Source organism: Paenibacillus sp. FSL K6-4396, from assembly GCF_038002525.1.
Lineage (GTDB): Bacteria > Bacillota > Bacilli > Paenibacillales > Paenibacillaceae > Paenibacillus > Paenibacillus amylolyticus_B.
Genome location: NZ_JBBOCR010000001.1, coordinates 1,787,818 through 1,903,160 on the forward strand (window position 1 = coordinate 1,787,818; position 115,343 = coordinate 1,903,160).

General features: G+C 45.5%; 130 protein-coding genes and 1 pseudogene (2 of these 131 only partly in view). 113 read left to right on the top strand and 18 right to left on the bottom strand.

The window, feature by feature from the left end; genetic code table 11:
* The 39 genes and pseudogenes from MHB85_RS08065 to MHB85_RS08255 all read left to right on the top strand — a co-directional run.
* Positions 1-224, top strand: the 3' portion of a protein-coding gene (locus MHB85_RS08065; RefSeq protein WP_192134509.1) for an NUDIX domain-containing protein. It extends 241 nt beyond the left edge of the window; only the last 224 of its 465 coding nucleotides appear in the window; its start codon lies beyond the left edge, outside the window; the stop codon is at positions 222-224.
* A gap of 55 nt (positions 225-279) precedes the next feature.
* A complete protein-coding gene (locus MHB85_RS08070) occupies positions 280-903 on the top strand; it encodes a zinc dependent phospholipase C family protein (RefSeq protein ID WP_341072754.1) in 624 nt (207 codons plus the stop codon).
* 53 nt (positions 904-956) lie between these two features.
* On the top strand, positions 957-1,229 hold the full coding sequence (locus MHB85_RS08075) for a hypothetical protein (RefSeq protein ID WP_192134513.1): 273 nt from the start codon (positions 957-959) through the stop codon (positions 1,227-1,229).
* Positions 1,230-1,365: 136 nt separating this feature from the next.
* The gene (locus tag MHB85_RS08080) at positions 1,366-1,809 is read left to right on the top strand and encodes a hypothetical protein (protein ID WP_192134514.1); all 444 of its coding nucleotides are present in this window, start codon (positions 1,366-1,368) and stop codon (positions 1,807-1,809) included.
* 42 nt (positions 1,810-1,851) lie between these two features.
* On the top strand, positions 1,852-2,355 hold the full coding sequence (locus MHB85_RS08085; RefSeq protein ID WP_445739030.1) for a DUF4188 domain-containing protein: 504 nt from the start codon (positions 1,852-1,854) through the stop codon (positions 2,353-2,355).
* Between the two features lie 25 nt (positions 2,356-2,380).
* On the top strand, positions 2,381-2,881 hold the full coding sequence (locus MHB85_RS08090; protein WP_341072755.1) for a hypothetical protein: 501 nt from the start codon (positions 2,381-2,383) through the stop codon (positions 2,879-2,881).
* 208 nt (positions 2,882-3,089) lie between these two features.
* Positions 3,090-3,536 carry a LytTR family DNA-binding domain-containing protein gene (locus MHB85_RS08095; protein WP_105597853.1) on the top strand — a complete coding sequence of 149 codons (447 nt, stop codon included), beginning with the start codon at positions 3,090-3,092 and terminating at the stop codon, positions 3,534-3,536.
* Positions 3,533-3,943, top strand: coding sequence for a hypothetical protein (locus MHB85_RS08100; RefSeq protein ID WP_091015019.1), 411 nt, complete (start codon positions 3,533-3,535; stop codon positions 3,941-3,943). Before MHB85_RS08095 ends, MHB85_RS08100 begins: the two co-directional genes overlap by 4 nt.
* Positions 3,944-3,958: 15 nt before the next feature.
* Positions 3,959-4,357: a hypothetical protein gene (locus MHB85_RS08105; protein ID WP_091015018.1), complete on the top strand. Its 399-nt coding sequence runs from the start codon at positions 3,959-3,961 to the stop codon at positions 4,355-4,357.
* Positions 4,358-4,397: 40 nt separating this feature from the next.
* Positions 4,398-4,823 (top strand): hypothetical protein, encoded by a 426-nt coding sequence (locus MHB85_RS08110; RefSeq protein WP_192134517.1) that lies wholly within the window; start codon positions 4,398-4,400, stop codon positions 4,821-4,823.
* Positions 4,795-5,142 carry a hypothetical protein gene (locus tag MHB85_RS08115; protein WP_192134519.1) on the top strand — a complete coding sequence of 116 codons (348 nt, stop codon included), beginning with the start codon at positions 4,795-4,797 and terminating at the stop codon, positions 5,140-5,142. The genes MHB85_RS08110 and MHB85_RS08115 overlap by 29 nt, the downstream gene beginning before the upstream one ends.
* A gap of 239 nt (positions 5,143-5,381) precedes the next feature.
* Positions 5,382-5,891 (top strand): hypothetical protein, encoded by a 510-nt coding sequence (locus MHB85_RS08120; protein ID WP_192134521.1) that lies wholly within the window; start codon positions 5,382-5,384, stop codon positions 5,889-5,891.
* A gap of 63 nt (positions 5,892-5,954) precedes the next feature.
* Positions 5,955-6,794: an adenylyl-sulfate kinase gene (locus MHB85_RS08125; protein ID WP_192134523.1), complete on the top strand. Its 840-nt coding sequence runs from the start codon at positions 5,955-5,957 to the stop codon at positions 6,792-6,794.
* 220 nt (positions 6,795-7,014) lie between these two features.
* Positions 7,015-7,506 carry an NUDIX hydrolase gene (locus tag MHB85_RS08130; RefSeq protein WP_192134525.1) on the top strand — a complete coding sequence of 164 codons (492 nt, stop codon included), beginning with the start codon at positions 7,015-7,017 and terminating at the stop codon, positions 7,504-7,506.
* A gap of 14 nt (positions 7,507-7,520) precedes the next feature.
* Entirely contained in the window at positions 7,521-8,087 is a 567-nt protein-coding gene (locus MHB85_RS08135) for a phosphoglycerate mutase family protein (protein WP_192134527.1), read from the top strand.
* Positions 8,088-8,107: 20 nt separating this feature from the next.
* Positions 8,108-8,242: a GNAT family N-acetyltransferase gene (locus MHB85_RS08140; protein WP_218780897.1), complete on the top strand. Its 135-nt coding sequence runs from the start codon at positions 8,108-8,110 to the stop codon at positions 8,240-8,242.
* A 31-nt stretch (positions 8,243-8,273) separates the two neighbouring features.
* Positions 8,274-8,786 carry a nucleoside deaminase gene (locus tag MHB85_RS08145; protein WP_091015005.1) on the top strand — a complete coding sequence of 171 codons (513 nt, stop codon included), beginning with the start codon at positions 8,274-8,276 and terminating at the stop codon, positions 8,784-8,786.
* Positions 8,783-9,157: a hypothetical protein gene (locus tag MHB85_RS08150; RefSeq protein WP_192134529.1), complete on the top strand. Its 375-nt coding sequence runs from the start codon at positions 8,783-8,785 to the stop codon at positions 9,155-9,157. The genes MHB85_RS08145 and MHB85_RS08150 overlap by 4 nt, the downstream gene beginning before the upstream one ends.
* Positions 9,158-9,198: 41 nt before the next feature.
* Positions 9,199-9,741, top strand: coding sequence for a GNAT family N-acetyltransferase (locus tag MHB85_RS08155; protein WP_192134531.1), 543 nt, complete (start codon positions 9,199-9,201; stop codon positions 9,739-9,741).
* A 20-nt stretch (positions 9,742-9,761) separates the two neighbouring features.
* Positions 9,762-10,427: a Type 1 glutamine amidotransferase-like domain-containing protein gene (locus MHB85_RS08160; RefSeq protein ID WP_192134533.1), complete on the top strand. Its 666-nt coding sequence runs from the start codon at positions 9,762-9,764 to the stop codon at positions 10,425-10,427.
* Positions 10,420-11,313: a PhzF family phenazine biosynthesis protein gene (locus MHB85_RS08165; protein ID WP_341074211.1), complete on the top strand. Its 894-nt coding sequence runs from the start codon at positions 10,420-10,422 to the stop codon at positions 11,311-11,313. The genes MHB85_RS08160 and MHB85_RS08165 overlap by 8 nt, the downstream gene beginning before the upstream one ends.
* A gap of 37 nt (positions 11,314-11,350) precedes the next feature.
* A complete protein-coding gene (locus tag MHB85_RS08170) occupies positions 11,351-11,806 on the top strand; it encodes a GNAT family N-acetyltransferase (protein ID WP_192134536.1) in 456 nt (151 codons plus the stop codon).
* Positions 11,790-12,788, top strand: a complete 999-nt coding sequence (locus MHB85_RS08175; protein ID WP_192134538.1) for a phosphotransferase — start codon at positions 11,790-11,792, stop codon at positions 12,786-12,788. Before MHB85_RS08170 ends, MHB85_RS08175 begins: the two co-directional genes overlap by 17 nt.
* 52 nt (positions 12,789-12,840) lie before the next feature.
* Positions 12,841-13,680: a GNAT family N-acetyltransferase gene (locus MHB85_RS08180; RefSeq protein ID WP_192134540.1), complete on the top strand. Its 840-nt coding sequence runs from the start codon at positions 12,841-12,843 to the stop codon at positions 13,678-13,680.
* A gap of 30 nt (positions 13,681-13,710) precedes the next feature.
* The gene (locus MHB85_RS08185) at positions 13,711-14,301 is read left to right on the top strand and encodes an HD domain-containing protein (RefSeq protein WP_192134542.1); all 591 of its coding nucleotides are present in this window, start codon (positions 13,711-13,713) and stop codon (positions 14,299-14,301) included.
* 42 nt (positions 14,302-14,343) lie between these two features.
* Positions 14,344-14,673, top strand: coding sequence for an HIT domain-containing protein (locus MHB85_RS08190; protein ID WP_179198453.1), 330 nt, complete (start codon positions 14,344-14,346; stop codon positions 14,671-14,673).
* Between the two features lie 147 nt (positions 14,674-14,820).
* Positions 14,821-15,600: a hypothetical protein gene (locus MHB85_RS08195; protein WP_341072756.1), complete on the top strand. Its 780-nt coding sequence runs from the start codon at positions 14,821-14,823 to the stop codon at positions 15,598-15,600.
* A gap of 137 nt (positions 15,601-15,737) precedes the next feature.
* Positions 15,738-16,418, top strand: coding sequence for a zinc dependent phospholipase C family protein (locus MHB85_RS08200; protein WP_341072757.1), 681 nt, complete (start codon positions 15,738-15,740; stop codon positions 16,416-16,418).
* Positions 16,419-16,524: 106 nt separating this feature from the next.
* Positions 16,525-16,944, top strand: a complete 420-nt coding sequence (locus tag MHB85_RS08205; RefSeq protein ID WP_341072758.1) for a hypothetical protein — start codon at positions 16,525-16,527, stop codon at positions 16,942-16,944.
* A gap of 27 nt (positions 16,945-16,971) precedes the next feature.
* Entirely contained in the window at positions 16,972-17,538 is a 567-nt protein-coding gene (locus tag MHB85_RS08210; protein WP_341072759.1) for a GNAT family N-acetyltransferase, read from the top strand.
* A gap of 127 nt (positions 17,539-17,665) precedes the next feature.
* Positions 17,666-18,163, top strand: a complete 498-nt coding sequence (locus MHB85_RS08215; protein WP_341072761.1) for a PH domain-containing protein — start codon at positions 17,666-17,668, stop codon at positions 18,161-18,163.
* The gene (locus MHB85_RS08220; RefSeq protein WP_341072763.1) at positions 18,160-19,722 is read left to right on the top strand and encodes a PH domain-containing protein; all 1,563 of its coding nucleotides are present in this window, start codon (positions 18,160-18,162) and stop codon (positions 19,720-19,722) included. The genes MHB85_RS08215 and MHB85_RS08220 overlap by 4 nt, the downstream gene beginning before the upstream one ends.
* A gap of 83 nt (positions 19,723-19,805) precedes the next feature.
* A pseudogene (locus MHB85_RS08225) lies at positions 19,806-19,943 on the top strand (HAD family hydrolase); the annotation flags it as partial.
* Between the two features lie 115 nt (positions 19,944-20,058).
* Complete coding sequence (locus MHB85_RS08230) at positions 20,059-20,229, top strand: YHYH domain-containing protein (RefSeq protein ID WP_094030640.1); 171 nt, start codon at positions 20,059-20,061, stop codon at positions 20,227-20,229.
* 94 nt (positions 20,230-20,323) lie between these two features.
* Positions 20,324-20,785 (top strand): GNAT family N-acetyltransferase, encoded by a 462-nt coding sequence (locus MHB85_RS08235; protein WP_091014977.1) that lies wholly within the window; start codon positions 20,324-20,326, stop codon positions 20,783-20,785.
* Positions 20,772-21,434 (top strand): HAD family hydrolase, encoded by a 663-nt coding sequence (locus tag MHB85_RS08240; RefSeq protein ID WP_341072764.1) that lies wholly within the window; start codon positions 20,772-20,774, stop codon positions 21,432-21,434. Before MHB85_RS08235 ends, MHB85_RS08240 begins: the two co-directional genes overlap by 14 nt.
* A gap of 57 nt (positions 21,435-21,491) precedes the next feature.
* Positions 21,492-21,626 (top strand): hypothetical protein, encoded by a 135-nt coding sequence (locus MHB85_RS08245; RefSeq protein WP_341072765.1) that lies wholly within the window; start codon positions 21,492-21,494, stop codon positions 21,624-21,626.
* Between the two features lie 8 nt (positions 21,627-21,634).
* The gene (locus MHB85_RS08250) at positions 21,635-22,030 is read left to right on the top strand and encodes an NUDIX domain-containing protein (RefSeq protein WP_341072766.1); all 396 of its coding nucleotides are present in this window, start codon (positions 21,635-21,637) and stop codon (positions 22,028-22,030) included.
* Positions 22,017-22,688 (top strand): DUF3298 and DUF4163 domain-containing protein, encoded by a 672-nt coding sequence (locus MHB85_RS08255; RefSeq protein ID WP_341072767.1) that lies wholly within the window; start codon positions 22,017-22,019, stop codon positions 22,686-22,688. The genes MHB85_RS08250 and MHB85_RS08255 overlap by 14 nt, the downstream gene beginning before the upstream one ends.
* A gap of 277 nt (positions 22,689-22,965) precedes the next feature.
* On the opposite strand, the gene MHB85_RS08260 is transcribed toward MHB85_RS08255, so the two are convergent.
* Positions 22,966-24,126 (bottom strand): glycosyltransferase family 4 protein, encoded by a 1,161-nt coding sequence (locus MHB85_RS08260; protein ID WP_341072769.1) that lies wholly within the window; start codon positions 24,124-24,126, stop codon positions 22,966-22,968.
* Between the two features lie 211 nt (positions 24,127-24,337).
* On the opposite strand from MHB85_RS08260, the gene MHB85_RS08265 reads away from it, so the two are divergent.
* Together MHB85_RS08265 and MHB85_RS08270 are read left to right on the top strand one after the other, a co-directional pair.
* A complete protein-coding gene (locus MHB85_RS08265) occupies positions 24,338-24,907 on the top strand; it encodes a DMP19 family protein (RefSeq protein WP_105597881.1) in 570 nt (189 codons plus the stop codon).
* Positions 24,908-24,971: 64 nt separating this feature from the next.
* A complete protein-coding gene (locus tag MHB85_RS08270) occupies positions 24,972-25,256 on the top strand; it encodes a hypothetical protein (protein WP_146117062.1) in 285 nt (94 codons plus the stop codon).
* Between the two features lie 155 nt (positions 25,257-25,411).
* Here MHB85_RS08270 and MHB85_RS08275 read toward each other — a convergent pair whose 3' ends face one another.
* On the bottom strand, positions 25,412-26,185 hold the full coding sequence (locus MHB85_RS08275) for a sporulation protein (protein ID WP_091014960.1): 774 nt from the start codon (positions 26,183-26,185) through the stop codon (positions 25,412-25,414).
* Between the two features lie 184 nt (positions 26,186-26,369).
* On the opposite strand from MHB85_RS08275, the gene MHB85_RS08280 reads away from it, so the two are divergent.
* The 18 genes from MHB85_RS08280 (at position 26,370) to MHB85_RS08365 (ending at position 43,274) form a co-directional block, all read left to right on the top strand.
* Complete coding sequence (locus MHB85_RS08280) at positions 26,370-26,804, top strand: hypothetical protein (RefSeq protein WP_105597883.1); 435 nt, start codon at positions 26,370-26,372, stop codon at positions 26,802-26,804.
* Between the two features lie 27 nt (positions 26,805-26,831).
* Positions 26,832-27,371 carry a hypothetical protein gene (locus MHB85_RS08285; RefSeq protein WP_105597884.1) on the top strand — a complete coding sequence of 180 codons (540 nt, stop codon included), beginning with the start codon at positions 26,832-26,834 and terminating at the stop codon, positions 27,369-27,371.
* Between the two features lie 8 nt (positions 27,372-27,379).
* Positions 27,380-27,919: a GNAT family N-acetyltransferase gene (locus tag MHB85_RS08290; RefSeq protein ID WP_105598442.1), complete on the top strand. Its 540-nt coding sequence runs from the start codon at positions 27,380-27,382 to the stop codon at positions 27,917-27,919.
* A 48-nt stretch (positions 27,920-27,967) separates the two neighbouring features.
* Positions 27,968-28,492 carry a YfiT family bacillithiol transferase gene (locus MHB85_RS08295; protein ID WP_105597885.1) on the top strand — a complete coding sequence of 175 codons (525 nt, stop codon included), beginning with the start codon at positions 27,968-27,970 and terminating at the stop codon, positions 28,490-28,492.
* A gap of 34 nt (positions 28,493-28,526) precedes the next feature.
* A complete protein-coding gene (locus MHB85_RS08300) occupies positions 28,527-29,042 on the top strand; it encodes a GNAT family N-acetyltransferase (protein WP_105597886.1) in 516 nt (171 codons plus the stop codon).
* A gap of 131 nt (positions 29,043-29,173) precedes the next feature.
* On the top strand, positions 29,174-29,557 hold the full coding sequence (locus MHB85_RS08305; RefSeq protein WP_091014950.1) for a VOC family protein: 384 nt from the start codon (positions 29,174-29,176) through the stop codon (positions 29,555-29,557).
* 222 nt (positions 29,558-29,779) lie between these two features.
* Positions 29,780-30,499, top strand: a complete 720-nt coding sequence (locus tag MHB85_RS08310) for a class I SAM-dependent methyltransferase (protein ID WP_105597887.1) — start codon at positions 29,780-29,782, stop codon at positions 30,497-30,499.
* Between the two features lie 48 nt (positions 30,500-30,547).
* Entirely contained in the window at positions 30,548-31,312 is a 765-nt protein-coding gene (locus tag MHB85_RS08315; RefSeq protein ID WP_091014947.1) for an SDR family NAD(P)-dependent oxidoreductase, read from the top strand.
* Positions 31,313-31,496: 184 nt separating this feature from the next.
* Positions 31,497-32,186 (top strand): response regulator transcription factor, encoded by a 690-nt coding sequence (locus tag MHB85_RS08320; protein WP_105597888.1) that lies wholly within the window; start codon positions 31,497-31,499, stop codon positions 32,184-32,186.
* On the top strand, positions 32,183-33,187 hold the full coding sequence (locus MHB85_RS08325; RefSeq protein ID WP_105597889.1) for a sensor histidine kinase: 1,005 nt from the start codon (positions 32,183-32,185) through the stop codon (positions 33,185-33,187). Before MHB85_RS08320 ends, MHB85_RS08325 begins: the two co-directional genes overlap by 4 nt.
* A 116-nt stretch (positions 33,188-33,303) precedes the next feature.
* Positions 33,304-34,059, top strand: a complete 756-nt coding sequence (locus tag MHB85_RS08330; protein ID WP_105597890.1) for an ABC transporter ATP-binding protein — start codon at positions 33,304-33,306, stop codon at positions 34,057-34,059.
* Entirely contained in the window at positions 34,056-35,981 is a 1,926-nt protein-coding gene (locus MHB85_RS08335; RefSeq protein WP_105597891.1) for an FtsX-like permease family protein, read from the top strand. The genes MHB85_RS08330 and MHB85_RS08335 overlap by 4 nt, the downstream gene beginning before the upstream one ends.
* 74 nt (positions 35,982-36,055) lie before the next feature.
* Positions 36,056-36,601, top strand: a complete 546-nt coding sequence (locus tag MHB85_RS08340) for a ClbS/DfsB family four-helix bundle protein (RefSeq protein ID WP_105597892.1) — start codon at positions 36,056-36,058, stop codon at positions 36,599-36,601.
* Positions 36,601-37,140, top strand: coding sequence for a CDP-diacylglycerol--glycerol-3-phosphate 3-phosphatidyltransferase (gene pgsA, locus MHB85_RS08345; protein WP_105597893.1), 540 nt, complete (start codon positions 36,601-36,603; stop codon positions 37,138-37,140). The genes MHB85_RS08340 and pgsA overlap by 1 nt, the downstream gene beginning before the upstream one ends.
* A gap of 197 nt (positions 37,141-37,337) precedes the next feature.
* The gene (locus tag MHB85_RS08350) at positions 37,338-40,007 is read left to right on the top strand and encodes a LuxR C-terminal-related transcriptional regulator (RefSeq protein WP_181155326.1); all 2,670 of its coding nucleotides are present in this window, start codon (positions 37,338-37,340) and stop codon (positions 40,005-40,007) included.
* Positions 40,008-40,143: 136 nt separating this feature from the next.
* Positions 40,144-42,216, top strand: coding sequence for an S-layer homology domain-containing protein (locus tag MHB85_RS08355; protein WP_105597895.1), 2,073 nt, complete (start codon positions 40,144-40,146; stop codon positions 42,214-42,216).
* A gap of 157 nt (positions 42,217-42,373) precedes the next feature.
* Positions 42,374-42,799 carry a GNAT family N-acetyltransferase gene (locus MHB85_RS08360; protein ID WP_105597896.1) on the top strand — a complete coding sequence of 142 codons (426 nt, stop codon included), beginning with the start codon at positions 42,374-42,376 and terminating at the stop codon, positions 42,797-42,799.
* 40 nt (positions 42,800-42,839) lie between these two features.
* The gene (locus tag MHB85_RS08365) at positions 42,840-43,274 is read left to right on the top strand and encodes a GNAT family N-acetyltransferase (protein ID WP_076318268.1); all 435 of its coding nucleotides are present in this window, start codon (positions 42,840-42,842) and stop codon (positions 43,272-43,274) included.
* Positions 43,275-43,333: 59 nt separating this feature from the next.
* On the opposite strand, the gene MHB85_RS08370 is transcribed toward MHB85_RS08365, so the two are convergent.
* Complete coding sequence (locus MHB85_RS08370) at positions 43,334-44,776, bottom strand: erythromycin esterase family protein (protein WP_341072771.1); 1,443 nt, start codon at positions 44,774-44,776, stop codon at positions 43,334-43,336.
* A 288-nt stretch (positions 44,777-45,064) separates the two neighbouring features.
* Between MHB85_RS08370 and MHB85_RS08375 the strand changes: the two genes are divergently transcribed.
* Together MHB85_RS08375 and MHB85_RS08380 are read left to right on the top strand one after the other, a co-directional pair.
* Entirely contained in the window at positions 45,065-46,285 is a 1,221-nt protein-coding gene (locus MHB85_RS08375; RefSeq protein WP_105597898.1) for an RtcB family protein, read from the top strand.
* A 50-nt stretch (positions 46,286-46,335) separates the two neighbouring features.
* Entirely contained in the window at positions 46,336-47,514 is a 1,179-nt protein-coding gene (locus MHB85_RS08380) for a DUF4272 domain-containing protein (RefSeq protein ID WP_105597899.1), read from the top strand.
* A 193-nt stretch (positions 47,515-47,707) separates the two neighbouring features.
* Here MHB85_RS08380 and MHB85_RS08385 read toward each other — a convergent pair whose 3' ends face one another.
* Positions 47,708-48,745, bottom strand: coding sequence for a LacI family DNA-binding transcriptional regulator (locus MHB85_RS08385; protein WP_105597900.1), 1,038 nt, complete (start codon positions 48,743-48,745; stop codon positions 47,708-47,710).
* A 528-nt stretch (positions 48,746-49,273) separates the two neighbouring features.
* On the opposite strand from MHB85_RS08385, the gene MHB85_RS08390 reads away from it, so the two are divergent.
* The 10 genes from MHB85_RS08390 to MHB85_RS08435 all read left to right on the top strand — a co-directional run bounded on the left by MHB85_RS08390 (position 49,274) and on the right by MHB85_RS08435 (position 63,165).
* Positions 49,274-50,656 (top strand): ABC transporter substrate-binding protein, encoded by a 1,383-nt coding sequence (locus tag MHB85_RS08390; RefSeq protein ID WP_373419815.1) that lies wholly within the window; start codon positions 49,274-49,276, stop codon positions 50,654-50,656.
* Positions 50,657-50,778: 122 nt separating this feature from the next.
* Positions 50,779-53,706 carry an extracellular solute-binding protein gene (locus tag MHB85_RS08395; protein WP_105597901.1) on the top strand — a complete coding sequence of 976 codons (2,928 nt, stop codon included), beginning with the start codon at positions 50,779-50,781 and terminating at the stop codon, positions 53,704-53,706.
* 75 nt (positions 53,707-53,781) lie between these two features.
* Positions 53,782-54,693: a carbohydrate ABC transporter permease gene (locus tag MHB85_RS08400; protein ID WP_047842211.1), complete on the top strand. Its 912-nt coding sequence runs from the start codon at positions 53,782-53,784 to the stop codon at positions 54,691-54,693.
* Positions 54,694-54,695: 2 nt separating this feature from the next.
* Complete coding sequence (locus MHB85_RS08405; RefSeq protein ID WP_105597902.1) at positions 54,696-55,559, top strand: carbohydrate ABC transporter permease; 864 nt, start codon at positions 54,696-54,698, stop codon at positions 55,557-55,559.
* Positions 55,560-55,570: 11 nt separating this feature from the next.
* Entirely contained in the window at positions 55,571-57,037 is a 1,467-nt protein-coding gene (locus MHB85_RS08410) for an NHL repeat-containing protein (protein ID WP_091014931.1), read from the top strand.
* Positions 57,018-57,638, top strand: coding sequence for a YIP1 family protein (locus tag MHB85_RS08415; protein WP_091014929.1), 621 nt, complete (start codon positions 57,018-57,020; stop codon positions 57,636-57,638). Before MHB85_RS08410 ends, MHB85_RS08415 begins: the two co-directional genes overlap by 20 nt.
* A 14-nt stretch (positions 57,639-57,652) precedes the next feature.
* Positions 57,653-60,238, top strand: a complete 2,586-nt coding sequence (locus MHB85_RS08420; RefSeq protein ID WP_105597903.1) for a DUF5696 domain-containing protein — start codon at positions 57,653-57,655, stop codon at positions 60,236-60,238.
* Positions 60,235-61,134 (top strand): carbohydrate ABC transporter permease, encoded by a 900-nt coding sequence (locus tag MHB85_RS08425; protein WP_341072772.1) that lies wholly within the window; start codon positions 60,235-60,237, stop codon positions 61,132-61,134. Before MHB85_RS08420 ends, MHB85_RS08425 begins: the two co-directional genes overlap by 4 nt.
* Before the next feature lie 82 nt (positions 61,135-61,216).
* Positions 61,217-62,173 carry a carbohydrate ABC transporter permease gene (locus tag MHB85_RS08430; RefSeq protein ID WP_105598443.1) on the top strand — a complete coding sequence of 319 codons (957 nt, stop codon included), beginning with the start codon at positions 61,217-61,219 and terminating at the stop codon, positions 62,171-62,173.
* A 29-nt stretch (positions 62,174-62,202) separates the two neighbouring features.
* On the top strand, positions 62,203-63,165 hold the full coding sequence (locus MHB85_RS08435; RefSeq protein WP_105597905.1) for a glycosyl hydrolase: 963 nt from the start codon (positions 62,203-62,205) through the stop codon (positions 63,163-63,165).
* Positions 63,166-63,318: 153 nt separating this feature from the next.
* Here the strand turns inward: MHB85_RS08435 and MHB85_RS08440 are convergent, their stop codons facing one another.
* The gene (locus MHB85_RS08440; RefSeq protein ID WP_105597906.1) at positions 63,319-63,585 is read right to left on the bottom strand and encodes a SunI/YnzG family protein; all 267 of its coding nucleotides are present in this window, start codon (positions 63,583-63,585) and stop codon (positions 63,319-63,321) included.
* 160 nt (positions 63,586-63,745) lie between these two features.
* On the opposite strand from MHB85_RS08440, the gene MHB85_RS08445 reads away from it, so the two are divergent.
* The 3 genes from MHB85_RS08445 (at position 63,746) to MHB85_RS08455 (ending at position 65,067) form a co-directional block, all read left to right on the top strand.
* Positions 63,746-64,108, top strand: coding sequence for a hypothetical protein (locus MHB85_RS08445; RefSeq protein ID WP_223199898.1), 363 nt, complete (start codon positions 63,746-63,748; stop codon positions 64,106-64,108).
* Positions 64,098-64,280 (top strand): hypothetical protein, encoded by a 183-nt coding sequence (locus MHB85_RS08450; RefSeq protein WP_223199899.1) that lies wholly within the window; start codon positions 64,098-64,100, stop codon positions 64,278-64,280. Before MHB85_RS08445 ends, MHB85_RS08450 begins: the two co-directional genes overlap by 11 nt.
* A gap of 178 nt (positions 64,281-64,458) precedes the next feature.
* Positions 64,459-65,067: a DUF1349 domain-containing protein gene (locus MHB85_RS08455; RefSeq protein WP_105597907.1), complete on the top strand. Its 609-nt coding sequence runs from the start codon at positions 64,459-64,461 to the stop codon at positions 65,065-65,067.
* Positions 65,068-65,094: 27 nt separating this feature from the next.
* Here the strand turns inward: MHB85_RS08455 and MHB85_RS08460 are convergent, their stop codons facing one another.
* Entirely contained in the window at positions 65,095-66,201 is a 1,107-nt protein-coding gene (locus MHB85_RS08460; RefSeq protein ID WP_105597908.1) for an MFS transporter, read from the bottom strand.
* 88 nt (positions 66,202-66,289) lie between these two features.
* Complete coding sequence (locus MHB85_RS08465) at positions 66,290-66,820, bottom strand: TetR/AcrR family transcriptional regulator (RefSeq protein WP_105597909.1); 531 nt, start codon at positions 66,818-66,820, stop codon at positions 66,290-66,292.
* Positions 66,821-67,021: 201 nt separating this feature from the next.
* Here MHB85_RS08465 and MHB85_RS08470 point away from each other — a divergent pair, with 201 nt between their 5' ends.
* The 3 genes from MHB85_RS08470 (at position 67,022) to MHB85_RS08480 (ending at position 69,418) form a co-directional block, all read left to right on the top strand.
* Positions 67,022-67,867 carry an AraC family transcriptional regulator gene (locus tag MHB85_RS08470; RefSeq protein WP_105597910.1) on the top strand — a complete coding sequence of 282 codons (846 nt, stop codon included), beginning with the start codon at positions 67,022-67,024 and terminating at the stop codon, positions 67,865-67,867.
* Positions 67,868-68,081: 214 nt separating this feature from the next.
* Positions 68,082-68,633 (top strand): nucleotidyltransferase family protein, encoded by a 552-nt coding sequence (locus tag MHB85_RS08475; protein WP_105597911.1) that lies wholly within the window; start codon positions 68,082-68,084, stop codon positions 68,631-68,633.
* A gap of 50 nt (positions 68,634-68,683) precedes the next feature.
* A complete protein-coding gene (locus MHB85_RS08480) occupies positions 68,684-69,418 on the top strand; it encodes a YdcF family protein (protein ID WP_105597912.1) in 735 nt (244 codons plus the stop codon).
* 100 nt (positions 69,419-69,518) lie between these two features.
* On the opposite strand, the gene MHB85_RS08485 is transcribed toward MHB85_RS08480, so the two are convergent.
* Both MHB85_RS08485 and MHB85_RS08490 read right to left on the bottom strand, forming a co-directional pair.
* Positions 69,519-70,889 carry a M56 family metallopeptidase gene (locus tag MHB85_RS08485; RefSeq protein ID WP_258171847.1) on the bottom strand — a complete coding sequence of 457 codons (1,371 nt, stop codon included), beginning with the start codon at positions 70,887-70,889 and terminating at the stop codon, positions 69,519-69,521.
* Positions 70,890-70,898: 9 nt separating this feature from the next.
* The gene (locus MHB85_RS08490) at positions 70,899-71,273 is read right to left on the bottom strand and encodes a BlaI/MecI/CopY family transcriptional regulator (RefSeq protein WP_017689706.1); all 375 of its coding nucleotides are present in this window, start codon (positions 71,271-71,273) and stop codon (positions 70,899-70,901) included.
* 167 nt (positions 71,274-71,440) lie between these two features.
* On the opposite strand from MHB85_RS08490, the gene MHB85_RS08495 reads away from it, so the two are divergent.
* The 17 genes from MHB85_RS08495 to MHB85_RS08575 all read left to right on the top strand — a co-directional run bounded on the left by MHB85_RS08495 (position 71,441) and on the right by MHB85_RS08575 (position 85,962).
* A complete protein-coding gene (locus tag MHB85_RS08495) occupies positions 71,441-71,962 on the top strand; it encodes a hypothetical protein (protein ID WP_105597914.1) in 522 nt (173 codons plus the stop codon).
* A 116-nt stretch (positions 71,963-72,078) separates the two neighbouring features.
* Complete coding sequence (locus tag MHB85_RS08500; protein ID WP_105597915.1) at positions 72,079-72,969, top strand: TIGR01777 family oxidoreductase; 891 nt, start codon at positions 72,079-72,081, stop codon at positions 72,967-72,969.
* A 564-nt stretch (positions 72,970-73,533) separates the two neighbouring features.
* Entirely contained in the window at positions 73,534-74,535 is a 1,002-nt protein-coding gene (locus MHB85_RS08505) for a beta-ketoacyl-ACP synthase III (protein WP_192134607.1), read from the top strand.
* Positions 74,525-75,817: an ATP-grasp domain-containing protein gene (locus MHB85_RS08510; RefSeq protein WP_341072773.1), complete on the top strand. Its 1,293-nt coding sequence runs from the start codon at positions 74,525-74,527 to the stop codon at positions 75,815-75,817. The genes MHB85_RS08505 and MHB85_RS08510 overlap by 11 nt, the downstream gene beginning before the upstream one ends.
* A complete protein-coding gene (locus tag MHB85_RS08515; RefSeq protein ID WP_091014902.1) occupies positions 75,814-76,809 on the top strand; it encodes an NAD-dependent epimerase/dehydratase family protein in 996 nt (331 codons plus the stop codon). The genes MHB85_RS08510 and MHB85_RS08515 overlap by 4 nt, the downstream gene beginning before the upstream one ends.
* Positions 76,803-77,663: an MBL fold metallo-hydrolase gene (locus MHB85_RS08520; protein WP_341072774.1), complete on the top strand. Its 861-nt coding sequence runs from the start codon at positions 76,803-76,805 to the stop codon at positions 77,661-77,663. Before MHB85_RS08515 ends, MHB85_RS08520 begins: the two co-directional genes overlap by 7 nt.
* Positions 77,660-78,976 (top strand): F390 synthetase-related protein, encoded by a 1,317-nt coding sequence (locus MHB85_RS08525; protein WP_105597920.1) that lies wholly within the window; start codon positions 77,660-77,662, stop codon positions 78,974-78,976. The genes MHB85_RS08520 and MHB85_RS08525 overlap by 4 nt, the downstream gene beginning before the upstream one ends.
* A gap of 79 nt (positions 78,977-79,055) precedes the next feature.
* A complete protein-coding gene (locus tag MHB85_RS08530; protein ID WP_445739054.1) occupies positions 79,056-79,952 on the top strand; it encodes an SDR family oxidoreductase in 897 nt (298 codons plus the stop codon).
* A gap of 216 nt (positions 79,953-80,168) precedes the next feature.
* A complete protein-coding gene (locus MHB85_RS08535) occupies positions 80,169-80,750 on the top strand; it encodes a DJ-1/PfpI family protein (RefSeq protein ID WP_091016132.1) in 582 nt (193 codons plus the stop codon).
* On the top strand, positions 80,747-81,325 hold the full coding sequence (locus tag MHB85_RS08540; protein WP_192134616.1) for a GNAT family N-acetyltransferase: 579 nt from the start codon (positions 80,747-80,749) through the stop codon (positions 81,323-81,325). The genes MHB85_RS08535 and MHB85_RS08540 overlap by 4 nt, the downstream gene beginning before the upstream one ends.
* Positions 81,322-82,197: a serine/threonine-protein kinase gene (locus MHB85_RS08545; RefSeq protein ID WP_192134618.1), complete on the top strand. Its 876-nt coding sequence runs from the start codon at positions 81,322-81,324 to the stop codon at positions 82,195-82,197. Before MHB85_RS08540 ends, MHB85_RS08545 begins: the two co-directional genes overlap by 4 nt.
* Before the next feature lie 97 nt (positions 82,198-82,294).
* Positions 82,295-82,666, top strand: a complete 372-nt coding sequence (locus MHB85_RS08550; RefSeq protein WP_405158891.1) for a hypothetical protein — start codon at positions 82,295-82,297, stop codon at positions 82,664-82,666.
* Positions 82,667-82,716: 50 nt separating this feature from the next.
* Positions 82,717-83,385, top strand: coding sequence for a GNAT family N-acetyltransferase (locus tag MHB85_RS08555; RefSeq protein ID WP_282318810.1), 669 nt, complete (start codon positions 82,717-82,719; stop codon positions 83,383-83,385).
* A complete protein-coding gene (locus MHB85_RS08560) occupies positions 83,385-83,855 on the top strand; it encodes a GNAT family N-acetyltransferase (protein WP_192134621.1) in 471 nt (156 codons plus the stop codon). The genes MHB85_RS08555 and MHB85_RS08560 overlap by 1 nt, the downstream gene beginning before the upstream one ends.
* Before the next feature lie 67 nt (positions 83,856-83,922).
* Entirely contained in the window at positions 83,923-84,309 is a 387-nt protein-coding gene (locus MHB85_RS08565) for a hypothetical protein (RefSeq protein ID WP_192134622.1), read from the top strand.
* A 294-nt stretch (positions 84,310-84,603) separates the two neighbouring features.
* Positions 84,604-85,386, top strand: a complete 783-nt coding sequence (gene murI / locus MHB85_RS08570) for a glutamate racemase (protein ID WP_445739055.1) — start codon at positions 84,604-84,606, stop codon at positions 85,384-85,386.
* Between the two features lie 24 nt (positions 85,387-85,410).
* On the top strand, positions 85,411-85,962 hold the full coding sequence (locus tag MHB85_RS08575; RefSeq protein WP_341072778.1) for a histidine phosphatase family protein: 552 nt from the start codon (positions 85,411-85,413) through the stop codon (positions 85,960-85,962).
* Positions 85,963-86,030: 68 nt separating this feature from the next.
* Here MHB85_RS08575 and MHB85_RS08580 read toward each other — a convergent pair whose 3' ends face one another.
* On the bottom strand, positions 86,031-86,393 hold the full coding sequence (locus MHB85_RS08580; RefSeq protein ID WP_047842233.1) for a DUF423 domain-containing protein: 363 nt from the start codon (positions 86,391-86,393) through the stop codon (positions 86,031-86,033).
* A 64-nt stretch (positions 86,394-86,457) separates the two neighbouring features.
* On the bottom strand, positions 86,458-87,387 hold the full coding sequence (gene coaA / locus MHB85_RS08585) for a type I pantothenate kinase (protein WP_192134623.1): 930 nt from the start codon (positions 87,385-87,387) through the stop codon (positions 86,458-86,460).
* A gap of 195 nt (positions 87,388-87,582) precedes the next feature.
* Between coaA and MHB85_RS08590 the strand changes: the two genes are divergently transcribed.
* The 8 genes from MHB85_RS08590 to odhB all read left to right on the top strand — a co-directional run bounded on the left by MHB85_RS08590 (position 87,583) and on the right by odhB (position 95,509).
* Entirely contained in the window at positions 87,583-88,371 is a 789-nt protein-coding gene (locus MHB85_RS08590; RefSeq protein ID WP_091014879.1) for a DUF3891 family protein, read from the top strand.
* 238 nt (positions 88,372-88,609) lie between these two features.
* Positions 88,610-89,119 carry an 8-oxo-dGTP diphosphatase gene (locus tag MHB85_RS08595; RefSeq protein WP_091014877.1) on the top strand — a complete coding sequence of 170 codons (510 nt, stop codon included), beginning with the start codon at positions 88,610-88,612 and terminating at the stop codon, positions 89,117-89,119.
* A 136-nt stretch (positions 89,120-89,255) separates the two neighbouring features.
* On the top strand, positions 89,256-89,678 hold the full coding sequence (locus tag MHB85_RS08600) for a GNAT family N-acetyltransferase (RefSeq protein ID WP_306299270.1): 423 nt from the start codon (positions 89,256-89,258) through the stop codon (positions 89,676-89,678).
* 117 nt (positions 89,679-89,795) lie between these two features.
* Positions 89,796-90,293 carry a GNAT family N-acetyltransferase gene (locus MHB85_RS08605; RefSeq protein ID WP_091014876.1) on the top strand — a complete coding sequence of 166 codons (498 nt, stop codon included), beginning with the start codon at positions 89,796-89,798 and terminating at the stop codon, positions 90,291-90,293.
* Positions 90,294-90,485 carry an NUDIX domain-containing protein gene (locus tag MHB85_RS08610; protein WP_223199902.1) on the top strand — a complete coding sequence of 64 codons (192 nt, stop codon included), beginning with the start codon at positions 90,294-90,296 and terminating at the stop codon, positions 90,483-90,485.
* 3 nt (positions 90,486-90,488) lie between these two features.
* Positions 90,489-90,728, top strand: coding sequence for a hypothetical protein (locus MHB85_RS08615; protein WP_223199903.1), 240 nt, complete (start codon positions 90,489-90,491; stop codon positions 90,726-90,728).
* 633 nt (positions 90,729-91,361) lie between these two features.
* Positions 91,362-94,235, top strand: coding sequence for a 2-oxoglutarate dehydrogenase E1 component (locus MHB85_RS08620; RefSeq protein WP_192134628.1), 2,874 nt, complete (start codon positions 91,362-91,364; stop codon positions 94,233-94,235).
* A 5-nt stretch (positions 94,236-94,240) separates the two neighbouring features.
* Positions 94,241-95,509: a 2-oxoglutarate dehydrogenase complex dihydrolipoyllysine-residue succinyltransferase gene (odhB, locus tag MHB85_RS08625; protein ID WP_105597930.1), complete on the top strand. Its 1,269-nt coding sequence runs from the start codon at positions 94,241-94,243 to the stop codon at positions 95,507-95,509.
* A 134-nt stretch (positions 95,510-95,643) separates the two neighbouring features.
* Here the strand turns inward: odhB and MHB85_RS08630 are convergent, their stop codons facing one another.
* From MHB85_RS08630 to MHB85_RS08645, 4 genes are all read right to left on the bottom strand, one after another.
* Positions 95,644-96,624: an alpha/beta fold hydrolase gene (locus MHB85_RS08630; protein WP_192134630.1), complete on the bottom strand. Its 981-nt coding sequence runs from the start codon at positions 96,622-96,624 to the stop codon at positions 95,644-95,646.
* Positions 96,625-96,665: 41 nt separating this feature from the next.
* Entirely contained in the window at positions 96,666-97,643 is a 978-nt protein-coding gene (locus MHB85_RS08635) for a type I phosphomannose isomerase catalytic subunit (RefSeq protein ID WP_192134632.1), read from the bottom strand.
* A 189-nt stretch (positions 97,644-97,832) separates the two neighbouring features.
* Complete coding sequence (locus MHB85_RS08640) at positions 97,833-98,417, bottom strand: class I SAM-dependent methyltransferase (RefSeq protein WP_192134635.1); 585 nt, start codon at positions 98,415-98,417, stop codon at positions 97,833-97,835.
* Complete coding sequence (locus MHB85_RS08645; protein WP_192134637.1) at positions 98,418-99,371, bottom strand: TIGR01212 family radical SAM protein; 954 nt, start codon at positions 99,369-99,371, stop codon at positions 98,418-98,420. It abuts the gene before it with no gap.
* A 439-nt stretch (positions 99,372-99,810) separates the two neighbouring features.
* Between MHB85_RS08645 and MHB85_RS08650 the strand changes: the two genes are divergently transcribed.
* Positions 99,811-100,011: a hypothetical protein gene (locus MHB85_RS08650; RefSeq protein WP_105597935.1), complete on the top strand. Its 201-nt coding sequence runs from the start codon at positions 99,811-99,813 to the stop codon at positions 100,009-100,011.
* Between the two features lie 152 nt (positions 100,012-100,163).
* On the top strand, positions 100,164-100,919 hold the full coding sequence (gene trmB / locus MHB85_RS08655; RefSeq protein ID WP_076252463.1) for a tRNA (guanosine(46)-N7)-methyltransferase TrmB: 756 nt from the start codon (positions 100,164-100,166) through the stop codon (positions 100,917-100,919).
* Positions 100,920-101,047: 128 nt separating this feature from the next.
* Here trmB and MHB85_RS08660 read toward each other — a convergent pair whose 3' ends face one another.
* Positions 101,048-103,300, bottom strand: a complete 2,253-nt coding sequence (locus MHB85_RS08660) for an AraC family transcriptional regulator (RefSeq protein WP_192134639.1) — start codon at positions 103,298-103,300, stop codon at positions 101,048-101,050.
* Between the two features lie 408 nt (positions 103,301-103,708).
* Between MHB85_RS08660 and MHB85_RS08665 the strand changes: the two genes are divergently transcribed.
* From MHB85_RS08665 to MHB85_RS08675, 3 genes are all read left to right on the top strand, one after another.
* Positions 103,709-104,614 carry an ABC transporter permease gene (locus MHB85_RS08665; RefSeq protein ID WP_017689672.1) on the top strand — a complete coding sequence of 302 codons (906 nt, stop codon included), beginning with the start codon at positions 103,709-103,711 and terminating at the stop codon, positions 104,612-104,614.
* A 96-nt stretch (positions 104,615-104,710) separates the two neighbouring features.
* Positions 104,711-105,574 (top strand): carbohydrate ABC transporter permease, encoded by an 864-nt coding sequence (locus tag MHB85_RS08670; RefSeq protein ID WP_370511436.1) that lies wholly within the window; start codon positions 104,711-104,713, stop codon positions 105,572-105,574.
* Between the two features lie 100 nt (positions 105,575-105,674).
* Positions 105,675-107,228: an ABC transporter substrate-binding protein gene (locus MHB85_RS08675; protein ID WP_373419814.1), complete on the top strand. Its 1,554-nt coding sequence runs from the start codon at positions 105,675-105,677 to the stop codon at positions 107,226-107,228.
* A gap of 140 nt (positions 107,229-107,368) precedes the next feature.
* Here the strand turns inward: MHB85_RS08675 and MHB85_RS08680 are convergent, their stop codons facing one another.
* A complete protein-coding gene (locus tag MHB85_RS08680; RefSeq protein WP_192134641.1) occupies positions 107,369-108,520 on the bottom strand; it encodes an MGDG synthase family glycosyltransferase in 1,152 nt (383 codons plus the stop codon).
* Between the two features lie 50 nt (positions 108,521-108,570).
* A complete protein-coding gene (locus MHB85_RS08685) occupies positions 108,571-109,098 on the bottom strand; it encodes a phosphatase PAP2 family protein (protein ID WP_017689668.1) in 528 nt (175 codons plus the stop codon).
* A gap of 710 nt (positions 109,099-109,808) precedes the next feature.
* Here MHB85_RS08685 and MHB85_RS08690 point away from each other — a divergent pair.
* From MHB85_RS08690 to MHB85_RS08715, 6 genes are all read left to right on the top strand, one after another.
* The gene (locus MHB85_RS08690) at positions 109,809-111,047 is read left to right on the top strand and encodes a glycosyltransferase family 2 protein (protein WP_036610177.1); all 1,239 of its coding nucleotides are present in this window, start codon (positions 109,809-109,811) and stop codon (positions 111,045-111,047) included.
* A gap of 334 nt (positions 111,048-111,381) precedes the next feature.
* Positions 111,382-111,876, top strand: coding sequence for a translation initiation factor IF-3 (gene infC, locus MHB85_RS08695; RefSeq protein WP_017689666.1), 495 nt, complete (start codon positions 111,382-111,384; stop codon positions 111,874-111,876).
* A 24-nt stretch (positions 111,877-111,900) separates the two neighbouring features.
* Positions 111,901-112,104, top strand: a complete 204-nt coding sequence (gene rpmI, locus MHB85_RS08700; RefSeq protein ID WP_017689665.1) for a 50S ribosomal protein L35 — start codon at positions 111,901-111,903, stop codon at positions 112,102-112,104.
* A gap of 88 nt (positions 112,105-112,192) precedes the next feature.
* Positions 112,193-112,552 (top strand): 50S ribosomal protein L20, encoded by a 360-nt coding sequence (rplT, locus tag MHB85_RS08705; RefSeq protein ID WP_017689664.1) that lies wholly within the window; start codon positions 112,193-112,195, stop codon positions 112,550-112,552.
* Positions 112,553-113,132: 580 nt separating this feature from the next.
* Positions 113,133-114,173, top strand: a complete 1,041-nt coding sequence (locus MHB85_RS08710; protein WP_091014850.1) for a BMP family lipoprotein — start codon at positions 113,133-113,135, stop codon at positions 114,171-114,173.
* Between the two features lie 299 nt (positions 114,174-114,472).
* Positions 114,473-115,343, top strand: partial view of an ABC transporter ATP-binding protein gene (locus MHB85_RS08715; RefSeq protein ID WP_341072779.1) — the 5' portion only. The gene runs 668 nt beyond the window's last position; only the first 871 of its 1,539 coding nucleotides appear in the window; the start codon lies at positions 114,473-114,475; its stop codon lies off the right edge, out of view.

A 115,343-nucleotide genomic window follows, 5' to 3' on the forward strand; every position in this document is an offset into this window, starting at 1 on the left:
GAAATGAAGTAGTATTTGTAATGTTTTTATTTGACGTTATTGCGGAGTTGGAAGGAAAACTCTGTGATGACCAGGTAACTCTTTTATTTGAAGATGAACAAAAGGAGTCATTACAGCTTATCTTTAAAAGTGTGGATGAGATTGATATTGCCACAATTAACAATGTGCAGAAGCCTATATTTGTAGACTTGAAGCAAGGGGAGTCTAAATTGCTACGCGAGTGATCGCGTTAATAGAATAGTTTAGATACAGTAGGGAGTTTTTATATTGCCTTGGCCTATGGTTCATTTTGCAATTGCATCCGAATTGATATCAGATCCATCCCCTGAATTATTATTGGGAAGCCTCGCTCCAGATTCCATCCATGTAAGAACTAATCTTCGTACCGAAAAGGCGAAAACCCACCTCATGCCTGAGGCAGGAAGGTTCGCAACAGACGAAGAACTTAAAGGATTTTTTGAGTCCAACAAGAAGATAGCTTATAGTGATCCCAAATTCCTGCAATATCTGTGTGGTTACATCGCCCATATCTATACGGATCGCGTGTGGACATTCGATATATATCCTGCATATGAAGTTCACCCCAATGGAAGAAACGTGTATACACAGGATGTCACGAAGTTAGAGTTTATGATTCTACAGAATTGGAACGGGGCCCATGAATGGTTAAGTGAGCTGAACGTGGGGAAAGCATTTGGTTTAGGTGGATTGCTGGAGTCTGAGGTGTACCAGTATAGAGGAAAGAAACTTGAGTTTTTAACTAACCCTGACAACGAACCTTTGGGTGATTTAAATATTTTATCCATGGAAGTTATGGACAAGTTCATACATACAACAGGATTAGCGCTAAAACAATTGTATACAAAATGGAATGTGTATAATGATTTACGCACCAGTGTGTAAGTAAGGGAGGGATTTACCTGAAGGTATACAGGAAACAACTCCGCAAAATTGTAGTGAATGATACACTGTTCCTGTACGTTGTGGATGAGCAAGCATACGATATCGTCATTCGGGTTTATTCGAATGCGCTTAAATCCACATTTGTAGAGTTCGATGTTGCTTGGGAAGATACATGGGATATATTTGTCTATGAACCCAGACTGATATCCAACCTTATTCAATATGCTATAAAACAAGGGTGGGACTACCAACAGAAGAACAACAAAATGAGATTCAACAACGCGAACAGCATTGTAAGAATTTTAATGGCAGAGAAACAAACATGATCATAAGGAACGTGGACACAAATTGAAAACACGTCTCCTGCTCCTTAATTCACCTATTTTAAATTAGAAGATATGTAATGAAAGGCATGGCCACCAGTTAATCTTGCATCATAGAATCGCATAAAGGAGGAAGGACATGGACATCGTTATGACGCTTGAACCGCACGGATGGCTGGATATCCTGGTTCAACCTGATCAGGGAGAACAGATTGAGATTCCGGTTTCTTTTTTGTCGGATGCGGTGGATGAGATAGCACGTCAAATCGTTGCATTGCACAAAGGAGCCACGGAGGTAACCATGACCATGCAGACAGAACCTGGAGAATATCGCTTCTGGATCAAGAAACGTTCGCAGGTAATCGTTCAATTCATGGTGTATGAGATGAGTGATAACTTTAGCACGGAAGCCGTTACAGAGGGGCGATTGCTCATGTCTGAGGAGTTATCCTTGGTCAAGTTGACTAAGCTATTTTACAGAGAACTGAGCAAAATGAAGGAATTGGGACTGGAGGAATATCACAAGCGGTGGAGTTTTGATTTCCCTCTGAATGCCTATGAGCGGATAGGAAGGATCGTTTAGATCCGATGAAATCGAATGTTTTTGACGAGAAGGAGGGGTGACGTGCCGAACATACATAAAGGAAGATATTCAGCTCAGATTGAGGGAGAATTTGTTGTTTTTATTATCGGAATGAGGATCAATCGTTTGTGGGCTATACACAAATGGCTGCCTGTCTTTAAGTCCATGGGCCCGATGATTAAAGAGTTGTATATGAATCCGGAGACCGGATTTCTGAGTACAGAGTATTTTATAAGCTGGCGCGGGGTGACGTTACTCCAATACTGGCGCTCTTACGATGAATTGGAGAAATACGCACGGGGCGGATTACACTTGGAAGCTTGGAAAAAATTCAACCGCTCCATTGGTACTGACGGAACAGTAGGAATTTATCATGAAACATACAAGGCTCAGTCGGGTTCCTTCGAGACCATATATGTCAATATGCCCGAATTCGGATTAGCTAAAGCGTCTGACCATGTGCCTTCGACAGGCAAGATGGAGACATCCAGACGCAGAATGGGCGGAGAGAATGACCCGGCGGTGGATACACCAGAGAATCCTTAAATTAGTGAATAGAGAGGAGCATGTTATGAAGGCTAGACTTCGACCGGAAGATATATATTCCAAGCAATTAAGCTGGTTATGTATTGAACCGATGCTTGTTTCCGTACGGGGCAGAGATATGGCCGCCAAAACAGAGATATACCGACAGTTACATGAGGGGCAACAAGCTTTATTTTTGTTCTATTCTTATCACAATCACACGAAGAGTCTGACAGAATTTTATTGGTTTTCGGCATATAATATCATTGAGATCAAAAGTTGGAATGGAATAAAAAATGGGATGCGCTTTTTTCATTTAGATGAGATGGTGAATGTACTGGATCAGATCGAATGCCTGATTACGGACCACAATAGAGTGGATGAAACGTGGCGTGAGGTGTTGGCAACGGATCTGGAGAAGGACCCGATCTTGCTTCAGAGAACAGAGGCATTATATGCTACTTATCAGACTGTGGCAGAAAAAGCTATTACACACATGAACGAAATGATCCTGCAAAATCAGGAGATGTATCTGGAGATTGATTAACGTTAACCTAGCACCAGTATGCGAAAAGAATAACTCATGCCCTGAATGCTCTGGATGAGTACATAGAAGAACTGCTCCCATGGAGTGGTTCTTTTTCGTATCTATGCAGTGCCGATGCAACAAACTTGCAAAATCCTGCAACAAAACGCAATACAGTGGGATTGTCGTAGCTATGCTTGTAATATGAGTTGTGAGAGGAGGGCAACACGTGAAAATCATTTTTGAAGAGGATCCAGCAATAGAGCAAAAAGTAGCCAAGGTAACTACTCATCCGGTGGAGAAGTCGAAGTGGGACCGTATTCAGCAGGCGATCTGCGAATCAGAAACTCAATTAACGGTCATCCATGCCAAGAATAATCGCAATATGCAGATCCAATTGAGCTCGGTGGTTGCCTTTGAATCAGAGGATCGGATGTGCTGTGTCCGGGTGATCTCAGGTGAGAGATATTTGCTTAATAAACGTCTGAAATTTGTAGAAGAGGATCTGGATGACGTTCATTTTGTGAAAATTAATAATCAAACGATCATCAATACACGGTACATCACCGCATTCTCTGCAACAGACCATGCCCGAATTAAGGTAGACCTGAGCGATCGCTCCAGTTACTTTGTCAGCCGATTTTATATTAAAAACTTTAGGGGGAAATTATCATGATTACTCAACTTAGACATTCTTTTTTTCAAGTATTCACCATAATGACGCTATGGGTCACGCTCTTGGCAACCATATTCTTTGGTGAACTGCCCATTCAGATGTCCTATTTATGGAACATAGCGGGTATTGCTTTCATTGCTGCTATAGTGTTTGGAATGATGTATAACCTACTATGGAACCATTTTACGTTAAAACCGGTATGGAATATCGTCATCTCGTCCACATTCAATATTGCAGGAGGTATGGCGATGGTATGGTTATTCTCGGTAGACATGTTCCAGTTCATCGCTCCCTGGTTCCCCGGCATGTGGTTATTATCCATCGTGCTGCACATCATCGCTTTTTATTTTTATGCTAGAATGGATAGCAAGAAAAAAGCGGAAGAGTTAAACAACATTCTCAAGTAGGTAAGGGGAACAAATATGAACGAGGAAGAAATGTTGCAGTTGTACGGGGTGGAACCTGATGAGGTACACCGGGAGGCCATCCGGCAGCTGCTTCAGCAAGAGATTGAGAACCGAAAGTCAGAGAATAACGAGGTTCTGAGACTGTTGTGCATCATGTTATTCTGTATTGGAAATGTAGAGGACACCACGCTGATCTGGCAAGCCAAACAGAAGAATCAGGATACGAGCAGTTATATTGATGTGCAGTTATTATGTGGTGCAGGGTATGAAGAGACATTGTTTTACCTGGAAAAGATGGACGGGGAACAGGCGCACGAGGAGTTGCTGTACCTTAGACATTGCGAGCCGTATGATTTTGTTGATTTCTCCAAAGCGGAATGGGTCTCGAACTATAAACGATATTATGGTGTTTGAGGATAAACGAGCTAACGGACATATTGGAAGGAGGGGGAGTATGCCAAGTTTACATGACAACACCATATTGAGCTACGAAGTGGATTTAGAGAACGAAAGAATCAGGATGCGTACTCGTTCAAGTCACGCTGTGCCGAAAAATATGGATGTCTTATTCTCTGGTGTAATGGCCCATGCGTTTGATACACCGCTGCATGGCAGCATTATTTTGGATCTGGATGAGTGGGATCTAGAACATTTTATCCCATATAATCGCGAGTTATTGGAATCGGGGAAAGGTCAAGGCTGGCCTGTCAGTTATGATTCCGATGACGAATTGCACACCCGGCTGATCAAGGAGAAATATAAGTACATGGTGATCTCATCTTCGTATGGTTTGAGTGGTTGGGTTCTGGCGAAGAACGTAGAGATTTCTGTTCAAGAAATGGGTGATCAAGATGAAGCCTCAATACACGCAACATGGTAGCAAGAGGGGCGCAGGACTAAGAACAGGCATTGTTGTATTTGTTGTTCTGCTCGTTATTCTAGTCATGACCAATCCAAACGAAGAGGATTTTGTTGCCTGGCTCTCAAGTGAACATGGCATCCATGCTTCGTATGATGTGGATGAAGGCAGGACGTTTACGCAGAAGATCGACGGTGACGAAAAGAGGCTTCATTACAAAGGTGGACATATACGCCATATGGGAATCTTTTCAACGTATAGTTATCTTTTCTCGGATCATGAAGAAAAAGAAATCCAGATTGAAGCGGTCGGCATAATGAATATGCTATGGAATAGATAGGTAGATTGACTAAGGACAGTTAAAAAAGTTAGGAAAAAGTTCTGCTGATATCCACGCTCTATGCATGATGTAACTTGTGCAGAGAAGCGTGTTTTTGGCGTGAGATGCCTTATACGTTGAAATGGCTAATTTCGCTCGTTCGCAAATCCCACATTATGGGTTATGATGTACCTTGAGAGAAAATTTTACATAGATAGGAAGTCTTCTTATGTAGACGATTGCTGATTGGAGGACTGATTATGAGAAAGTTAACCGTACTTTCATTATTACTTCTACTTCTGGCGGCCTGTCAGAACAAGGGAAACACACAAGATGCACAGCAATCAATAGATTCCCCATCTCAAAGCGTCACTGAAAAAGAGACACAACAGAATGAAGAAATATCGACACTTCAAGAGAAAGAAGGCATCCCACCAGAGTATCTCGATGAAACAAACTATACAGGGGACCAATTGGAGATTGTCAAACTTATGAATGCACGTATGCGTTATTTATACGAAGAGGATGAAAAGCGATATATGAATCTTTTTGATCCGAAATCTCCTATATCAGGTATGGGAAGATACAAAGTTCTCAAGGTTACTTCCATGAGCGACATAACGATACAGGAGCAAAGGAAGCTCTATCAGGCAGTGGTGATGATTAACGAGTTAAATGAGAACGACGAAGAGTATAGCAATACGATGGTGTTTTGGAAAAAGAAAGAAGATGGCGATTCTGCGCAATGGATTATTGCAGATATTGATTAATAAAATAGCGGATAGATACATGGAAAATCCATGTCATTGCACAAAATAAAGGATGATGTAATAATGGCTAGACGCTTAGTACTGATTGAAGGATTACCGGGTTCAGGCAAGTCAACAATTGCCCAAATGGTATCCGAAATTTTGATAGAACAAGGCAAGGTGGTACAACTATTTCAAGAAGGGAACCTGGATCACCCTGCTGATTACGAAGGTGTTGCTTTTTATGATGCTGGAGACTTCGAGTCCTTATTGAAAACGCATGAAGAATACACAGAGATTCTGAAAAGCCATGCAATTGCTCATGATCAAGGATACCTGATTCCTTATCGTAAGATGAAAGAACAACGGGGCATAGAGTTCCCCAGTCACGTTGTACAGGATATTTTCAGCCGGGATATTTACGAAATTCCTTTTGCGCAAAATGTGAAGCTGATCACCGAGAAGTGGCAAGATTTCACCCAAAACGTGTTAAGCACGAATGATGACTGCATCACGATATTTGAGTGTTGTTTTATCCAGAATCCACTAACCATGGGTCTCGTAAAATGCAATCAATCCAAAGAGCAGAACGTGCAGTATGTATTGGAACTGGGGCGTATCATTCATGCTCTGAATCCGCTTCTCATCTATATCGATCAGAAAGATATATCCTATACCTTTGATAAGGCGGTTAGTGAAAGACCCAAAGAATGGTCAGAGGGATTCATTCATTATTATACGAACCAGGGTTTGGGGCAGGCACAGGGTTATCAGGGTGTTAAGGGTACGGTACAGGTTTTGCAGGAAAGAAAGAAGCTGGAGTCCGAAATCTATGGCTTACTTCAGATGGATAAGGTATGGCTGGATAATTCGGATTATGACCGCGAGGCTTGTAGGCACAAGTTAGAAAAGATTTTGCAGTAACCTTAATGAAATACGAATACATACCGGAGGTTAGTTTTATGACATTTTATGGAGTAGCCTTAATTGCAACAACCGCAATCTTAATTATTATAGGTGTTCGAAGCAAACGGAAAGTAATTCTTAGATGGGGCATAGCCAGTTTAATTTTATTGCTCGTACTCATCATTCCCTCATTCATCATGGGATTCATGGATGGATTTGCTGATGGATGGTCAGCGAGATGACCACTGCAGATAACAATAATGTATCGTATGACCAAAATAACAACAAATTCAACTTCCGTGTGGTAGGTATTGTGATGGATGCGGGAAGAGTTCTTTTGCATACGACTGAACAGGATGCTTTCTGGAATCTGCCCGGAGGTCGGGTGAAATTAAACGAGACAACAGAAGCGGCTATTGTGCGAGAGATGATGGAGGAACTGGGTGTTCAGGTAGAAGCGCAAAGGCTCGCATATGTTAGTGAAGATTTCTTTGAATATGATGGCCTGAAGTATCATGAAGTTGGCTTTTATTATCTCATCACATTGCCGGAAGCCCATAAGCTATATAGTGCAACTGAATTCAAAGGACTAGAAGATAACGGTAAGTTAATCTTCCGATGGTTTTCCTTGGACGAACTAGAGCAGATGGAAGTATATCCTGTGTTTTTGAAAAAGGAACTGAGTAACCTTCTTGATGCAAAAGGCATCAAACACTTCATTCAGAAATAGAGGAATAGGTGCCTATGGACATTACATTTATTCGTCATGGTCATGGTGAACACTTGATGGACTACCCTAACCAATTAAATTGCCTGCATCCTGGTCTCACTGAATTGGGAAAAAGTCAGGTTATAGCGTTACGTAAACAATTGGTTGTTGCGCCTGAAGACGTCATTTTGGTTAGTCCAACCAAACGTACGATTGAAACGGCACTCCTTTTAGCCCAAAGTACCAATCTTACGTTCAGCCCACTGGTTGGCCCAAGAATGTTTCCTCAGAATCCAGAGTCTGTTCCTTTCGTCTGTGATCAGATCTATTCCAATGAAGAGCTCAGCCATAAGTATCCTGGCATAAGAATGGTTGAGCTGGGGCTGGATTGTTGGGAAGAAAGTATTAATCAGATGGATGCATGTCGATTCAAGATATTAGCTGAACAGCTTCTTGAATGGTGCAGGCAACAGAGCGGGAATACGTTTATCATTTCACATGATGGTACGATATCGAACTACAGGATGTTACTCGGAGAAAAAGGGATAACCAAAAGTGATTTTCTTGGTGAAGCAGGGCAGTACACAATTCGTAACGTTTAACGATTAAAGGAGATCATGTCATGATACATTTTCCTAATGTAGAGACTGAACGTCTGTACCTCAGAGAATTAACCTTAGCAGACCGGCAGGATGTGTATGAACATTTCGCTGAACCGGATGTAACCCGGTTTATGGAGAAGGAATCTGCTGTATAAGCGACTATAACTGCACTTAGGGGGATTTTCAATGAAGTTATCGGATTATGAATATTTAACTTTGGCTATGGAAGAAGCAGAGCAATCACTGATTGAAGGAACGTATCCGATTGGTGCGATAATCGTTGATGTAGATGGGAATGTCGTGAGTAAAGGCAGGAACCGTGTCTACTCTGCGTGCGATCCCACCGCACATGCTGAAGTGGATGCCATTCGTCGGGCCGGACAACATTTGCTGGATGTAGAGAAGAAGAGATACACGAAGAATGATTTGACACTCTACACTACCTGTGAACCTTGTCCTATGTGTTCCTGTACCATACTAATGTCGGGTATTAAAAAGATTGTATGGGCAGCAGATGATGAAGAGTATGGAGGGCTTCGACGGTTCAAGGAAGGACCTCATTTTATCCAGATGTTTGATACGCTATCCTGTGTAGCGGCTCCCTATCTGGATTTGGAAAATAGACAAAGGGCGTTACTTGCCAAATGGAACATTGGTAGAGGAGTGCTTCATACAGAGTGGGAGATTCCAAAACAATGAAATCTGTAACGCTCTCTATCCTGTTATCCAGTGTCGTTTTGGGTATCTCGTTTATTATTGGCTGCATATTGTTAACGACTCAGGAGAGAAATAGTGAACTCACTCAGGCAGAAGAACAAGTAGTACCAAACGATAAAGTATTATTGACGATGCAAGAAACTGCCGAGTATCTGAGTATGACTGAAGAACAGGTGATGAGTATTATTAAGGCGGAACAAGGGAGCTTTACCGTATCAGGTTTCTTTGATGGGAGAATGTTTCCGTTCATTAAGGTTCAGGATCAATTTTTTGTTAGTAGAGTGGAGTTGGATTTGTGGGTTCAGGAAGCATCTGCAAGTCACAGAAGATATATTAATGGGCAGATGCAGTAGTCTATGGGAACGATGGCATACTCCAAAGGAGATGAAGCCACATGGAATTCGTGGGAGAGAAGGTAAGAATAACAACAGTCACAGAGCAGGACCTCAACTTCATAGGTCAACTTGAATGTGACACAAACATTTGGAGTTTTGAGGAAACTGTTGAGACGGATGAGGAAAAGGTTCGTGAGGATTATCGTAGCCATTTTGCTGTCGCAGATGAGAAACCGTATGCTTATGATTTCGTTATACGGCGCATGAATGATCCAGAGGATACACCCATTGGTATCGTTCAGATGTGGAGTTATGTGGATCACCGAAAAAGCTGGGAACTTGGATTCGCTGTACTTTCGGAATACGCAGGTAGAGGATACGGGAGTGAAGCTACCCGACTTTTGCTACAATTTGCGTTTCAAGAGTTACAAGCTCATAAGGTCGTTGGCATGTGCAATTCACAAAACGTTCCCTCAGCAGCACTGATGCAGCATGTGGGAATGACACGGGAGGCCGTCTTCCAAGAAGAACTATGGTGGAACAATCAGTGGACAGACCAGTATTTTTTCTCGATTTTGGATAGAGAGTTTAAGTCAGTCTAATAGGTACGGGAGGAAATAAGATGACGTCGTTGGTTCTGCTAAGTGATTTGGTGTTCGAATCTAACGATAAATTGGATCAGAGAATACGAAGCTTATTTAACAGTGAACAGCCTTCCATTGGATATATCCCTTCGTGCTCCGACCCGGAGCGGAAGTATTTTGAACACACTAGACGTTACTACAATCAATTAGGAATAGATAACATTCAATATTATGATCTTGATCTGAAGTATGAGGAGAGCACATTTGGCTCTATTTTCGAGTGTGATGCAATTCATCTATCCGGAGGAAATACGTTTTATTTTCTAAGTTTATTACAGAAGAGAAATGTGCTTGGTTTGCTACGTTCCTATGTGAAGAGTGGCGGCATGCTGATCGGGGTCAGCGCAGGAAGTATTTTGACGACACCTACGATAGAGATAGCGGGGTATGGGGAAGATGCTGATGAAAACGAAGTAGATCTGAAAGATATGAAAGCACTGGAACTCGTTAATTTTGAGTTTGCACCGCATTGGGACGGTTCGGAAGATAAACTAAATCCATTAAGAGAATATACTCATGTTCACCGTACAGCGATCTACGCGTGCCAAGATGGAGACGGGGTTGTAGTTGATGGTGAAAGCGTAGAGTTATATGGAAATGTGCGTCTCGTAGATGGCAAAGAAAGTGGGTCAAGTGATGAGTAATATTAAGGTCCATCATTATGATGCTTTCTCCACAGTTTCCGGCCAAGGTAACCCGGCAGGAGTGGTTTTTGATGGGGATCATTTCAGTGAGACGGAGATGCAACAGATCGCTTATCAGGTTGGTTTTAATGAGACAGTATTTGTGTTGAATTCTGAAGTAGCTGACGTCAGATTACGTTATTTTACACCGGGCCATGAGATTAATCTGTGTGGTCATGCCACAATGGCATCACTGTATGGTTTGAAGACGCGTGGTATGTTGGGTGACCAAGAGTTGATCACGATTGAAACCAATGTAGGAACATTACCTATACGATTTGAGCGCGCTGCCGACACCATTTACATGGAAATGAAACAGGATCAACCGCAGTTTATACCGTTCCAGGGTGATATCCAGAAGCTGGTGAGCGCCATAAACCTCACTCTGGATGAGGTTGACCTTTCTACGCCAATCGTTTATGGAAGTACAGGAACCTGGACGTTATTAATTCCAATTCGTGAACTAAGCTCTTTTATGAAAATGAAACCGGATTCTTCCCTGTTTCCAGGAATTTTAATTGAGAATCCCAAAGCTTCCCTACATCCCTTTGGTTTCGAAACCCGTGATTCCGATTCAATGATGCATGTCAGACATTTCTCTTCACCTTACTCAGGTACGACGGAAGATCCAGTGACTGGAACAGCCTCAGGGGTGATGGGGGCTTATTATTTAACCTATGTGAAACCGGGGATTGATGAGGTACAGTTTGTGGTAGAGCAAGGGCATGAGATTGGAAGAGATGGTAAGGTTCAAGTGAGTGTGATTCGGGATGGTGAGGATATGGATGTCAGAATAAAGGGGACAGCTGTATTTGTGCGTGAACTGAATGTTGAATTGGACACCTGATCCTATACGAAAGTAAAAAGCGCGAAGGGAGATTAACATGTTGCAAATTTTTGATATTCGGCAGAAGCCGGACGTGCTGCAAGAAGCAGTGCAGTATTTCTGGAAACAATGGGGTTCGGAATCAAGCTTCCACTTCTATCGGGATTGTATAGAGCGTTCTGTGGAGACAGATAGTGATGTACCAAGGTTTTATGTGATGCTGGACGGAGACCGAATTATCGGTGGGTACGCTTTGTTACGAAGTGATCTGAATAGCAGGCAGGATCTCTTTCCCTGGTTTGCATGTCTTCATGTTGATCCAGAATATCGGGGCCGAAACCTGGGTGGACAACTCCAGACCCATGCATTGAATGAGGTGAAAACAAAGGGGTATGACAAGCTGTATTTATGTACTGATCTGACCGATTATTATGAAAAAAATAACTGGGCCTATATCGGTAAAGGATATCTACTTGATGATGAAGAGACGAGAATCTATGAATATAAGATTTGACGAAATCATTTTTCATTATTTCGAAGATACCGAGTATACCTTGGAAGCCGTTCCATTTGGCTTGACGAATACGACCAAAATTCTTGAAATACATGGACAGAGGTTTATCGTTCGTATCTACAACAGACATCTCAAAACGATGGATGGTATTGAACTTGAATGTAAAGTGACAGCGTTCCTTGAAAGCACTCATTCCTCGTTTCAGGTCCCTCGCTTTCATAGGACAATAGATGGCCAAAACTATTTAATATTAGAAGATGGGACGCTTGCGGCTATTACTACCTTTCTAGAAGGTACTGTACCCCAATTGTCTAGCGTAGACAAATCTAAGAAGTTTGGGCAGCTGGTGGGTGAGTTTTCGACACGAATGCAAGGGTTCCCAATAGGCAAGCAAGTTTACAGGGGAATTTCATTTACTAAAGTGTACGAAATTCATCCGTTAGCTAATCGTCAATCGATTAAGGTTTTTTATGAAAATCTACCTTTTGAATTATCAGTTGCAAGGGTTACCTTTTATCAGAAAATGATCACAGAAATTAAGAGTTCTAATCTGCAGTTAGAGATATTACCACAACAGTTGGTTCATCATGATTTGTTGATTTATAATTTGCTCGCTGAAAATGAGAAGATCACATGCGTACTGGATTTTGATTTTATGGGTATGGATGCTGCGTTTATGGAATTCACAATTAGCTTTAACCATGTGGTTCAGGAATCCCAAGGATCAATGGAAATGATTGAGTCCTTTATTCAGGGGTATGGTCGTGAACGCAAGCATTCAGTGCTTGAGTTCGGTTATCTCCCTTTACTTACAAAAATCTATTATATAGCAGTACTTCATTTCTATATTGGTCAGCATTATGCCGGAGCAACGATTGAACACAACTTCACGTTTATGATTGAACAGTTTGAGAGGAACATGAATTGGCTGGAAAAGCATAATCTTAGCATTCAAGAGTTGCTTAATAGATACTTGATCTGATTACACGTTAGATAAATAATTCCTGAGCTGTCGTTTTAGGAGGAATGATCCTATGATCACCGAGATTAATAAACAGGAGTTTCACAAAGTAAAACATCTCACGGATTCGTGTCAGAATATTGAAGTCAAGGCGGTGTCGTCTGGTTTGAACCCGGGACGGATCTATGTAGATGATGCAGAGAATATCACAGCAGCATTAATTTGGATACATGGACAATCTGGTTTTCAGTTGATCGGAGATTCTCGAAGTGAACCCTTTCTGAATGAATTGAAAGAGTACATGCGGGAACGTATTGAACCTGAATTATTGAACTTACATATTCATGCTGTGGAAATTGGTGTGGTGGATGAAGCTTGGGAAGATGTTCTTCAACATATCTCCGGGAAAAGAGATATCTCCAGTGATATTCAGCATGTATTCAAGTTGAATCCAAATTCGATAAGTCAGCAAGTACATCTCGACATATGTGCTTCACAGGACGAGGAAGTCAGAATTCTCAGGATAGATCAAGTACTATTAGGAGAGAAAAGATATAACAATTCTCCATTCCTGAAAGATAAAATCTCTCACTTTTGGACGACAAGAGATGATTTTTTACAACATGGATTTGGCTACGTTATAGTGCATAACGATGATATCGCGAGTGTTTGCCTGTCGGCATTTACTGCAAATCAGACACATGCGGTTGATATTGAAACGCTTGAAGACTATAGAAGAAAAAATTATGGTGCGATGGTGGCAAAAGCGTTTGTAGAAGAGTGCAACCGCGTAGGCATACATCCATATTGGGATTGTTCCCCGGACAATACGGGTTCAATCCGTCTGGCTCAGGGTGTTGGTATGTCACTGGATTTTAACTATAGAGTCTACTGGTATGACCTCTCTATTTGATGGGAGATCAGATATGAAGGAGGATATGTTGTGAGCGACTCATTACAGGATCAGATTCAATTTCTCATTGAGATTGATAAACTCAAAACGATTGAACGAAAGACGAGAATTATGCATGGTGATAGACTTGAAAATGATGCAGAGCATTCCTGGCATCTGGCGATGATGGCCTTGGTTTTGCAGAGTCATGCCAACAAGGATGTGGATATCCTCAAAGTTATTAAGATGCTTCTCGTTCATGATCTGGTTGAGATCGATGCCGGAGATACATTCGCTTACGATACGGTGGGACACACGGATAAATATGATCGTGAACTCAAAGCAGCTCATCGGCTGTTTGGTATGTTGCCTAAGGCACAGGCTGAAGAACTACTCCAGTTATGGTTGGAATTTGAAGCAAAACAGACGCCTGAAGCGCAATTTGCCTCCTCTCTTGATCGATTGCAGCCTATTATCCACAACCATCAGAATGAGGGAGATACATGGCAGAAATATAACATTACAAGTGATCAGGTGTTAAACAGAAACCGTGAGATTGCGAACGGTTCCGAAACATTGTGGGAGTATGCGCAGCAGCTTATTCAGAAATCTGTGGATCAGGGAATCTTGACCAAATCATAAGGATACGTTTTAACGTATGCATTTCGAAGATGGAGGAGTATAATGACGCAGGACTTTTATTGTGATGAGGTGTTAAGTGGTAAAACGCAAGTCAAAGTTGTGATGGAAACAAAGAACGTTATGGCTTATCATCACACTCGGCCATACTACAAGCATCACATTGTTGTAATTCCCAAGATACATATTCAGTCCTTCATTTCAGAAGAGGAAGAGAATAATGATGAGCTGCTTATTGAAATGATGCGGGTCATTAAAAAAGTAGCTGCTGACATGTTAGCTCAGACAGGCTCATCAAAGATTATAACTAACCTGGGCAGTTATCAGGACTCGAAGCATCAACATTGGCATATAGTCAGTGGTGAACGAACTTAGAAAAATGTATGCCGGATTATAAAACTTCCACCTTTCTAACGTTCACCATCTCATACTCGAACAGAATTATCATTTTTCTCTCAGTGTTTTATCTTTTCTATTCTAGTATGATTAACGCATCAATCCAGTAAAGAGAGGGTTAATGACATGGATGCTTTTTTAGAGCAAATTAACGAGTTAAACGAGCTTCAGAAAGACTTGGTCAGCATACATCCTTTGTTTGCAGAACATTATCCAGTGGTTGTCGCCTATGAAGCTTTATTATATATCTATGATTATTCGTCCAAGACACAGCAATATGAGTGGATAAAAACGGTACCGGACGATTTATATATTCCAGATGAATGTCTTGCTGCGATCCCGGTGCATCATATGAACGGACGAATGTGTGCGATCGTAACGGATACAGCGTTCAAAGATCTGGAGCAGAAAGTCTATCTATTCCATGAATATGTTCATTGCTATGTATATGAGAAATATGATGAGCGGATCGTTAACCGTCTCCAGATTAAGCATAAAATGGACCAACTGAAGCGCGTAACATGGGAACTGGATTATGAGTTTCCCTATGAAAATGAAGTCGTTGTGGAACGGATTAACTCATTGTTGTCTGCTTTGAAGAGTAAAGACCTGACACAAGTACAGACAGCTAGAAAGGCGCTGTTCCGTTCATTAAATGAAGAACAAGCCGAGTATTGGAGCTGGTTGGAGTGGAACGAGGGTTACGCGCGTTATATTGAGAATCTGATTCGGGAAAAATTTGGGCAGGAAAGCAATCATTTTGGAGATACTGCTCCGTTTAATCGTCTAGTATTCTATGAATGTGGATCGGAATATATTAGTCTGCTTATGAAGGAGCACCCGGAGTACCATACGGATCTGGAGCAGCTGTTTGATCGAATGCAAGTGGAGAGAATACAGGGTTAGTCACGCATCTACGGTGAAAAAAGGTGGAACATAGCGAAGTCTCACTATTCCAGTGATCTGTACGTTGCACCAGTAGGTTATATCGTTTCTTTTTCTAAGTATAGTAGAATACTTCCCGATAAAAGGAGATTAACTCTATGCCGTTACCTATGGTTCATCTCAATATTGCTAATCTGATTGCAGACTCGCTGCAAATACAGACTGATCGAGGTTCATTCTATCTGGGGAATACCGCCCCGGATTCCATACATATGCGCGAAGGTACAACCAGAGATGATAAGGAATACACCCATTTCAATCCAAAGGATGAAGGAGATTACACTGGACGAATCAAGGAACTCTACTCATCTTATATAAAACAACGTACCGATGAAGGATGGAAGTGGTTTGTTCGTGGGTACTTTATGCATGTGATGACAGACTATTACTGGTTCCGGAGTGTGCATCCTGAATTCGTCGAACGGGTCAACAAGGTAGATCAACATACAGGCAGGAGCAGATCGAAGGATGAACTGGCGCGTTTATACTATCAGGAGACGGACCAGATTGATTTCAATCTCTATCAAGGTTCAAGTTGGAGCGAAGAGGTATGGCAGGTGCTCAACAGTTCACCGGGTTATGACATGACGGATCGTTTAACTGCTGATGAGATTGTACGCTGGCGGGACCACACGTTTTCTTTTCTGAATGGGGAAGAACCGGGAATTACTCCTGAGTTCATTACGGGTGAGAGAGTTCAGGTATTTGTGGAAGAGAACGTAGAGCGACTGATCTCTCTGTTGTCTTCATGGGACCCGGAGTTACGTAACTTGATATGAATATAGATAGTTAGTGCAGTTGAATTATTTCATTATATACTGTATTTATTACTTCTCTACTCATTACTAGTTTATTTAATACTAAGTCAGGGAGGCACGCAGTGTGGTGAAATATGTAGGAGTGTTGCTCGTATTTGTCATTGCCACGTTCATTGCAGGGTGCAGTCAACCGAATGAATCGAACGCGGAAGAAGGGCTTCCTGTACTGATCACTTTAACGTGTAATCCCAACCTTGCCTCGGAACCATGCCAAGATGTTGAGTTTGATCGATCTGATGAGATACGGATCATGATGGAGGCCATACATAAGGCTGAGCGTTTGCCCGGCATTCTCGATTATGGTACACAGTACGACATGAGCATAACAAATACGGACAGCTCGATAACACGGTATGATTTTTCATTAGGAATGGACCCCAAGATGCAAGGCTTGTTAGTAAACCATGACGACACGCATACTGGATATAGCATATCCCTTGAGGATTCAAATCAACTAAGAAGGCTGATTCAGCGACGTACAGATTAAGAAGGTATATGGAACGGAGAAGAACCTGTGGATGACAAAATTACCATTGAACCATTGACGCAATCAGATGCAGAGGGAGCGTATCGGGTATTCGAGACAACGATCCCCGCAGCATTTAATCAGGAGGGCATAGGCTCGCTTCTGGATGATATTCAGGATGAGATAACACACAAAAAAGCGATGATTTACACCGCATTGCAAGCAAAGGACAATATAGAATCAAGTGTATTTTTCCTCGTCGCCAAAATGGGAGATGTTATTGTAGGCACAATCTCGTATGGACCGTGTGGTAAGGAGATTCGAGAATGTACAGAGGGCCGGCTGAACGGTATCGGAGAACTGGGTAGCCTGTATGTGTTGCCCGAGGTTCAAGGACAGGGGGTTGGTTCGGCGCTCATTCTCGCACTGATTACTGAACTGCAACGGCTGGGAATTCAGCAATTCTGTCTGGATAGCGGTTACCAGATCGCACAGAAGAAGTGGCAACGCAAATTCGGTGAACCCTATGTGGTGGCGAACAACTATTGGGGCGAAGGAACAGACCATATGGTGTGGTTGTGTGAAGTACAGGATTTTTATAGTAAAATGAAATGAACAAAAGAGATGACGACCTGTATTGTATAGGGGTCATCTCTTTATCTTTTTGCATCGATCGTGAACGATTGTTCGTACAGTGTATCATGTGTGTTTTTATGTACCCGAGGAAAAAAGGAGTGAACATATGTCAATACAGTGGAATATACCCGAGCAAAGGCTTTCCCCTCATGCGGTAAACTTGTGGAGAATTAGCGCCATCATATGGAATGTAATAGGTTTCCTGATCCTTGCCATACTGTTAATACTCGACTCAATCTATGGATGGAAAACGTGGATTGGTTGGATTTTGTGGGGGGTTACGGCCATATCTGTGCTCTATGCGGTGTGGGATATTTTCATCCAGCCTGCATGGTTATACAAGCATTGGTACTATGATGTGAATGAGGAGTTCCTGCAACTGAAGCGTGGGGCGCTAACCAAGGTACATCAGATCATCCCCATGGCGAAAGTGCAATCGGTTACCACAAATCAGGGACCTTTAATGCGAAAATATGGACTCTATTCCGTATCGGTTGGCACGATGGGTTCATCGCATGAAATCCCCGCATTGCCAGAGGAAGTCGCGTTTGCACTCCGTCATCAGATTGCATCCTATGCCCGTATTAATGAGGTGGATGAATGATCGATATGAAGCGACATCATCCATTAACCATGCTGTGGAGCTTGTGGAAACGGGTAAAGAATTGGTTCGCCATCGTCCTTTTTTTGTTTGTTTTCCGTCAAGGCTCGGAGTCCCAATGGATATTCTATGGAAGAATCGCTTTTTATGTAGGTGTCTCCATTAGCATCCTGTCCATTATCCTGAGGTGGTTCACCTCGCGTTATGCAGCAGACGATACAGCCTTTCATATCTATAGTGGTGTGTTTAACCGTACCCGAAGAACGATACCTTATACGAAGGTCCAGAATGTGAATCGTCATACAACGCTGTTTCATCGTTTGTTCAGGGTGACGTCGATTCGATTCGAGACTGGAATTAAGGGAGAAGATGCTACCTTTCAGTTACACGTTGTTTCACTTTCCGAAGCGGAACAGCTGGAGAAAATTGTAGCAGGTCATATGGCTGAAGAAGCAGAAACAGCAGGAGCAACAGAGGAAGATGATACGTTGGATGCGGTTCAGGCTATGGAAGAGGGAGAGGCGCAATCTGAACCTTTTATAACTGATGAAGTCATGTCTCTGTCTGCAAAAGAAAAACAGGAACGGGTTGTTCATTATCATTCCACCCGCAAGGACATATTCAAAGCATCCTTTACCTCGCTTAGTTTTCTCGTACTGATTCCGGTCCTGGCTACGCTGTATTCCTGGGTGAAGGACTTCTTCCCTGATGAAGAAGTAACGGAAAGTTTGTTATTAACCTGGCTTGATTCCTGGTGGATTGCCGGTTTGTTGATTTTAGTTTTATTGATCATATCTATTGCTCTGGGCATAGTCAGAACCTTCGTAAAGTATGGCAATTTCCAGATCACCTCGGATGCCAAGCGGATCTATATCTCGAAGGGCATGATGGAGCAAACGTCATTTTCAATCCTGAAAGAGCGAGTCCAGGCTGTGAAAATTACACAGTCGCCAATGAAAAGGTTGCTTGGACTAGCGGAAGTAGAACTGACCACTGCAGGTAGTCTGGGGGAATCCGAGCAGGAGGTAAACTCGCTCTATCCCTTCTTGCCGGTGAAGCAAGCTTATACCCTGATTGAGGAGATCCTGCCATCCTATCGGGTTACGCAGGAGATGGAAAAACTTCCACGAATATCACTATGGCTGCGCCTGCTCAAACCAAGTTGGGGATGGATCATGATCACGGGTTTATTGTGGTATTTCAAAACATTGGTGTTTGGGCAGAAACATGCTTGGTGGATGATTTCCGCGCTTCTGCTTGTGTGGATTGCAACATGCAGAGTGATGGACTTTTTCCATACCCGATACATTCTGCATCAGAATTTCATTCAACTTCGAACCGGTGCGCTCACTTCAACACTTTTCATCTCCAAACGTGAGAAAGTCATCGAAGTGCAGATCACCCGTAATGTGTTACAGCGTTGGTTCGGTGTGGCTTCTGTTCATACGGTGAACCGTGCCAAACCAGTACTGCATCATCGGGCACATGACATTTCCCTGGATACGGCGAAATCATTTCAATCATGGTACATGGGTCGTACCCAAGATGTTCAGACCCGTTAATTGCAAGAGCAAGTGCAGGAAGACCAAACAAGGTTATTCTGTACTTGCTCTTTTTAAATTGAAGATAGAGGAGGAAGGACAATATGATTAGAGCTGTATTCTTTGATGTGGACGGTACATTGCTGAGCGAAATAGATCGGAGTTTATCACCGCGTACAGCTGAGTCGATCCCGGAGTTGATTCGTAAAGGCGTTCAAGTCGTACTCGTTACAGGCAGGCCTTTATGAGAATGTACAGATGAAAAAGATGAAGGATATGCCAATTGTGGATTTTCATGTAGAATGATATAGCACGTATTAAACCCTAAAGCATAGGGTGTTGATCGAAGGGTGACTTATGAAAAAGGTTGTTATCGTAATCCTGTCTCTTGTCGTACTTGTTGGTGTATCCTCTTCCGCTTATGCTCATCCAGGCAGACTGGATAAGAACGGTGGACATAACTGTTCAGCCAAATCCAAACAAAAGGGTCTGTGCACGGGTTATCACTATCACAAAAAGAAAAAATGAGAATGAGCTTTACAAGATAAACCCGGCCATCATTCAATGTATGGTTGGGTTTGCATGTGTACCATTGATTTAAAATGATGGAGGCGGTTACACCATGCAGATACAGGAGATATCGGTATGGAATCATGACGATTTAGTGGAGATGCTGGCCGAAAGCTCCAGTGAGGGGTTCAGACATATCGAGCGATTAATCCATGAATATGAGACAGGAATTAATACATTCGAGCAAGAAGATGAAGCGCTTTTTGAATGCAGAGTGACCGATAAGGTTGTTGGGATCTGCGGTTTGAACAGAGATCCTTATTCTGAGGTGACTGATATCGGAAGAATTCGCAGGTTTTATGTGATGAGAGAATTTCGAAGACATGGGGTTGGGCGCAGGCTGATGGATGCGGTTATTCAAAAAGCGGAAAATCATTACGCTCGACTGGTTCTGTACACGGATCAACCGGTTGCTGGATCTTTTTATCGCGAATTGGGATTTAGAGAAGTGACGAGTATGGAGAAGATAACGCATGCACTGGAATTGGGGGAGAAGGAAGATGGATCATATTAAAGCGGTTATTTTTGATTTGGACAATACAATTCTGAACAGAACGATGACCTTTGACGGCTTCACGCAGCGTTTAATCAAGACCTATTTTGGTCACCTTGAGTCAACCGAAGATATAAGTAAACGAATCATTGAACTCGACCAGGATGGTTATAAGGATAAACCCCTTCTGTTCAACGAGTTGCTGCATGAACTGCCTTGGGCAGGGCATCCGCCGCATGCAGAACTGATGGAGTTCTATGGCAGAGAGTATGTGCGAAGTTCAGTTCTGATGGAACAGGCGCGAGAAGTCGTTCAGCATCTGCGGGGGAAATACCAAACCGGGTTAATCACCAATGGGCAGACCGATATTCAGTATGGAAAAATCGATCAACTCGGTATCCGGGAGGATTACGACCATATTATTGTTTCAGAAGAGGCAGGAGTCAAAAAGCCCGATCCACGCATATTTCAGCTTGCGCTTGATCATTTCGGTCTAAGCCCAGAGCAATGTATCTACATTGGCGATCATCCGGTGAACGATATTGAGGGAGCAGCAAGCGTAGGCATGAGCACCATCTGGATGAAGGTCAACCAGCCGTGGCAGGACAGCATTACGTCGGGTCCTTTACATACGATTGAACATCTAAGTGAGTTAAAGAAACTGCTTTAGAAGACTCTTATATAAGTAAAATTTAATATCATAGTCTGGAAAGCGAGGAACATACATATGGAGATTAGACAGATGGCTACAGCGTTTTTGAGCAATGACTCAGACATGCTGATGATGAAGAAGGCGGGTAGCAGATTGTTTGATTTTGAATTCTGGGGGGCATTGGCGGACATCTGGAACAAGGGGAACTGAACAAACCCATGACTGCCAGCTATCGGGAGATTGAAGAAGAGACAGGGTTCACGCAAGAGGATGTCGAACACTTTCGGCTTCGATATATTCTGTTGGAGGTTAACGGTGGTGAGATTTGGCAGCAGTTTATATATTTCGGAGAGACCACGCATCGACATTTTGTGCCCTCGGATGAAGGCGAGTTATTCTGGATACCGCTGGATGAGGTACTGGACTTGCATTCGTCTATTCTAATCAAAGCAACGCTCAGGCACTATTTACAACATCCGGGAGCAGAGGACATCTGGATTGGCAACGTTCAGAGCGGAACAGACCTAAAGGGCACTCCACAGGTAATATGGAACAAAATGCAGGAAACAAAATCATTTGAGCCAAAGGGGGTTAGCAATAATGTTGAAATATAGAATGGAAAGAAAAAAATGGAGATGGATAAATTACCTGTTGATCACTGTACTGATTGCTATAATTCTTCCGAGTAGTCATGTAGAGGCAGCCAGCACGATTACAGTGAAAACGAAGGTCCAATATTACAAAGGACAGCCATACATACATCTAACAGGTGGTAAGAAATCTGTGACGGATAAGCTGAACAAGACATTTAAACTTCACGCAGTGAAAGCAGCTCGCCTGGACAAAGAAGAAAAGAAATCAAACAAAAATTATTTCTACATTACCATGGCCAGTGTAAAATACAATGCAAAGGAAAAGTTATCTGTGGTATATGAAGATCATGTGTACACTGGCGGAGCACATGGAATGGATGCGACAAAATCATATAACTATGATTTAAGAACGGGGAAAGAACTGAAGCTAAGCGAGTATGTTAAAGATGATAATCAGATGGAGAAGGTAGAGAAATCAATCTCCAACAGTCTATTAGCCATGTTTAATGCAGGAGTTTCAATTTTCGAAGAAAATATTTATGATTTTCAGCTTGATCAAACTTCTCAATTCTTTTTATATGATGAAGGCATCGTCATCCGATTCCATCCTTATGAGGTTGCACCCTACGCTAAAGGATTTGTAGATATCAAAGTCCCGTTCAGTAAATTCACCCAATAGATTTTTTGCAATAAAAGGCATGATTCAGTTCAATGAGATCATGCCTTTTTCTATCCGTCCAACGCAGACTTCCTATGGTGTGTGGAAAAGGGTTACCTTGCATTCAGAATGGAAATCTGATTTCTGGTATCACACCTTAACGCTCAACATATTCGCTATTCAGGCTGACCGTAGCGGAGTGTAAATGCTATGGCAGCCTGAACGAGCGAACCAGTTTAATTTTGCATAGGGCAGTGGTGGTAGTTATGGGTTGTTGGAAGAAACTGATTTCATCAGACTACGCAGTAATAATTCGATCTTTCGTTTTTCTGTTCCGATGTTCTATAGCCTCCTCATAATCCCCGATCAGTGTATCAAAAATATGCTCCCACGACCGCTGCTCAGCCAGCTTTCTGCCTTCCAGTCCCATTATCCTCAATTGGTTCCCGTGATTTCCCCAGAGACATATCTCCCGAATCAGTGCATCAGCCTGACCAGGCTCGAATAACACACCGTTGCGGTTGTGGGATATCAGATCCTTTACACCTCCGGCATTGGCCGCCACCACAGGAAGTCCTGAAGCCATCGCTTCCAGTACCACATTGCCAAATGTCTCCGTAGAGGAAGGAAACACAAACAGATCTGCCGAAGCATACATAAAAGCAAGTTCTTCGCCATGCATATAGCCTGTAAAGGTGACATTGGGTGGGGATTGCAGACGCATTCTCGGGAGAGATGGGCCGTCGCCAACGATAATCCAGTGAACACGGGACTGCATTTCCTGGGGCAGCTGCTGCATGGTAGTCGTGAGTGTAGCGATATCTTTTTCCGGGGCAATGCGTCCAACGTAGAGTAAAATAAGGGGAGCGGTGATGTGGTATCGTTCACGGATATCCGAGCTGCGTTTATCAGGGGAATACAGGTTGCAATCAATCCCGCGAGACCAAAGTTTCAGACGCTGAATGCCTTGGGCTTGAAGGGTGTTTAACGTTTCCTGCGATGGAGTTAGGGTTGCTTCACAGGCACGGTGGAACCACTGGATATACTTCCAGTAGAGAGGAATCATACTTTTCAACCGGTAGTATTCGAGATAACGATCGAAGTGGGTATGGTAGGAGACCACATGGGGAAGATGGTGTTTGAGCGCATACCTCAGACCAAGCAATCCCATATTAAAAGGTGTGGCGATATGCAGCAGATCGGGTTGAAAGGTTTGTAGTTGCTTGTGGGTGTCTGTTCTGTTGGGTAGAGCAATGCGGCATTCGGGATACAGAAAAAAAGGGATGTTGGCAACCGATCGGACTTGAGTCTCATGGCTTCCTTCAATGACGGAGTTCGGAGTAAACAGCAGATGTTCAATTCTTCTGCGGTTCAGATGGTTACTCAAGCGGTGGAGCGTGCCAGCAACACCATTGGTTTCCGGAAGATAGGTGTCTGTGAACAAGGCCAGGCGCATCATTACCCCTCCCAAGACTCGTGATGACAAGATCATAACAGCGGAACATTTTCCAGAGGTCAAGTGCACGTTAACTTGACGATATTCCCTGTAAATTTGTTAAAAGGATAAACTATACAAACTTCCATAAGTTCAACTTGTATAGCGTATTCTGCTATGATGGAATAACGTGTCGGCGTATATATAGCCAGAGAGATACAGGAGGCAGAGAAAGATGAACAAGTTACAAGAAGAATTGCAGGAGTTGTTACCACTTGATCAGCTTGAAGAAATGTCAGGTGAAGAAGTGGTGGGGAGTGTTGCCATGGACCTTTATCGGGCTGAATTTGCGACGATTCGAGAAAGTGGGCAGGAACTTCCGCAAGTATTGCGAGATATCATTCTGATCATCGATCTGGATACCGAGCTGTCCATGAACGGGGTGACTGGTTTCCTTGAGAATGCCAGCGGACAGTATCTCGGTGAGACAATAGCGGCGATGGAGCGGATCGGCAATGATGCAGATGCTGTGATCCTGAAGAAAATAGAACAGATGTTGTCCGAGAGCGGCGTAACGCACGGGCAATTACGAGATAATGTGAATGGCCTGTCCGAAGATGACATCACGACAAGCCTGCAAATACACGGGGAACAGATTCATGAGGTATTGCAGCAGATTGAACTGGAAGCCGCGAATTTGAGCATGCAATCGGATAACGAAGAAAGCTTTGACCTGCTGTATCAATATGTGGATGAAAATAAAGATCGTCTAAAACAGGAGATGCAGCACGTTTTGTCTAATTGAGTGGGAAGAGATCTTGTATAAAGAAATCCTTCACAACATTATTTGAGGAGGCAAAATGACAAGCATGAATAAACGATTAGCGATGGAATCCTTTTTGGTTACCTTGTTATTCATCATCGGTTTTGTAGCTTGGAATATCGTTCAAGGCATGGTCATGACCATGAATTATGTACCTGATCTGATGAACACCACTTCTTCGGGTACCCCATTGCAATCCAAGATTGCTTTTGGATCCATTGTTCAGTGGGATACAACATCCATAATCATGGCTGTTGCCGGATTCGTTTTGCTCACCGCAGTATATTACGGTCTTCGATTAAGAATGCAGCGCTGGACACAGCGTTCCTGAAGGTTTGTCCGCATGAGCTCCATGACTGTCCCAAGTACTTAAGCTGTCTTTGCATGGGGAGAACTTCGAAGCCTTATTACTCCGAAAATCAAAAACCGTCCTTCATCAGAACTGTCTGATAGAGGACGGTTTTTATTTGTTACACAAACTATAGATTAGATATGTTTGGATATAACTTCTTCCAATCCTTGAGCGACAGAATGTGCACCCCGCTCCAGATGTCTTTCATACAGATGCAGGCGGACGAAACTTTCATCCGTGCCCATCGCTTCCGAGAACATTCCACTGAGTCCACGAGCGCGGCGATCGATCTGTAATAACAGCTCCAGCGAATCGCCCATGGGATAGAACATGACTTCCAACTCATCCAGATGCCCACGGAATTTGTTTGTTGGTACAAATTCAAATTCCTGTACAAATGGCAGATTTCCGCCCAACTTTGGTGCATAGTCATTGGTGACTTCACGTAGTTTGAAACCAAGGATATCAATTGCATCGAGCACGGTGTTCATGTCTTTGCTAGGAACAACATGCAGTCTGTCCCGGTCTGAGGGGTCTACAGCACTTGAAATATCGAGGCCCGTTTCTACCCATACCTCTGCACGATGCAGTGTAATAGGCAGATTTTCTGGCAGGTCAAATGAGAAGTCTTTCTCCAATTTGGCTCCAGGCTGTAATGTGAAACCTTCGGTGAGCAGATATTTGGCTATAACGGCTGTCTCTTTTACTTTGCGATCATCGCGCTCCCGTATGTAATGGGTTTTAATTGAAAGATAGATTCGATCTACATTCTGTTCCACATCTCCACCTTCAATGTACACAACCCCCGAGATGATTCCTCCAGGTGTGACCTCAGGTGTATGCAATTCTGTATTCACTTTGGCTGCTCCAACACCTACACTGGCTAACATTTTCTTAAAAAATGACATGCGCTCAACCTCCAGATCAGATGGTTTATTATATGGGATACATACGGCTTCGACCTTAATACGGAAGCTGGAAGAGAAGCGTTTCATATTTTAATAAAGATATATCACATATCCAAACAGGAGAATCGACTTACCTATGTCGAATGTTAGAATAAAGGGAATTTTTGTCAGGAGATGAAGCCGATTGAACACAGAATTTTCAGAACAGAAATATGGTGAAACGGGTGTCAAAACCAGCTTCGAGCAGATGGAGAATGGGGAACAAAAATATAAAATGATAGCAGAAGATGGCAGTTATTATTGTAGAACCGTTGCTTCTTCCCAGGGAGCATGGCAAAACAGTCATGTACATATCAATCTAACGGAGTTTTATGTGGTGCAAACCGGCTGGATTGCGTATGCCAGTTATGGAGACGATCAGATGTTTTCGATTCGAGTGATGCGTGCAGGAGAGCACATTATTGTCCAACCTGGAATCCACCATAATATATACATGTCTGCACATAGCGCGATACATACAATCAAGCATGGATTGAATGCCTCCAGTGATTGGACGGCATCCCCTGAGTTGGATAGGTTAACTCAATCTTTAACTGAGAAGGAACTACTCCAGAAGTAAGATTAACCAGACGGGAGGATCAGATAGATGCGTAAACATACAATATTTTGGATTACGGGAATAACGATAATCCTCTTGGTGACTCTGCTCATATACAGCTATGTTATTCCAAGTGTGAGTGCTCAGGATGTTGTGATGGCAGGCACAATCAGGCAGATTGATACGGATGTAGTCGAGGTAGAGTTAGAGATAACGCGAAAAAGAGAAGACAAGGATCAACATATGGTGTATCCCGTTGTTCCTGGATGGGAAGGGGTCACATTCACTGAAGAACAAGATGATGCGTGGTACATGCCTTCGTCTGTTGGCAGCTCCTATCTTGATCAAGTCATTCTGGAAAAGTATCTGAAGGCGCAGGGGAAAACCATGAAATCAGCTGATAATCTGATAGGATTTGCGATACCTGATGAGATAGGGAGTTACAAGTTGCGGTTAACGCTCAGATCTTCGGATGGAACGACTCAACCGCTTGAGAATCCCATGGTGTATTATGTTCACAACGAGCATTTGTTAGGAAAGGATCTGAGTTGGGTTACGGGTGAGAATCTGGAGATCAATAAGGAGTAATCAGAATGATGAATGTATATGAATCGAATGAAATCACCGTACGTTTCTTGGAAACAGAAGATGAACACCATCTGGTGGAGTGGCTGTCAGACCCGGAAGTTCTTCAATACTATGAAGGGCGTGATCGGCCGCATGACCTGGAGCATGTGAGAGAACATTTTTACAATCAGGATGATGCTGCTACTCGTTGTATCGTTGAGCACGAAGGGAATCCGATTGGATACATTCAGTTCTATGAGCTTGAGGAAGAAGAGCGAACGGAGTATGGTTATGGAGATACGGATGAGATCATCTATGGAACGGATCAGTTTATTGGTGAGGTAGACTACTGGAATAAAGGCATTGGTACACAGTTGATGCAATCCATGCTGGCTTATCTGATTAATGAACAACAAGCCCGTAAAGTGGTTATGGACCCTCAATCCTGGAACTTGCGAGCGATATCCTGTTATGAGAAATGTGGTTTCCAAAAGATTAAGCTATTGGAGAAACATGAGCAGCATGAAGGACAGATGCGAAACTGTTGGCTTATGGAATATGCTCCTTAGATAATACTGAAAGTTATTTTGAATCATATAAACAAGGAGGAATGGTGGATGGATGAAAGATTTCCGATAGGACCATTTGTACACACGGGTGAAGTTACTTTGGCACAACGGGAGAAGTGGATTCAGGACATTGCTGAGTTGCCTGAACACGCACGAGAAGCGGTAAAGGGACTAAGTGAAGAGCAATTAAGTCTGCCGTATCGAGAAGGTGGATGGATGCTCAAACAGGTCATTCACCACATGGCAGACAGCCATATGAATAGTATGATTCGTTTCAAGTTGGCACTGACAGAGGATACACCAACGATTCGGCCTTATTATGAAGAGCGCTGGGCTGAATTGAGTGATTCAAGAGACCTGGATGTTGAATTCTCGCTTCAGATTCTGGATGCGCTCCATCGTCGTTGGGTGTTTCTGTTAAACGCGCTGACAGATGCAGATTATGCCAAACAATTGTATCATCCCTCATCAGAAGAAACGACAAGACTGGATTATAATCTGGGCATGTATGCTTGGCATGGCAAACACCATGTTGCTCACATCACATCGCTTCGGGATAGACTGGGAATATAGCAAGGAGAAATATCTTTTTAAGGAGGATTTATCATTGACTGTACATATCAGACTATTAAATGAGAGTGATCCTGTAATCATATCAAAGGCATTCCAGGAGCAGGGGTGGGGGAGATCCCCTGAGCAGTATCTTCATTACTTGGCTGAACAACAGAATGGGGAACGCGTAACCTTGGTAGCCGAGTTGAATGGAGAATTTGCCGGATACGTGAATGTATTGTGGAATTCCAGCTACCCGTCTTTCAGGGAACAAGGCATTCCCGAAATTAACGATTTTAATGTACTAATGAAGTTCCAGCGCCAAGGTATTGGTTCACGGTTGATGGACCGAGCAGAGGAAGTTATTCTGGAACGAACGGATGTAGCAGGCATTGGTGTAGGTGTGTTTTCCGATTATGGCAAAGCGCAAGTTCTATATGCCCATCGCGGATATATACCGGACGGTCATGGTGTCCACAGACACGATCATTACATTCAGCCAGGTGAAGAAACAGTTATGGACGACGATGTTGTGCTTTATCTTACGAAGAAGTTAAAAGCCGCTCAATAAGTCTAATGTTTACTTAGTACTTGCAAAGAAATATGATAAAAAAAGCTGTCCTGCATGTTATACTCTATTGGAATTTGAGGAATGATAAGCAGGTTGTTGAGAGATTAGATGATCAGAGGAGTGATTGATCCATGTTTAGCAAAGTCGGCCAGGTTATGTTGTATGTCAATAATCAAGATGAATCACTGGCTTTTTGGACTGAAGTCGCTGGATTCCACATTGTGGATGAAGTAAACCTTGACGAGGGCATGAGATGGATTGAGATCGCGCCTACCCCAGACTCCCAGACGAGCATTATCCTCCATGACAAAGAGACTGTGGAGCGGATGTCGGCGGGTGTAAATCTGGGCACACCTTCGTTAATGTTCTTCACCGAAAATCTGGATCAATTATATGCCGACTTGGCTAGTAAACATGTAACGGTTGGAGAGATTGTCGAGATGCCAACGGGGCGTGTTTTCAACTTTGCGGATAATGAAGGGAATTACTTTGCAGTCTTGGAACGGGCGAATTAAATTACAACTCAATACCGCTACGATTATAAGCGATCGACATTCATGTCGATCGTTTTTTTTGTTGGGAATAAGCTTATGTTTTGGAGGAGAAAAGCACAAGAAAAATAGAGAACTGCTGGGTAAAAATGTTATAATAGAGTGTGACTGATTTAACGAAAGTGTTGAGAATGAACAGAGTCGGAAATGAAGGTTTGAATGGAGTATTGAAGGAGGACTGTGTTTGTGGAAAAGACGATTAAAAGTGTACAGGATCTATATGATATGCTCGATGCGGACTTCAGATCTGCCAAGCAATTTTGGGAGCCTTTCTATGAGGATCGGAATAGACCAATCCCCTTTTTTCTAAACAAACCGGATGAGAATCTCGTAGCGCATATGAACGAAGGTGTGCTGGCAGGCGGCAAGGCACTGGAACTGGGTTGTGGCCCGGGCAGAAATGCGTTGTATCTGACCCGCCAAGGATATCAGGTAGATGCTTATGATCTTTCCGAGACAGCGATAGCCTGGGCTAAGGAAAGGGCTGCAGAAGAGCAACTGGACGTGCATTTTGAATGTCGCTCCGTGTTCGAACTGGCCCCGGAGCAAGAATATGATCTTGTCTACGACTCGGGTTGTCTGCACCATCTGTTACCACATCAGCGTATTCCCTACATAGAGAGGGTCCACAATGCACTCCGGCCTGGAGGATACTTTGGAATGACTTGTTTTGCTCCTGGTTATGGCGATATTGGTGGGCCAGAGATCGTCATGAATGATTGGCAGGTGTATCAAGAGAAGTCGATGCGAGGCGGTCTTGCGTTCACGGAGGAGAAGCTTCGCTACATGTTGGAAGATGGCTTTGAATGTGTGGAGTTCCGTGCAATGAAGGCGATGGAGCAGCATGAACCGTGTTTTGGTGTACCTTTTCTGTGGGCCACGTTGTGGAGAAAGAAAAACTCGTAAGAGCAGGGGAATAACATGCATTGAAAATAGAGGAGGAGTGGTATCGGAATGGGAACAGAAACAGGAAGAAGACACTTTATCATTACAGGCACATCCAAAGGGATCGGTTTACAACTTGCAGAGTTATTATTGGCTAAGGGGGATTACGTTTACGGTATTTCACGCGGGGGTTCGGATCTGTTGGAATCAGGGGAGGAATGGAGCGAGCGTTACCGTCATGTTCAGTATGATCTTGCCGACCTGAATGGGATCAATGATTTGATTACACGTGTATTGAGCCAAATTCCGTCTCAGGAAGCCGATTTCATTGGACTTATTAATAACGCAGCGATGCTGGAGCCTCTAAGACCTATCGATCAGTGCAGTGCGGCAGAGATAAGTCAAAGTCTCAACATCAGTCTAGCAGCACCAATGATATTAAGTTCATCTTTTATTCAACAAACAAATCACCTGTCCGCCAGACGTAAAATTGTTAATCTCTCATCGGGTTCGGGAAGTTATCCCGCGCCTTCAATGGCAGTGTACTGTACATCCAAGGCAGGTATGAACATGTTCACCCAATGCGTATCTCTGGAGCAAACGGGCCAACAGAACCCTGTTGAGATTATTGCTTTTGATCCGGGGATGGTCGATACGGAATTACAGGCTGTTGCACGAGGCAAAAGTGCAGAGGAGTTCGCCCTTGCGGGTATGTTCAATCAAGTATATGAAGCAGGACAATTAAGATCGCCACGAGACGTAGCGATGCAGTTAATCGAGCGAATGGACGCACAGAGTGATGCAAGCCATGTTATACACACTGTTGAGAGCTAATTGATATACGTGTTTCGGCTTGTTTTCTTTACGAAGTATGGTTACCTTTTGATATAAGCCCAACTTCCCTGTACACTGGAATCAGCGATCGAAAGAACGATTTGTAATGGTAAAGGTGATCCTGCAACAACGGAGTCTAATTACCTTATTCAACCTTAGAAGATCAGAAACGTGGTGAAGTCTCTTGTTTAAAATTATGCTCATTGAAGACGACGAGTCGTTATTCAGTGAAATCAAGGAACGTTTGTCCCAATGGTCGTATGACGTGTATGGTGTGCAGGACTTTGGCAAGGTATTGCAGGAGTACAGCGTAATTCAGCCGCAACTGGTTATTATTGATATTCAGTTACCCCAATATGACGGGTTCCATTGGTGCCGGATCATTCGTTCGCACTCCAATGTGCCGATTATCTTTTTGTCCTCACGGGATCATCCTGCGGATATGGTCATGTCCATGCATTTGGGTGCAGACGATTTTATCCAGAAGCCTTTTCACTTCGATGTATTGATTGCCAAGATCCAAGCGACTTTGCGGAGGGTGTACAACTATAATACAGAGCATATTGAACTTCGAACCTGGCGCGGTGCTGCTATTGAATATGTGAAAAATACACTGACCTGCGGGGATGAATCTGTTCTGTTAACCAAAAATGAGATGTTCATCCTTAAAGTGCTGGTCGAGCACAAAAATCAGATTGTTACTCGTGAGGAACTCATCCGGAGCTTGTGGGATCATGAGCATTTTGTGAGTGACAATACGCTGACGGTTAACGTTAATCGCTTACGGAAGAAACTTGAACCCATCGGCTTGGAGCGTTACATTGAAACCAAAGTAGGTCAGGGGTACATGGCAACGGAAGAGGCAGAAGCATGATCGGAAAGTACATACGAGAAAGGGCTAGTTGGTTATGGCTACTGGTAAGCATGCAACTTATTATTTTATTGGTGGCCTACCTGGACTCGTCCATTCCATTCCAATCTGTGGGGTATATCGTAGGACTGAATGTGGTGGTATGTCTTGTTTTTATCTGGGCGAGATACCTGAAAGAGACCCGTTTCTATAAAAAATTGAGCATCTGGGATCATAGCTATGATCTAAGAGAACTCGATATCGCCGAAAGTCCATATGAGCAGATTGTACATGAGGCGGTCAGTTCCCAGACACAGCGCTATCGTAAGGAGTCGTCACATCATTTTATCGCTCTGGAACAGGAGAAGGACGAGATGTTGTCCTGGATTCATGAGGTGAAGACCCCACTGACTGCGTTGCAACTGATGATCGAGCGCTTGCCAGATGACAAGTTACAGAGCCAAATGACATATGAATGGTTACGAATTCATCAGTTGCTGGATCAGCAGCTTCATCATAAGCGGATTCCGTTTATGCATAATGATCTGTTCATCGAAGAGACGGAACTTGAACCGGTATTGAATAGCGAGATACGAGCGCTGAAATCGTGGTGCATTTCCAAAGGCATTGGCTTTGATGTGTCTTTAATGGTATCGTGTGTGCTCACAGACAGCAAATGGTTAGGTTTCATTCTCCGGCAATTGTTGAGCAATGCGGTGAAATATAGCGATTCATCGGACATCCTCATTGAAAGTCGGGAACAGGATGGACACATCATACTCATGATTCAGGATCACGGGCGAGGGGTTGAGACTCAAGATCTGCCGCGTATATTTGATAAAGGATTTACGTCCACCCGAGGCAGAATGGATGGGGCGGCTACCGGGATGGGACTATATTTGGTTCGTCAAGTGGTCCAGACGCTTCATATGAACATTCATGTAGAATCTTCTCTTGGCGAGGGCACAATCGTCACACTTACTTTTCCACGAAAAAACGACATGGTGCATCTTGCAGGCGTGTGACAACAATGTCACATGCTTTTTGGTTTTGTTCGGTGAATCACACGATAACACTGCACATTCCGCCTATGATATAGACATGAGCATTTTGCACAAGATCTAAGAGGAGTGAGTGGGATATGTGGATACTGGAAGCCAAAAAAATTCATAAAGTCTATGGCAATAAACTGAATAAACAGGAAGTGCTGAAGGGGATTGATCTTGGGGTAAGCAAGGGAGAGTTTGTAGGTATTATGGGGCCTTCGGGTTCAGGCAAAACGACACTCCTTAACGTACTTTCCTCCATCGATCGGGTGAGCCAGGGCACGATTGATATTGAGGGCAAGGAATTCACCGGAATGAAGGAGAAACAGCTGGCTGAGTTCCGCAAACATCATCTGGGCTTTATTTTTCAGGAATATAATCTGCTGGATACGCTGACGGTAAAGGAAAATGTATTATTGCCGCTCTCGATCACCAGCATTCCAAAGCAGGAGGCGCACTGGAAGTTTGAACAGATCGCCCGTGAACTGGGAATCTACGAATTGAAAGACAAGTATCCATCTGAGATTTCAGGGGGTCAGAAGCAGCGGACTTCGGCAGCAAGGGCATTTGTCCACGAGCCAAGTATCATTTTTGCGGATGAGCCGACAGGAGCGTTGGATTCCAAGTCCGCTTCGGATCTGCTCGGCAAGTTAAGTGATATGAACAGCGCACGAAAGGCGACTATTATTATGGTTACCCATGATCCGGTTGCCGCAAGTTATTGCAGCAGAGTGATCTTTATTCGAGACGGTCAGATCTACACCCAGTTGAATAAAGGAGACGAGTCACGGCAATCGTTCTTCAACGATATTATCAAAACCCAGGGCGTATTGGGTGGTGTGCAGCAATGAGCTTGAATTATATTATCTTCCGTAATCTCAGGAAAAATCTGAAGAATTATTATCTCTATGTTTTTGCGCTTGTGTTCAGTGTGGCCTTATATTTTTCCTTTGTGACGTTACAGTATGATCCTTCCATGGATGAGGTAGCTGCTTCAACGAAAGGTGCGGCGGCTATAGGCGCATCTTCGGTACTGTTAATCGTCATTGTCGGTATCTTTTTGCTCTATGCCAATACGATCTTTATCAAGCGGCGTAGCAAAGAAATTGGATTATTTCAATTGATCGGACTGACGAAAGGCAGAATTTTTGGTATTTTGAGTGCGGAGAACAGTATTCTCTATTTTGGCTCCATGGCCATCGGTGTGTTGATTGGGTTCCTTGCGTCCAAGCTGGTATTGATGATATTGTTCAAAATTCTCAGTGTGGACGCGATTACGAAACTGTACTTCTCTCCGATGGCACTGATGCAAACGGTGATTGTCTTTACGATAATGTATTTGCTTATCATGCTGATGAACTACATTTTTATCAAGAGACAGAGCATTCTCTCACTCTTTCGGGTGTCTGCCACTTCGGAGCAGCAGGTGCAGAAGATGTCTGTCGGACAGATGATTGTTGGCGTCTTGGGCATTGCTCTGATTGTGTATGGATACTTCATGTCTGCACGGCTGTTTAGCGGTGAGGCAATGGATATGCAGCAGTTGATGTATACAATGATCCTGATTCTCTTCTCGGTCATACTGGGCACATACTTGTTCTATAAGGGTTCGGTAAGTTTTATTTTTAATCTGATTCGCAAAAGCAAAAACGGCTACCTTACCATTCATGAGGTGTTGTCTTTATCTTCAATCATGTTCCGCATGAAATCTAATGCCTTGCTGCTCACGATTATTACAACCGTGTCGGCGCTTGCTATTGGCATGCTGTCACTCAGTTACATTTCGTATTATTCGGCAGAGGTGCAGGCGAAGGAAAGCTTGCCGGAGGATTTCTCTTTTGCTCAGGCGGATGTGAAAAATCGCTTTGTGACGGAGTTGGAACACAAACAGATTCCATATGAAGAGAAGCACAGACAGCCCATTTACATTGAAATTGATGCTCATAAAGTGATGGATGCGTCCATGACGGAACAGTACCTGTTCAGTAGTGTGCTGAGTGACAACATGGTAGATAACATTGATTTACAAGCGGGTGAAGTGGTCTTCATGGGATATGGGAATGCCATTCAGCAGTTAATTTTCATTAAGGAGAAAGGTCCAATCGTCTTGCAGGGGTTGAAACATAGGCTGGCACAACAACTGATCGGAACAACCAAACGTGGAGTCCTTCCCGCGTATTATTCTCGGGGCACGCCTGTGGCTGTAGTAGATGAAACGGTATACCAGCAACTGCGGCAGGATATCGATCCCGAGCTGCAAAAATCCGAGTGGGCTGACTACTATGGTGTACGTATTCTAAACGAGGGGCAGGCTGAAGAGGCATATACCGTATATAAGGAGCTGCAGTTGGAAGCACCGAGCTTCTCCCAGATTGAGTTCAGAAATAACCAACGTAACAATATGGGCTTGATTATGTTCATTGTTGGTTTCCTTGGTTTAACGTTCTTGATTACATCGGGATGTATCCTGTACTTTAAACAAATGAATGAGAGTGAAGAGGAGAAGGGTAATTATACCACTCTTCGTAAACTTGGATTTACACAAAGCAATCTGTTGCGCGGAATTCAGATCAAGCAGTTGTTTAACTTTGGTATTCCGCTTGTGGTGGGATTGAGTCATAGTTACTTTGCCGTGAAATCAGGTTGGTTTTTCTTTGGTACGGAGCTGGCGACACCTACGGTCATTGTCATGATAGTCTATACATTGTTATATTCGATTTTTGGTCTGTTGTCTGTGTGGTACTATAAACGGGTGATTAAGGAAGCTTTATAGAATTGGGTCGAAATGATGATAGAGTCCATGCTTCTGATTGATGTAAAACGGTGAAACGAGGGGAGTGGAGTAGCGTGCCTGGAATCTTATATGCCTCGAAGAAAGAATTAAGTGAGACGATTCGACGCACCTATGTATTGTTTGAGGGTGAATTCACTGACATCCATGACAGTGATAAAGATAAGTGGGTTGAAGGTGTAGATAAGACTCCTGCCCAGATGATCGCCTACCAGTTAGGATGGATGAACATGGTGAGGGACTGGGAGCGCAATGAACAGTTGGGACTTGAAAGTCATATGCCGGCACCAGGATATAAATGGAACCAATTAGGGTCGTTAAATGAATCATTTTACGAAAAATATTCAAGTTATACGCTGGAGGAGCTGCGCTCTTTGTTCCGGGAGACAGAACAACAATGGCAGAATTGGATTGACTCACTGAGTGAGGAGGAATTATTTGTGCAAGGGATGAGACAGTGGACGGGTACCAAACCCGGATGGGCTATGGTGAAGTGGATCCAGATTAATTCGGTAGCCCCTTTTAAATCTTTTCGTACCCGAATTCGTAAATGGAAAAAAGGTCAGTTAGCCAAAATGGATGAGAGGAGTGGAGATATCTAATGAACCTGGCAAATAAAATCACGTTGGCTAGAATCGCGTTGATTCCATTGTTTATGATCTGTTTTATCAATCAGCAAAGCGTGATGATTGCACTAATTATATTTGCGGTAGCGGCAGGTACGGATAAATTAGATGGATATGTGGCAAGAAAATATAATCAGATCACGAATCTGGGAAAGTTGCTTGATCCACTGGCGGATAAACTGTTGATTGCGGTAGCGCTGGTCATGATGGTTCAGGAGAATATGATCAGTTCATGGATTGCTGTAATCATTATAGGACGTGAAATTGTAATTACTGCATTGCGAATGGTAGCAACAGAGCAGGGCATTGCTCTTGCAGCGGATCGATATGGAAAAATCAAAATGGTGCTTCAGGTGGCAGCGATCATGGCCATTTTGTTGAACAATGTTCCGTTTAGTTTGCTGACTGAGGTGCGAGTTGATGTGATTTTATTGTGGCTGGCAGCAGGAGTTACGCTGTTATCGGGATTGAATTATATTCTAGTAAACTATAAGTTGCTACAGACAGGAAGATAGAAAGCGTCGATTGGATCATGGCTTCACAGTGCGAATGGTACCCTGCAATCAATTCAACGTGCAGGGTTTGTTTGTCGTTTGTTTCTGTTCAAAAATATGTGGGGCATAGTCATGGTTCCTTGTATACTTAGAGTATCTGAATGTACATATAATGAATCGGAAAAAAGTGCACCATGGTGCTGATTCGGGAGGATCTCATGCAACAGGAACATACCGCTGGTCTCCACGGGGACTGGCTTCAATTTATGATTTTATCAACCAAACTGGAACTTCCGCCCTTACCAGCAGATACAATGGACCGTCCACGGCTAAGTTTGCAACGCAAAGAATTGTTCCAATCCAAAGTCACTTTGTTGACTGCCCCGGCGGGTTCAGGAAAATCAACACTGTTGGGCAGCTGGGTGAGAAGTGAAGCTGTTCAAGCAGCCTGTGTCTGCCTGGATGATAAAGATCAGGACCCGCTTCCGTTTTGGCTCTACATTATTCATGCACTGAATCGAGTGATTAAGGAACTCTGCGGTGATGTACTGCCACATTTTTTGCAACGGTACCCGATAGACCCCAGGTCAGCATTGATATTATTGTTGAACCGTGTTGCCCAGACCAATCAACATACGCTGCTTATTCTGGATGACTATCACGCAGTAACCCAGCCGGAGATTCATGAACAGATGCAATACTTTATTGAAAATCTCCCCCTATCCATTCATCTAGTCCTGTCTAGTCGAACATATCCTCCATTCAAGCTTGAAAAGCTGCGTCTGAGAGGTGAATTGAAGCAATTTACGCTTCTGGAACTGGCATTTACGCCAGAAGAGGGCATTGAATTTTGCCAACAGATTATGCAATTGGATATTGCCGGGGGAGATGCGCGTGGTTGGGTACAGCAGACGGAGGGGTGGGCTGCCGGATTGAAGCTGCTTGCTTTATCTCACGCATGGGGTGGAAACGCGTTGGTCAGCCCTATGAATTCGGTATCGTCACCTCTCTCGCGTGAAGATCATGGACCTACTGGCGAGAGGACGATTTCAGATTACCTGCTTGAAGAGGTATTCCAGCGTCAGTCACCGGAAATGCAGCAATTTCTGCTCCGGACAGCGATCACGAGAAGAATGAACAGCAGTTTATGTCAGGTATTAAGTGATATGCAGGAAGCTCCACAATTGTTAATGCAACTGGAGAAGGAACATCTTTTTCTTGTTCCACTTGATCGGGAAGCGCACTGGTATCGTTATCATCATTTGTTCTCTGCATTTCTAAAGCGTGAACTGGATCGTCGTGGTACTGAACAAGTAAATGAATTACATGCTCTTGCTGCACTTTGGTATGAACAACGGGGATACCCGGCAGAAGCGTTGGATCATTATATTCTCGGTCAGCACATGCAGGATGCAGCGAGACTGCTGGAAGAGTTGTTTGCCCATTTTATTATGGGAGAGTGGTGGACGCTCCGGCGATACTTTGATGTTGTGCCACTGGAGATCGTGAAATCACGTCCCAAATTATATATGTCCTACCTGTTCCTTGTTGCACGTGAAATGCCTTATGGACAGATGGTGAAGCAGCTTGATGAACTGGAACAAGTGATCCGGGTGCATCTTCAAGGGCGGCTGGAACCTGAGATCATCGGTTATTTGTTGCAAGTTATATGTGTGATGCGAGCATACATGGCCTATTTGAATAGAGATTTAGATGGGCTGGCTCATTATTTGGTGTCCTACATTGATCAGGGCTATCCTGATGATATTGCCTTTCAGTATATGGACTATGATCGGAGAGAGAGTATGCGCCTGCGCAGCTTCCATGGCGTTAATGGCTACTTGAGGCGTGGGGAAGCTTGCTTCGGAGCGATTACGGAACGTTGGTATGCTGAACATGCCTATGTAACGTCCTACTATGGTGTTGGATATGGTGAGATTTTAATGGAGCAAAATCAAATTGCAGAAGCGGTCAGATATGCGGACCGAGCGCTTGAAGTGGCTTTGCAGATCAAGGTGGCTGCGTTGCTTGTTCCAGCTTATGTACTCAAAGCCAGACTTGAACTTACACTGGGTCGACCTGAAGAAGGCTTGAAACTGCTTCAGCAGGTCTCAGGATTATTATCTGTGAAGGATATGGAGTACTGGCAGCCAGCACTGGAAGCACATCAATACCGAATTTTAATTGAAATGAGTCCGGTGGCATCGGCCCAAACCATTCTGGCTAAGTCTGCAAACGAAGGAGATGTGGCTGCTGAGATCAGCTGTGATCAGATTTTCCATTCCATGATTCGCATACGTGCGATGATCGTACTTGAACAGTACGATCATGCACGAGAGGAACTGAGACGAATCCGTAAAAAGGCTGAAGAACGGGACTGGCTCACTGAACAGGTAGAGTGTGCTCTGCTAGAGTCAATCATGCTGCACAAGCAGGGATTCACAGATGCCGGTGTTGTAGCGTTATCCCGTGCTCTGGTGCTGGGAGGACCCGAAGGATATATTCGTTCATTTGTTGCTGAAGGTGAACAGATGAAACAGTTGCTGCAGGACTATCTCTATCTGCGTCGTACAAAGGCGATACATGATGATGGTGTGAAAATGGCTTATGTGAAGCAGCTATTATCTGCTTTTGCAAGAAACAAACGATTGAGAGGCCTCTCATCTGCAGGAGAGGCCGAGCTGGATACAAAGGAAGTGGGACTCAGCCCGATGGAGCAAAAAATATTTGGTCACATCGCTGAGGGCCTGACCAGCAAACAGATTGCTGCCGAGTTTGGCATCTCACCCGGAACTGTTAATACACACATTCGCCGAGTGTTTGCAAAGCTGGGTGCGAGCAGTCGTACTCATGCTGTACAAATCGCGGAGCAGCGGGGATTGTTATGATTTTGTGAAACAGTGTCTACTCTTTTGTAGACTGTTTTCAAGCAAAGGTCTCTCCTACAATGAAGATAATTAAATAACTCTGACGAGTCTTTGCTGACACCAGGGTTTATGTTCATGTGGGAGGTAGCGTTAAAAAATGTCAACACAAGAATCCAAACGAAAAGTTCATAAGGAAAACAAGATCCGTAAGGTCTGGCCTTATTTGGCAGCCCTTCTGTCTTTATCCGTCATTTCTGTTCCCGGGACAATGCATGCAGCGACCGATGCAGTAGACATTCGTGACTTGCAGCAGGCAGCACCTTGGGCCAAGCAAGCCATTGAAAGGGCTGCCGAACAACAGATGATTCTGGCGGATGAAGCAGGGAATTTCAACCCGAGCGCAACGTTAACAAGAGGGGACCTTGCGTATACACTGGCTCAACTATTGGAATTGAACGTGCTGTCGTCAGTCCAGCTTCCAAATCAGTTATTCAGGGATCTGGATCGTAACGCTGAGAATGGTTCCTATATTCGTGCACTTCAATTGGCTGGAATTATGAATGGTTATCCGGATGGTACGTTTCGTCCTGCTGGTCTGGTAACAAGGGAAGAGCTGGCAACAACGATTATTCGGGCTCTGAAGGCTAAAGGATATGATGAAACATTAAATTTGGCCAAAGAGTTGTCATTTAAGGATACTTCCGAAATTAGTGCCTGGGCTTTGCCAAGTGTACAACAGGCTGTTGAGTTGGGAATCTTGAAAGGGGACAATGGAAACTTTGCGCCGAAGCGTTCTACTTCCAGACAGGAAATGGCCGTGATTGCATTACGCGCAACTGAAGTCATTCAAGCTCTTGATGAAGCTGCGAGTCAAGAGGGCGCCAATTCGGAATCCAAACCTGATGAGCCAGGAAAGGTAACCGAGGTACAGGGTACAACTTCAGGCGGCAATAACGCAGGGAACGGTACAGAAAACGCAAACGGTAATTCCGGGGCGGCACCAGGGAATGGAAATGGAAGCACCGGTGGTGGAGGTGGATCTGCGCCAACTACTCCGACGAATCCTTCCACTCCGTCCAATCCAGGTACGGGGAACAGGGTGCCACTGGTTATTAGTGGCGGTTTGCCTGATCAGGAACTTACACTAGATCATGCCGCATTGGACTTGAACGTCTCGACGTATTTTAGTGATCCAGATGGTGATGAATTGCAATTCAGTGTCATAACCGGAGATGCAGCCCTTGTTTCCTCTACTGTCGTAGAAAAAGTGATTCGACTTGTTCCACAGGCTGCTGGAGAAACAATGCTAACGATCAAAGCAGTTGACGTCCAGGGCGCAAGTGTTACGGCACAACTCAAGGTTAAGGTACAGGCCAATACGATAAGTCGCCAATTCCCTGATCCACATTTGGCTGGAGCTATTGCTTATTGGTTGCAAAAGGATATGGATGATCCACTGACCAAAGATGAATTGGTGGAAGCACTCATTCAGACCAATGGAGGGTTGTATGCGAGAAATGCGGGTATTTCCGATCTGACAGGAGTCGAGATATTCAAAGGATTGAATGTAACCGAAATCGACCTTTCCGGAAACGCCATAAGCAAAGCGGATGCCTCTGGATTCGATCACTTGAATTGGCTTGATTTATCCGGTAACGAACTGACGCAGATTAATGTTACAGGATTGAATCAGCTGGAGTATCTGAAACTCGCGAATAATCGACTTGCTTTATTGGATGTGAGCGGACTAGATTCCTTACAAGAACTGGATCTGAACAGTAATGAGCTTGTTCATTTACCCGTTGGAATTGCTGAATTGTCTGATCTGCAATACTTGGATGTGAGTAACAATTCCATATCCCTGAGAGAAGAGCCTGACTTCGCACTGCATCACACGTTGCTGCAACGTTTAGACAGGTATGACTTCGATGATGCTTCTCCTGTATTGATAGAGGCACCTGCGGGTAATACCGCTTATGTTTATGGAGATGAGGTTGAGATTGACCTGTCCTTTATGTTTGAAGATGAAGATGACGTTAGATCAACTCTCACACTACAGGCTGACTCTCCTGATCCTCAATTGGCAGATGTCAGAATGGATGGACAGAAACTATACGTTACTGCACTGGGGACGAGTAGTGAGCCTATTCGGATTGAGGTGAAGGTTACGGACCCTCTGGGCAAAGTTGGTGTAGGTCACGTGTACGTTGATTTGAGAGAAATAGAGTAGCGCATTTTAAAACAGCATATGTGGACTAATGCAAGTTACATCAACGTGCCTTCCGCTATGGAAGGTGCGTTGTTTTTATTTTGTATGGGAAAATATTATGTTAAAATATGCAAGAAATGAATGAGGCTGTGAGTAATGACGATAGGGGGAGAAGAGGATGTCCGAAATAAATATCAATCCAAGTACTTCAGAGGATTCAGAGTATGTTCGCGAGCAACTTATCGCATTTAATGCTGCACATGTGAGCGAGGAATTAAGGCATCGTTACGAAGAATTGAATTTCAATATCAAAAATGAGACCGGCGAGATTGTTGCAGGTGTGCTTAGTACACTTTGCTGGAACTGGCTGGAGGTTGAGATTCTGTGGGTGGATTCTGAACAACGGCATCGAGGATATGGTTCACAGTTGTTGCTTGAAGTTGAGCGAATTGCGCGAGAGAAATCTTGTGATTTTGTCATGTTGAACACCTTCTCCTATCAAGCACCGGAATTTTACAAGAAACATGGCTACCAATTGATCACAACGATCGAGAATGCACCGACCGGACACAGTCATTATTATTTTAAGAAGGACCTCACGTAAGAGAACATACGCGAAATTGGATAAAATCAGGAGGGTTATGATGGTTACCATTAAAGGAATCGAACTTGAAGATTTACCAGCACTAAGCCAGCTATACAATGAGTTGATGGGAATGCCTACCAATGAACAGCAGATGAAAAAGATGTTTCATTACATACAGCAGAATGGTCATTATCATGTGCTTGGGGCATTTTACAATGGCAAACTGGTTGGATCTGTTATGGGGGTTGAGTGTATGGATCTGGTGGGTCCATGCAAACCGTTCATGGTTGTGGAGAATGTGATTGTGTCGGATCAGGTACGCAGGCAGGGCATTGGGCAGAGGTTAATGCTCCAGATTGAGCGGATTGCCAAAGATATGGGTTGTGGTTACATGATTCTGGTGTCTGGCGATCAGCGTAAGGAAGCACATATATTTTATGAGAAGTTAGGTTTCAAGGATGAGAAGGTTCAGGGTTACCGGAAGCATCTTTAACTAAAGACGCATAAAAGAGAGAGGCAGTGGCTCTCTCTCTTTGTGATCTTACTTTACAATTACTCTTTCGAGTTAGACGAGTTGAATCTCATATATTGAGGTGGATGAACATTGTCGATCACGAGAATACCATCAAACTGCTCTTTTGGAACAAAGCTCTCTGGATATATGCCCCAGCTATAAGCAAATCGAGGTTCGAACATCCAGGCGTTCCCTGCCTCTCTTTTTTGATAACGAAGATCAAGGAAACTGTAGGGTGTATTTGTCGCAGACATGATAGCTTCAATTGAACCAGGCAACGCTGGTTCGACATTGTGAACTTCGCCTGCATTATCCGCTGTTTGTCCACTTGAAGCATATAACCCCAGAACATAGCTGATTTCTCTCAATTCCTCAGGGAAGATCTCTCCCATTAGTGGAACTGGATATGAAGAATCCATCACTTTACTGTTTGCTTTACGTATATGATCGTTATGACCCCACACAATGAACTTTTCGTTCGGATATACTTCCGTAGCTAACCAGATCAGATTGTCATTCATGGCTTTATCCCGCCAAACAAGGGAGTCCAGAAATGCATCCATCTTCCCTTCCTCCAATTCAATCAAGGAACGGATAGAAATTTCAATATACTCCTGAGCCAAACGAATTCGATCTTCGAGGCTTCGTTCCAGCAACTTGGATAGTTCCGGATGATTGGGATATTCTTGTTGCAGATAGGTTTGGTTCTCTTTCGATTGCAGTGATTTTAGAATATTTTTGTACGTTTGAATCATTTCCTGTTTCTTTGCACGGTAGGATTGAAGGTCAGCCCCGATATAAAACTCGGACAATTGTTTTTCTGTTTGTGCTAGTTGTTTGGCGAGTTTCTGATCTTTCAGCCAGTGACCATCAAGTAGGGGGGATTGCAGTTGCATGTCAAAACCCGTCAGAATTAATGGCTGTTCCGTTTGAGCACTAGTTTTGAGATAATCAAACAAGGTTAAAATTTCTTTGGACCACCAGACGCCGAAAATGGAGCTTTGCATTGTTTGCTCTGCGCTTTTTTGATTTATTATGGCGTTAGATAGTGATGTATTAGAGAGACCGCTCTCAAAGGCGAGCACATTGTAGCCCATCTCTTTATGTAGAAACTGAATTAATCGGGTTTTAGCTAAGTTGAATTCTGCTACTCCGTGGGAACTTTCACCCAGAAATACGATTCGTTTATCCTTGAGCAGTGGTTTTAACATATCCAAGTCTGTAAAGCTATTACTCTCAATATCTTCATGAACAGGTGTAATACTCTTGATCCGGTAAGCATGTTCTCTGGCCCATTGTTTCCACAGTTCAATCTTTTCATCTGATGTTCTTGCTGTCTGTACTTCAGTCACATGACCCTGTATGGTCTCGATGGAAGATTGGGCATGGGCTTGCCCTGTGGGAAACAACGTTGCAGTAGCCAAAATAACTGTGGTTAATGTAAGAGCGGCAACTCTTTTCCTTTTTCTGAAATGATACAAATAAATACCTCCTTTAATAGTGAATAAAATGAAAATGATTGAGATAAAGGCTATATATGGATTTAATTACACTATATTTAATGTTAGTACTAATGTTGTATTTTTGCAAATGTTGGGACTTATCTAGTGAATTTAGGATGATGGGAGCAGGCCATATATATATGGAATTTGCTCTCTGTAGCTGGCCTATACTCCCCCTATACGGATTTCGTGTCTCAGAGTCAGAGTTCTGATAGAATGGATTAAATTAAACGAGTTAAGAAGAGTACATAGGAGGTTAACACAATCATGCGGATCATAGATAACATTAAAGTCTGGGGGGAACCGCTGGAGAATGCCGTAAGTCAGGCGGTGACTTGCTCGCAATATGGAGATGTATTGGGTGTGGCTCTGATGGCTGACCATCACAAAGGTTACTCGCAACCCATCGGTGGTGTTGTCGCTTATCGGAATATGATCAGTCCGTCAGGTGTCGGATATGATATTGCCTGTGGTAACAAGGCTGTGCGCACCAATCTGATGTGGGATGATATTCGGGATCAGATTGGTACGATTATGGATGACATCAATTCGACCATATCTTTCGGCGTGGGTCGTAACAATCCAACACCCGTGGATCATGAACTGTTCGACGACACGAGCTGGAAGCTGTTTGATACCATCGAACCAGGATTACAGCATAAGCTGAAGACGCTCGCACGCAACCAACTTGGAACCGTAGGCAGTGGCAATCATTTCGTGGATATTTTTGTAGAAGAGGCCACGGGAAAGGTGTGGATCGCGAATCATTTTGGCAGCCGCGGGTTCGGTCACAAAGTGGCGAGTGGGTTCCTTAACCTTGCCGCAGGGCGTCAGTTCAGTGGCAAAGCGCCGGGTGAATCCATGGATCAGCCACCTACATTGTTTAACCTGAACAGCGAAATGGGTGATATGTATTGGGATGGAATGACTCTGGCGGGCAGATACGCCTATGCAGGACGTGATTATGTCATTGAACAGGTGCTTGGAATTCTCGGGGCAAATGCTGAATACACCGTACATAACCATCACAACTTTGCCTGGAAAGAACAGCATATGGGTGAAGAGGTCGTCGTGGTTCGCAAAGGTGCAACGCCACTGGCACCTGAGCAGCTCGGTTTTGTCGGAGGCAGTATGGGTGATATCTCGGTGATTGTGGAGGGGATCCACAGCGAAGAAAATACCGAGTCATTCCGCAGCACCGTACATGGAGCAGGGCGCACGATGAGTCGAACCCAGGCGGCTGGCAAAATGAATTACAAGCTGCGCACACGCATGGGTGGCGAGATTAGCGAAGCCCAGATGCATGAGGCGATTCGTGCCTATGGTGTCGAGCTGCGAGGAGCGGGCACAGACGAAAGTCCGTTTGTGTACAAGAAACTACAGGATGTACTGAACGCACATGCCAATACGTTGAAAATCAACCATGTACTGCGTCCCGTTGGTGTCGCCATGGCCGGAGGTAATGAATTCGATCCGTATAAGGATTAGTCATATATGTTCAACTGAACATTTACACGATAACGGAGAGGGTGAACTTCATGAGGAATTGTGCGATATATAGCTCTCAGTTTGACCTGGATCAGCTGTTTGAATGGATTCAATCCATTTATCCTGAGGGTACGATTAAACGCCGGGAAGACAAGACTCATATTCAAGTGACTCAGAAAAAATGGCTCAGTAAGAAAACCAAAGGCTTTAATATCATGACCAGCCAGACACATCCTGAGGAATTTACGACCATGATTCAGGGGATGCTTGGGTTTTTGAGTCAGATTGAGGGGCACAATGCTTCGCTCCAGGAAAAGGTACTGATCAAATGTTCCACACTGAACATGGTGGTTGGTATTGAGACAGAAGAGGATATCTCAGAAGAATTCTTCGGCGAGTTATTACAACTGGCTGATGCTCTGGATGCTGTGATCTTCTGGGGAGGTGGATCTCTGCTGAATGCACAAGGCCAGTTATTGCTGGATGTGAATGGAGAGTCAGAGGTAGAGGGCTACACGGTGACAGCGCACACCAGTTTCCTGGACGATGCTAGAACCCAGACGGAGTCTGCAATCCAACGTAAAGTGCGTTCAGAGCAACGGTTGACTGAACAAGGCATTCCTTATAATGCGAACTTGCCTGCAAGGGCCGGAGAAGAGCACACCACAATCCGGAGTAAAGAGGAAGTCGCTCGCCGTGCGGTGGCCCTGTGTCTTGCCGCGCTTAAGGGAGAGTGTCTGGGAGCAGGCGAAAGCGCGGACGATACCGCAGCTCTGGTTCAGGAAGTGATCGACAAGTATGAGGCTGAATCCTTTTTCTCACCCATAGAGAAGAGGTTTATCGACCAGCACGGAGCAGAGCAGCAGGAGATCATCTCCTTCTCTTGGGGATATGAAGCGTACCACGTCATGTTGTGGGCGCTAGGTTATGTGGAGGAATTGGGTGCACCAACGGAGTTGTGTAACGTTGGGAAGGATGTCGGTTATTTGCAACAGAAGGACAGCTTTGCCGACTTTCTCTCCGATGCATCTCTGCGCAGCAAGAGCGAGATTCTGGATGAAGCAGATCTGATCTACCGTTACAACTGGGTGTGTGTGGATAGCCGTGTGAATGACAGAACACCTCCTGCAGGACTGAATGGTGGAGTGGCTTATGAACGTCACCGTGCATTGAACTGGATGATCTGTTATCTGGATCAGGCGTGGGATGATGTGCGTACAGATACGTAGAACGGGATGATGTAACGGCCCTAATGTAATAAACAATAAACATTACACACATACAACAAATGCAAATACCCCTATAGCCGCTCAAATACGGTTAAAGGGGTGTTTGGCGTGTGGTTCTGTGTGGACATAAGCTTAACTCCATATATGCTTCAATATGTATATCCACACACATTAACGATCATATATTCTGCTTTTATCCACTATGCCTGCCGAACTGTTCACGAATAATGACATCAGCAAGAATCAACTTTTTCTCGACGTTGCTCTCCGGATTCGCAATGCGCCATAACATCTGATCCACTGCACGCGCACCGAGCAACTCCTTGTTCACATTAACTGTAGCCAGTAATGGGATATTGTCGTATAGATTATCAAATCCCGTGACAACACACTGATCGGGTACACGAATACGCATACTCTCAAGGGCTTCTATAGTGTATAGCCCATAGAAATCGTTCGCACATACAAACACTTCAGGCAGGTTATCCTCACTGATCACCGAAGTGAATGTCTGGCGGAACTCATCCAGTGCCTGATTACTCAGCTCGGGAATCTGATGTATTTCCATCCCATGACCCATAAGCACAGAAGTGTATGCAATCCAGCGTTCATAGAAGCTATGAGCATCCCCGATATTGCCAACGAACTGGAATGTTTTGAAGCCCTTGCGGAGCAAATAGAGCATGATCTCCCGCATGGATGCAAAGTTATCAGTGAATATGCTGTCACTGTGAAAAACAGGGTCCAGATGATCCACCATCACAACCGGAATACTGAGACGCTTGATTTCAAGCAGAATCGGGGTCGAGATCGAGCCAACGGTAATGATTCCACGAATGGCATCCGGGTTGAGAAGGGTGAATAGCTGGTCTGCGGATGGTTCCGTCAAGGTTAGAATGTTAATGCCTTTTTGGTTCAACTTGGAAGAAATCCCGTTAAAGACGGGTCCCCAGTATACGGAGTCCTGATTTTGGTACCGAACATTGGGAAATAAAATCAAGATCGTTCCGCTTGAACGTGTGTTCTTCGGTTCCTGAAGTTCATGGCTGTTATACAGTTCACCAGACAACATGCTGTTATCTTTGAAATATCCAAGTTTGCCAGCGGCCTTGAGAATGACATCCCTCGTTTGATCGCTAACTCCCGATTTTCCAGACAAAGCTCGTGATACCGCGAATTTCGACAAACCCGTAAAATGTGCAATCTCCTGAATTGTTACCTTTGTCTTCATCATACCATCCTTACACTCGTAGTTCTGCCGTATTCCTTATTTGGAGCGATATCCAACTGTTCCTAGTATAACATGATGTATTTCTCTTAATCTAATAACGGACAGAGAATTCAAAATGTTAGTGATGCACAGTATTTTAGGATGAATGTTCAACGTGACGGTAAGCATATTTTCAGATAGAATGACGAATTTTGTCTGTTGAATTATTATTTTGTTATTCTATAAAAATAACAAAATAAACAAAGTTAGAATCATGGTTTAATAAGTTTGTACTTAGAGTCCTGGATATTGAATAAGCTGTAATACAGGAATATTAGAGGTTAATCAGCATTTTATCAGAATAATTAGAAAATGTTAACAACAAAAATGTTGACGCTTACATTTTGCTGTGTTAAATTTTGTTTGTCAAAAACAAACAAGAAAATAACAAATGGTGGTGGTTGTTTATTTTCGATTGGTTGATGAGCGGGGTTAACGATTTAGGGTGAAGCATGATTGGTATACACATTCGGGGAGGTTGTTAAAATCATGATGAGAAGATGGAATGTTCTACCTCTGATGTTATTGGCTGTGATGCTTTTTGTATCCGCTTGCAGTGGTGGGGGGACAACGCCGACGGGGACAGACGCAGAGGGAACAACGAACTCAGGCAACAGCACCGAAATCGCTGAAACAGACAAAGAGGACGCAGCGGAAGAAGTTGTGGCGAATGTGCCTGATCTGGGTGGACGTGTCATCAAGGTTGCGGCTTGGTGGGATCTGAAACCGGCAGGAGAGACGGCCTCGGATAAGGCCAGACTCGATAAAATTGCAGAGGTGGAGAAGAAATACAACGTAAAACTGGAGTTCGTCAATGTACCTTTCGAAGAATACATGAACAAATTCACCACGTCTGCGCTGGCCGGCGAACCATTCGCTGATATCGTTCAGATGGAATACAAATCCGCACTACCCGCTATCCTCAAAGGGCAGCTATTGCCCATCTCCGAATTCACTACACCTGAGAACAACATCAACCAAGAGGCTAACCTGATTACCAAATTCCCTGCCATTGCAGGCAATGAATACGCCTTCGAATCTCCAACCAGCATCGGTCTGGGACTTCACTATAACCGTGACTTGTTCAAAAAATTATCTCTGCCTGATCCTCAAGAACTTTATAACCAAGGTAAATGGGACTGGGATAAATTCATGGAACTTGCCAAACAGGCAACCAAAGATACCAATAACGACGGCAAAACTGACGTATTCGGATTTTCTGGCTGGGCGCTTGATGTCGTTCGTCATTTTACCGCGGCCAATGGTGGAACGATCGTGGATGATGCCAATAGCAAGGAAGGATTATCCGATCCGAAAACGATTGAAGCAACCGAATTCGTTAAACGGTTGTATAACGTGGAGAATGTCGTGAAGGTCAAAACCGGCGACAAAACCAACTGGGAGGAAAGCAATACGTTCAAGGATGGAGACGTAGCTCTGTTCACTGCTGCTGAATGGCAATTGGGCGATCTCACCTTTGCTGTCGGCGTTGTACCGATTCCGAATGGGCCACAGGGTAGCAAAGAGGTAACGTATGCAAACAACGCGGCATCGGCGAAGTTCATTCCAAAAGGTGTGGAGGATCCAAAGATCGTCTACCAAATCTATGAAGAGACCTTCGACATCCCACAGATTGAAGAGTATCCAGGTCAAGACTATCTGGAGAGTCGTTATACCGATGAGAAGGATATTGCGATCATTCGCGAGCACATCGCTGGAACAGGCCGTATCTTGTTGGATGATGCCTACACGGGGTACCCTTTTGGGGATTTTGTGAACGATATCATCAAAGACAATGCTTCCGTCACAGCAACGGCTGAGAAATACAAAGCGCAGGCACAAGCTGCCATTGATAAACTGGGCAAACAATAAGAACTTATCACCAGCAAAAGATTCAGGCAGGGGCTCGTGTCGGCAAGGTTGCACAGAGCCCCTTTTCCTGAACCACCAAATCGGCATTGCTGGCATCAGCCTTGATGAGGAGGACTCGGAGGATGGCTGGAATTCTACAACGTAAGACATGGATATGGTCCACAGTGATCATCGTGGCAGCAGCCTGCATCATTCTATATGTAACTTCCGGCGCTGATGGGAAGAGTGCAGACGTTCCACCTGGCAGTCTGCCTGCCATTGAAGTGGATGCGGTCTTGAAGCAGACCCGGCAGAAAAAGGGATACGAACAGTATCGATCCGGAACGGATCAGGCTACACAGCCGAATGTGGACATCACCATTGAAGCAGGAGATTACATAAAAGCCGAAGGTGAAGACGTCCGCAAACTGACTAATTATGAGGGAATGGATGGTGTATCTCTCCATACCGGAGAGACCGGACAAGTCGATTGGACCATTAACGTGCCGGAGACCGGGCTGTATAACCTGTCCGCCACCTATTATCCCGTTGAAGGCAAGAGTTCGGCCATTGAGCGTGCATTGTACATTGATGGTGAACTTCCTTTTGCGGAAGCCGCCTATTTGCAGTTTGACCGGGTGTGGGCCAATGAGAAAGATGTTGTTGAGCAGGACAATCAAGGTAATGACCTACGCCCGAGACAAGTGGAGCAACCACGCTGGATGGAAGAAACGTTTCAGGACTCCGACGGGTACGAACAGAATCCATTCAAGTTTTATTTGGAAAAAGGGGAACACACGCTAACGCTAAAATCATCACGCGAACCCATGGTGATTCGGTCCATTCGTCTTTTCAATGAGAAGACAGCTGTTCCTTACGCGGAAACTGCAGGTGCACAACAGTCGGATTCCTCCGGGCAGCCGAAGGATGTACTTATTCGCATTGAAGGAGAAGCCGCGATTGCCAAATCTTCACCTACGTTATACCCGACCAGCGAAAGGTCAAGTTCTGCTGTATCTCCTTACAGCGCTTCCCAGGTACGCATTAATACGATTGGCGGCTTTAACTGGCGTCTGCCAGGACAATGGATCGAATGGGAAGTGGATGTGCCGGAGAGCGGACTTTATCATATCGGTTTTACCGCACAGCAGAATTTTGTCAAAGGCATCTATTCTACACGCAAGCTCACCATTGATGGTGAAGTCCCGTTTGCAGAGATGGCCCAAGCCCCTTTCCGTTATCAAAGTGATTATCGCATTGATGTCATGGGGGGCAAAGAAGCATACAGATTTCACTTGGAAAAAGGAAAACATGTGCTACGGCTGGAGAACAGCCTCGGTGACTTTGCACCGCTCATCCGCAATGTAGAGGACAGTCTGTACAACTTGAACTCCATGTACCGACGCATTCTGATGATCACAGGTACCAAACCTGATGAATTCCGGGATTATCGGGTGGAGGAGCAGATTCCGAACCTGCTGGAAGTGTTCAGTGGGGAAAGTAACCGACTCAAAGAAGTGGCCGCACAGCTTCGTCTTCTGTCAGGACAGTCCAGCGATCAGGAAGCTCTGATCAAGACAATGGCGCTGCAACTGGACGAGATGATTGACAAGCCAGATACCATTCCAAGACGGCTTGCGGCTTACAAAACCAACACAGGTGGTCTCGGCACATGGGTGCAGCAGGCACGAGAGCAGCCTCTTGAGATTGACGCACTGTACGTCACTTCGATTGACCAAGATATTCCCGGAACAGGCATGGGACCACTCGCAAAACTTGGTCATGAAGCGAAGATATTCTATCATTCGTTCTTCATTGATTATAACCAGATCGGCAATGTAGCTACATCGGAAGATCAGCGTACGGTAACCGTCTGGATTGGTAGCGGACGAGACCAGGCGAATACGATGAAAGCGATGATCGACAAGACCTTCACACCAGACAGTGGCATTAACGTGAATCTGAAGCTGGTGAATATGGGAACCTTGCTGCCAGCGACCTTGTCCGGTGAAGGTCCGGATGTAGCGATGCAGATCGGCAATGATCTGCCGGTGAACTTTGCGATGCGGAACTCGGCTGTAGATCTGACGCAATTCAGTGATTATAGCACTGTAGAACAGGAGTTCAGAGAAAGTGCAATCGTGCCGTATGCCTATGATTCAGGCGTATACGCCCTGCCGGAAACACAAACCTTTAATATGCTGTTTTATCGTAAAGATGTGCTCGAAGAACTCGGACTTGAAGTGCCTCAGAACTGGGAGGATGTGGAGGCTCTACTCGCGATTCTGAGCAAAAATCACATGGAATTCGGTATGCCGGTTGTGACCCAGGCGAATATGCAGGGGGTTAATATTCCGCCGAACTCGCAGTATGCCACGATGCTGCTCCAGAACGGCGGCGCCTTCTATCGGAACGATGACAAGGAATCGGATCTGGATTCCCGGATCGGGATCGAGACGTTCAAGCAGTGGACGGAGTTCTATACCGATTACAAGCTGGAACGGGAATATGATTTTGCCAACCGTTTCCGGACAGGACAGATGCCTATTGGGTTAACGGATTACACCATGTACAACCAGTTGTCCGTATTTGCACCGGAGATTCGAGGCTTATGGGGATTCGTTCCTGTACCGGGAACCGTTCAAGCGGATGGGACTTTGAATCGGGACGTACCGGGTGGAGGCAGCGCAGTCATGATGCTGGAGGGTGCCAAGGATCAGGATGCGGCGTGGGCGTTCATGAAGTGGTGGACCAGTACACCGATTCAGGCGGAATTTGGACGGGAGATGGAAGGGCTGATGGGTGCCGCTGCCCGTTATCCAACGGCCAACATCAAGGCACTGGATTCCCTGCCGTGGCCTGCCGAAGATTACACCAATCTGAAGGCTCAATTCGAAATGGTGAAGGGCATTCCCGAAGTACCCGGTGGTTATTTTACAGGCCGCCATCTCTTTAATGCATTCTACAAAACTGTTGTTGGCCAAGTGGAAGCCAGGGAATCCATCATGGATTACACCCAATATATTCAGGACGAGATTCGAGTGAAACGTAATGAATTTGGTCTTCCGTAAGCAGAGGGAGGGTTAACCGTGCCACAAATATCACTCCGAGACGGACAAAACAGTCCTCCTGAGAAAGCGTCAAGGATGGGCATGAAGTCGTGGTGGAGCTGGAAGCTCCAGGAAATGAAGGCCAGCAAACATTCCTATGTTCTGCTTGCACCGTATATGCTCCTGTTCCTCATGTTTACCGTGATTCCGGTTGTCATCTCGATCATACTCAGCTTCACCTACTTTAATATGCTGGAATTTCCACGTTTCATTGGCTGGCAGAACTATACTCGCCTGTTTCTGGAGGATGATGTATTCCTGATTGCAATCAAGAATACGTTGCTGTTTGCCATCATTACCGGGCCGATCAGTTACATTGCTTGCTTCGTCTTCGCGTGGATTATTAATGAGTTAACACCGAAATGGAGAGCGTTCATGACACTGATCTTCTACGCACCCTCCATCTCGGGCAATGTGTATTTTATCTGGCTGATGATTTTCTCGGGAGATCGTTATGGTATTGCCAATGGGCTGTTGATCAAATGGGGTTTTCTGCTGGAGCCAATCCAATGGCTGAAGACGGAAGCCTACATTATGCCTATTCTCATTCTCGTGCAGCTATGGCTGAGTCTCGGAACCGGATTTCTGGCGTTTATCGCCGGTTTGCAGACGGTGGACCGGACGTTGTACGAAGCGGGAGCGGTGGATGGGATCAAAAATCGCTGGCAGGAGCTATGGTACATTACCCTGCCTTCAATGCGTCCACAGCTCATGTTCGGCGCAGTTATTCAGCTTACAACCTCGTTTGCCGTGGCTGATGTGTCGATTGCACTGGCCGGGTTCCCAAGCGTGAACTATGCGGCAGAGACGGTAGTCACCCACTTGATCGACTTTGGTACTACGCGGTTTGAGATGGGATACGCATCGGCGATTGCCACCGTGCTGTTCATGATTATGGTGGGCACCAACTTGCTGGTACAGAAACTGCTTCGAAGGGTGGGAGAATAGCTATGGCTGCAATTGCGACAGGCAAAAAGCGGGTGAATCGCTCGCTATCGGGAAGTCTCTCCCTGTTTGCCCTTCTGCTCGTATTTGGTGCCTTCATGGTGCTGCCGCTGATCTATGCGATCAACAATGCATTCAAACCATTGGATGAGATTTTCACCTTTCCACCAACGCTATTTGTCAAAAATCCCACGTTCAGCAACTTTTCAGATCTGCTGAATCTGCTGAGTGACTCGTGGGTACCGTTCTCACGTTATATATTCAACACGGTATTTATTACAGGCATCGGTATCGTAGGCCATGTGCTTCTGGCTTCCGCAGCGGCGTACCCGCTTGCCAAGCACAAGTTTCCGGGCAAAGTATTCATGTTCCAAGTGGTCGTACTGTCACTGATGTTCACACCAGCAGTGACGGCAATTCCGAACTACATGATCATGTCCTGGCTCGGATGGATCGATACGTACTGGGCTGTTATCATTCCGGCATTTGCCTATTCACTCGGGTTGTACCTGATGAAACAGTTCATGGAGCAGATCCCGGATGCACTGCTGGAAGCAGCCAAAATTGATGGTGCCAGTGAATACCGGATCTTTTGGTCCATCGTTATGCCTAATGTGAAGCCAGCCTGGCTGACATTGATCATACTGCTGTTCCAGATGTTATGGGGCAGTGATGGCAATGGATACATCTACAGCGAGCAGCTCAAGACTCTGCATTATGCAGCGGGTCAGATTATTCAGGGCGGAATATCCCGGGCAGGAGCGGGTGCTGCGGTAGCACTGATTTTGATGAGTGTGCCGATCACGCTATTTATTTTCTCTCAGAGCCGAATCATTGAGACGATGGCGAGTTCGGGCATGAAGGATTAAGGGGGAACGATATGGCACGCACAGTGAAAAGATGGCTTGTTCTCCTGGCGGCAGTATCTCTGTTGCTGGTGAATGCCGTGCCTGCGGCGGCCTCCCCGGCGCCGTATGAGAGTTATAACTACAACTACTGGAAAGAGGCTGTTCCTTCACCAGATGCCTATCTGCCCGAGCGCACCATTTCAGGCCGTGACCTCGGCATTAGTGAGTTCAAAGACCCCGGTGATGTGAACGTTTCACCCTCCGGGTTGATCTATATTTTGGATAGCGGCAACAATCGAATCATCGTATTGGACCCAGGCTTTAAGCTGCTGAGTGTAATCGATGGATTCATGATGGAGGGCAGCAAGGAGACCTTTAACCTTCCAGGTGGATTGTTTGTAGATGAAGAAGAACGCATATACGTCGCCGATACGGGTAACGGTCGTGTGGTTGTCCTGGATGGAGAGGGGACGCTGATTCAAACCATTACGAAGCCCGAGTCGGATATCCTGTCGACCCAATTCCAGTTTCAGCCTTTGAAACTAACGGTGGACCATGTAGGCCGAGTGTACGTTGTGGCGCAAGGGGTCTACGAAGGGATTATGCAGTTTGACGAGAGTGGGAAATTTATCGGATACGTCGGTACCAACAAAGTGGAGCGGGACTACGGCGAATATATCTGGCGCATGTTATCCACCAAAGCCCAGCGCGCACAGATGGTCCTGTTTGTCCCGACGGAGTTCTCCAATGCGGATATTGACCACAAAGGATTTGTGTATGCAACGAATATTGATCCCGGCTCGAATGAACCGATCAAACGGCTGAATCCGTCTGGTGAAGATGTGCTGAAGCGGTTTGGTTATTACGACGTCAAAGGCGATATTCGGTTCCGTAACAATCCCGGTCCATCCAAACTGATCGATGTGAAAGTGCTGGGCGACGGCATGTACAGTGTACTGGATGCGACACAGAACCGGGTGTTCACGTACGACGATGAAGGTCATCTGCTCTACATGTACGGTGGCAAAGGAAATCAGGTGGGCACGCTCAAAACACCTGTCGCGATTGAACAATCGGGTGAGCATCACTTGGTTCTGGATCGGGGAAAGAACAACCTTGTTGTCTATGAGCCAACCCGTTTTGGTGCCCGTGTGAATGAAGCGGTGGCCCTCCACTATCGGGGCGAGGACACGGAAGCCGTGAATATATGGAGAGAAGTGCTTAAGCTGAATGCCAACTATGATATTGCCTATATCGGCATCGGCAAGTCCTTATTAATGGAGAAGAAAAACGAGGAAGCGCTAGGTTATTTTGAACTTGGGATGGATCGCAAGAGTTATTCTGTGGCGTTTAAGAGGCATCGGCGGGAGATGATGAAGGAACATTTTGGTACATTCCTGACCGCTGTAATCGCGCTAATTGTCATTCTGATCCTGACCCGTGTGGCGGTTAAATGGAGACGGAGGAGGCAGGTTGATCGTGAAGCAGGATTTCATTAAGTTTCCGCTGCATCTCATTTTTCACCCCATAGATGCATTCTGGGATCTCAAGTCGGATAACCGGGGACGGCTGCTTGTTGCTTTTGCAGCACTCGCGCTTACCATTGTCATGATGATTTTGCAAAAGCAGTATGCAGGATTTCTCGTCAATTACATCGACCCTCGCACGATTAACAGCATCATTGAGATCGCCACAGTTGCGGTACCTTTCTTTCTATGGTGCATGGCCAACTGGGCAGTAACAACCTTGATGGAAGGGGAAGGCAAGTTCAGGGAAATCGTTCTGGCAACAGGTTACTCGCTCATTCCGGTTATTCTGGTCTATGCCCCGATGATCGTGGTTAGCCGGTTCATGGTGCAGGAGGAGACTGCTTTTTATTATCTGTTCAATAGCATCGCGTTTTTCTGGTTTGTACTGCTTCTGTTCATTGGCATGATGACGGTACACCAGTACACGGTGGTTAGAACGATCGTTACGATGGTGCTGACACTCATTGTGATGGGCATTATTGTATTCCTTGGCGCACTGGTCTTCAGCATGCTGCAACAGTTGTACGAATTCGGTTATAACATCTACCGCGAGTTGATTTTTCGGACCTAAAGGAGGCGGCATCCGTGAATAAAAGGCAACGAATATATACGGTGCTGGCTGGTGGTACAGCTGTAATCATGATTGCAGCCGGACTGCTGTATATAAACAACAGGGGCATTCCTGCCGTAGAAGCCGCGGCTTATATGGATGCAACAACCGAAGCCATGCCCGTCACGGAGGACCCGTTGCAGTTTCTTGGCGACTCTTCGCAGGGTGTGCCTGGTATGAAGCTGGTCGCCGAAGATCAGGGTTTGGCCTTGTACTATAACGAGGAGACAACGGAAATCGCAGTACGTAACGGGAAAAGTGGAGAGATCTGGTACAGCAACCCGAAAGAACGGGCGGAGGACAGTCTCGCTTCCGCATATGAAAAAGAGGTCCTGTCCTCCCAGTTGAACGTGTCTTTCCGGGATTCGATGGGCACTTTGGAGAACTTTCCAAATTTCAGTTCGAGTATAAGCAACAAACAATTCACCGCAGGCCAGATCGATCAGGGCATACGGGTCAACTATACACTTGGTGATACATCACTTGGTATTGATGCACTGCCCAAGCTGATCAGCAAGCAGCGACTCGAGGAGAAGGTTCTTTCCAAGCTGGATGCTACTGTCGCAAGATACACGTCTGCGCGTTATTATCCAACCAAGAACAATCCGGATATTCTGGAACGGCTGGATGGACAGATTTCGAAGCAGCTTGTGCTGAACAAGATGTTGAGTGCATTTGAGACGGCAGGTTACACGGCGGACGATCTGGCTTTTGACAATCAGGAGAATGGAGTCGAAGGCGGAGGCGTGTCTGATAAGCCAAGCTTTGTTATTTCTGTGGAATACCGACTGGAGCAGGGAGCGCTTGTTGTGAGCGTGCCCTTGAGTCAGATTCAGGAAAGTGGGCAATACCGCATTCGAAATATTGATTTGCTCGCTTATTTTGGTGCTGCGGATACGAAAGGTGAAGGCTACATGCTCGTACCTGACGGTTCGGGTAGCCTGATCCACCTGAACAACGGGAAAACCCAGGAAGAGCAGTATGTACAGCGTGTATATGGGGCAGACCCGAATGATAATTCACTCAGTCGTCCTCAGGTTAGTGAATCCGCGCATATGCCTGTGTTTGGTCTGAAAAACGGGGAGAATGCCTGGTTTGCAGTCATTGAAAAAGGGGATGGCATAGCCAGTATCTCCGCGGATATAGGAGGCAGGCAGAACAGTTACAATCACGTGCATGCGACCTTCTCCCTGCGGGGTGAGGATGAACTGGAGATGTACACCTCGCAGAAAATGCAGGAGATTCAGCTGCTTGGCGAAGAGCCTTACCGCGGAGATATTCAGGTCCGCTATCATTTCCTTCATGGAGAAGATGCCAGTTACTCGGGTATGGCCCGCCTGTATCAACAGCAGTTGATCGAGCAGGATGTACTGAAACCCCTCGTGGAACAGACAGAGTTGCCGTTTTATGTAGATGTGCTTGGTGCAGTGGACAAAAAGGCTTCGTTCCTAAGCGTGCCCTATCGGAGCACTTTAGCTATGACGACGTACGAACAGGCCACCGAAATGGCAGCGAAGTTACAGCAGGAAGGTGTGAACCGTGTACAAATGCGGTATCAGGGATGGTTCGGTGGTGGCATCGGCCATCACACGCCAACCCAGGTGAAGTTGGACAGTGAAGTAGGCAGTCGTTCCGAACTGCAAGCGTTGTCCGCTAAGCTTGAGCAGTCGGGTGGAGCTTTGTTCCCGGATGTGGCTTTCCAGCACATTTATCACGATGATATGCGCTTTGCTCCTTCCTCGGATGCAGCGCGGTTTGTCACCAAGGAGACAGCAGAACTGTATCCGTACAATCCTGCACTTAATCGCATGGATCAGAGTAGGGACAGCTATTATTTGCTCTCAGCGGCCAAGCTTCCTTATGTGGTTAGTGAGTTTGCTGACAAATTCAATCAATTGGATCTCGGCGGGTTATCCCTTCGTGATCTTGGGCAGGTCCTGACTTCAGATTATCGGGATAGTCGGGTGATTCATCGGGAGACGGCGAAGCACATTGTGAAGGAGCAGCTGGGCAAGCTGGAACAGTCCTATCCGAACCTGATGGTATCCGCCGCAAATAGCTACGCTTGGGGTAGTGCACAACATGTTGTGAATGTACCCGCAGGGTCGAGTCGGTTCAATATTACCGATGAAGAAGTTCCTTTTTATGCGATGGTCATTCATGGGTACATGAATTACGCAGCATCTCCGATGAACACGTCGGGGGATCAGGATCTGCGCAAACAGTTGCTGCGAAGCCTGGAGCTTGGGGCCGCTCCGTATTTTCAATGGACCTATGAGCCATCTTCCCGGCTGAAACTTACGAATTATGATTCGGCCTACGCTACCGAGTATAGCTATTGGGTGGATGACGCTGTTGCCTTGTATAAGCAGGCCAATGAAGTGCTGGGAAAACTGGAGAATGAGCAGATCCTGAAGCATGAACGCATCCAGGATGGCGTGGTCCGGATCACTTATACGGGCGGTACATCCATCCTTGTGAATTACAATGCGGACGCAGTAACCGTGGATGGAACAACAGTTGACGGGATTGACTATGTGGTGGAAGGAGTGAACCGATGAGAACCATTCGATTATCGCTGAAGTCACGGAGAGCGCTGCTTGGACTTGCATTTATTTCTCCGTGGTTGCTCGGTTTCATCTTCCTCTTTGCCACGCCGCTCCTGCAATCGATTCGGTTTAGTCTGAGTAATCTGTCCGTTGCTCCGGGCGGGTACGTTCTGGACTTCGTTGGATTTAAAAATTTCAAGGATGCGCTTCTGGTTGATGCTACATACAACCGGATTCTGGTGGATTCCGTAGGAGCAATGCTGCTGAATGTGCCGATGATCCTATTCTTCAGTCTGTTCACGGCTACATTGCTCAACCAGAAGTTCAGAGGCAGAACGATGGCGCGTGCGATCTTTTTCCTGCCGGTTATTCTGGCTTCCAGTGCAGTCGCAGCAGCGGAGTCTGCAGGATTGATCAATCTGATGGGAGATGCAAGTGCGGTCGATGCATCAGCCGATGGCGGGGCTTCGTTCAACGTGGTGTCCATTGTGCGGATGCTGGCGGATGTGGGATTGCCAATGGCCTATGTGGATTACATTGTAGAAGCCATCATGCGGATCTATGAGATTATTAGCAGCTCAGGTGTTCAGATTTTGATCTTCCTCGCCGCGCTGCAGTCGGTACCTGGATCAATGTATGAGGTTGCGAAGATCGAAGGGGCGACAGCTTATGAATCATTCTGGAAAATTACATTTCCTATGGTCAGTCCGTTGATTCTGACAAATGTCATCTATACAATCATTGACTCATTTGCCGGGAGTCCGGTCACACAGGCCATCTACCAAACCGCATTCAAAACCCAGAACTTTGGCTTAAGCTCGGCGATGTCCTGGCTGTACACGCTGGTGATTGGTCTTGTACTGATCGTAGTGGGGTGGGTGTTGTCACGGCGGGTTCACTATAACTGACGGTTAACATTAAGGGAGGATTCAGATTATGGCTGCATCAGGGACAGATCGCATGGTAGTAGTTCCGAAGCAGAATTATCATATGTATCGGGTGCGACACAAAACATCAGACCTTCTCTATTCCATTTTCAGATATGCACTGGTCATCGGAATTTCATTTATTATTTTATATCCGTTATTTCTCAAAGTTTCAGTTGCGTTCAAGGACAAACAGGATATCTACAATCCAACGATTTATATGATTCCTCAGCACTTTACGCTGGATAATATTCGGCTAGCGGCGCAAGTGATGGATTACCTGCCTCTGCTGGCGAACACGTTATTGTTTGTTACCATCACAACGCTTCTGACAGCCATGTCCTGTGCGCTTGCAGGTTACGGCTTTGCCCGGTTTTCTTTTCCAGGCAGCAATGTGCTCTTTGTCCTGGTCATTCTCACCATTCTGGTGCCCACAAGCACGCTTATGGTGCCGATGTATCTGCATTTCCGCAGCTTTGATTTTATGGGCATGATCCAGTTGTTCACGGGAAAGAATGGCATCAATCTGCTGAATACGTATTGGCCCTCCATGATTACGGCGGCTACGGCAGGTGGGCTAAAGGCAGGGTTGTTCATCTATATTTTCCGTCAGTTCTTCAAGGGTATGCCAAAGGAAATTGAGGAGGCCGCCCTGATTGACGGTGCTGGTGGATTCAAAACATTTGCTCAAATCATGCTGCCCAATGCGATCTCACCGCTGATTACGGTCATTCTGTTCTCATTTGTGTGGCAGTACAACGATACGTTCTATTCGGCATTATTCATGAGTGAAAGTCCACTGATCTCACTGAAGGTGGCTTCCTTACCTGCTCAGGCGAACCAGTTAATCCCACAACTGATGGGCTTTGGTTCGAACTCGGGCATCAAGGCAGATCCGAACTATGTGGCGATGATCGTGGATACAGGCATTTTGCTGGCGATTGCACCACTGATTATTTTGTACTTGTTCGTGCAGCGTTATTTTGTGGAGAGCATTGAGCGCTCGGGGGTCGTGGGTTAAAATGGTAAACCTAATTGGAGGTGTTAGCGATGACGGTACGTATGATCAACAGTGCTCCGGTGAATGAAGCAGCGACATTCGAAGCCAGAGAACTAATGGCGTTCCTGGTCGAGCGTTATGGGAAAGGGATGTTGTCAGGTCAGCAGGACTACAGCAATCTGAACTGGATTAATGAAAATACAGGGCGGAAACCAGCTGTGATTGGATTCGATCTCATGGAATATTCGCCATCAAGAACAGAGCGCGGCGCGGTCTCTCAGGAGATTCGGGATGCCATTGCATGGCACCATCAAGGGGGAATCGTGACGCTATGCTGGCACTGGAATGCACCTACGAATCTGATCGATGAACCGGGCAAGGAGTGGTGGCGGGGGTTTTATACGGATGCGACTACCTATGATCTGAGTTCAGCGCTGGCTGATACTGAATCGGAAGCATATCAGTTATTGATCCGGGATATCGACGCGATTGCAGTTCACTTGCAAGAGTTGAAAGATGCTGTTGTGCCCGTGTTATTCCGACCGCTGCACGAAGCCGAAGGTGGATGGTTCTGGTGGGGAGCGAAAGGCCCCGAACCTGCCATACAGTTGTATAGGTTGTTGTATAATCGATTAGTGCACGAGCACAAGCTGCACAATCTCATCTGGGTCTGGAACTCGGAAAAACAGGAATGGTATCCAGGGGATGATGTCGTGGACATTGTGAGTGTAGATGTATACCCGGAAGCAGGAGATCACAGTCCGCTGGCAGCACGTTACGCCAACCTGCGTGAGCTTGTGAAGGACAACAAAATCATTGCACTCGCCGAGAACGGCTCCATCCCTGACCCTAAGCAAATGAAGGAACAGGATGTACACTGGAGTTGGTTCTGTACTTGGACAGGTGGATTTCTGAAAGACGGGGCGCATAATGAAGTGGCGTTTTTGAAGGAAGTGTATAACAGCGAAGAGATTATCACGTTGGATCAGCTACCGAAATGGAGTTGGTTGTAAGAACGTTACTTCGAACAACTGGTATTGGCATCAAAGAAGCGTGAGTATTCGCTAGAAGATTTAATGCGAATACTCACGCTTCTTTCTGGTGGCGTACATATGTAAATGGAGCTATTCCTTGGAGAAACATAAAAATCCGTTTCGAACCACAATCTAGTTTGCCGGTTGTAGCATATCTCGGATATTGGGATATAAATTCACACTGTTCGTGAATAAGATATATGATTGATTAACCGTACGGATCAGAATCCTCTCGCTTGTGCCATTAACCGGACCGATTCGAATGGCGGATGGTTCGCTGCCACCGTATGTATCATCCAGAGTGACCGATGTGATATGTACAATTGGAATTTCGATTTTGGAGAACTGCCAGCGGATGACCAGTTGATCTTCTGCTTTTTTCACGTTAACACCAAACATAGATTGATCTCCTCCTGTTGTAATTCATATCATTGAATTAATCTCGTATATCCAGTTTATCATATTTTGGATAAAATTACCTTATTAATAGTAAGGGGCGGCGATTTCTATCAACTGAATTTAAAAGACCAAATCGATCCTGTTCAAAGGAGGAGAATGTATGCACGACTGGAATGCCTATCATTATTTTGAACAAAGTCTTGGTCCCTTCAGAAATCTCTCCAGCCTGTCTGCGGATGAAGCAGAAACAGTTACACAGAAGATCCGTCTTCAGGGAAGGAACTTTGCCAGTCGACGACCCGCAGATTACATGGCAATTCGCAGAACGCTTGAGCAAAGGGCTTATGAACAGTTTGTTGCCAAAGGTGGGAAGCCACTACAATCATATCCCCATTATCTGACGCTTGGTGCATGCGAATGGCTGTTGTCCTGGTATTCAGAACCCGATCATGTAATCATTCCATGGGATGACCTTCCAGATGCAGTTGTGAGTTTTGGACTTGTTTCCAACAATGAGGTTTGACGATGCTAAACCTTATCGTAAGCAGATTTATACCAAAGATGAAATCATCGAAGTTATTCAGTTCTATGGTTGGCCTCAGGAATGGAACCGTAAAGGTGATAAGGGGCCGGAACGATATATTGAGGTACAGGTCTGGGACGAACGTATTATCCAATCGTGCACACGTGATTGAGCCCGTTATGAAGAAATTTGATTTTATCATCGATCCTAAGAAGTGATCATGCGGAGATATCAGTGTACGATATTGAGGGTGGGATATTTCAGTAAAACCTACAGGATTAACCATCGTATATACCGAATACAAATAGAGAAATTAGTAAACTTATACTCCAACACAAAGGGTGTGCCACATGACGAATCTATTCGAACATTGTTCAGGTCAAACATTATCTGCAAACCTGGGATGGCTGAACGAGCCAGCAGATTGGTCCGTTGAAGACGGCAAAGTAACGATAACCGTTTCGCCAGTCAGTGACTTTTTCATTGATCCGGGAGGTGACCCGGTGAAAGCCTCAGCTCCTTTTTTACATACAATAATCAAGGGAGATTTCAGCATCGTCACTCAAGTACAGGTGGACATGAAAGAACAGTATGACTCGGGCTGTCTGATGGTGATGGTGGACGATACGAATTGGGCTAAAGTCTGCTTTGAATTTTTTGAAGAACAGCCGTCCATTCTTAGTGTTGTGACCCGTGGTAACTCGGATGATTGTGTATCATCCCCTATAGATGTCAGCAAGCCTTATTTACGTGTAGCCCGCGCAGGCAGCAGCTTTGCTTTCCATTATTCCCAAGATGGTGAGAAGTGGAAGCTGGTACGTTATTTTGGCCTCGATTGCCCCGAAGAGATCAAAGTTGGCATTGTGGCCCAATCCCCAATCGGGCAAGGGACCACAGTTACTTTTGCAGATGTACGGCTTCAACATGGACTGACCGGAAGTGTACGCCGAGTAGAATAAAAAACGATCAGAATGTTGTTCTGTCATTTATTTCACTCGAATTAACAATCCGAACAGGCCGAGTGCAGCAAAGGCCAGAAATGCCGTTGTATTGGAAAACACTTCAATCGTGTAACCTGCCATGGAGGAGCCAAGGAATTGTCCAGCCCCCAGCGCGAGAAAGGCAAGGCTGATCCCAATCGATACATTCGGACTGAATAGTCGCGTTGCCCAAACGATAAATACACTGGTCAGGAAAATATATGTGCTGCCAAATATGATCGCAGAGATCAGACTTGCCGCCATGGATGGAAGAAGGATTACCCCCAGCGAGATAGCCAATAAAAGGATACCTATCCGGTAGGACCACCCAATCTCAATACGTTCAATAATGCGTCCAGCGCATCCGCCGAGTATCCCCATAACCCCCATCACAATCCAGAACAACACGGCTTCCGAATCGGAGACCCCTTTCTCGTCCGTGAGGAAGTTTCGGGCAAAGGTCCAGTAGATTGCCGAACTAACGCCTGTTAACAGACAAGCCATCAGAAGAGCAGACCCGGGTCTGGTTGGTTTCATACATGTCCAGAGTGACTTGGTACAAGGCAGTGTCTTGGTTGCCGGAATGACACGTCTGTTCCACAGCAGAACGACAACACCGATCACAGCAAACAGGATGTAGGTTAGACGCCAGTAATCCGTGAACAGCCAGTAGAGTGGACCGGATATAACAATTCCGAAGCTGGTCCCTGTGTTAATCCAGCTGTTACCTCTTGCTTGCAGATCCGGTGCAAGTTCGGCATTAACCATGTTACCGAGTGCCGGAGAGGCCCAGCCTGTACTCAAACCAGCTAGAAATACACTAAATGCAAGAACCCATGCATTCTGGGACAGGGCGATGCCGGTTAATCCGAGCACTGCACTGATCCCTGCCAATTGAATGACATAATGATGCCCCTTGCGATTAATCAACAGGGGTGCAGTTAGAAGGGACAGACAATAGGCAATATACGTTCCTGAGTTAATCGCCCCAGAGGCTGCATCATTCAAGTGTAAGGCTTCCGAAATTTCCGGCATAAACAATCCATAACTGAATCTCCCGAATGCATAACATACAGCGATAAGTGCAATGCCTGGGAAGATCATTTTTTTCATTAAATCCACCGCCTTTTAGATAGAACGATCATTATAATTTCATTTAAATAAAAAAGTGAGTTGAACTACTAACTCACCCGGAATAGCATTATTTGAAACTGGTTTGCGTCATATGGATCAATTCACGGCAGACTTCATTTACATTTTCTGTCTCAGCAAGTGCCGTAGAACCTTCCAGCAGCAGGGAAAATCGCAACAGATCTCGATCACTTGCAGCAGGCGCCAATGTTTGGATTAATGTTCTCATATGTCTTTTATGCGCATTCACTGTCTGGACGATGATATGGTCAGTGTGACCTCCGAATTCTTCCTTGGCGCGTAAGAACAAGCACCCTCTTGATTCGTGTTCTTTTAGCCAAGTTACATGTCCTTCAGCCAGATTGAGAAACATGGGTTGCTCTTTATTGTTTGCATATTGCCGGAGCTGTTCCAAATAACGCTGTTCGCGCCGCAGGAGTACTTGGACGATGAGATCATCCTTGGACTCAAAGTGGTTATATAACGTCATGATAGCGATCCCGGCATCCGTGATAATTCGCTTTAAGCCAATGGAATGGAAGCCATGAAGATAGAATAATTCTTCAGCCACGTTCAAAAGCATTTCTTTTTTGCTGCTCATGTCAGTGTTACTCTCCCTTCAGAATAATATAGAACGATCATTATACTCAAAGGCTATAGTAAATCGTTTACATTGTCAAATTCTGTGAGATGGCGTTATATGAACTACATCGTTTTGCTTTCACCGGACAAATGAAAGCACAGTATGACAGGTTATTGGGGTGTTTATCCGTTATATTAGACATCAAGGAGTGATTATCACATGAACTGGATCAACGCATTACAGGTCGCTATTCAATATATGGAAGACCACTTGCTTGAAAATATGACGATGGAGCAGATTGCCGCAGAGGCTCATATCTCTCCTTTTTATTTTCAACGTACCTTTTCCTTATTAACTGATATTACTGTAGCCGAGTACATAAGACGCAGACGATTGACTTTGGCGGCACATGAGCTACTTCAGCGTGATGTTAAAATTATCGATTTGGCGCTTAAATATGGTTACGATACACCAGAATCTTTCTCCAAAGCCTTTCGGAGACAACATGGAATCGCACCCAGTGAGGTTCGAAAGAATAGTAACGCTGTCAAATCGTATAATCGTTTGGTTATTCAAGTGAGTCTAAAAGGAGCTGAACCGATGAAATATAGAATCGTTGAACATCCTGAATTTACTATCGTAGGGGTGAAGCAGACTTTCTCATATGTAGATGGAGAACATCTGCAAGGCATCGGGAAGATGTGGCAGGAAGCGTGGACGAGCGGTACAGAGGATCGTTTGTTTGAACTGAACAACGGGGATATTCCAGGGTTACTTGGCGTCGTTGTGGATCAGAGCGAAATACAGGATAAACAGATGCAATACTGGATTGCTACGGCTTACGATGGTGAGGTACCTGATGGATTTTCAACCTTCACCATGCCTGCTTCCAAATGGAGTGTATTTGAAGTAGAAGGCCCGATGCCGGAGAGCATGCAGCTTCTGTGGAAACAGATTATTGCGGAATGGTTTCCATCCAACCCTTATGAGCACGCATATATGCCGGAGCTGGAAGTATACCCGGGCCCCAATCAACCGCCACAAATCTGGATACCGATTAAATAAATTTTAACCGTTTCAAACTCGATCATTGTCGCCCATAAACACTCGGATAACCGAAGCTGTTTATGGGTTATTTGGTTGTGATTAATCAGAGATTCGAAGTTGTACAGAGGATGTTCAAGCGTTGTTCATTTTATTGCAGCCAGGTAAACATGATATATTGGAATGAAGGTTAACAGCTATAAGAGGACAATGAGGTAAACCGCAGGAGGCAGATATGTTATATAAGGACCCATTCATTCAGACGATCATCAAACACGAGCAATTAATGCATGATCTGCGGAGAGTCCGAGGTCTCCATTTGCCACAATGTTACATAGGTGCAGGATATATTCGCAATTATATCTGGGATGTTCTGCATGGATATGCTGTTCGCGAGCTGCACAGTGATATTGATGTTGTCTATTATGATGCGTCAGACCTGCGTGAGGAAAGAGACATACAGTTGGAGTGTCAGCTCCGTGAGTTGACAGGCAATGCCAAGTGGTCGGTCAAAAATCAGGCGAGAATGCATCTGCGCAATGGCACAGATCCTTATCTTTCTACTGAAGATGCTCTTCGCTATTGGCCAGAAGTTGTGACTGCTATAGCAGTACAGTTGGATGAAGAAGATCGGGTTAACATCTGCGCTCCGCATGGTTTGCATGATCTGTATCACCTTATAGTCCGCAAAAGTCCATTCTTCACGGATGCTGACTATTATAATCAGAGAGTACAGAAGAAGCGCTGGCAGGAACAATGGCCGAAACTAACGATAATAACAGCTTGAATAATAAGTGATTTGCGGAATAGTGGGTACAAGAAGGAGTGTCTACGGATTTGATAAAAAAGTTCTTACACAAAAATGGACTGATCATTGATCTTGTCCTGTTGGCATGTTTTGTGGCATTTCTGGCCTTCTGGGGCCAACGATTTGCAGTCATGTTTTTTGGAATGATCACGGTGGCTTTTATCGTGCTAAGACGGATTGACTATCAGAAGCATGTTATTCTGAAACGGATTATCCTTACCGGATTTGGCGTGGTTGCCGTCTCTTTTGTCATTATTGAAGCACTTGTATTCACACAGCTTGGTGCGAATGATCCGGAAGAAGCGGACTATGTCATTATCCTGGGTTCAGGCATCCGTGGAACGGAATTGTCATTGACCCTGAAACAAAGGTTAGATGCAAGTCTGAACTACATTCGTAGTCACCCTCAGACACCAGTCATTGTATCGGGTGGACAGGGACCTGGAGAATCGATTCCCGAAGCGCTCGCCATGAAAAACTATCTGATTGAACAGGGGATTAACCCCGCCCAAGTGATTATGGAAGATCGCTCCACAAGTACACAGGAGAATTTGGCCTTTTCCAAAAAAATCATTCTTGAATCCGGGTTAGAGCACCCTGAGATCATGATTGTCACCAGTGACTATCATATGTTCCGTTCCAAATACATCGCTGCCAAGAATGGTTATGCAGCAGAATACGGCATATCGGCTCCGTCACCGGGTTATCTGAAACCCGTCAACATGATCCGTGAATATTTTGCTACGATCAAAACATTTATCTAATGCACATGACAGAAAAACGGAAACAGGACGAAGCGGAGATCTATGATCTATGCTTCGTCCTGTTTGCATATAAGGATGGTTATTACTCCTTAACAATAGGTTATTTTTCTGAAGGAGCAGGTACAGTTACTGAAACCTTATCCCCAGGGAGAGCTACCATTTCAGAAGATGAGGCAGGAGAAGGAACGGTTGCGGCCTCGGAAGCCTTGTCCTCGGAAGGAAGGGCTACCATCTCAGAAGGTCCAGCAGGAGAAGGAACTGTGGCTGATTCTACAACTTGAGCCTCAGAAGGTTCAGCAGTCGAAGGAGCTGGTACATTTTCTGAAACTTCATCCTCAGGGATAGCCACGATTTCAGGCGTTTCGGAAGCAGCGGGAGCAGTTACAGCTTCAGAAACTCCGGCTGTATCGGGAGAAGCTACGATCTTAGGAGTCTCAGATACGGAAGGAACAGGCACAGCTTCAGTAGCCTTGGCCTCTACTTTAACCGTATGGTTTGATGCCCATACTGCGGTGGACGTACTTACGCCAGTAATAAGCAGGAGGGCTCCCATACTTATCATCCAATGTTTCTTTTTCAGTTTCTTTACATTAAACATAATCATCAATCTCCTTTTTAATTGTTTGCCTTCACCCGATAGGGACGAACAAAATTGAGCAGGTATTTTCTTGGTTCCCGCCATCACATTTAAAATCGTCTCACCATATCGTCTTCGCTCTTCATGGGACATCTCTTTCACCACATCTTCATCACAGGCCAACTCGCTCCAGGTATGAATGTCCCGGCGAATCATATGAATCAGGGGATTGAACCAGTGCAGGGCACTAACGCCCAAGGTCACAGCCTTGACCCACAGATCTTGATGTTTCAGATGTACCAACTCATGATGAATCACCATGCTGATGTCCATTTTCACCGTATTTTCGGGTGGCAGATATATCGTTGGTTTAAACAAGCCAACCAGTATAGGGCTTCGTACTAGCGTGCTGTGAGCAAGCGTGATATTACGTTTGAGACCCAAAGCCTCTTTGATTAATGGTAGCTGTACAGCTGCTTCACTATGACAGAGGACTGGGGTACGTGTACGAGATAATTCATTCAGAAATCTTCGATAACAGTACGCCTGCCATGCAGAAAAACCAATGACTCCAATGCCCCAGACGCATAACAAGAACCAGGCTGTGGTTACCGAGATGGTTTGTTCCGGGATAAACGTTCCTGCAAGTACGCCCGAAGTTGCTGCATTCTCCGTTCCCGGTATAGTTGATGTCGTTTGGAATGCAATATCCAAAAGCCATGAAAGGCCAAGAGATACCGGGAACAGATAAAACAAGATAGCCAGTTTACCGAGTCTGTAGAGCCACTTGGTCGGAAAAACAGATACGGGTATAAGTCGTAGTGCCAAAATACAAACAGAAACGATACTTCCCGCCACGGTCAAGCTGCACAGAATCTCAAAAAAGATATTCATCATCTGCACCTACTTTTCCGAAAGCCATTTTTTCAGTTCTGAAATGTCATCGTCTGAAAGCTTGTCACCATCATACATGGCCGAAACCAAATTCTTGACTGAACCTTGATACAGTCCATCAAGAACGTGCTGCGTTTCCTGTAGTTTGTAGTCTTCGGGCTTTAGAAGAGGCTCATAATCATTGGTTCGTCCACGTCTCGTGACGGTAAGTGCGCCTTTATCCACCAACCGTGACAGAAAGGTAGACATGGTCTGCGCTTTCCACGCTTTCCCCTTCTCAGCGAAGATGTCTAATAGTTCTGTGGAGGTGACCGGTGGGGCGCATGACCATATAACGACCATTAACTCCATTTCTGTTTCGGATAATTTTTGAATCTGGTTCACAGTGAACACTCCTTAACATCGTTATGCGTCCATAACGATCGTATTACTACACTACGTAGTACGTATAAACTACTACAACTTGTAGTGGATAGTCAAGTTAACCTGATAGATGATTGCCAAACCATGTTATAATATAGGTCATTAATAGAAGAACGATGTAGGAGTGAATGATCATTACAGCATATCAATTACCTGCTCTCTATGAGCAGAAGCGAGTTTCAATGCACGAGATGGAAGAGATTGTACGCCTGTTGGCCCAGACACCGCTATTATACGATGATGGACAGAGCATTCAGATTCAGGATTACATGGGAGGCTTGGAGGTCGAACTTAAGCATGAGGTACGTCGTGCAGTGACCGAGTTGTATGAACTGGCTGTTCAGGCTTGCCGAGCCTTCGCTGATCCATTGGCGTACGAGCAACTTCAAGATGCGCTTGGGTTACAGTCCGAGTTGTGGCAGGAGGAAGTGCTTACTCTTGCAAATTGGATGGATTGGTTGAAGCAGATCAGTGAAGGAAAAAGAACACTGCCAGAGTACAACTTTACAGCGATGCTTGGGAACTTGCCGGACGGATTCATGATCCATGATTTTTATGATGAACTCCGATATCAATTGGAACAAAACCCTGCAAACGCATGGGCTATCGAAGAGCGGGATCGCTTGTACGTAGCTCTGGGTGTGAAATAAATCAAACCAACGGATCACCGGCGGTGTTAATCTATTATCTACATTTTGCATGCATAGAAACATTCCAATCTATATCTTGCGAGTTCTTTACCCAGTATGGGAAATGAGGGGATACCGTGAAGAAGGTTGTATTAGCTGGTGGAACGGGATTTGTCGGACAGGATTTTGCCCAAAGGTTCAGGAAGCTGGGTTATGAGGTGCTGATTATCTCGCGTCAGCCCGGTCATATTGCCTGGGAGGATCGTGCAGGAATTATAGGGGCACTGGAAGAAGCAGAGATGCTGATTAACCTGGCAGGTAAATCGGTAAATTGCCGTTATACGGAGGAGAATCGCAAAGTCATTCTGGAATCCAGAACCCGTACAACACGTATTCTCGGCGATGCCGTCCTGGCTTGTAATCATCCTCCCGAACTATGGATTAATTCGAGTACGGCGACCATATACAGACATGCTGAAGATCGTCCCATGACGGAAAAAGAAGGCGAGATTGGCTCTGGCTTCTCGGTCGACGTTGCCAAAGCTTGGGAACAGGCTTTCTTTGAGTTCAGTCTGCCGTCTACGCGTCAGATTGCACTGCGAATTGCGATTGTGCTGGGCAAGGGTGGCGTGATGGTGCCCATGACGAACCTCGTCCGTTTTGGACTGGGAGGATCGCAAGGTGCAGGCACACAGCAGTTCAGCTGGATTCATATCGAGGATCTGTTCCGCATGGTGATCTATCTGCAAGAGCATCCACATCTGAATGGTGTATTCAATGCCTCTTCGCCTCATCCGGTTACGAATCGGGAGCTGATGACGCGTCTGAGAGAACAGATGGGTGTTCGGATTGGACTGCCTTCTCCTCGCTGGATGCTTGAACTGGGCGCACGCTTCATTCAGACAGAGACGGAATTGGTTCTCAAAAGTCGTTGGGTCATTCCTGAACGATTGGAGATGGAGGGCTTCACGTTCACCTACGGTACGCTAGATGTCGCACTTGCCGAGATTTTGAATAAGAAGAAATGAAGACACATTATAAATAATAAAACACAACAGCAAGGGCAGAGGCATCTGCCCTTTATTATATATTTTAAGGTTTACTTCATGGCGTTTCGCCATTTGAGGTGGAGGATTCATTTCATTTATATATGTTCAACTAAACATTTACACGATAACGGAGGGACAGAAATAACTTGAAGAAGCGAAGCGTTCGCCTAAAAGCTTTCTGAAAGAAAGCTGCATCGGAAGCATATGCTTATCCCCGGATTTTCCCTTTTTAAGAAGGGAATCAAAAAAATCTGGGGATAACAGCGATCGGAAAGTTGTTCTGTCATCGGAGTGTAAGTGTAAATACTAATTAGCTGAACTTATAGAGGTTTTTCAAAAAGTCCGCTTTTGATTACGAAGTATGCCTATCGGCATCATCAGCATCGAATATGGAATTCAGCCGAAATGTCCGTTGCTCACGTAGTTTTCCTACGCTCCGCTACTCCATTTCTAGCTTCATCCCATCTTCTCGGTACTGAAAACCGGTCTTTTTGAATACGAACTTATATATATCAGTCAGATGAACAGAAAGAGGTTGGGGAAATGCAACTTAGAAGAGTAAGGATTGCAGGAACAGGGAAGTACCTGCCTGAACAGGAGGTCACCGATGAGGAACTGGATCGCCGCTTGGGCGTGCCTGCGGGCTGGGTTAGCAAAGCCACAGGTGTAGGTGTACGCCATTATGCTTCGGGTGAAGAAACCTCGTCCTACATGGGTGCCAAGGCTGCCGAAGCTGCACTTGCGGATGCAGGATTACAATTCAGTGATATCGACTGCCTGGTGTGTACCAGTGGCACGAAGGAACAACCGTTGCCAAGTACGGCGGTATTTATCCAGCAGGCCATGGGGCAGCAAGATTCAGGCGTACCTGCTTTTGATATGGATGCAACCTGCCTGAGTTTCCTGAACGGACTCGATGTGATCTCCTATATGGTAGATGCTGGACGTTACCGGCGAGTACTGCTCGTAGCCACCGAGATTGCCTCAGCCGGACTCAATTGGTCGGATAAAGAGAGTGCGGCCCTGTTCGGAGATGGAGCGGCCGCTGTTATTATTGAACGTTCGCCTGAAGGGTCATCCTCTCAGATTGTACATGCTTCCCTTCGAACCTACAGCCGAGGTGCTCGCTTCTCGGAGATTGCAGGTGGAGGTACACGGCTGCATGCTTCGAATTATAAGGCAGATCAGCCGGAGCCCTATCTTTTTCATATGGATGGACAGGCCATCTTCCGCATGGCTTCCAGACTTCTACCTGGATTCATCAGCGATATGCTGCAGGCGACCGGGAATCGAATGGAGGATTTCCAATTGGTCATTCCTCATCAGGGAAGTGCGATGGCGATGAGACTGATTCGCAAGAAGCTTGGCATTGCTGAAGATCGGTTTATGGACATCACACGAAATCACGGCAATACAATTGCGGCATCGATCCCGATGGGTCTGCATGAAGCGATTAGACAACAGCGTATTCAGCGTGGAGATCGGGTGTTGATGATTGGCACGGCTGCCGGATTATCATTGGGAGGACTCATTTTTGACTACTAGATCTGGGGAAACCGGACATCGTACATCTGCTTCTCTTCGTGTGCTCCTTACAGGCGGAAGGGCTCCCGTTACGCTCGATCTGGCACGCATGCTTCATCGTGCAGGCCATCGGGTCTATGTTGCGGAGAGTGCCGTACGGCATCTGACCAGATCATCCAGTGCAGTGGAACAATGCGCTGTGGTCCCATCGCCGCGTCATAATACACGTGCTTATCTGGAAGAGCTGGAACGGTTGGTACAGGATTGGCAGATCGACCTGCTGATCCCCATGTGTGAAGAAGTCTTCTATGTTGCTCAAGGGGCAGACAGACTGCGTGCATATTGCCGTGTGCTGGTTACAACTCTGGAGCAACTGCATGCGCTGCACCATAAATACGATTTTATCCGGCTTGCAGATTCACTCGGTCTTTCGGTCCCGGATACACGTCTGATCAACAGTCAGCAGGAATGGACGGAAGCTCAGTCTGTTCTGGGAGAAGCAGGAGATCGAGTGTGGAAACCGGTGTATTCCCGCTTCGCAGCCAAAGTTCGCATGCCCACACGTTTGATCAATGAGGGTGTGGCAGGGACTGCACAGAAAGGATACGCAAGCGAAAAGAAGCATCGACAATTACGTAACGATCCTCCGGAAGAAGGGGGATTATCCTCTGCTTCGCCTTGGGTTGCACAGGCCTTCATTCCTGGTCAGGTGTTGTGTACATACAGCATAGCCCACGAAGGACAACTGGTTGCGCACGCCACCTACGATAGCCGCTACCGCACAGGAAGCGTGGGGGCCAGTGTGTTTTTTGAACAGGTGGAACATGAGGGTGCCCTTGCATGGGTGAGACAATTTGTGCAGTCAACAGGTTTTAGTGGACAGATTGGGTTTGATTTTATAGAAGGTCAGGATGGGAAAGTATACGCAATTGAATGTAATCCGAGGGCAACGAGTGGGATTCATCTGTTTCACCCTGGAGATGACTTGGTGCGTGCACTAACTGAACCGGAGACGTTGGTCAAGGAAGGAAGAATGATCACGCCCGCACGGGGCAGCAAAGCCATGCTCATGCTTCCCATGTTGGGAAGCGGACTGCAGCAGATCTTCGGCAAAGGAAAGTTCCAGGCATGGGCAGCTGCCTGGTGTGGAGCCAGGGATGTGGTCTATATGCGGCAGGATATCCAGCCGTTATTTGAACAATTTGCAGTGGTGCTGACCGCCTGGCGTCTGGCAAGATCACAGAAGTTCTCGCTGACTGAAGCTTTGACTCACGACATAGAATGGAACGGTGAACAACAATGAACAGAGCATTGGTTACAGGAGCTACGGGATGCCTGGGCAGGCATCTCGCGACACGACTTGCAAAAGAGGGATGGGAAGTCACGGGCATGGGCCGACAGCCAAAGATTGGTGCAGAACTTGAGTCGGCAGGAATCCGATTTCTGAATGGAGATATACGGGATGAGGCAGCAGTAAATGTAGCGTGTACGGGGCAGGATGTGGTCTTTCACTGTGCGGCTCTGTCATCGCCATGGGGCCGATATCGTGACTTTTATAGCAGTAATGTAGAGGGGACACAAAATCTCATGGATGGCTGCCTGCATAATGAGGTACAGCGATTTATACATGTCTCGACTCCAAGTGTATATTTTAACTACATACCGCGATTTAACGTACATGAGAATGACCCGTTGCCATCCAAACCAGCCAATCATTATGCAGCCACAAAGCTTCTCGCGGAGCAGGTTGTGATGGAGGGGCATGCGAAGGGACTTCCGTCGATCATGATTCGACCGCGAGCGATCTTTGGTCCGTATGATCAGACGTTATTTCCCAGAATAGTCGCAGCAAACGCGAAATCAGGCGTGCCGATGATTGGCGGTGGACAGGCATTAATTGATCTGACATGTGTGGATAATGTGGTGGACGCCTTGTTGTTGTGCCGTGATGCCCCTGACGAAGCGCTTGGCAGAGCTTACAATATCTCCAATGGCGATCCGAGGGCGTTTAATGAGTTGGTGAGCAGCCTGTTTGGCATGCTGAATATGCCCTTGCGTCGTCGAAACATTCCTTATCGGATGGCATATGGTGTGGCAGCGTTGCTGGAGCGAGTTCATGGCTATATTCCTGCGTTGGGTGAACCTCCGTTGACACGGTATACAGTCGGCTCCTTATCTATTCCACAGACATTGGATATTACGGATGCACGGGAGCAATTAGGGTACGTCCCTCGGGTGTCCATTGAAGAGGGATTGCAACAATTTGCAGACTGGTGGAGGGCTGAATCATGCTGACGACAACTCCGGTAGAACTATATTTGGGTGCGGCGGGTTACTGTACACATCCAGAGTTTCTGACGCTGCGTGGTGGTCGATTAAGACCAGTACCTTTCCCCGCAGGATTTGCTTGCATCATTCACCCTGTATATGGACCAATCCTGCTGGATACGGGATATAGCTCCCGCTTTTTCAAGGAAACGGCTCATCTGCCCAATGCGCTGTATCGTCATATTACACCGGTTGTCTATCGTGAAGAGGATAGTGCCGTTCATTTTTTGGCTGGGCTTGGGCTGAAAGCTTCGGATATTCGGTATATCATCCTCTCTCATTTTCACGGCGATCACATCGCGGGTGTGCGAGATTTCCCGGAGGCACAATTCATCTATCTGCCAAGGGCTTATGATGCTGTGCGCTCCCTTGGTTCGATTGCGGCTGTGAAGGCAGGTTATCTGTCCGGGTTGTTGCCTGAGGATTTTGCGGCCAGATCATTGCCAGTTACGCGTCAGCCTGAGCGATGGACGAGAGCTGGAGAGGAGTTCCCTTTTGATGAGGTCTACGATATCTTTGGCGATGGCAGTCTGCTGGGGGTGGATGTATCCGGTCATGCGGAAGGCATGATGGGACTTCTGCTGCGTACAGAAGAACATGATTATTTCCTGTGCGCGGACGCAGTGTGGTCGAGTCGGGCTTTTCGTGAACAGCGCAGGCCTCATGCGCTCGCGGGTATCATTATGTCTGATCGACAGGAATACCACCGTAACTTTGACAAGTTGGTTCAGCTGCATCAGCAGTTCCCCCACATTCGGATTGTGCCAAGTCATTGTCGAGATGTGCTGGACGCTTGGGGCACAGGAGGACAGGGCTTATGAGCAATCCACTTCGTATTGTGGTTCATTATGCTCTCGCACGTGGGCTGAGAAAGTGGAAAACGCGAGAACAACTGGAGCGCTGGCAAGAACGCCGGATTATTCGGCATGTTCATCACATCCGCGCCCGATCTCCGTTTTATCGAAAGTGGTGGGGTGGCGTGGACGCATCCAACTGGAGGAACTTTCCGTTGATTGACAAATCAATCATGATGGAGAACTTCGATACACTGAATACGGTAGGCATTACCAAGGACGAAGCGTTGGCTCTTGCAGGTGAAAGTGAAGAAACGCGTGACTTCAAACCCTCCATTCAGGGAGTGACCGTTGGATTGTCCTCGGGTACGTCAGGGAACCGGGGGATATTTCTGGTGAGCGATCAGGAACAGGATGCGTGGACGGGCACGGTGCTGGCCAAGTTGCTGCCTGGTGGACTGTGGAAACCTGCGAAGATTGCATTTTTCCTGCGGGCCAACAGTAATCTGTATGAATCGGTGCAGCGTGGTAAGTTACAGTTTCAGTACTTTGATCTGCTGGAGCGTGTGGAGACCTTGGTCAATCGGCTGGAAACCTACCAACCTACCGTGTGGGTGGCTCCCCCATCCATGCTGCGTCTGTTGGCGGACGCCTATGTGGCAGGCCACCTGACTGCTGTACCGGATAAAATCATCTCTGTTGCCGAGGTGCTGGACCCCTTGGATCGCAAGGTGCTGGAGCGGGTCTTCGGACAGACCATTTATCAAGTCTATCAGTGCACAGAAGGGTTCCTGGGAGCGACCTGTCGTTATGGCACACTACATTTGAATGAGGATATAGTCCATATTGAAAAAGAGTTCATTGATCCCGCCACCCGGCGGTTCGTGCCCATTATCACAGACTTCTCCAGAACATCACAGCCGATCATCCGGTATCGGCTGAATGATATTCTGACCGAGGCGGCGATGCCATGTGCCTGTGGTTCCCTGTTTACCGCCATTGAGCGGATTGAAGGCCGCTGTGATGACACGCTATATTTTTCACAACTACATACGGGTGAGGCGGTGCCGGTCTTTCCGGATTTCGTCACCCGTTCGGTCATTGCGGCGTCGCCAGATATTGAACATTATCGTGTGGTGCAACGTGGGGACGGGACGATGGAGGTATCGCTACAACTTGGAGGAAATGCAGCACTGGGGCAAGTAAAGGCTGCTGTGTTGCAGGAATTGAACAAGTTGGCAGACAGGATGGATTGTACTTTGCCTGAGGTGAGATTCGTTCCGTATACGTTCAAACCAGGGGTCACCAAGCTACGCAGGGTGGAGAGACAGCTTGATTGAGCTGGTGGGAAAATATTGGGGAAGAGCAGGTGGCTGAATGACAGTGGTGACATACAAGATAGGAGATGGACAGCAGCGGATGCAGACAGAGGATCATAGAAATGAAGAAACAAAGGAAAAAAGACTATCAACATCTGGTGCACATGATCCCGTGGCTCTCATCACAGGCACATCCAGTGGCTTCGGTATGTTAACGGCCATTACTCTTGCCAAGCAGGGATACCTTGTTGTTGCTACCATGCGCGACCTTAGTCGAAGAGGAGAGTTGGTCAGACTTGCAGGAGAGGCAGGCATAACAGAACGTTTGGTGTACGAGCAGTTGGACGTTACGGATTCTGAATCGGTGCAAACAGCTATAACCAAAGTCGTTCTGGAGTATGGCCGAATCGACATGCTGGTGAACAATGCAGGATTTGCGGTTGGCGGGTTCATTGAGGAAGTATCGATGGAGGATTGGCGGCGCCAGATGGATACGAATCTGTTTGGGTTAATCGCTGTGACACGTGCGGTCTTGCCTGTGATGCGTGAACAGAAGCAGGGGTTAATCGTTAACTTGTCCAGTGTCAGCGGGTTGTCCGGTTTTCCAGGATATGCTCCGTATGCTGCCTCCAAATTCGCTGTGGAGGGATTCACGGAAAGTCTGCGGCATGAGATGTCTTCGTTCGGCGTTCGCGTGGTATTGGTTGAACCAGGCGCTTATCGTACGCCGATCTGGAATAAAGGTTTGGGTGAGATTCACCGGAGCGAAAACTCTCCATATAAGCATAAACTGGATACGGTTCTTCGTTATTCCAAACATGCGAGCGAGACGGCACCTGATCCACAGGAGGTAGCTGATCTGATTGGCCGAATTGCACGGATGCGTGCACCAAGACTTCGATATGCTCTCGGAAAAGGTTCACGTGTGCTCATCATAGGCAAGTTGTTTCTACCCTGGAAGTGGCTGGAGTGGATCATTGCCCGTGGATTAAAATAGAAATTAGGTACGAGTCAAGATTGCACAATTTCCGAATGGGAGGGATTAGCCGTATTCGAATTCATCGTCATTATATTACTTCTTGCGATTGTGGGTCTGCTCTTTCATATCAATAGCAAGTTGCCAGCTCGTGACCGGGTGAAGGAAGCCATGGAACGGGATCGGAATCAGAAACATAACCAGGATGCTCCAAATTAAAAAAAGCGGAGGTTACCAATGAAAATAGCATTCGTTTTGTTTGATGGACTGACTTTCCTTGATTTTGCAGGGTTTTATGATGTGATCAATCGGTTGAATTTCTTTGAGCAAACCAAAGGAACGACGTGGGAAACCTGTGCAATGACAGATCAGGTCACGGATGAGTCTGGTTTAACGATGAAGGTGGATCGAGTGAAGCCTGACCTATCGGAATACGATCTCGTGTTTATCCCCGGAGGCATGGGAACGCGCAAGCTTCGATATGACGAGGCCTTCGTAGGTTGGCTGAAACAGGCTGAGTCTGTGCCTTTGAAGGTTTCCGTGTGCACAGGCTCTCTGCTACTGGGTGCAGCTGGTTTTTTATCCGGTAAAAAAGCAACAACACATCCACATGCATATAATTTGCTTGAGCCGTATGTCACCGAGGTGATTCAGAAGCGGATTGTAAAAGATGGAAATGTAATTACTGCCGGTGGTGTGGCCACGTCCATTGACCTTGGGATTTATGTTGTTGGGTTGCTTGCAGGACAGGAAGCGGCAGCGAATGTAAAACTTCAGATCGATTATCCTTATGAGATGCAGGGAGTGGTTGAAGAATGAATGAAGGCCGAAAGCAAGAGCCCTGTACCATTCGCAATATTCAGCGGGATGAAGCAGACATCTACTGGCATTTACGACTGGAAGCATTGAAAACACATCCTGAAGCCTTCGGGGCTTCGTTTGAATTGTTGATTGAGATTCCCATGAATGAAGTACAGGAACGCATACATAATGAGCCCGATGATTATATTCTGGGAGCATACACAGAAGAAGGAACCTTGGCGGGAATGATGGGTTTCAAAAGGGAACATGGCCTAAAGCTCAGGCACAAAGGCATGATATGGGGCGTCTATGTTGCTCCCCCATATCGGGGGAGTGGGTTGGCTTCACGGTTGCTCCGCGAGGTGCTGGATCGGGGAAGACATCTGGAAGGTATCAAACAGATTAATCTGAGTGTAGTGACAACCAATGAATCAGCCCGACGTTTATACGAGCGATATGGATTTGAAGTCTACGGCATCGAGCGTAACGCATTGGAAGTCTATGGTCAGGGATATGATGAGGCGCATATGAATTACTTTTATACAGAGCCCTCAAGATTGGATGCTGATATCACCACAGGAGGAGTCCGATGACAGATCATGTTGAACTTGAGATCGACGGTGTTTCCTTTGTCTTAAAAGAGTCTCATTCTTTCGATTGGTTACAGCCCTTGGGTAAGGTTTTTCGCGTATTCGATCAGCAGGATTCAGGGAATCTCTCTTTTGGTATTGTGCAAAAGGATGGAAAGCGATTGTTCGTTAAATATGCGGGAGCACATACAATTCATGCGAATCATACGGGAAGTCCCCCGGAAGCCATTCGTAATCTGAAATCATCTGTTTCCGTTTACGAAGATTTGGCGCATGACACGTTGATTCGACTAACGGATCATTTTACAACGGATGAGGGGTATGCCTGTGTATTCGATTGGGTGGATGGGGAGTGTTTGCATTCCCACTGGTATTTTCCGCCTCCGGCCAAATATGAAGATCCGCGTTCGCCCTACTATCGGTTCAGACAGCTTCCTGTTGAGACACGCATTCGGGCAATGGAGCAGATTCTGAATTTTCATATCGAGGTGGAACGAAGAGGTTATGTGGCTGTTGATTTGTATGATGGCAGTCTGATCTATGATTTTGACAGAAACTTTATGAAAATTTGTGATATCGACTTGTATCGGAAGGGCTCTTTTACCAATACCATGGGGCGCATGTGGGGATCTTCCCGCTTTATGTCCCCTGAGGAATTTGAGTTGGGTGCACCCATAGATGCGGTTACCAATGTATTCAACATGGGGGCAATGGCGTTTGGGTTGCTTGGTGGGGAGAAAGATCGTTCTTATGACAGATGGGATGCCGGAGAAGCATTGTATCAGGTTGTGATACGTGCAGTGAGCGATGATCGGTCCGAGCGGTACGCATCGATTGCGGAACTTGGTGAGGCCTGGAAACAAGCTACGATTTAAGGTCAATGAGTGAGTGGTGGAATTTTCGCAAATGTGCAAAATCCATTCGTATACGTGTGTGAAATCCCGTATAATGGAAATTATTAAGGGGGTGCAGATGATGTGCAGATATGCCTTGTCAGGACCATATAAAGACATCTATGCATGTTTCATTTGTCGCAAATCATTTAAACAAGTTTCCAGACATGACCTGAGCCCTGAGGTGGTGGCACAACTTGAATATAAATGCCCGCAATGTGCCACATCTATGGTTAGCATGGGACACGATTTCCAGGCGCCCAAGCAAAATGATACCAAACAATGGACCAAAGTGATGATGCTGTACCGTCATGGTTATACCTATCATAATTGCGGGTGCGGGGCTGGATATCGTCCTGCAGAATTACGTCAATTATCCGAATTTCTGGAGCAACAGGAAGCTGGTAAAGGCAGTGTAGGCAAACGATTATTGCAAAGGTTAACTTCTTAGTTATGGTTCCAAAATCGAACCTGTCGTCTATGGAAATGTTGAAAATACAGGTGAGTACTTTATATACGATCAACGAGCAGCAGCGTCTATTAAGCATCAACGAGCCGGGTGGTGGGCAGGCTCCAGCCATTTTTATCGGTATGACTTCTGCCAGTTCACTGATCTATTATCATGAGCAGTTACCGCCGGATCTAATGGATGAGTTGGGGAAGGATTGCGAGCTTCCGTTGGATATTCCGAAACTAATTCGCAAGGTGGAAACCTTTGAGCTAGTTAACCGTGTGTGGATGGGACCCGCCTATGCTTTTCCTGAGATATCTTACGAGTGGAATCAGAAGGTTCAGTTGATTGGTCAGGAGCAGCGTTATTTGCTGGCAGAGCATTTTCCTGAATTAACAGATCACTTATATGAAAAAAGCCCTGTTGCCGCTTATGTTATTGGGGATTCTGCTGTGGCAGTGTGCTGCTCCGCAAGGCTCTCCGATCATGGGGCGGAAGCGAGTCTGTATACGGCCCCCGGTTATAGAGGACATGGATATGCAGCGGAGACAGTAAAGTGCTGGCAGTATTATGTCAAGGAGCGTGGACGCATGCCAATCTACAGTACATCTTGGGATAATCTTGCTTCACAGCAAGTTGCCCGTAAACTCGGATTAATTCAGTTCGGTGTGGATTTCAGTATCACAACTGTGGATTTGAGGAAGGACTGTGATGTCTGATGATTCGCACTTTCGTACAAAAGGATCTGCAGTATGTCATTGAAGCGCATATCCGAATTTATCGAAACGAGTATAATTATGATCATAGCTTTGCTGAATTTATCACCAACGCGGTGAATTCGCTTGGACTTAAAGGCAATCATTCGAGGGAGATGTTATGGATTGTTGAGTTAGATCAGACAGCTTCCGGCTCCATAGGACTTACTCAGGTGAATGAAAATACGGCTCAACTTCGCTGGTTTTTGATCGAACCGGAAGCACGTGGTGCAGGATGGGGCGGGGAGCTTATCAAACAGGCAATTCTTTTTGCAAAAGAAAAGAACTACACATCTGTGATCCTGTGGACCAATGAGTCTTTGATCAGCGCGCGTAGATTATATCAATCTGTGGGCTTTGAAGTGAAGGAAGTCCGCAAGGAGATGTTGTCAGGTCAGGGGCTTACCGAAGAACAATGGGAACTTGTTCTGTAGTTGGCCGAGGGCTTGAGCATGAAAGTCGAATCTGTTGCGTTAACTCGTTGTTGAAAGGAGTGGTACAGTGAATCGCAGAAGACTGATTCTGGGTTTGTTATCCGTATGCACAGCATTGACGGTAGCAGCATGTTCGATTCGGACAGAAGACCAAGCATTATCAGCATCGATTGAAAGCAACCTGCAGCAGATGGTTAGCGACCCTGTCCTCCTGACCAGTAGCAATCCGAATGATTATATTGCTGGTAACCGGGAGGCATACGACGAAATCTTGAATACCGGTGAGGAAGGATTGCATCTGCTGCTACAGCAGCTCGAATCCAGTCCGGATAATGGTCTTAAGGAATGGATCATGGCTCAGGCAAGTACTGAACTGCTTGGAGAGCTTAACCCTGTTGAGGCGTGGCATAGTGGCAAGGACTGGCTCAGACAGTATAAAATGAGCGTAGAATAATGGCTTATCTTCTCTATAGTACCTGACTTAGCGGAAGTAATGGAGGGGGCGGAATCGATTCTGAAGAAGCGATAGCGTTCGCCTTTGTCTCCGAATTTATACATCTATAAGGTTATTCAAGAAAATTTGGAGACAACAGCGATCAGAAGAACGATCCGTAACCGGAATGGTTCCCGCAAGCCGTCAAGCACTGTAGTGTGTGATGAGCCGGAAGTACAAACCTCACCTCCAGTCAGCATGAGCAGCATTGAGAGGTTCTTGGAACCGGAAGAATACATTATAGAGGTGAAATCCTTGAAAAAGAAAATTGCTTTTTTTGATTCAGGCATCGGTGGTTTAACCGTTTTGCATAAGGCATTACAACAGTTTCCAGAAGAAAAATTTCTGTATTATGCGGATACCTTGCATGTCCCCTATGGAACGAAGTCTGCGGATGAGGTTAGAGGACATATTTTTGATTGTGTGGAAGCCATCGTTCAGGAGGATGTTCAAGCCATCGTGATTGCTTGTAATACAGCAACAAGTCTGGCTGTGAAGGATCTGCGCGCCAAGTATGATATCCCGATCATTGGCATGGAGCCTGCGGTGAAACCAGCCGTGGAGATGAATCGCAACAGTGGGAAGAGAGTGCTTGTATTTGCCACGGCCCTCACCTTGAGCCAAACCAAGTATAACGAACTGGTATCACGTGTTGATGATCACCACAGTGTGGATTCCATTGCGTTGCCGGAACTTGTGGAATGGTGTGAACAGCTGGATTTTGATCCGCGCAAAATCGCTGATTATTTCCGGTTTAAGCTGGCAGATCTTGATCTTCCAGGGTATGGCACAGTGGTGCTTGGCTGCACGCATTATCCATTCTATACGTCCATTCTGCGCACGGTTCTGCCCGATCATATACAGATCATTGATGGCAGTACAGGCACAGTGAACCATCTGAAGCAGCGGCTTGGACTGGTGGCTCAACATGGAGACAGAACAGGGGAACAGGTCACTTTCCTCAGTTCATCAGGCCGACCGGAAGAGCAGGAGAAGATGTACAGTGCACTTCAATATCTTGAGAAGAACTCTATGTAGGTTACACCATAGGAGGTGATAGCTATGCAGTCCATTTATCTTATCCGTCACGCTAAGGCTACAGGGCAGGAACCCCATGCAGAGCTTACAGATGAAGGGATCAGGCAGGCTGAAAAACTTGCAGATATCTTGGCTCATCAATCCATAACGTATATTGTTTCCAGTCCGTGGAAAAGGGCTGTTCAGACGGCTATGCCGCTGGGCATAGCAACGCTGCAACATATACATACGGATGAACGTCTCCAGGAGAGAATACTTAGCTCTCTTGATCTGCCTAACTGGATGGATGTACTGAAACGTACATATGATGATGTGGATTGGGTGGAAGAAGGCGGGGAATCTTCGAGAAACGCGGCTGCAAGGGGGTTGGCACTACTGGAAGAGTTGTGGAGCAGACCTGAACAACACGGGGCCGTGGTTACACATGGGAACTTGTTATCACTGCTTATTCGTGAGTATGAACCATCCTTTGGCTATGAAGAGTGGGCTAAACTTTCTAACCCGGATGTGTATGTGCTGGAGAGACAACGACCGGATGCAGGGCTGTCCACCATTCGAAGAATCTGGACAGATTAAACAGCAAAAGAGTGCTCCAGCGATATTATATCAGCCAGAATACTCTTTTCGTTTATCCACGGGGCATATTACAATGCAGCAATCATGATCATAACCCATCCAGCCAAAAATGCGACTCCGCCAAGTGGGGTAATGGCTCCCAATCTGCGAACACCCGTTACACTTAAAACGTACAGGCTGCCAGAGAACAGGATGATTCCGGCGAACATCAGCCATCCGGCAAGCATGACGAGTGAAGAGGATTCAAGACGGTCTGCCAGCAGTCCGATCAGGATGATGCCAAGTCCGTGGATGAGGTGATATTGAACACCGGTTTCATAGATTTTGATCATGTCAGCGGATAGTTTGCGCTTGAGCGCGTGTGCGCCAAAGGCACCCAAAGCAACAGCCAGGAACATCATAATACTGCCGAGTATAATCAGGGTTTGCAATGTGTTTTTCTCTCCTTTTAAGGGTAATTAGATATAACATCAAAGTGTACTGCACGAGTGTTGTCTACAGTTTGCGCAATTGAATCTGCCCAATGGAGTGATCGGCTTCCTTTTTCAGAATCAGTCTGGCACGTCCTTTGGTTGGCAAAATGTTTTCATGCAGGTTTTTGGCATTGATATCCTGCCAGATCTGGTTGGCCGTACGCACGGTTTCCTCTTCATCGATATTGGCGAATCGTTGATGGAAAAAGGAATCTGTGTTCTGGAACGCTGTATTGCGGAGTAGCTTGAAACGCTCAACGTACCAGTGTCGTATATGCTCTTCTTCCGCATCAATGTAGATGGAAAAATCGAAGAAATCACTAACCAGCAAAGGCGTTTCCTTTTTGATCTGAAGTACATTGATACCTTCAATAATGAGAATATCCGGTTGACAGATCTGCTTCTCTTCTCCTTGAATGACATCGTAGGCGAGGTGAGAGTAGACGGGTGCTTTCACTTCGGGTTTGCCAGATTTTACATCACCCATGAACTGAATCAGGGATTTGATATCATAACTTTCCGGGAATCCCTTGCGGTTCATGATGCCCTTCTCTTGCAGCACCGCATTGGGATATAAGAAACCGTCGGTTGTGACAAGGTCAACCTTCGGGCTTTTCTTACCTCTGGCGAGCAGTGCCTGTAGTAAGCGGGCCGCTGTACTTTTGCCCACGGCAACACTCCCCCCGATTCCAATGATGTAGGGAGTGGGGAGGGCTTCTTTTTTCATAAAGGAGGCCGTCAGTTGATTCAGCTCTCGTGAAACTCTTGCATATAGGTCAATAAAGTGGGTAAGAGGCAAATATATATCTTCGACTTCTTGAATCGATACCTCTTCATTCAATCCCTTTAACTGTTCTAATTCGGCTTCCGTCAGTGGAAGAGTGGTCTGATGTTCTTTAAGTTCAGCCCATTCCTTGCGGTTAAACTCGATGTAAGGAGAGTATAAATTCATGAGATCCCGCTTTCTGTATGTAATATAATTGTGGACACAACCTTTAGTGTATCAAATTTCAGGAAACTGACAACACCTTTACATTGTGCCTTTCATAATGCCTCTCGTCAAAATGGAGCGAAAAACAACTTACTAGGAAAGTTTAACCCAATTTATGTTAAAGTCAACGTATACCATGCGGAAGGGTGACAGCACATGATCGTATATGAGAGAGAGCATGATTTTGTTTTGACTGCACAGCATGAGCATGGATTAGTAGCCGGAGAGATGGCTTCCCACTGGAAGAATGAATTACTAGCCGATGCTGCGCATCGGGATGAATTGATTCTAGCGGCCAAGGAACATGACCGTGGCTGGATTGAACTGGATTCGTCTCCGTTCTGGAATGATTACAGTCAATCACCGTATTCGTTTCGTGACTTTCCATTGCGTCCGCGTTTTGTATTCTACCATAAAGGGATTGAAGAAGTTCGTCAGAAAAACCTCTACGCCGGATTATTGTGTAGCTTGATGTACACGGAGCTATTTCAGAAAAATCTGGGGGCCAATGCTCAGGATGATGATGACATCCGAGATTATCTGCAGCAAGAACACGAACGTCAGTTGAGTTTGGAGAATCAGCTGGGTGGCGATGCTGAAGCGCTGAAACGAAGGCTGCAAAGCGATGTGGAGATCATGCTTTTTTGTGATCAACTCAGTCTGTTTCTCTGTATGGAGGAACCTGGAACACCTGCTGCGCGTTATGATTTTTTTGCAGAAGGGCTCAGTTGTACGTTTGATGCCTGTTCCAGACAACCGATTCAGGCAGAGTGGTTATCCAATGAAAAAGTAGGCCTGTCTTTTTTCCCGTTTGATGAGGACTTTACGATTGTTTTGCCTTATAAATCGGTGCCAAAGGCAAGTATCCGCAAATTTGGTATGCAACAGGCTTATCGCCGGGCTGAATGGAAGGAACGCCGGGTGTTGATTACGGAATTGAACTGAGAACTGTAAACTCCAGGCTTGAGGAAAGAGCAGCATAGAATATCACAAAACAGGCGGGCTTCTGATGTACAGGTGTACAGGGCGTCCGCCTTTCGTATGCATATATATCATCATCGACTATACTGTGAGACCGGTGAAAATACGAATGAATCAGAGTGGGAATAAAGAAGGAAAACACAGGTTATTCCCAGAAATGTTAGTGTACAGCAGAGAAGTGCATGTTAGCAGGAGGACGAATATGGATACTAGAATAGAGATATTAACGATGTGTATGGTATGGGACAAAATGAATGATCAGGTGTTGTTAATGAATCGGCCGGATCGCAAAGGATTTCCGGGATACATCGCTCCTGGGGGGAAGGTAGATTTTCCGGAGAGTATCGTGGATGGTGCCGTGCGGGAGGTTCTGGAGGAGACGGGGCTAGCAGTTAATGAGATTACGTATAAAGGGCTTGATGAGTTCTGTGATCCCGAACAAGGATTGCGGTACATGGTATTTAACTATTTGGCGACTTCATTCGAGGGTCAGTTATTGCAAGATCCGCCCGAAGGCGAACTGTTATGGGTGCCTATGAAGCGGGTTTTTGAGCTGCCTATGCAGGACTGGTTCGCTGAACGTGTCCCGCGTTTTTTCCAAAATGGTACTTTTGAGCGGAGTGTAATCTGGGAGAAGTCATCCGGACGTACGCTGCAAGAGACATTTATGGTGTATAGCGATTCTGTTCTTGAACAGCGCGAAGTCCGGTAAGGGGATTGAAGGTTGGATACAGCATGTAAAATTCTCAATTAATGATCGGTCATAATGTATCATCCATATCTATATATTTATATCCAGATATTATGATATAATGAAGTTTACTATTTTTATGGGAGATGAGTAGTCTGTGGGGATCGTATTTCGTGATAAGTTGGAAGATATAGATCTTGAACAGCTAGATGGGAATTTTTTTTATGGTTGGCCAAACCCGCCGTCTACGCCAACTTTTCTAAAGTTGCTGGAAAAGTCCTATGCCATTGAACTGGCTGTTGATGAAGATACAGGAAAGGTGGTCGGATTCATACAAGCCATCTCTGATGGTGTTCTCAGCGCGTATATCCCCTTACTGGAAGTAGTCCCAGAGTATAAGGGTCGGGGAATCGGGACGGCTCTTGTTCAACGCATATTTGAACGTCTTCGTGATCTTTATATGATTGATCTCTTATGTGATCCGGAGCTGCAGACGTTCTATGAGAAACAGGGGATGTCCAAAGCATCAGGAATGGTTATTCGTCATTATCAAAATCAATCGGGTACAGTAGTTGGTTAATAGATTGGGTGATAGGTTTGTTAGACTCAAGCAAGATATATTTGTAGATCTGCCATACATAGGCTTCTGCAAACAGAACGAGAATGAATATTGTACGATGAAAAGGTGGAGATTGGCATGAAATTGTCGTTCCGGATTTTGGACTGGGAAGAAGAGCGACCGTACGAACTTTTATTGATGGCTGATCCTTCAAAAGCAATTGTTGATGAGTACCTGAGTCGGGGTGTTTGTTTTATTGCTGAGTATGAAGGAGAGATGGTTGGAGAGTTCGTATTGTTAAAGACTCGTCCGGAGACTGCCGAGATTGTTAATATTGCCGTACAGGAAGAACTGCAGGGACAAGGTGTAGGCAAACACATGATTAAGGAAGCGATGGAAGCTGCACGTAGATTGGGCTGCCGGATTCTCGAGATTGGAACAGGCAACTCCAGCTTTCATCAATTGAAGTTATACCAACGTTGCGGTTTCCGCATTATCGGGGTTGATCGTGATTTCTTTGTGAGACATTATGAGGAAGAGATTATAGAGGATGGTATCCGCTGTGTGGATATGATCCGTATGGCCATAGATCTGGATGCTGTTATCGAGGATGAAGACGAAAGGAAGGGTACTTAAGTGAATCGGCATACACATATTGGCGTATATGGTTTGGTCACTTGGGAGCACAAATTCCTGTTGATTCATAAGGCACGTGGGGCATATCAGGGGCAATGGGATTTACCAGGCGGAAGGCTGGAATTTGGTGAACAGCCAGAGGCCGCACTTCAACGTGAGATTGAAGAAGAGACGGGCCTGACCCATCTGTAATTGATGATTCGTTCTGCGGAGTCTACGGTACTGGAATGGGTGTATCAAGGTGAGCCGGAAGAGCTGCACCATATCGGGATGTTGTATGATGTTGTTTTGACCGCAGCCAGTCAGCCGGATCATATCAAAAAAGAACCCGATGGCGAAGACTCGCTGGGCGCGGACTGGTTTACAATGGAGCAGGTTAGAGATCTTTCCCTAACGCCGTTTGCAGAGTATATGATTAGTCAAAGTACAACTTGATGCGCATTATCAACTGTAGTGTTAACTCAAACTTGTTGAATTCAAAGAAGCTGCTCGGATAATTTATGTCTGGGCGAGCTTTTTTCAGTTGGTCTCCTCAAGAAAACCCCAATTATTTGTTGAATGTGATGTCAATTGGTTAATGTTTAACTGGACGGTTTGTTTTTGAACATAATGGACCACAATTTAATTAAGGAGGTAAATGGGAGATCGTATGCCTATTTTGTTGTAATTAAGCGTTCGTTGTTCTATCCAAATTGCTCGATTTATTCGATTCATCTAATTTATGCATCAATTGAACTAAAAATAGGAAATGCTCCTGAGCGTAAAAGTTTATAGAATAGATATTAGAACATGGACTTCACTTGAAGAAGAGGAGAAAGTGTAACCTTCGAACGGATCAGGACAGTATTCGACATCTGTGCGACGGTATATACAATCATTGTTTTACTTTGATTTTGAAAACGCAGACAAACCTTGACGGGAGCGTCGGACTAACGTTACTACCACCAACAGCACGATTATTGGACTTCATGAAAAATTTAGCTTAAAATGTTGAACGAACGCAAATTACGGCTTAGTCAATGATTTCCGTCAAAAACTTATGACTAAATCAAGACGGAGGGAACGTCGATGACGATCGTGGAAGGCAACAAGAAGCCCTGGGAAAGTTACTATGGCCCCAATATGGGATACGTACAGGAACAATATGAATTATTTGCTCAAGATCCTGGTTCGGTTACACCGGCCTATCGGGAACTATTTGAACAATGGGGTGCACCGCCGATGTCTGGCAGGGATGCACGCACAACCTCGAATTCCGGCAACGCCCAATCGGCTTCCGGAAGCGTAGACATTCAATTATTACAGAAAGCGGTTACAGCAGGTAAGCTGGTATGGAATATCCGTACGTATGGTCATCTTGCTGCAGACATAGATCCGCTTGGAATCAGTGAAGATACAGATACATCTTTGCTGGAACCTCAGCATTTTGAATTAAACGAAGAAGATCTGAAAGCTTTGCCTGCTTCCCTGATCTGGGAAGGTGCAGATGGGCAGACAGCAACCGGATGGGATGCAATCCAACGCTTGCGTCAGATTTACACTGGACCCATGGCTTATGAATTCAGTCATGTACACGAAGTTCAAGAACGTGAGTGGTTGAATCGCCGTGCGGAGTCCCGGACTTCACCAGCTCCGCTTATGCCGAAAGAACGTAAGGCTTTGCTGGAACGTTTGGTTGAAGTTGAACAATTTGAAGATTATCTTCACAAAACATTTGTTGGACAGAAACGTTTCTCCATCGAAGGTAATGATGTGCTTGTACCGATGTTGGACGAAGCGGTCCGCATCATGGCAGAAGCGGGATCAAGCCACATTCTGATGGGTATGGCCCACCGTGGACGGTTAAACGTACTTGCCCATGTATTGGGCAAACCGTACAGCAAAATTTTCTCTGAATTCCATCATGCTCCGAACAAAGACCTGGTTCCATCGGAAGGTTCGACGGGAATCAACTACGGTTGGACGGGGGATGTCAAATATCATATGGGTGCCAACCGTTTTGTAAAAGACGGGGAAACTGTGCAGGCCCGCCTTACTCTGGCGAATAACCCGAGCCATCTGGAATACGTCAATCCGGTTGTACAGGGTTTTGCACGTGCGGCTCAGGATGACCGTCGTGACCCTGGATATCCGAAGCAGGATGTAACGAAGGCAGCTACCATTTTGATGCACGGTGATGCTGCATTCCCTGGAGAAGGGATCGTTGCGGAGACGCTTAACTTCAAAGCTCTGCCAGGATATCAGAATGGCGGAACCATCCATATTATCGTCAACAATCGTCTGGGTTTCACTACAGATAGCGGTGATTCCCGTTCAACATACTACGCAAGTGACCTTGCTAAAGGGTACGAAATTCCGATTGTACACGTGAATGCGGACAATCCGGAAGCTTGTATTGCAGCCATTCGTATGGCAGCAGAGTATCGCAATCGTTTCAAAAAGGATTTCCTGATCGACTTGATCGGTTACCGTCGTTACGGCCATAATGAAACCGATGATCCCGAAACAACTCAACCTATCGTTTATGACAAGGTGAAAAACCATCCAACGGTAAGCCACTTGTATCAGGATCAGTTGAAGCAGGAATCGGTTATCGATGATGCGTCCATCACGAGCATTCGCGATGGAGTAACGAACAAATTAAAAGAAGCTTATGACCAGATGAAGAAAAATGAAGTACATGAATATTATCAACGGAAAATCAGTGAGCCGGAAACTGTTACGATTACTCCGACAGCGGTACCACTGGAGAATCTGCGCAGCATTAATGCCGATCTGCTGAAATGGCCTGAGAACTTCAACGTGTATCCGAAGTTACAGCGGATTTTGCAACGCCGGAGCACTTCCTTGAATGAAGGGGAGAAAGTGGATTGGAGCCTTGCGGAGACACTTGCATTCGCAACCATTCTCGCTGATGGCAAACCGATTCGGATTAGTGGACAGGATGCCGAGCGTGCTACATTCGCTCATCGGAATCTGGTGTTGCATGATTCGGAGAATGGAGCAAAGTTCTGCCCTTTACATCACTTGCCACAGGCAAGAGCATCCTTTGCAATCTATAACAGTCCGTTGTCTGAAGAATCCGTTGTTGGATTCGAATACGGATATAACGTATATTCACCCGATACACTGGTTATCTGGGAAGCTCAATTCGGTGACTTTGCCAACTGCGCACAGGTTATATTCGACCAGTTTGTATCATCCGGCCGCGCCAAGTGGTCTCAGAAGTCCAGTTTGGTGATGTTGTTGCCACATGCGAATGAGGGTCAAGGACCTGAGCATACAAGTGCTCGTCTGGAACGCTTCCTTCAGTTGTGTGCAGAAGACAACATGACGGTTGCTAACTTGTCAAGTGCATCTCAGTACTTCCACTTGTTGCGTCGTCAAGCTTCGTTGACTGAAACAGAAGATGCCCGTCCACTTGTGATGATGTCACCGAAAAGTCTCATTCGGAATCCGCGTGTTGCATCACCGGCAGTGGAATTCAGTGAAGGCAAGTTTGAGCTTGTGCTGGAGCAAGCTGGACTTGGGACACAGCCGGATCGCGTAGAGCGCATTATTTTGTGCAGTGGCAAGATTGCCATCGACTTGGAAGATGCTTTTGAAAAAGATAAAGCAGATTGGTCATGGCTTCACATCATTCGAGTGGAACAACTATATCCGTTCCCGGCAGAAGAGATCAAACGTATACTTGCACGTTTCAGCAATGTAAAAGAACTGGTATGGGTGCAGGAAGAAAACAAAAACATGGGTGCCTGGACATACATGGAGCCTCGTCTTCGTGAAGTTGCCCCGGAAGGCACAACCGTTAGATACGAAGGTCGCCCGGAACACGCAAGTCCTTCCAGCGGTTATCAGCTTGTGCATAGTATGGAACAGCAACAGATTATTACATCTGCGTTGAAACAAACGACGAAGAATAATATTCCACTGGGGAGGTAACAGCTGTGAGTGAAATTAAAGTACCTGCAATGGGTGAGTCAATAACTGAGGGAACTGTATCCAGATGGATGGTTAAAGAAGGGGATACCGTTAATCAGGGTGATGTGCTTCTTGAACTGGAAACGGATAAAGTAAATATTGAGATCAGCGCAGAAGAAAGTGGCGTGCTGGAGAAGATCATTCGTCAGGAAGGAGAGACGGTAGAGATCGGTGAAACGATCGGTACACTCTCAGCTGGTTCTGGAGGAGGAAGCGGTGCACCCGCTTCCGAACCAGTAGCTGAAGAGAAAAAGGCCGTTACTCCTGCACCTGAAGCTCCAACACCACCAGCACCTGTTGCGGCAGCACCGGAGTCATCCGATAGTGCCAAGACGGCTTCGCCGTCTGCCCGTAAGCTTGCACGTGAACGTGGTATCGAGTTAGATCAGGTTCAGAGCAAAGATCCAATTGGGCGGGTATACCAGGATGATGTGAAGAGCCATAACAATCAGGCGCCTGCTCCTGCTGCTCCACCTGCGAGTAAAGCTCCTGCAGCACCAAGTGCTCCGGCAGCTGGAAGTTCTACCTATACCAAACCAGTGGAGCGTCAGCGGATGTCTCGCCGCCGTGCCACCATTGCCAAACGTCTGGTAGAGGCTCAGCAGACAGCAGCCATGTTGACTACGTTTAATGAAGTTGATATGACTGCGATCATGGATGTACGTAAACGCCGTAAGGACAAGTTCAAAGAGAAACATGAGATTAACCTGGGCTTCATGTCCTTCTTCACCAAAGCGGTTGTGGGGGCTCTGAAAAAATTCCCTACAATTAACGCAGAGATTGATGGCGAAGATGTTGTGCTCAAAAAGTATTATGATATCGGCATCGCCGTATCTGCGAAGGAAGGACTGGTTGTACCGGTTGTACGTGATGCTGATCGTTTGGGCTTTGCCGAGATCGAGAAGAGCATTGCGGACCTGGCATCCAAAGCTCGTTCCAACACACTGGCGTTATCTGATCTGCAAGGTGGAACGTTCACCATCACCAATGGTGGAACATTTGGTTCCTTGTTGTCAACGCCAATTCTGAATACACCTCAAGTGGGTATTCTGGGGATGCATAAGATCCAGCTTCGTCCAGTGGCGATTGATGCAGAGCGGATGGAGAACCGTCCAATGATGTACATCGCGCTGTCCTACGATCACCGGATTATCGACGGAAGTGAAGCTGTTCGTTTCCTCGTGACCGTGAAGGAACTGCTGGAAGACCCGGAATCTCTGTTAATTGAAGGTTAATCCATAAAGCTTGGTTATAGCTATTATTCATATCGCTTAACAAGAAAACCCCTGAACTGGAGCGCAGCGTGAGCTGCACATCCGATCCAGGGGTTTCTTTTGCTGTTGCTCATGGTATGTTGCCTTCGACTCTATTAGATAGAGTCAGCCGTCTCAGTAGGGTTCATCGGGCTAGGGTGTGTATTCGAGCCAGGGGTATTCCGCTCTAGCCAGTTCACAACATGCTGAGCCACTTCTGTTCGGTTGATCTCATGCAGCATTTCATGGCGTCCATCCGGATACAGGCGATACTCAATATTCTCCAGCTGAAGCTTCTTATACTGCGAGACCAGATTAAGAACGCCTTTGCCATGAAGTCCGACAGGGTCCTTCTCACCTGAGAACAGGTATACGGGTTTGTGTTTGGGTATGCGCTCCATATTGTGTGGAAGATGGACTTCAAGCAGCAATTTGAAGAAGTCGCGGAAAAAGCCTGCTGTACAGACTGCTCCGCACAGGGGATCATCAATGAATCGCTGAACCTCTTGGGAGTCGCGCGACAACCAATCAAACGGTGTCGCGGCAGGACGGAAAGAGCGGTTAAATCCACCAAACACAATCGCGTTGAGCAGCATGCTGGGATGAGTAGCCCCCTGAATACCACATTGCAAAAAGGCGAGCTTCTCTCCAAACCGGAGCAGACCGCGTCTGCCGTTTGTACCGGATAAAATAAAGGCGTGGTACTGCTCATGACCAGCGTACATGAGATGTTGTACCAAGAATGAGCCCATGCTATGTCCCATTAGAAACAGGGGCACCCCAGGATTCTCCTTGGCGGCTACTTCGCCGAGATTGATCATATCACTCGCCATCCAGCGGAAGGCATCGATACCAGCATTACCAAGCAATTTGGCATTCTCCACGGTTTTGCCATGACCCCGATGGTCATTGGCATAAACCGCATAGCCATTTTGGGTAAGAATGTCGGCAAATTCGGCGTATCGGGCTGCCGTCTCGCCCATGCCATGTGCAATTTGCACTACACCTTTAACGTTGCATTCCGGATCGGGAAGCCAGCGGTACACATGAATACGGGTACCTTCACTAGCGACCAAGGCAAAGGTAGATTCCTGCATCTCGTGTAATTCCTCCTTCACAGGTTACATATAAGCTTGATTTATGGCAGATAAGAGCGAAGCACAGTGGTATTTCCATCTAATGTGTAAGAACCCAGGTTGGCTGGCAAGAGATAACATTGTCCAGCTTTCAATTCAATGCTGTCTGATTCAGCATGTGCCCACTCCAGAGTTCCTTCTCCTTCACAGACAACGAGAATCGTGAAGCTGTCAGGATTGGTGGAGAGTTCCCAACGTTTATTCACAACCCCTTTTTCAACTACAAAATAAGGGCATTCCGCAAGCTTGAGCCATTCACCAGGAGTAGCGTTATTTGTTTTCATCGTTGAGGCACCTGCGCCCTCATAGGCGGTGACATTTAATGAGTCTTCAACATGCAACTCACGTGGTTTGCCATCCAGCCCTGGACGATTATAATCGTATATCCGGTACGTCGTATCCGAGTTTTGCTGAATCTCAGCGACAACGACACCTGCACAGAGCGCATGCACTGTTCCAGCAGGGATAAAGAACGTATCACCAGCTTCTACAGGCACCTGACGAAGGGTATCCATCACCGTGCCGTTTTCCAATGCTTCTTTTAATGTTGCCCGATCAACGCCTTCATTCAACCCGTAGATGATGTGTGCGCCCGGTTTTGCGTCGAGTACATACCACATTTCTGTTTTGCCAAGCTCGCCAGGAGGCAGTGCCTCATACTCGTCTGTTGGATGAACCTGAACAGACAGGTCATCGTTGCAGTCAAGCAGCTTAATCAGAAGGGGGAAACGGCCGCCTTTTTCGGAAACGCCTTTGGTTCCAAGCCATTTGGTGCCCAGTTGTTCACGAACTTCATCCAGACCCTTGCCAGCAAGTGCTCCATTTAATACCTTGGTTGTACCGTTTGGATGATCCGCAATCATCCATCCTTCTCCGATATGTCCTTCAGGGGGCGTAAGGCCGAATTGCTCCAGCGCACGACCGCCCCACACACGTTCTTTGAATTCAGGTTGGAATTGTAATGGGTATGGCGTAGACATCAGTAATCTCTCCTCTAGTATATGAAGTGGTGGATCGCTTTAATCAGTCATGGGCATGTAGTCGCCATGAGCAAACAAGTGAATACGTTTGCATATGTAGATGTAGAACACAGATCGCAGTAAGAAAAAGCCGTTAATAGCTCGCCTTGCGATTGTGTCTAGTTTATTGTATTTGGTGAACAAAGGAAATTATTTTTTCTCGATTCCGATCAGAAAAGGAGAAGTTTCTCGCTGCAATTGGCGATACATCACAACCTGTGCCTGTTCCACCGGCAGGGCAGAGGACCATTCCAATACGGCTGATGCTTCCTGTGCGCCTCCGTCATGACCGGGGTAAAGCACAACCGTAATGATTCCGCGAGGACGTAATAAAGTGAGTGCAGCCTCGAGTGCAGCGATCGTGCTGTCAGTCTCGGTGATGATGGAGGAATCTGCACTTTCTGAAGGCAGGTACCCCAGATTGAACATGACTGCACCAACCGCACCAGGCCATGACTCAGGCACCGCTTCTGTCATTCGATCATGGCTTAGTTGAAGCATGGAAATGGAGCCAAGCTTGGCTTCGTCGGTTTGTTTTCGAATCCGGGCCTGTGCCAGTGTGAGGGCTTCACTTTGAATATCGAATCCAATGACTTGACCACGCCTGCCAACTTGTTGTGCCAAAAATAGTGTGTCTGCTCCTGTACCCACCGTTGCATCTATGGCCAGATCACCTGGCTGCAGACGGGAAGCGATCCACTGATGAGCACAGCTGAGAACTGAAAGAAAGCCCATCTATGCTCGCCTCCAATACTTACCTTGCCATGAATCCCGCTCAACCAGCTCGCGATCAATGGAGTTCAACACTTCCCATTTGTTCATGGACCACATTGGTCCAATCAGCAGATCACGCGGTGCGTCGCCTGTAAGACGGTGTACGATCATTTCCGGTGGAAGCATCTCCAGTGTATCTACGATCAGTTTGATGTACTCATCCTGTTCCAGAAAACGTAAAAGTCCGGCTTCGTATTGCTTCACCATCGGTGTTTTGCGCATGAGATGTAACAGGTGAATCTTGATTCCCTGTACATCCATATTGGCAACTGCCCGTCCAGTGTCCAGCATCATCTCATGTGTCTCTTGAGGCAGACCATATATGATATGTGTACACACTCGTATATTCCGTTTGCGCAGTTTCTCAACCGCTTCTTCGTAACACTTCGTGTCGTGCGCCCGATTAATCAATGTTGATGTGGAATCATGGATCGTTTGAAGTCCCATCTCAACCCACAGATAGGTGCGTTTGTTCAGTTCAGCCAAATAATCAACAACGTCATCTGGCAAACAATCCGGGCGAGTGGCGATGGACAAACCAACAACACCGGGTTGCTCAAGAATTTCTTCAAAATATTCGCGCAGCTCCTCAACTGGAGCATACGTGTTCGTATAGGCTTGGAAGTAGCCAATATAATGGGCTGTAGGCCATTTGAGGTGCTGTTTATCTCGAATTGTATTAAACTGGGTGACCAGATCTTCACGTCTGCTGCCAGCAAAATCGCCTGATCCACGCGCACTGCAGAAGGTGCAACCACCTTTGGCGATGGAACCGTCGCGGTTGGGACAGGTGAATCCAGCATCCAGCATCACTTTGAAAACCTTATTGTTAAATTGATCACGCATCTCATAATTCCAGGTATGGAATCGTTTATCTCCCCACAACATAGGGGACTGTAATGCAGGTGCATTCATCTTCAGGGTACTCCTTTGGCTGTCGAATTACAGTAATCATACGTGAACAAAAGAAGAAGCGCTATGCGATTTCCGTCATAGACGATGGATAGCGATTATAGGGGTCTTCATGAACTTTAGCATTTTGCATTATTCGATTTGAATCGCTCACGGGTACAAGATATGGACAGGAAAAATCATCCTGATCCATATCTTGCTGATTGGAAGACGCTTATGGTATTTATGCAAAATGCTTACTTTATCATTGTATCAAAAAACTAAAAAAAAAGGGAATCGAAACGCAAAAATAGGCCGTAAAATCAAGGTTTTCTCCTTGCTATAGTTTACACATTGTGTTATATTTAAATCAGCGTCAGACACCATCTAGTGGGTATTATTCATCATAGCATTTGAATCAAGATTGACGTCATGGACCATACTATACCGTGAGGTGATATGAATGAATTCCCAAGTTAAAAACAATGAATTGAATCGTGTGTCTGTTGAATTGACGGCAGAAGAAGCACTGGCTTTAACAGGTGTTCGTTTTAATGGAAATCCGAAAGTGAAAGCGGCTGCAAGACAAAAAGTTCGCGATGCTTTCGAAAAGACATTTGATTTTTCACACCAAGATAAGGTAGACTATGAACTACTAAAGTAGTTGGACCCCAATTCCAAATAAATCGAAGAGGGAATCTTTGAGATTTGCCCAAAGTGGCAGATCCGAAGATTCCCTTTTCATTGCTCTTTACAATTTGCCAGTTCTTCGGCAAAATAAGTCTGAGACAAGTATGGGACAAACGGAGGAATAAAATGCGTTTACGTGGCAGAAAAGGGATAAGAGAAAATCTGGAGCAACAAGTTGATCTTGTTGTACTGGACCCCAAGCAACATAAAGGAAAATGGTCTGAACTGTTTGGCAATGACCATCCGATCTTCGTGGAATTTGGTATGGGTAAAGGTCAATTTATCAGCCAAATGAGTTATAAATATCCGGAATTTAATTTCATCGGTATTGATATGTATGATGAACTGGTGCGTCGTGCCAGTGAGAAAGCTCGTAATGCGTGGAGTCAGGCTGATGTGGAGACACCCCCTAACCTGAAGCTTGCGCTGGCAAATATTGAACAGATCGAGGAAGTTTTTGAGCCGGAAGAACTGGAACGTATCTATTTGAACTTCAGCGATCCGTGGCCAAAAGCAAAGCATGCACGTCGTCGGTTGACGCACCCGCGCTTCCTGAAGAAATACACGGAATTGCTTAATCCCAAAGGTCAGATTCATTTCAAAACCGATTCGGAGACGCTGTTTGATTTCTCACTCAATGCCATTGCCGATTTCGGCCTGCAAATGACCAATATTTCTTTGAATCTGCATCGCGATGGACTAAACGAAGAACATGTGATGACCGAGTACGAGCAGAAATTCATGGGCAAAGGTATGAACATTCACCGGGTTGAAGTGATTGTTGGTGAAGAGGCCCTGCGTGAGTATCAGCAGACACGCCTGGACAAGTATAAAGTTCGTGAAGCTTCGGATGAGTCCGGCGAAGATCAGGAACAGGAATAAATCGAAATCTAACTTAAACTTATCAAAGAAGAGCGACACATGAGGTGAATGATTCATTCTCATAGGTCGCTCTTTTTTTGCATTAACAACAATGTGCAATGCTCCATAAACTCAAGCCTGGTATGATTTCAAAAGTTCTCTGAATGAAACTCTTTGCGACGATAATCGTTTGGTGTAACACCATTGAACTTTTTGAACATGCGATAGAAGTATGAACTGTTGGTGAATCCAGTTCTCTCGGCAATGTCGGCAACGGAGTTCTCCGTTTCCACCAGCAGATGCTGGGCCTTGGCTATGCGGGTTTCGTTAATCACGTCCGTGAGCCCTTTCAGGGTGAGCTGTTTGTAGAGCCTGCTTACATAGATGGGCGACATGTTAAGCTCATCTGCGATAGAAGTTAGACATAGATTGGGGTCCGCATAGTCCCGCTCAATAATGCCATTGATTTTACGAATCAACTCTTCGTGCTTCAGTGTACGTTTCTCCTCGACTTTGGAACCAAGCTCATCAAACATCCGATAGAAGTGTTCATGTACTTCACTGATGTCTTCAGCGTCTTTGACAGGCAGCATTAGACCATCCGAGACTGAATCAAGCGTGAGTTGATTATTCTTCTTGAGGGTATTTCGTACATGGTTCAGTGTCATCGTCAGATGGGATAAGGCTAGCTGGAAGACGGTAAATGGATATGCGGCTGTTTCGCCGACGATATCTGCATAGACTTGTTTGGCTTCTCGCGTCTTGCCTGTCATTAGATGGTCGACAAGCTGTCTTTCCTTACCTGCTGGGAAGGCGTACTCCTTGGCGTGATAAGCCATGATGTCAGAGGTATAGATCAGACAGCCCGGTCCCATGAACAAACGATGTAGTGAGGCTTCGGCTGATCTGGTGTAGGATGCAATACTGTCTTCCAATGAATCTTCTTCCGTGCCGATCGTACAGGAGATAGAGCATTTCAAATGGGTCATTACAGCAGCCTGCATCATGCGCAGCAGCTCCTCGATCGGATGATGAGCAGGTTGCCCAAGTTCATGGTTTTCCGCTTTTTCATTGAAGATGAGTGTGATCAGATCACCGCCCATGTCCACAGCTTCTGCATTATAGTGGAGATTGGCTGTCTCGGTGCAGATGTTCATCATGGCGTATTTTACAAGCTGGGTCTCATCACGATACGTTTCGCAGAATTCGGTAAAATGGTCAATACGCAGCAATACCAGTCTGGATGCATGCTGAACATCAATGGAGGAACCGTAGAACTTCATCCGTTCTTCCAGCATACCTCCAGTTACTGTTTCGCGGCCCTGTAGGGCCCCTCGTAGAAAATCCTGCCGTAACAAATGAAGACTGCCACGTCGCTCAGCTTCCATCACACGTAAACGAACAAGCACCTTGTCAATAGGGTGATATAGTTTTCGGGAAACAAGGTAAGAGAGCAGTAAGCCTGCGAAGAGAAGTCCAACACAAAACAGAACGGTATGTGTGCGCATACTCCGTATATCTGAGGTAATCAGATCATAAGGTGTTATTCTCACATAACGCCAACCCAGGTCATCGGGAGCGGTATAGGTGATGAGAGATTTTTCTCCGTCGACCTTCTCGGTAAAGTAAGCTGACTGCTCCGTATCCTGCATAATTGGCTTCATAAAAGCTTCGCTGGAAAGATTTTTCATCAATGCACGGTCGCCAAAGTCAGATAAAAGGTCTCCATTCTCATTTACAATAAAGGTTTTGCCTGGTTGATCCACAGCATTCATATTCGGACTGAGCCAATCATCCTTGATATTAACGATGACAGCATAGTTTAGCTTTGCGTTATCATTAATCGTGTCATAACAGAGATAGGTGTAGCTGTTAACCTCTGTTGCTTCGGTAGAGCCGACCTGATATGTACGCGGGATGGGCACAAAAGGTTTATAGTCATGGAAGCGTTGGAGGATGCTTGTAATCCCCTGATCATCGATCTCCGAGATGGACTGCTGCCCATTGCGCACGTTGGAACTGATATAGAATTCATTACTTTTGGAGTTATATACATAGATGGATTCGATAAAGGGAAGGGACATACGGTAGTTGTCTAGCTGCTCCATCGCCGATGTGATCTCATAGATATTTGGTTTGGAATAAAGCAGTAATGAAGAGATGGTGTAGTCCTGATAGATCTGATATGACAATGATTTTGCAGTCTCGGTCATTTTCGCCACTTCACGGCTGGTTTGAGTAAGACTGTTCATATCTGTACGATACACCTGACGAAGAGCAATCCGATTATAGTTGACGTACAAAATAGTAGAAGCCACAAGTAAGGTAGCGACGGTACTGATAATAATGCCGATCAGAATTCGTGTGAAGACCTTCTGACTGTCCTCTGAACGTTTACGCATTCATCTTCCCCCTCGAACCTCCTGTTTTGGGTGAACAACATAGAATTTCATATACATAAGTGGGGCTTCATACATGGATGAGCAGAAGAGCAAGAGTAACTTGAATTATATATTATGTATGCGTTTACATCAATGCTGGACAGGCCATTTTGCCTGTTTTCTCTACATAAAGTTCAACTTTCGCTGGATTGTTCACTAGGTGTAGCCTATGCACGATATCAACATTTGTGAACGGATGTGTGTGGATGTCTGTTCATTTCATGGTTCGTTCATTTTGTTCATAGTTCATTTCGCAGAATCGTTCATTTTCTGAAGGGAAGCTTCAGTATCCGTGAGTGAAGAGAGCATCTACAATAAAAAGAGAGCTCCACCACGCAGCACCGCAAGAAATTCGGGAGGGATCGAGCCATGCTCAAAGAATTGAACAAAAACAAAATCATGTTTCTGATGCTGTTGCCCACGCTGATCTTTTTTCTGATTAACTCGTATTTTCCGATGGTCGGCATCTATTATGCGTTCACCCGGTATGATTTTGAAGGCGGATTATTTGGTAGTCCATTTGTCGGTCTGGAGAACTTTAAGTTCCTGTGGCAATCCGGAATGCTGCTGAAGCTCACAACCAACACTGTGGGTTACAATCTCGCCTTCATTATATTAGGAAACGGTCTGGCGATCTTCTGTGCGATCATGCTTAGCGAAATCCGGGGCAGGTTATTCAAAAAAATCACGCAATCCGTCATGTTCTTGCCGTATTTCATCTCATTTGTACTATTAAGTGTAATCGCTTACAACATGTTTAACTACGAGTCGGGTTTTGTGAACACGGTGCTCAAACGTTTTGAGGCCGGTCCGGTCGATATTTATAACACACCCTGGATCTGGGTGTTCCTGATCATCATCTTTTATCTGTGGAAAAATCTTGGATACAGCATGGTCATCTATCTGGCCGCCATAACGGGGATCAGTGACGAGTACTATGAGGCTGCCCGAATCGACGGAGCCAATATATTTCAGCGGATCTGGTACATTACGGTACCAATGTTGAAGCCAACCTTTGTCATCCTATTGTTGTTCTCGCTCGGCAGCATCATGAAGGGACAGTTTGACCTGTTCTATCAACTGATTGGCAACAACGGGGTGCTATACAACGCTACAGATATTATTGATACGTATGTTTATCGTTCTCTGAAAGTAACGTTTGATATCGGGATGGCAACGGCTGCTGGTCTCTATCAATCGTTGTTTGGATTCATTTTGATCATGACCGTCAACTATATTATCCGCAAAGTAAATGAGGACTACGCCTTGTTCTAGAACGCCCGCAGGGCAGGAGGGAGAACGATCATGAACACGCCAATGAATACTCACACGCGTACGAATACGCGTCTCAGAGATTCGGAATTCACTTTCATGTTTCAACTGATTTCCTACAGCTTCATCATCATTTTATCCATCATGTGCTTGCTACCGTTTCTGCTGATCCTATCCGGTTCATTCAGCAGCAACGAGTCCATTGTGAGGGATGGTTATCACCTCTTTCCAACGGACTTTTCCCTGGAAGGTTACAAAATGGTGTTCAAATTCCCGACTCAGGTACTCAAAGCTTATGGGGTAACGGTCTTTACAACGGTGGTGGGGACTACGCTAGGGCTGTTCCTCATCACGATGGCCGGATTTGTGCTCCAGCGTAAGGACTTTAAATATCGGAATACGTTCTCGTTTTTTATCTACTTCACAACCCTGTTCGGTGGGGGACTTGTGCCTTGGTACATTATGCTGGCGAACTACTTCAATCTCACAGATACGTACACCGTACTTATTTTCCCGGGGTTGATGACGCCATTCCTCATTATCCTGATGAAAAACTTCATTCGCTCGGCAGTGCCGGATGAATTGATTGAGTCCGCCAAAATTGATGGAGCGAATGACTTCCGCATCTATTTCAGCATTGTGTTGAAACTGGCGATGCCTGGTATCGCCACCGTAGGTCTGTTCCTGGCACTGGGTTACTGGAATGACTGGTTTACCTCATCCCTCTTCATTAACAACCCGGATATGTACCAACTGCAATTTTATCTCTACAACACGATGAACACGATTACATTCATTGACCAGATGGCGATTGGCACAGGAATCACACTCAGTCAGGATGTGCCTACGGAATCAACCAAGATGGCAATGGCTATCGTTGTAACGGGACCGATTTTGTTCCTGTATCCGTTTGTACAACGTTATTTTGTCAAAGGACTCACCATTGGTGCAGTGAAAGGTTAGAACGCGAACACGCTGTGGGTGTCAGGCCATTGACATCATTTCCGGTCTGAAACATGGCGAGTCTGCGCTAACATATAAAGGTTCACCATAAAAAGGGAGGATGCGTATGCGTAACAAAACAATTCGGCACCTGTCTCTGGTACTTGCCCTGATGTTGTTCGCCGGGGTACTTGCCGCATGTAATAACGGTTCGGGGGGATCGACGCAAGGAAGCGAGCAGGGAGGAACATCCGGGAACAAAGGCGAGAAAGTCACGCTTCAATTTTACATGCTTGGGGATGCTCCGAAAGATCTGCCTGTTATTGAATCTGAGATCAATAAGCTGGCGGAGGCTGATCTGAACGTCAATGTGAAATTCAACTACACCTCATGGACCGACTGGGATCAAAAATATAAACTGCTGCTGTCTTCGGGACAGCCGATCGATCTGATCTTCACAGCGGATTGGACATTCTACCAGTCCTATGCCAAGAAGGGCGCGTTCCTGCCACTGGATGAAATGTTGCCTACAGCAGCGCCAGCACTGAAAGCTCATGTCCCTGATGACATGTGGAATGCTGTCAAAATCAATGACAAAATCTATACTGTTCCATCCACTTGGATTGAGTATGTAACCGAGGGGATTGCGTACCGTGAGGACTTGCGCGAGAAGTACAATCTTCCAAAACCGGAATCATTGGAGACGCTCGAAGCGTATCTGGAGGGCATCAAAGCCAACGAACCCAATATGATTCCTATTGCGGATAGCAATGCCAACCATACCCATGGTATTCGTCAATTGACATCCAAGCTGGTTAATACAGCAGGTCAACTTCCATATGGACTGGATATTATGTATGACACACCATCAACCGTGACGCCCTACTGGGGATCCGCGCAACACCTGGAAGACCTGAAAACATACAAACGTTGGATGGATAAAGGATTTTTCCCGAAAAACGTACTGAATGTAAAAGATACATCCAACTCGTTGTTGCAAAATGGAAAAGCGGCTGTTGTTCTGTCTGGGGAAAACCCTAACAAATTTAATGCAGATGTAATCAAGGTGCAGTCTACGCATCCAGATTGGAAATTGGCTTATTTCCCTTACCCGAATGCAAAAGGGTTTGCACAACCGGTTCACCCGATCCACAATGGTTTTGCGATTCCGCGTAGCAGTAAAAACCCGGAAAAAGCATTGGCATTTTATGAGAAACTGGTGACAGATAAACGATATAACTGGTTGACTGAATACGGCGTTGAAGGCAAAAACTTCGAGGTAGATAATGGATACTACAAAATGGTCGGAGATGCACAAACAAACGGCTTCCCGCGTGAGGGCATGAATGGGTGGGCTTGGCGTAATCCGGAATTCATGCTCTATGATAAAACCTTTGATGACGTGCTGACCATGTTTGAAGATCTCGACAAAATCAAAAAGCCGGATATCTTTACAGGATTTGCTGAAGACTGGACTCCGTACCAAGCCGAGAAGGCTGCATTGGAACAAGTGGAAAAACAATATTTGTATCCGCTTAATGTAGGTTTGGTGGCAGACGTAGAGGCTGGATTGAACACATTTATGGAGAAGGCGAAGCAAGCAGGATTGGAAAAAATTCAGGCGGAATACACCAAGCAGTGGCAGGAGTACTTGAAGTCAACAGGCATTCAATAATTTGTACTTTCCTTCATAAAGAAAAGGTGCCTTCAAATCCGAAGGCACCTTTTCAATGTGGTTGCAGGCTTGTTTGAAGCCGTTGGTTAGAGGCATGATTGGATAAAGATTACGGGAAGCAGCACTTTATTTGGATAAATTCATAAACGGGCCTCTTCTGCGGATGAAGGACGAACGTCCTCCAGCAGATCGATAATACTTTGAGCGCTCTGCATCGGATGAACCTTGGCGATTTCGGCCAGATGACGTTTGCGTTTACGTACAACATCCGGGTAGTGATGCAACAGCTTGTTCATCCATTTGACCACTACGTCATGCGAAGTTATGGGTTCTCCCAATCCTCTTGCCGTAAAATAATGGACGTTTTCTTCTTCCTGACCAGGTATAGGGTTGTGGAACAACATTGGAATTCCTTTGGCCAAGCCTTCACTGCATGTCATTCCCCCAGGTTTGGTGATCAGCAGGTCGGATACTTCCATCAATTTGTCCACTTCGTTGGTGTACCCCATAATATGAATGTTTTCTTTGCGATACATGGGGTTCTGTTCCATGCTGATCCGTGTTTTATCATTGCGACCCAGACAAAAAATGATCTGAATATCTTCATGCCAGCGTGTCAGCAGCGGGTGGACCAGCTTGTCACTGAGCATTCCCCAGCCGCCACCCATCACCAGTACAGTAGGCATGTTCTTGAGGTTAAATCTGTTTCGAATCTCTTCTCGCCCGGGATGCTCCCAGAAATTTGGATGTACCGGAATGCCCGTGACTCGAATGTTGTCTGTAGGTACGCCGCGTAGCATTAGTTTGGACTTAACCTCATCTGAAGAAACCAGATAAAGGTCTACTTCACGGTTAATCCACGTCCCATGTGCATCATAGTCGGTGATGACTGTGCATAGGGGAACCTGTACACCCAGACGCTTCAGTCTGGATATGACAGCACTTGGAATCGGATGTGTACAGACGATTGCATCGGGACGTAACTGGCGCACAACGCTGCGTGTATGTGTATAGAACAGTTTATGCAGCGCCAGTGTTGTCAGCCTGTTTAATGATTTTTTATATTGGTGTCTGTATACGTATCCGACAAGTTTGGGTTGGTTGGTAACCGTTTTTTTGTATGCTGTTATAATCAGAGGTGCAACCTTGGGATTTAAGAAACTTCCCAGTTCAAGCACTTTTGTCTGCACGTCTGGCGAAAGCTTTCGCAAATTGCTGGACAGTGCATAGGCGGCTTGAGTATGACCCGTACCAAAGCCTTCAGATAATAGTAATACTCTTTTTTTCTCCACGCTTGCTTCACCTGTTCCTGCTAGGTTTTTCTGAGTCTAACATATCGGCTTTAAGACCAGAATGCAACTGTTGCAAGTGCGACTAAAGTACCTATTGTGGCACCTGCCAGAACATCGGAAGGATAGTGTAATCCCAGATAAATTCGAGAGAATCCGACAATAAGGGCCACAGGCAACAATATTAGCAATAAGATCGGATCAGTGGTCATAAAGGGAACTGTGACCGAAAAAATGGCAGTTGTGTGCCCTGAAGGAAACGAGTGATCCGTCAGGGGATTACGGAACGTAATTGTATCCGGCAAGGCCAGATAAGGTCGAATGCGGGGATACAATTTTTTCGCGATGGCTACAGGAATGTGGCTGACCGCAAGAGCGATACAAGCCTGGAGTCCTGTTGTGCTCCATGGGGCTGGAGCAAGCAGCCAGATTAACAAGGATATTGCAATAGAAGATGTTGCTCCACCCAGATGGGTGAAATAATACAGCCAAAAATTCATAAAACGATTATGAAGTCGGCCGTTGATCCACATAAAAACATTTCGATCATAATCTTGAAACTTTAAGAATAAACGGCTCATATTGGCCTCCTGCCAGTCAGGCCGCCCGTAATGGCGGCATTATTTCCGGTGATTTTCTGCATCCGGTTTCGTCCTGATTAGTATATAACCGTTTTTCGTGAACTTGAGGTTATTTCAGGTATATGTTTATCATATTTTTAAATGTTGTCCTTTTCAAGAAGAACCCATGTAAAGAAAGTGAAATTCATGTTAAAGAGTGGATATATACCCATCTTAACTTTTTGACTTGGGTCAACCAAAAAAGATACAATGATTCAACATGGCTGAAATGAGGTAAAAAAATGTGAGTTCTGTTTCAAACTTTTTGAGTTCTGTTTGCGTTATTTGTTATAGAGCCTCTGACGAAGAATAACATGCTGATGAAAAAAGCAGGGACTTTAGAAATAAAAATCAAGTAAACGGCTGAAAATAAGATATAACAGGCATGAATGCGAGGTTGTGGTATCACGAAGTGTCTATTCAGCGTTTAAAGATCACATTTCTGCTTCAGAAAGTGGAATTGGGGTTTTGACAAATGACTGAAAAGGATACAGAATCGATAAAGCAGCCAACTGATAGCAACCAAGCTTTGAAACATTGCCTGATATATTCACGTAGTACACAAAAGAACAGGGTCATATTCTGCAGATCAAAAAAAAATAAATTGCAGAATCAGGAAGAGAAATGCTTGAGTAAACTGGGTTTTGAAAAAAAGGGGGTAACAGAGAACGATGTTGGACGCTATATTCGTCACGATGCAGGTCATTCTGGCACTGCTAGCCGTGTACCAATTCACGTTTTCGCTGTTCGGTCTGATTAAGAAAAAGAAAAAGAAACATTATCCGGCGACAAAATCATTCGCTGTACTCGTCGCAGCACACAATGAGGAACAAGTCATTGGTGCCTTGATGGAGAACTTGAAACAACTTGATTATCCGGAAGATCTGTACGATGTGTTTGTCATCTGTGACAACTGTACGGATGGAACGGCTCAAATTGTCAGAGAGCATGGATTAAACGCCTGTGTACGTACCAATGCCGATTTAAGAGGTAAAGGGTACGCCATCGAATGGATGCTTAAGTACCTGTGGAAATTGCCACGTCAGTATGACGCAGTTGTTATGTTTGACGCGGATAACCTGGTTGACCGTAACTTCTTGCTTGAGATGAATGATGACTTGAACAATGGTTCGCGTGTTATCCAAGGATACATTGATACAAAAAATCCGGAGGATTCCTGGATTACTGCAGCTTATGGTGTATCTTACTGGTACATCAACCGTCTGTGGCAGTTGTCTCGTCATAACTTGAATATGGCGAATTTCCTCGGAGGAACCGGAATGTGCTTTGAGACCAACCTGTTGAAGGAAATTGGTTGGGGTGCAACAAGTCTGGTTGAGGATTTGGAGTTTACGATGCGCAGTGTGCAACGTAATGTGTATCCTGTTTTCAACTATGACGCCAAAGTATTTGATGAGAAGCCATTAACATTCAAAGCTTCAGCGAGACAACGTCTGCGCTGGATGCAAGGTCACTTTACAGTTGCGCGTAGATACTTCTTCCCGCTGCTATGGCAGTCCATTAAGGAAAGAAGCCTAGTGAAATTCGACCTTGCTATCTATGGAGCCAATGTCTATGTGGTGTTGCTTACGTTCCTGATGACGGCTGTGATGTGGGTAGACATGGCTATATTCAGTGGTCCGCACATTGCTAATATTTATGGATACTTCCCATTATGGGTTGGGTTCGTGGCTATTGGTTTGAACATTCTAACGTTCCTGTTGTCCATGGCGCTGGAGAAGGTTACCTTTGCCAAAGTTTATCTATATCTGATTTTGTTCCCGATCTACCTGCTGTCTTGGTACCCGATTACGTTCTACGCTTTCTTTACGCAGAACAACAAACAGTGGAGCCACACTCAACATACACGTGTTGTACGGTTGGATGAGGTGCAAAGCAAACAAGGGTAAGGAACATGCATGCGATAATTTGTTGACATCTGATATCACAAATGTATAATTCACGAAAAATGTTGTGAAGAATGTTGACAATGTATTTCATGGGTGATATAGTATTCAAGTGCCTTAAAACGAATAGAAATGGAATCACAAGCAGAAGTCCGACTTCTCACCTGATCAACAAACATGTTGGCTGGTCAACGATCCCAATAATTTATGAAGTGTATACTCATGAAGAATTGTGTTGATTACAGGGATGTCGGTAGCTTGACCGGCATCCCTTTTATTTTTGTTTAACTGGATATTCAAAATGACCTGGAGGTGGACGATTATTAGTAAAGATCACATGATTAATGATGAGATTCGGGCGAAGGAAGTACGCCTTGTCGGAGCTGAAGGAGAACAAATTGGGATTACGCCCATTCGCGAAGCACTGCAAATGGCGATTGACCTGAATTTGGATCTGGTCAATGTGGCACCACAGGCTAAACCGCCGGTGTGTCGTATTATGGACTATGGCAAATTCCGCTATGAGCAACAAAAGAAAGATAAAGAAGCCCGTAAGAACCAGAAAATTGTTGATATTAAAGAAGTATGGTTCCGTTCCAATATTGAGGAGCACGATTATCAAACGAAGCTTCGTAATGTAGTTAAGTTTTTGAACGAAGGCGACAAAGTGAAATGTTCTGTTCGTTATCGCGGACGTGAAATTGCACATGCCGCGATTGGTCAACGGATTTTGGAGCGCGTTAAGGTAGAAGTTGCAGAACTTTGTACTGTTGAACGTCAACCAAAATTGGAAGGCCGCAGTATGATCATGATCTTGGCTCCTAAAGCCTGATAACATTGGAGGAGGAAACACAAAATGCCTAAAATGAAAACACACAGCAGTTTGAAAGGACGCTTCAAAATTACCGGTTCCGGTAAAGTCCTTCGTTACAAAGCTCACAAAAACCACTTGCTTTCCCACAAATCCAAACGTGCTAAGCGCGTTCTGAACGGTAACCCAGTTATGGCTGCCGGGGATGTTAGACGTTTGAAACAAGGTTTGGCTAACTTGAAAGGCTAATTCTAATTAGTACATTCCGTATGGGGGATCGGCTACGGCCGTACACATACCACGGATATATTTATATTTATTTGGGAGGTTCTTTAATATGGCAAGAGTAAAAGGCGGTTTTGTAGTACGTCGTCGTCATAAAAAGGTTTTGAAACTGGCAAGAGGTTATTTCGGTTCCAAACACCGTATCTTTAAAACAGCTAACGAGCAAGTAATGAAATCCCTGGTATACGCATACCGTGACCGTCGCAACACGAAACGTAACTTCCGCAGACTGTGGATCGTTCGTATCAATGCAGCAGCACGTATGAATGGTTTGTCTTACAACAAACTGATCCATGGTTTGAAACTTGCTGGAGTAGACATGAACCGCAAAATGTTGGCTGATCTGGCCGTTAACGACATCAATGCGTTCAACTCTTTGGCTACTGTAGCTAAAGGCAAAATCAACGCTTAAATTGTATGATCCAAGCCGCCGTACCTATATGGCGGCTTTTTTTACGGCTTGGAAGAAATTCGAAGATGAATCTCTGAATGAGTAGAGCGAATAGGCTGTAGTCTGGAGGGGAACAATGAAACCAGATAACTGGTTGAATAACCGTCCATGAGAATACATAAAATACGAACGGTGAAATAATACAAATGAATACAGGTGAATCCCACTCATCACTAAAGTTCACGATATGTTTTTGTGATATAACATCACATCATTGTAACGTTAGTGTGTTAAAACGCTAAATTATTAAGCGTTTTCAATAAAAAAAGAACAAAAATATGTGATATTTGGTGATGAAACATCTGGATTTTAACACTGGTTGATTGTATAATCACCTCTAGTAGGCTAGTCCTAGATTTTTCTCTCCATGTCATAATGTTCGGTTTTTCGACAGATGATAGGATGCCACAAGGGTGAAAATGCGCTTTGAATGTCGAAGAAACCATACATTCTGCATAAAAGTCATTTCTGCTATCTGTTAACCGTTCAATTGTAGGCTGGATTGGAATGAGGGATATATCATTAAGGGGGAAAAAGAGAAATGAAAAAGATGCTCAGCTTGTCTTTGGTAATGTTGCTGGCGGTATCGGTTATGCTCGCGGGTTGCGGTAGCAAACCGAAAGAAGAAACAAATGCCGGAGGAGATACAGGTGGAACTCCCACTGAAGCGAAATCCGATCTCAAAATCGGTATGGTTACTGACGTAGGTGGAGTTAATGACAAATCCTTTAACCAATCCGCTTGGGAAGCTCTGCAAGCGACTGAAACAGAAACAGGTGTAGCAGTTAAATACCTGCAAAGTAAATCCGATGAAGAGTACATTCCTAACTTGAACGAATTCGTCAAAGGTGGATATGATCTGACTTGGGGTATCGGTTTCCAATTGGCTGATGCAATCAAGACTGTAGCTGAGCAAAACCCTGATTCCAAACTCGCGATCATCGACAGTGTTGTTGATGCTCCTAACGTTAAATCCGTAACATTTGCTGAAGAAGAAGGATCTTACCTGGTTGGTGTTGTGGCTGGTCTGACAACAAAATCCAACAAAATTGGTTTTGTAGGTGGTATGGAAAGCCCACTGATCAAAAAGTTTGAAGTAGGATTCAGAGAAGGCGTTAAAGCAGTTAACCCTGATGCTCAATTCATTTCTAACTACACAGGTGCATTTGATAAACCTGACTTGGGTAAAGCAGCAGCAGCGACACTTTACAATGAAGGCGTAGATATTATCTTCCACGCTTCTGGCGCAACAGGTAATGGTGTGTTTAACGAAGCAAGTGCTCGTAAGAAACAAGGTCAAGATGTATGGGTTATCGGTGTGGACAAAGACCAATCTCTTGAGTTTGGTGATGAGATCACATTGACTTCCATGATCAAAAAAGTTGACGAAGCAGTTAAGCGCGTTAACAAAGAAGTAGTTGATGGTACATTCGCTGGCGGTTCCGAGAACCTGACTTTGAAAGAAAACGGCGTAGGTATTGCTGATACTTCTACTGCCAATGTATCTGCTGATACACTTGCAAAAGTGGAAGAGTACAAAGAAAAAATCATCAGCGGCGAAATCAAAGTTCCTACAGAGTAATTTTGATCTTAGTCGCAAATGAATAATCATTGGGGCCGGTCTTGACCGGCCTTATGATTGCAAGAACAGGAACATTTGATCAAGTCATCATAACAATTGTACAAGGTCACTGTGCACCAACGCTCCGGTAGGAGCTTTTCTTAAGATAATGGAATTGATATGTTCTTAATGAGCTGAACCATTCGATTATCGCAAGAAAAACTTCAGCTAAGCGAGGTCTGTCTTCTTTGAAAGTACGTCGATAGACGTTTTTTTTTACGTTTGCGGAACCACACTATATCAGTTATAAGGGTGATTACATGGGTGCAGCAACCCCCGTCGTTGAGTTAAAACAAATTACGAAGCGTTTCCCAGGCATTGTTGCCAACGACGCCATCAGCCTTCAGCTTCGTAAAGGCGAGATCCATGCGCTACTGGGCGAAAACGGCGCTGGTAAGTCAACGTTGATGAATATTGTATTTGGTCTCTATCAGCCAGATGAAGGTTCCATTGAAGTGAATGGCAAGCCTGTCATCATCGACAGCCCTAACCGAGCGATCGATCTTGGCATCGGCATGGTGCATCAGCACTTTAAGCTTGTACAGCCGTTCACGGTAACAGAGAACATTATTTTGGGATCTGAACCAACGAAGGGTCTCAATATTAATTATAAAAAAGCAGCCGCTGAAGTTCAGCGTCTATCCGAACAGTATGGACTGAAAGTAAATCCTCATGCCAAGATTCATGATATCTCTGTCGGAATGCAGCAGCGTGTGGAGATTGTTAAAACTTTGTATCGCGGTGCGGACATTCTTATCTTTGACGAGCCTACAGCCGTATTGACTCCTCAAGAAATCAAAGAACTGATGATCATCATGAAGAAGCTTGTATCTGAAGGAAAATCCATTATTTTGATCACGCACAAACTGAAAGAAATCATGGAAATCTCCGATACGGTAACGATTATTCGACGGGGTAAAGTGATTGATTCGGTCAAAACTTCGGAAACAAATCCGAATGAGCTGGCAGAGAAAATGGTGGGGCGGAATGTCACATTCAAAGTGGACAAAAAGCCGGCTACACCTGGAGCCAATGTGCTCGAGGTTAGCAAACTAACTTCCAAGAACAAAGAGGGTATTGCAGTTCTGAATCAACTTAACCTGAACGTTCGTGCTGGAGAGATTGTTGGAA

Excerpts from the sequence above, each read along its gene's own strand:
- rpmI (WP_017689665.1), top strand. The coding sequence starts at position 111,901 with ATGCCTAAAATGAAAACACACAGCAGTTTGAAAGGACGCTTCAAAATT.
- MHB85_RS08270 (WP_146117062.1), top strand. The coding sequence starts at position 24,972 with ATGAATAAACGATTAGCGATGGAATCCTTTTTGGTTACCTTGTTATTC.
- MHB85_RS08390 (WP_373419815.1), top strand. The coding sequence starts at position 49,274 with ATGATGAGAAGATGGAATGTTCTACCTCTGATGTTATTGGCTGTGATG.
- MHB85_RS08115 (WP_192134519.1), top strand. The coding sequence starts at position 4,795 with ATGAAGCCTCAATACACGCAACATGGTAGCAAGAGGGGCGCAGGACTA.
- MHB85_RS08235 (WP_091014977.1), top strand. The coding sequence starts at position 20,324 with ATGCAGATACAGGAGATATCGGTATGGAATCATGACGATTTAGTGGAG.
- MHB85_RS08660 (WP_192134639.1), bottom strand. The coding sequence starts at position 103,300 with ATGCGTAAACGTTCAGAGGACAGTCAGAAGGTCTTCACACGAATTCTG.
- MHB85_RS08615 (WP_223199903.1), top strand. The coding sequence starts at position 90,489 with ATGATTCGTTCTGCGGAGTCTACGGTACTGGAATGGGTGTATCAAGGT.
- MHB85_RS08250 (WP_341072766.1), top strand. The coding sequence starts at position 21,635 with ATGACTGCCAGCTATCGGGAGATTGAAGAAGAGACAGGGTTCACGCAA.
- MHB85_RS08650 (WP_105597935.1), top strand. The coding sequence starts at position 99,811 with ATGAATTCCCAAGTTAAAAACAATGAATTGAATCGTGTGTCTGTTGAA.
- MHB85_RS08130 (WP_192134525.1), top strand. The coding sequence starts at position 7,015 with ATGACCACTGCAGATAACAATAATGTATCGTATGACCAAAATAACAAC.
- MHB85_RS08190 (WP_179198453.1), top strand. The coding sequence starts at position 14,344 with ATGACGCAGGACTTTTATTGTGATGAGGTGTTAAGTGGTAAAACGCAA.
- MHB85_RS08240 (WP_341072764.1), top strand. The coding sequence starts at position 20,772 with ATGGATCATATTAAAGCGGTTATTTTTGATTTGGACAATACAATTCTG.
- MHB85_RS08360 (WP_105597896.1), top strand. The coding sequence starts at position 42,374 with ATGTCCGAAATAAATATCAATCCAAGTACTTCAGAGGATTCAGAGTAT.
- pgsA (WP_105597893.1), top strand. The coding sequence starts at position 36,601 with ATGAACCTGGCAAATAAAATCACGTTGGCTAGAATCGCGTTGATTCCA.
- MHB85_RS08175 (WP_192134538.1), top strand. The coding sequence starts at position 11,790 with ATGAATATAAGATTTGACGAAATCATTTTTCATTATTTCGAAGATACC.
- MHB85_RS08640 (WP_192134635.1), bottom strand. The coding sequence starts at position 98,417 with ATGGGCTTTCTTTCAGTTCTCAGCTGTGCTCATCAGTGGATCGCTTCC.
- MHB85_RS08125 (WP_192134523.1), top strand. The coding sequence starts at position 5,955 with ATGGCTAGACGCTTAGTACTGATTGAAGGATTACCGGGTTCAGGCAAG.
- MHB85_RS08605 (WP_091014876.1), top strand. The coding sequence starts at position 89,796 with ATGAAATTGTCGTTCCGGATTTTGGACTGGGAAGAAGAGCGACCGTAC.
- MHB85_RS08535 (WP_091016132.1), top strand. The coding sequence starts at position 80,169 with ATGAAAATAGCATTCGTTTTGTTTGATGGACTGACTTTCCTTGATTTT.
- MHB85_RS08560 (WP_192134621.1), top strand. The coding sequence starts at position 83,385 with ATGATTCGCACTTTCGTACAAAAGGATCTGCAGTATGTCATTGAAGCG.
- MHB85_RS08140 (WP_218780897.1), top strand. The coding sequence starts at position 8,108 with ATGATACATTTTCCTAATGTAGAGACTGAACGTCTGTACCTCAGAGAA.
- MHB85_RS08435 (WP_105597905.1), top strand. The coding sequence starts at position 62,203 with ATGACGGTACGTATGATCAACAGTGCTCCGGTGAATGAAGCAGCGACA.
- MHB85_RS08470 (WP_105597910.1), top strand. The coding sequence starts at position 67,022 with ATGAACTGGATCAACGCATTACAGGTCGCTATTCAATATATGGAAGAC.
- infC (WP_017689666.1), top strand. The coding sequence starts at position 111,382 with ATGATTAATGATGAGATTCGGGCGAAGGAAGTACGCCTTGTCGGAGCT.
- MHB85_RS08080 (WP_192134514.1), top strand. The coding sequence starts at position 1,366 with ATGGACATCGTTATGACGCTTGAACCGCACGGATGGCTGGATATCCTG.
- rplT (WP_017689664.1), top strand. The coding sequence starts at position 112,193 with ATGGCAAGAGTAAAAGGCGGTTTTGTAGTACGTCGTCGTCATAAAAAG.
- MHB85_RS08375 (WP_105597898.1), top strand. The coding sequence starts at position 45,065 with ATGCGGATCATAGATAACATTAAAGTCTGGGGGGAACCGCTGGAGAAT.
- MHB85_RS08195 (WP_341072756.1), top strand. The coding sequence starts at position 14,821 with ATGGATGCTTTTTTAGAGCAAATTAACGAGTTAAACGAGCTTCAGAAA.
- MHB85_RS08325 (WP_105597889.1), top strand. The coding sequence starts at position 32,183 with ATGATCGGAAAGTACATACGAGAAAGGGCTAGTTGGTTATGGCTACTG.
- MHB85_RS08410 (WP_091014931.1), top strand. The coding sequence starts at position 55,571 with ATGGCACGCACAGTGAAAAGATGGCTTGTTCTCCTGGCGGCAGTATCT.
- MHB85_RS08590 (WP_091014879.1), top strand. The coding sequence starts at position 87,583 with ATGATCGTATATGAGAGAGAGCATGATTTTGTTTTGACTGCACAGCAT.
- MHB85_RS08670 (WP_370511436.1), top strand. The coding sequence starts at position 104,711 with ATGTTTCAACTGATTTCCTACAGCTTCATCATCATTTTATCCATCATG.
- MHB85_RS08350 (WP_181155326.1), top strand. The coding sequence starts at position 37,338 with ATGCAACAGGAACATACCGCTGGTCTCCACGGGGACTGGCTTCAATTT.
- MHB85_RS08620 (WP_192134628.1), top strand. The coding sequence starts at position 91,362 with ATGACGATCGTGGAAGGCAACAAGAAGCCCTGGGAAAGTTACTATGGC.
- MHB85_RS08430 (WP_105598443.1), top strand. The coding sequence starts at position 61,217 with ATGTATCGGGTGCGACACAAAACATCAGACCTTCTCTATTCCATTTTC.
- MHB85_RS08255 (WP_341072767.1), top strand. The coding sequence starts at position 22,017 with ATGTTGAAATATAGAATGGAAAGAAAAAAATGGAGATGGATAAATTAC.
- MHB85_RS08275 (WP_091014960.1), bottom strand. The coding sequence starts at position 26,185 with ATGTCATTTTTTAAGAAAATGTTAGCCAGTGTAGGTGTTGGAGCAGCC.
- MHB85_RS08105 (WP_091015018.1), top strand. The coding sequence starts at position 3,959 with ATGAACGAGGAAGAAATGTTGCAGTTGTACGGGGTGGAACCTGATGAG.
- MHB85_RS08090 (WP_341072755.1), top strand. The coding sequence starts at position 2,381 with ATGAAGGCTAGACTTCGACCGGAAGATATATATTCCAAGCAATTAAGC.
- MHB85_RS08545 (WP_192134618.1), top strand. The coding sequence starts at position 81,322 with ATGACAGATCATGTTGAACTTGAGATCGACGGTGTTTCCTTTGTCTTA.
- MHB85_RS08400 (WP_047842211.1), top strand. The coding sequence starts at position 53,782 with ATGGGCATGAAGTCGTGGTGGAGCTGGAAGCTCCAGGAAATGAAGGCC.
- MHB85_RS08290 (WP_105598442.1), top strand. The coding sequence starts at position 27,380 with ATGAATGTATATGAATCGAATGAAATCACCGTACGTTTCTTGGAAACA.
- MHB85_RS08220 (WP_341072763.1), top strand. The coding sequence starts at position 18,160 with ATGATCGATATGAAGCGACATCATCCATTAACCATGCTGTGGAGCTTG.
- MHB85_RS08395 (WP_105597901.1), top strand. The coding sequence starts at position 50,779 with ATGGCTGGAATTCTACAACGTAAGACATGGATATGGTCCACAGTGATC.
- MHB85_RS08110 (WP_192134517.1), top strand. The coding sequence starts at position 4,398 with ATGCCAAGTTTACATGACAACACCATATTGAGCTACGAAGTGGATTTA.
- MHB85_RS08330 (WP_105597890.1), top strand. The coding sequence starts at position 33,304 with ATGTGGATACTGGAAGCCAAAAAAATTCATAAAGTCTATGGCAATAAA.
- MHB85_RS08575 (WP_341072778.1), top strand. The coding sequence starts at position 85,411 with ATGCAGTCCATTTATCTTATCCGTCACGCTAAGGCTACAGGGCAGGAA.
- MHB85_RS08230 (WP_094030640.1), top strand. The coding sequence starts at position 20,059 with ATGAAAAAGGTTGTTATCGTAATCCTGTCTCTTGTCGTACTTGTTGGT.
- MHB85_RS08295 (WP_105597885.1), top strand. The coding sequence starts at position 27,968 with ATGGATGAAAGATTTCCGATAGGACCATTTGTACACACGGGTGAAGTT.
- MHB85_RS08475 (WP_105597911.1), top strand. The coding sequence starts at position 68,082 with ATGTTATATAAGGACCCATTCATTCAGACGATCATCAAACACGAGCAA.
- MHB85_RS08380 (WP_105597899.1), top strand. The coding sequence starts at position 46,336 with ATGAGGAATTGTGCGATATATAGCTCTCAGTTTGACCTGGATCAGCTG.
- MHB85_RS08305 (WP_091014950.1), top strand. The coding sequence starts at position 29,174 with ATGTTTAGCAAAGTCGGCCAGGTTATGTTGTATGTCAATAATCAAGAT.
- MHB85_RS08385 (WP_105597900.1), bottom strand. The coding sequence starts at position 48,745 with ATGAAGACAAAGGTAACAATTCAGGAGATTGCACATTTTACGGGTTTG.
- MHB85_RS08150 (WP_192134529.1), top strand. The coding sequence starts at position 8,783 with ATGAAATCTGTAACGCTCTCTATCCTGTTATCCAGTGTCGTTTTGGGT.
- MHB85_RS08540 (WP_192134616.1), top strand. The coding sequence starts at position 80,747 with ATGAATGAAGGCCGAAAGCAAGAGCCCTGTACCATTCGCAATATTCAG.
- MHB85_RS08155 (WP_192134531.1), top strand. The coding sequence starts at position 9,199 with ATGGAATTCGTGGGAGAGAAGGTAAGAATAACAACAGTCACAGAGCAG.
- MHB85_RS08690 (WP_036610177.1), top strand. The coding sequence starts at position 109,809 with ATGTTGGACGCTATATTCGTCACGATGCAGGTCATTCTGGCACTGCTA.
- MHB85_RS08365 (WP_076318268.1), top strand. The coding sequence starts at position 42,840 with ATGGTTACCATTAAAGGAATCGAACTTGAAGATTTACCAGCACTAAGC.
- MHB85_RS08245 (WP_341072765.1), top strand. The coding sequence starts at position 21,492 with ATGGAGATTAGACAGATGGCTACAGCGTTTTTGAGCAATGACTCAGAC.
- MHB85_RS08315 (WP_091014947.1), top strand. The coding sequence starts at position 30,548 with ATGGGAACAGAAACAGGAAGAAGACACTTTATCATTACAGGCACATCC.
- MHB85_RS08520 (WP_341072774.1), top strand. The coding sequence starts at position 76,803 with ATGCTGACGACAACTCCGGTAGAACTATATTTGGGTGCGGCGGGTTAC.
- MHB85_RS08485 (WP_258171847.1), bottom strand. The coding sequence starts at position 70,889 with ATGAATATCTTTTTTGAGATTCTGTGCAGCTTGACCGTGGCGGGAAGT.
- MHB85_RS08265 (WP_105597881.1), top strand. The coding sequence starts at position 24,338 with ATGAACAAGTTACAAGAAGAATTGCAGGAGTTGTTACCACTTGATCAG.
- trmB (WP_076252463.1), top strand. The coding sequence starts at position 100,164 with ATGCGTTTACGTGGCAGAAAAGGGATAAGAGAAAATCTGGAGCAACAA.
- MHB85_RS08170 (WP_192134536.1), top strand. The coding sequence starts at position 11,351 with ATGTTGCAAATTTTTGATATTCGGCAGAAGCCGGACGTGCTGCAAGAA.
- MHB85_RS08335 (WP_105597891.1), top strand. The coding sequence starts at position 34,056 with ATGAGCTTGAATTATATTATCTTCCGTAATCTCAGGAAAAATCTGAAG.
- MHB85_RS08460 (WP_105597908.1), bottom strand. The coding sequence starts at position 66,201 with ATGAAAAAAATGATCTTCCCAGGCATTGCACTTATCGCTGTATGTTAT.
- MHB85_RS08160 (WP_192134533.1), top strand. The coding sequence starts at position 9,762 with ATGACGTCGTTGGTTCTGCTAAGTGATTTGGTGTTCGAATCTAACGAT.
- MHB85_RS08165 (WP_341074211.1), top strand. The coding sequence starts at position 10,420 with ATGAGTAATATTAAGGTCCATCATTATGATGCTTTCTCCACAGTTTCC.
- MHB85_RS08180 (WP_192134540.1), top strand. The coding sequence starts at position 12,841 with ATGATCACCGAGATTAATAAACAGGAGTTTCACAAAGTAAAACATCTC.
- MHB85_RS08445 (WP_223199898.1), top strand. The coding sequence starts at position 63,746 with ATGCACGACTGGAATGCCTATCATTATTTTGAACAAAGTCTTGGTCCC.
- MHB85_RS08710 (WP_091014850.1), top strand. The coding sequence starts at position 113,133 with ATGAAAAAGATGCTCAGCTTGTCTTTGGTAATGTTGCTGGCGGTATCG.
- MHB85_RS08630 (WP_192134630.1), bottom strand. The coding sequence starts at position 96,624 with ATGCAGGAATCTACCTTTGCCTTGGTCGCTAGTGAAGGTACCCGTATT.
- MHB85_RS08595 (WP_091014877.1), top strand. The coding sequence starts at position 88,610 with ATGGATACTAGAATAGAGATATTAACGATGTGTATGGTATGGGACAAA.
- MHB85_RS08425 (WP_341072772.1), top strand. The coding sequence starts at position 60,235 with ATGAGAACCATTCGATTATCGCTGAAGTCACGGAGAGCGCTGCTTGGA.
- MHB85_RS08530 (WP_445739054.1), top strand. The coding sequence starts at position 79,056 with ATGCAGACAGAGGATCATAGAAATGAAGAAACAAAGGAAAAAAGACTA.
- MHB85_RS08215 (WP_341072761.1), top strand. The coding sequence starts at position 17,666 with ATGTCAATACAGTGGAATATACCCGAGCAAAGGCTTTCCCCTCATGCG.
- MHB85_RS08440 (WP_105597906.1), bottom strand. The coding sequence starts at position 63,585 with ATGTTTGGTGTTAACGTGAAAAAAGCAGAAGATCAACTGGTCATCCGC.
- MHB85_RS08120 (WP_192134521.1), top strand. The coding sequence starts at position 5,382 with ATGAGAAAGTTAACCGTACTTTCATTATTACTTCTACTTCTGGCGGCC.
- MHB85_RS08285 (WP_105597884.1), top strand. The coding sequence starts at position 26,832 with ATGCGTAAACATACAATATTTTGGATTACGGGAATAACGATAATCCTC.
- MHB85_RS08505 (WP_192134607.1), top strand. The coding sequence starts at position 73,534 with ATGCAACTTAGAAGAGTAAGGATTGCAGGAACAGGGAAGTACCTGCCT.
- MHB85_RS08665 (WP_017689672.1), top strand. The coding sequence starts at position 103,709 with ATGCTCAAAGAATTGAACAAAAACAAAATCATGTTTCTGATGCTGTTG.
- MHB85_RS08135 (WP_192134527.1), top strand. The coding sequence starts at position 7,521 with ATGGACATTACATTTATTCGTCATGGTCATGGTGAACACTTGATGGAC.
- MHB85_RS08200 (WP_341072757.1), top strand. The coding sequence starts at position 15,738 with ATGCCGTTACCTATGGTTCATCTCAATATTGCTAATCTGATTGCAGAC.
- MHB85_RS08645 (WP_192134637.1), bottom strand. The coding sequence starts at position 99,371 with ATGAATGCACCTGCATTACAGTCCCCTATGTTGTGGGGAGATAAACGA.
- MHB85_RS08070 (WP_341072754.1), top strand. The coding sequence starts at position 280 with ATGGTTCATTTTGCAATTGCATCCGAATTGATATCAGATCCATCCCCT.
- MHB85_RS08515 (WP_091014902.1), top strand. The coding sequence starts at position 75,814 with ATGAACAGAGCATTGGTTACAGGAGCTACGGGATGCCTGGGCAGGCAT.
- MHB85_RS08550 (WP_405158891.1), top strand. The coding sequence starts at position 82,295 with ATGATGTGCAGATATGCCTTGTCAGGACCATATAAAGACATCTATGCA.
- MHB85_RS08465 (WP_105597909.1), bottom strand. The coding sequence starts at position 66,820 with ATGAGCAGCAAAAAAGAAATGCTTTTGAACGTGGCTGAAGAATTATTC.
- MHB85_RS08100 (WP_091015019.1), top strand. The coding sequence starts at position 3,533 with ATGATTACTCAACTTAGACATTCTTTTTTTCAAGTATTCACCATAATG.
- coaA (WP_192134623.1), bottom strand. The coding sequence starts at position 87,387 with ATGAATTTATACTCTCCTTACATCGAGTTTAACCGCAAGGAATGGGCT.
- MHB85_RS08525 (WP_105597920.1), top strand. The coding sequence starts at position 77,660 with ATGAGCAATCCACTTCGTATTGTGGTTCATTATGCTCTCGCACGTGGG.
- MHB85_RS08260 (WP_341072769.1), bottom strand. The coding sequence starts at position 24,126 with ATGATGCGCCTGGCCTTGTTCACAGACACCTATCTTCCGGAAACCAAT.
- MHB85_RS08145 (WP_091015005.1), top strand. The coding sequence starts at position 8,274 with ATGAAGTTATCGGATTATGAATATTTAACTTTGGCTATGGAAGAAGCA.
- MHB85_RS08685 (WP_017689668.1), bottom strand. The coding sequence starts at position 109,098 with ATGAGCCGTTTATTCTTAAAGTTTCAAGATTATGATCGAAATGTTTTT.
- MHB85_RS08495 (WP_105597914.1), top strand. The coding sequence starts at position 71,441 with ATGATCATTACAGCATATCAATTACCTGCTCTCTATGAGCAGAAGCGA.
- MHB85_RS08635 (WP_192134632.1), bottom strand. The coding sequence starts at position 97,643 with ATGTCTACGCCATACCCATTACAATTCCAACCTGAATTCAAAGAACGT.
- MHB85_RS08455 (WP_105597907.1), top strand. The coding sequence starts at position 64,459 with ATGACGAATCTATTCGAACATTGTTCAGGTCAAACATTATCTGCAAAC.
- MHB85_RS08355 (WP_105597895.1), top strand. The coding sequence starts at position 40,144 with ATGTCAACACAAGAATCCAAACGAAAAGTTCATAAGGAAAACAAGATC.
- MHB85_RS08450 (WP_223199899.1), top strand. The coding sequence starts at position 64,098 with ATGAGGTTTGACGATGCTAAACCTTATCGTAAGCAGATTTATACCAAA.
- MHB85_RS08405 (WP_105597902.1), top strand. The coding sequence starts at position 54,696 with ATGGCTGCAATTGCGACAGGCAAAAAGCGGGTGAATCGCTCGCTATCG.
- MHB85_RS08675 (WP_373419814.1), top strand. The coding sequence starts at position 105,675 with ATGCGTATGCGTAACAAAACAATTCGGCACCTGTCTCTGGTACTTGCC.